Here is a 115,343-nt window from a genome sequence, read left to right as displayed (position 1 = left end):
TCGCTGGTGCGGGCATAGCCGTAAATGATTGCCGGGTCATCCTGGTAATGCCTGATGGCTTTGAAAAAAAGTGAGTCGCCGAATTTAAAACGCAGCATATTTACCAGGTACGCACCTTTATTGTACGACAGCCTGTTGCTGAAAATGCTGTTGAGGTTGGTTGTATCATCCACTTTTACCGAACCGCCGGGCTGGCTGGTGATATCGGCCAATACCATTCCCTTGAAATCGTGGATGTTGGCCGGGTACGTTTTTTCGTAATAATACATGGCGAGATAAGTGGCAAAACCTTCATTCAGCCAGATATCTTCCCAGCTATTGGTGGTGATCTTATCGCCAAACCACTGGTGGCCGAGCTCATGGGCCATCAGGTTTTCGTCCGGCGTTACAATGAACGTAGAAGTCTGGTGTTCCATTCCGCCACCCCAGCCAAATTGCACATGCCCGTACTTTTCTTTGATAAATGGATAATCACCGAAAGCAGCGTGAAACAATTTCATCGCGTTGAGTACCCTGGGTGTATTTTGCTGGAACAGCACCAGGTTTTCGGGATAACAATAAGTCTGCATTGGCAACAACGTACTACCGATCTGCACCGTGTTGTTGAACACCGAATAATTGGTCACAGCAAAACATACGAGGTAACCCGCAATCGGGTAGCGGTGTTTCCAATGAGTGATCGTTTTTCCGCCGGCGATGGGCGTTTCCGATTGAAGCATACCGTTGCTGGCGGCTTTGTAAATGGAAGGGTGCGTAATGTAAACATCCAGCGAATCTGCTTTATCGCCCAGGTTGGTCTTGCACGGCCACCAGTCTTTTGAACCGTAAGGCTCACTGAGCGACCAGGCCACCGGTGTGCCGGAATGATTGTCTTGTATGAAGGAACCGAAGCCCGTATTCAACGGAACGCCGTTGTAGGCGATGGTGACCGAATCGAGTGTGTTGGCGGCGATCGGCTGTGCAAAATTGAGCTTGATGCTATTGCCGGTACGTTCGAATGCTACCGTGTTGTTGCGCTGTTTTACGCTATCTGTGGTAAGCGTATTGGCCATATCGAGCGTGATGGTGGTGGTAGGTTCGCTCACTTTAAAATAGATGGTGACATTGCCCCTGATAAAACGAACGGACGGGTCGATCTCCCAGTAACAGCGGTAATATTTTACATCAAAATTATCGGAAGCCTGGCTTCCCTGGCCGCCACGGGCTCCTATGAATTGCTGCTGTGCCGTGCGCTCATGCAGGGAGATCTCTTTCTGCTTATTGTAATCTATTTGGGCATAAGCTGCTGTGTTGCAGAAAAGTAGAAAGATCAGGAAGAAACGCATCAGGATATTTTTTAACATAAAACTACGATTAAATGCCAAATCTCTGTTAACCGCCTATAGTTTGGCAATACATTACCAATATCTGCGTTAAAGGACAGTATTTTTGGTTGAAACGCTGTAACAGCAGTATTATTTCATCATCCCAATTAATAATATCGTTTGAAAAACACTTTCCTCAAGGCTATTGCCAGCGCATTTTTTTGCAGCTTCATGATCCAGTCTTTTGCTTACGCAAATAACGATGACACTACCCGCAACAAAAAGCCTTTACTGGCATCTGTAAAAGAAAAAAGCAGGCTGGTAGTTTTAAAAGAAGCAAATGTGGAGTACCCCGGGATCTTATCCGGAGCCAAAGACGAGTCGCTGGATTATGTAGAAAAATTCTCCACAAACAGGAAAGATTACCTGATCCGGACTTTCAACCGCGGCAAAAAGTTTTTTCCGAAAGCCGAAGCCATCCTCAAAAAATATAATATCCCGTCGGAGTTTGCCGTATTGCTGGCGCTTGAAAGCGGGTTCAATGGTAATGTTGTTTCCCGGGCCGGAGCTGTTGGTTACTGGCAGATCATGGATGAAGTGGCGAAGGAATATGGATTGCGCATAGCGCAAAAAGAAGAAGCGGTTTCAAAGGATAAAAAGAAAAAAGCTGCCAGAACGAATGCCGTAGCGAAAGCGAAAAAGCAGGTGGATGACCGTAAAGACTTTGTAAAATCTACGTATGCTGCCGCAAAATATCTCCGCGACCGCCACCGCAACCTCAATGGCGACTGGTTGCTCATCACCGCCAGCTACAACTGTGGCGTGGGCAATGTGTGGAACGCGATGGAGCGCAGCGGCAAGGCTAACCCTACTTTCTGGGATATCAAAAATTACCTTCCGGCCGAAACAAGGGCCTATGTGATGAACTTCATCGCCCTTAATGTGATCTTCAACAACTATGAAAAATTTGCCGCAAATGATCTTTGTTTCAAAGATGTGGTGGCGAAAAGGGAAGATCTGCAGGATTAATGTGAATGGATAATGGATAATTTAATAATGGATAATGCTTCGGGCCTTAATCTCTATCACATATACACTGTGCCGGATATGAAAACCGTACAGGGCATTTATGATTCCACTGATGAGGTTGATAACGTTTTTGTCAGCGATAAAGATATCAAGGTGAACCTTACCACGGAAATGCTCAAAAAATTAAAAGACCCTAACGAAGCGACTTTATACTTAACAGGTTTTGACAGCTCGGAATACGCAGCTTTCATGTGGCTGGATAAAAATCCGGGCAAATGGACAGCTGATAATTTTGACCCGCTTACAATTCCGCCCGGCGCGGGTTTCGTACTCGGGGACAATCGTCACAATTCCCTCGATTCCAGGTACTGGGGCTTTATCAGGTTATCGGATATCAAAGGCGTCAAATTATAGTAACGGATAACGGGTCAATGGGCAACAATTATCCATTATCCATTGACCCGTTATCCATTACCCCTTACCCATTGTTTACAATTTTCCCGTCTTCGACAAGCAGCTCCTCCCAAACATCCCTACATTTGTACCAATGCCGGATTTCAATTTAAACGATACACTCAACCTCGCCAGCAAGCTGACACCTGCCCGCCTTTGGAACGGGATAAAAGTGATGGCCAGCTTTTACGCCAGCAGGTTGCTGAAAAAGCCCATCCAATGGGGCTATCCCGTATCTATTTCCTTTGAACCTACCACCAGCTGCAACCTCCGTTGCCCCGAATGCCCCAGCGGCTTACGGGCTTTTACAAGGCCTACAGGTATGCTCAAGAAAGATTTCTTTTCGGCTACGATCGACGATATTCATAAAGAACTGCTTTATCTCATCTTTTATTTCCAGGGTGAACCTTACCTGAATACCGATTTCCTGGAAATGGTTAAATATGCTTCTTCCAAAGGTATTTACACTGCCACTTCCACCAATGCGCATTACCTCACCGATGAAGCCGCAAAAAAAACGGTGGAAAGCGGGCTCGACCGCCTGATCATTTCGATCGATGGCACTACCAACGATGTTTACCGCTCCTATCGCGTTGGCGGTAATCTTGATAAAGTGATAGAAGGTGCCAGAAACATTGTGAAATGGAAAAAAGAACTCAACAGCAAAACACCGTTTGTCTTTTTCCAGTTCCTGGTAGTGAAACCCAATGAACACCAGATAGAAGATATCAAAAGGCTGGCGAAAGAGATCGGTGTAGACCAGGTGCGTTTTAAAACGGCACAGGTATACGATTACGAAACCGATCCTAACCAGCTGATCCCCGAAAACCAGAAATTCAGCCGCTACAAAAAAAACGCGGATGGTACCTACACTGCCAAAAACAGGCTGGCCAACCGTTGCTGGAAATTGCAGCATGCCAATGTGATTACCTGGGATGGACTGGTGGTACCTTGTTGTTTCGACAAGGACGCGATGCACCGGCTCGGAAACCTCAAGAACGAATCTTTCAAGGAAATTTGGCACAATTCTAACTATAAACAGTTCAGGACTGAGCTTATGCAGAGCCGAAAAAACATCGACATCTGCGCCAACTGCAGCGAAGGTGCTTCGGTGTGGAAGTAAAGTCCCGCCTTTTCCCTTTTTACAGCAAATAGCTCTACATGACGCAACAAATTTTCAATGACAGGATCAGGCAGATCGTGCTGCTGACCTTTATTATTTTACTTGGCTGGGTATTGCTCACCAAAATGACCTCTTTTCTGCCAGGGTTACTCGGCGGCATCACCCTTTACATCCTGAGCCGTACCTGGTTTTTCAAACTGATCTTTAAAAGAAAATGGAAAAAAGGCTGGACAGCTTTTCTTTTCATGATGATGTATATCGTCATCATAGCCATACCCATTTATTTTGCCGTAACCATGATCTCGCCAAAAGTGAGCGCCCTGATCAACAACCAGGAGCAGATCATGACCAACCTGCAGACATTTTCGGAAAAAGTGAAAGCTGCTACCGGCATACAGATCTTATCGGAAGAAAATACCAAGAACCTTTCGCAAAAGATAGCTTCCTTCATTCCTTCGGTGATCAACAGTACCGCCAATATACTCACCAACCTCATCATGATGTTCTTCCTTTTTTATTACCTCCTCGTAAGCGGCAGGGATGTGGAAAAAAAGATGGGGCAGCTGATCCCGCTGAAGCCAAACAATATCAATACGCTGGCCAGCGAATCGCGGATGATGATCAAGGCAAACGCACTGGGCATACCCGTGATATGCATCATACAAGGGCTTACAGCGGCGTTGGGTTACTTCATATTTGGTGTAAAAGACTGGGGCATGTGGGGTTTTGTAACGGGTGTATTCGCCTTTTTCCCCATCGTGGGTACCATGATCGTATGGGTACCGCTGGTGATCGTAATGTTCTCCACTCAACAGACCGGGCCAGCTATCGGGCTTACCATCTACAGTGTGGTGGTTACCGGCAACGTGGATTACCTGTCGAGGATCACCCTGCTGAAAAGGATGGGCAATGTACATCCGATGATCACCGTATTGGGAGTGATCGTGGGGCTCAACCTGTTCGGTTTTATTGGGCTTATATTCGGCCCCTTGCTGGTGAGTTATTTCCTGATACTCGTTAAAATATACATCAACGAATTTTCCGCCAGCGGCGAAGTGATAACAGATATGAAAACGAATGAAGAAGAGGAAACAATGGAGAAAAAGAAATCTTCTTAAACTATTAAAACGGCCATTCCCGGGAGAAAAGCAATCCCATCTGATATCTGACGGGCCTGCTTCGTTCCTGGCAATGGCCGCCCTCTATGATGCTGACAATTTCTATTCTGGTATAATTCGTTAAAATTCGTGTAATAAAAAGTTTATTGGCGATATTCAATGTTTAAACACCAAATTTGTGTCTTCAATTTAAAAACACACAATCATGTTAGACTTAAGAACATTAGTAGACGAACTTAACCAGATGATCCTGGAAGGAAAAATACTGGAAGCATTTGAAAAATTTTATGATGAGAACGTGGTGATGCAGGATAATGATTACCCGGCCCGTGAAGGTAAAGATGTAAGCCGCCAGTTTGAAGAAGCCTTTGTAAACGGCCTTACCGAATTCCGCGGTGCAAAAGTTGTAAATACGATCATCAGCGATGGCATTGCCGTAGTAGAATGGTGGTTTGATTACACCCACAAAGATTACGGTGTACGCAATTACACACAGGTATCGGTACAGCGCTGGAAAAATGGCAAGATTGTAGAAGAGAAATTTTACTACAATAATTAATTTTATGCTGATGCTATGTTTCGACAAGCTCAACATGACAGTACTGTCGGCCTGATATTGTCTCGATTATCAGCCTGAACTTGCCTTGACTGTCAGCCTGAACTTGCCCTGACTGTCAGCCTGAGCTTGTCGAAGGCGCTTTAAAAAAATTAATATAATTCTTGCTAAAACTGTCTGCCGCAATAAAGTTGTTGGCAGACTTTTTTTATTATTATAAATTCGCATTGTCATGGGAATAGAAAACGATATCAACCAATCAAAGTTCCGGAACGATTACCAGAAGGCGATGATCAACATGATCTATACCTACAACTGGATGAATGAGCGTATGAAGAACTTTTTCGATAAGGAAGACATTACGCCTCAGCAGTTCAATATCCTCCGTATCCTGCGTGGTGCCGGAAAACCTATCTCCACCCTGCAGATCAGGCAGAGTATGCTCGATAAGATGAGTGATACCAGCCGTATCGTAGACAGGCTGATAATAAAGGATCTTGTAAAAAAGAATACCTGCGACAGCGACAAGCGCCTGGTAGATGTAAGCATCACCGGCAAAGGCCGTAAGCTGCTCGAAAAAATGGACAAATCGGAAAGTGAAATGGAAGCCATCCTCGGCAACCTCAGTGAAGCCGATGCAAAGGCGCTCAACAAGCTCCTGGATAAAATTCGCACCAATAAATAATTAGCCTGATGAAGAGCCTCTTGCTGACAGCATGCGCTGTATTTTCCCTGTACATGAATATGAAAGCGCAAACGCCGGTCAAGCCAGAGTTCAGGGCTGCATGGGTGGCTACTGTAAGCAATATCGACTGGCCAAGTGCCCCAACCATCAACAGCGAAGTACAAAAAGCGCAGTTTATCCAGCTCCTCGAAATGCATAAAAGAAACGGCATGAATGCCCTCATTGTGCAGATCCGCCCTGCCGCCGATGCATTTTATCCTTCGCCTTACGAGCCCTGGAGCCAGTGGCTTACAGGTATCCAGGGTGTGCCACCATTTCCTTTATACGATCCTCTTGAGTTCATGATAACGGAAACGCATAAACGCGGAATGGAATTCCATGCCTGGATGAACCCTTACAGGGCCGTATTCAACATCAATGGCTCTTCCATTTCCCCCACACATATCTCCCGTATACATCCTGAGTGGTTCCTGACCTACGGGGATAAAAAATATTTCGACCCGGGAAACAAGGATGTGCAGCAATATGTAAACAACATTGTGAAAGATGTGGTGAAACGCTACCCGGTAGATGCCATCCATTTCGACGATTATTTTTATCCTTATCGTATTGCGGGAAAAGAATTTCCAGATGATGCCAAATACCGGCTCTATGGAAATGGCATGAGCAAAGACGACTGGCGCCGCAGCAATACCGATTCGATCATCGTGCTTCTCAGCCGCACCATCAAAGCTACCAACCCCAGGTGCCAGTTTGGTATCAGCCCGTTTGGTGTATGGAGAAATAACGATAAAGATCCTCACGGAAGCGCCACCAGGGCAGGGCAAACCAACTACGACGACCTTTATGCAGACATCGTACTCTGGCTCAAAAAAGGCTGGATAGATTATGTAACACCCCAGCTTTATTGGGAATTTGGCCATAAAGCTGCACCCTTCGATGTGCTGGTAGACTGGTGGGCACAGCATACCTATGGCAAAAATTGTTACATCGGGCTGGGTATTTACCGTGCCGGCAGCAATGAAGCCTGGAAAGACAAGACCCAGCTCCCCCGCCAGATACAGAAAATACGCAATACACCGAATATCAACGGGATGGTATTCTTCAGCAGTAAATCTTTTGAAAAGAACCCCAATGGCTGGAGCGACAGCCTGAGGTTGAATTATTTTGCCCAACCAGCTCCGCTTCCGGTGATGCCCTAGGCAATGAAGAATTCAAAATGAAGAATTAAGAATGGAGCGCTCAGTTAAAACGTTGTTCAGCTTTATTGAAGCAATTCAAAGTTGAAATACATTCTTAATTTTTAATTCTTAATTCTTAATTGAATTGGGTTTCCCTTCCAGATAATCCACATATTGCACCGACCCCAGCCTGAACCGGAAAGGGATTTTGGTAGCTTTCTCTATTTTCCATTCTTTTTTACAAAAAAATCCAAGATTTGTGGAATAAAAATTCGCGGGGATTACCGGAACTGTGGATAAAATAGGTTTTTGTGTAATATTTTGCAGGAGGCTATAAATTGCAGAAGCCTTATTGGCAGTGTCTTTCAGGGAAAAAGACTGGGCTTTGCTGCTATTTATAGCAAAAATCATGCAAAAAAATAAAATTTGGGTAGTTTTTGTCATTTTTAAAAGAGAATGGTTGTAAATTTACGCTTTAAATAATGAGGCGGTTTTAAATTTTCATAAAACCATCCCTGAAACATCCTTAATAAATCACCAATTTTCAGCTTATGGCATTACATCAAAGCTTACAGCAAAAACTACTGCAAAAACTTTCTCCGCAGCAGATACAGCTAATGAAATTGTTGCAGGTGCCAACCGCTATCCTGGATGAGCGTATCAAGGAAGAAATGGAGGAGAACCCGGCGCTTGAACAAGGCGAAGAAGGGCATGAGGATGAATTTGAAAATGACGAGTTTGCAGAATCCAATGACGACGATTTTGAAAAAGACGGCAGTGCCGATGATTACGATAATATCGATATCAGCGAATATGTGCATGAAGGCGACGATGATATAGGCGATTACAAGCTGAGGGACGACAATTACCCTGAACAGGACGACAACAAGACCATTCCACATAAAGTAGAAGTAAGTTTCATAGAACTGATGCTTCAGCAGGTAGGTATGCTACCGCTCAATGACCATCAGAAAAAGATCGCCGAACAGATCGTGGGCAGCCTGGATGATGATGGTTATCTCCGCCGCGAGATCTCTTCCATCATCGATGACCTGGCTTTCCGCCAGAATATCATCACGGATGAAGAAGAGATCAGCGACCTCATTTTACAGATACAGCAGTTTGACCCAGCCGGTGTAGGCGCCCGCAACCTGCAGGAATGCCTGTTGTTACAGCTGGAAAGAAAAGTGGGCGAAGAAAAATCTGTAGAGCTGGCCATCAAGGTATTGGAAAAATACTTCGACGAGTTCACAAAAAAACATTACGAAAAAATACAGCGTGCCCTCAACCTTACCGATGAAGACCTTCGTGCGATCATCAGCCAGATAGTGAAGCTGAACCCGAAACCGGGCGGCATCGTGAGCGAAAGCGGAAAAGGCGGAAACTATATCATTCCGGATTTTTTCATCGTAAACAATGTGGGCAAACTGGAGCTTACCCTTAACAGCAAGAACGCCCCCGACCTCCGTATCAGCGAAGGCTACCGCGATATGCTGAAAGACTACGACAGGGGCAATAAAAAAGACAAGCAGCAAAAAGAAGCCGTGTTGTTCATCAAGCAAAAGATAGATTCCGCAAAATGGTTCATTGATGCCATCAAACAAAGGCAGAACACTTTGCTGAATACCATGGAAGCCATCATGGATTACCAGCGCGACTTTTTCCTTACCGGCGATGAAACCGACCTGCGCCCGATGATATTAAAAGATATTGCGGAACGCACCAATCTCGATATCTCCACTGTAAGCCGTGTGGCCAACAGCAAATTTGTACAGACAGAATTTGGCACTTACCGCCTGAAGTTCTTCTTCAGCGAGAGCCTCCAGACCGACAGCGGCGAAGAAGTAAGTACACGTGAAGTAAAAAAGATCTTAACCGACCTGATTAGCGATGAAAGCAAGAAACATCCTTACAGCGATGAAAAATTGACCGAAATGCTTCAGGAAAAAGGTTATAATATTGCACGTCGTACGGTGGCTAAGTACAGGGAACAACTGAACATTCCTGTAGCACGCCTGCGAAAAATCCTGTAAACGATTTAGTATGATCAGTGCGAGGGTAGAAAACCCGGTTGACAAAAAAGTATCGCCTTTGCTGAAGTGGCCGGCCATGCTTTTATCGTATATCTTTCACCCGATATTCATACCGCTGTATGTTGTGTGGTTCCTCGTCTTCGTACACCCCTCTTTATTTTCAGGGTATAGTGCAGGGCAGAAACTGCAGACCATCTTCATCGTTATACAAAACCTCATCTTTTACCCGCTCTTTACAGTTGCGCTCCTCAGGGCAGTGAAATTCATCGACTCCGTTTTTCTTCATACCAAAAAAGACAGGATCATTCCTTATATGGCCTGTGGAATTTTCTTTTTCTGGGGATATACCGTTTTCAAATCACTCGATTACCCGCCGCTTGTACCCGCATTCGTGCTGGGGATATTTCTGGCTTCCAGCGGGGCCTTACTTGCCAATATCTATTACAAGGTAAGCATGCACGCCATCGGCATGGGTGGATTAGTCGGCATCTTTCTCGTGGTGGCAAATACCAACTCCATGCTCATGACATGGCCACTGAGCATCGCTTTCCTGGTGGCAGGGCTGGTATGTACGGCAAGGTTCATCGTGAGCGATCATACGCAAAAGGATATTTATACCGGTTTGTTGATCGGGCTGGTAGCGCAATTTGTTGCAGCCTATGTAGTGATGTAGTCAATAGTGAATAGGCAATAGTGAAACCTTCGTTGCTTATTTCTAATAGGAAAGTGTTTTTATTCCGATCCTATTTTCGTAATCTTCGCTAATTCGTGTAATCCGTATAATTCGTGCAATTCGTGACTTCATAAAAAGTAAGAAGCCCCGTCCAATATCGGGGCTTCTAGTTGTCCTGTAGTGCCTAACAAAAAAACGTTAGTATTTTATATAATCTTCCCGGGCCGCTTTTTTCAGCCGCAGTAGTTATGTTCATTCAAAGTTCAAGATGGAAATTATTTGCTGTAAGAGTTTCAGAGGTTAGCAATAAGTTTCTGGTCTTGATATGTTGTTCTCATTAAATTCTGATGTATGAATTACAATGATGTATATTAAGCGTTTATGACAGGATTTTATTGTGTAAAATTTTAATTACTACAGCATTTATTTTATTGTCTAAAGGGTTGTAGTAAAATTTCTACGGATGTAAATGCTTCATAAGAAGGCTGCTTTGATAAACAAATTATCATCCTGAGCTTGCCGAAGATAGTTTTTTTAAGGATGTCATCTGTATCAATATCTCTTCGGCAAACTCAGGCTGATAGCAATAACAGGTTCGGGATGACTGCTGCAATGATATTATTTCCCCGGGTCAAGCCTTGCAATTTTTCTTCCCGGATGCAACGCCCTGTATGCAATGATGGTACTCGCTATCATCAGTATTGCACCTAATAAAAATGCCGCTCCCGAAAAATGTACCGGTGCTTTCGGGCCGGTGTAATATGCAAATAAACCTGTCATCAGCGGCGGACCGACGATTGAGGTAAGGCTGATCAGACTTGTAAGCGCTCCCTGTAGCTCGCCTTGTTCATTAGCCGGTACATTGCCCGAAATGATGGATTGTAATGCCGGTCCGCAGATCCCACCCAGGCAATACGGCACCAGGAACACAAACATCATCCAGCTTTGATTGGCAAACGCGAATAACAATAATCCAAGGGCATAAAAGCCAAAGCCTATATAAACGCTCTTCTCATTTCCCAGCCATGGGTTTACGATCCTGATGAGCCCGCCCTGCACCGCTCCTACCAGCAGCCCAACCAGGCCGAGTGAATAACCGATCATCTTTTCGCTCCAGTTGAATTTTTCCATTACAAAGAACCCCCAGTTTGCCTGCACCGCCTGTGAGGCAATATAAATGAGTACGAATGCGGCCACCAATCCACCCAGCCCTTTATGTTTGGATAATTGTTTCAACGATCCTATCGGGTTCGCCCGTTTCCAGCTGAATTCGCGGCGGTTGCCGGCTGGTAATGATTCGGGTAAAATGAAATACCCGTACAAAGCGTTCAACAAACTCAGGCCTGCAGCCACCATGAAAGGGATTCGGGGACCGAATGATCCCAGCAGGCCACCGATCACCGGGCCTATTACAAAGCCAACCCCGAAAGCAGCTCCCACCATCCCGAAATTCTGCGCCCTGTTTTCATCCGTACTGATGTCGGCAATGTATGCAGTAGCCGTTGTAAAACTTGCACCAGCGATCCCCGCGATGGCTCTTCCTACAAACAGCCATGCAATTGTGGGGGCAAAAGAAAGGAACACATAATCTATACCAAGGCCGATGAGCGAAAACAACAGTATCGGCCGTCGGCCGTATTTATCGCTCAGTCCACCCAATACCGGCGAAAACAGGAATTGCATTACGGCATAAGTCGGTATCAGCCATCCGCCATAACGTGCGGCTTCACTCACTCCTCCATGTATCAGTTGCTCAATGAGCTTTGGCATCACCGGAATGATAAGCGCCACGCCGGTTACATCAATCATCAGCGTGATGAAGATAAATCCGATGGCGGCTTTATTGTTCTTTTGCATGAAAGGGTTTTTAATTTTTGAGTTGACATCTCATGAGATGTCAACTCAGTGCTGCAAAATTGCGGCTATCGCGGCAGGAAACCATTGTTATTGGGAAAAATCTTTTTTGCTGCTGAGGCGGCTGGTAGTATTTCGGATCTTGTGTGGTTTACGGGGTGAGTGTAAACATTCCGCCGGCGGCCGGCTTGTTGGTGAGGTGATAGTAAAATGTGCCGGTGGTATCTTTTTTGAAAACGAAAGAAGAATTCGGCGCTATGGTGGTCGCTTTGATGGTGACACTATCGGTAGTGATGATCGATTTTGCCGTAGTGGTATTATTTACAAACGTAATAGACGAACCGCTTACAACGGTAAGTGTAACCGGTGAAAATGAACTGTCGTTCACCGCTATATAATTACTCGGCAATCCGCCCCCTTGTGCATCGTAATTGGTATGCTTTGCACAAGCAAAAAAGGTAAATGCCAGGTAGAGCGCTGCCGCGACGAAAAATAAGCGTTGTTTCATTTTGGTGTGTTGTAGAGGATACAATTTAGGAAAAAAGCCTGGAAAATGCCCGCAATGTGGAATAATAGATTCTTTGTCTTTTCCCTGACGTATGAATATAAAAGAGCTGCACATTTTCTTCCCGTTTTCCCGGCAAAAAATAGCCGGGGAGACGGGAAGAAAAATTACCCGTTGAAAAGTGCCGTTAAATGACAGCAGGCAATTTTTCTTATCACCATTCCCCCGAATATTTTCCCCCTCTTCGTACCTTTACATAATGTCAAATTATTTAGACGGGCTGAACGGCCCGCAGCGGGAAGCGGTATTGCATAAAGATGGCCCTATCATGATCATTGCAGGCGCCGGAAGTGGAAAAACCAAAGTGCTCACCACCCGTATCACACACCTGATGAGCCACCACAAAGTGGACTCTTTCAATATACTGGCGCTCACTTTTACCAATAAAGCCGCGGCCGAAATGAAGGCAAGGATCGAAAAGATCCTCGGAAATTCGGAAGCCCGCAACCTCTACGTCGGCACTTTTCACAGCGTATTTGCAAGGATACTGAGGTCGGAAGCCAACAAGATCGGTTACCCGAATAATTTCACGATCTACGATACCGATGATGCGAAAAGTGTAGTAAAAACGGTGGTCAACGAGCTGAACCTCGACGACAAACAATATAAACCCAATGTGGTGTACAACCGCATCAGCGCCGCAAAGAATGCGCTGATAGGACCGGCGGAATATGCAACGGATGGTATGCTGCAGCAGGAAGACGCCCGCGCCAACCGCCCCATGATGGCGCAGATATATGACGCTTACAGCAAAAGGTGTTTCAAAAACGGGGCGATGGATTTTGATGACCTGTTGTTCAAGTTTTACATCCTTTTAAAAAACCATCCCGAATCGCTCAGCAAATACCAGCATAAATTCAAATACATCCTGATAGATGAGTACCAGGATACCAACCCCGCCCAGTACGAGATCATCAAGCTGCTGGGAGCCATGCACGAAAACGTGTGTGTAGTGGGCGATGATGCGCAAAGTATCTATAGTTTCCGCGGCGCTACCATCGAGAACATCCTGCAGTTTCAGAAAGATTACGACGATGTGAAAGTGGTGAAGCTGGAACAGAATTACCGCAGCACAAAAAACATCCTCAGTGTTGCCAACGAAGTGATCAGCAGGAACAAGAACCAGATCGAGAAAAAATTATTTACCGATAAGGGCGACGGCGAAAAGATCAAACTGGTGCGCACCATGACCGATAATGATGAAGGTAAAATGGTGGCCGATACGATCAAGGAACAAAAGTTGCGCAATCATTTTTTCAATAAGGATTTTGCCATTCTTTACCGCACCAACGCACAGAGCCGCAGTTTTGAGGAGTCGCTTCGCCGTATGGGGATCGCTTATCGCATCTATGGCGGCATGAGTTTTTATCAACGTAAGGAAGTAAAGGATTTCATAGCTTACCTGCGGTTGATCGCCAACCCGAGGGATGAAGAAGCGTTGAAGCGTATCATCAATTATCCCGCCAGGGGAATCGGCAAAACAACGCTGGATAAAGCCGTGTTGATGGCGAATGAGAACAACCTGACCCTTTGGGAAATATTGTGCAATGCCGCTATGTACGGTTTCCGCAGTGGCACGCTCGAAAGCATCGATGGCTTTGTAACCACCATCAAAATGTTTCAGAGTGAATTACAGAAAAAAAATGCCTACGATCTTGCGATCATAGTGGGTAAAAGCACCGGCATCGTAAAAGAATTGTTCAACGACAAAACTACCGAAGGGCTTGCCCGTTACGAGAACGTACAGGAGTTGCTGAACTCTATCAAGGAATTTACCGAAACACCGATGAATGAAGAAGACGGTGAAGTAGGTGACAAAGGCCTTGGTACTTACCTGCAGCAGATCGTATTGCTGACAGACGCTGACGGCGATGATAAAGAAAATCAGGATGTGGTAAAACTGATGACCATACATGCTTCCAAAGGGCTGGAGTTTCCGGTGGTATTCGTTGGCGGACTGGAAGAAACCCTTTTCCCCAACGCGATGGCCATCAACACCCGTGAAGAACTGGAGGAAGAACGCAGGTTGTTTTACGTGGCCATCACCCGTGCGGAACGCAACCTTTATCTCAGTTTCAGCAATGCCCGCTACCGTTTCGGTCAATTGCAGCAAAACGAACCGAGCCGTTTCCTGGATGAAATCCCGGAAGACCACCTCGATCGCAGTTATGCCGGCGGACAAGCGAAGAACAATGCCAGCACCGGCTGGAGCAAAGGCAGCGCTTTTGAAAGGATGAGCAGGGGGTTTCCCGGAAGCGATACCCGCAGCGCCCCGGCTGCCGAAAAGGGCAGGCCGGCCTATGCGGTGCCTGCCATCAAGTCTACTTTAAAAGAACATGTGCCTACTGAAAATTTTGTAGCCAGTGATACCAGCAATTTACAACAGGGCCAGAAAGTAGAGCACCAGAAGTTCGGTTTTGGTGAAGTGATGAAAATGGAAGGGGCTGCTCACAACCCGATAGCCACTATTAATTTTGAACATAACGGGGAGAAGAAGATCATGTTGAATTATGCAAAGCTGAGGATAGTTAATAGTGAATAGTCAAATCTTCAAAGTTTTAAATGATATGTGAATATCTTATATCAGAAGTTATAAGTAAAAAGCAGCCCGCCTGGCTGCTTTTTTATTTCTTTCACTAAAACGTTTTGACAGATATAGAACCGTCGAATGTTTGACTATTCACTATTGACTATTCACTATTGACTATTCACCATTGACTTTCTCTACCAGCCTTTTTGAATAATTCATCACCTCTTCCGCCTGCCCGAAAACAAATTCATTATTATCCGCCAGATAAGTTTTGAAATTCCAGCTCTTATTTTTTGTCACTACTTCCATATTATCGTCTTTCAGCGTAACAAAACAATCGAGTTTTTCAGAAAGGTCTTTTGAATAGATCACTATTTCTCCTTTGGAAGCGCTGCCGGCATTGCCTTTCAATATGGTAATGGATTTCACCAGTTCTGTCTGGCTGTTGATCGCCCCCGGTTTTGCCTCACGGCGATATACGATCCATTTGCCGTAAAGGTTATCGGTGAGTACAGTTTGAGGCAATTTATATCCTGCATGTTTGATGGAATCTTTGCCAACCGTTTCGAGGTAATAAGTCTGCACCTTTTGCATGGTGCGCAAATATTCGCCGTCATCCAGCAGCATCTGGTCGTTTTCTATTTTGCGGATAATATATACATCGGCCGCCACACTCAGGTTATCTCCTTCTTCAACGGCCGCATCCCCTTTCATGTTCATGCTCATGCCTTCGCGTACTTCGGCCTTATCGTTGGAAATATGGATCATCAGCGTATCGGTGTAACTCAGCTTTTCGCTGGAGCCGAGGTTCCTGCGGGCGGCTTCCTGCCATTTTCCCTGAACCTGCGAGAGGGAGAAGATATTCTTGCCGGTTTTTACCGCATCGGGATCAGACCCTTTTGGTGTAAGTTGCTGAGGGCGTGTGCCTTTTCTCATGACCCGCTGCGCCGAAACCGTAGTAGCGAATACCGCCATGGTGAGAATGAATACTGATAATCCTTTCATAAAATGATTTGTTACTCTGCTTAATCAGTTTTTAGAAAGGATATTGGCTAAGATAATAAATAAAAATAAATCCTCATTTATTATGACGATTATGTCTTCCTTAAGGTTTCGAGATTAGAAATATCAGGTTAAAATTGTCTTACGGCGTGGATTTTGCCTTTGATTTTGCCTAACTTAATCTATTTTTGCCTATAATAAATTGAAATAAAATGATCAAGACAGGAAACCCCGTTATCAGTATATATACAGAAATGACGCCAAACCCGGAAACGATGAAGTTTGTTGCCAACAAACTCCTCTATCCTGGTAAAAGCATCGATTTTGCAGATGAAGCAAGTGCGAAACCATCTCCGCTGGCACAGGAATTGTTCACTTTTCCGTTCATCCGTTCGGTTTTTATCGCAAGCAATTTCATTACGCTTACTAAAACCAATGAAACCGACGACTGGCAGGATGTGATACCGACCATCAAGCAGTTTTTGAAAGAATACCTCGAAGATGGTAAAGCCGTGGTAAATGATGAAGAAGTAGCGATCATGAAAAGCGAGAGCAGCAATGAAGTAAGCGCTGATGATGACGACGTGGTAAAACGCATCAAGGAATTACTGGAAAATTATGTGAAACCTGCCGTTGAAATGGACGGTGGCGCCATACAATTCAAAAGCTACGAAAACGGTACGGTAAACCTTGCCATGCAGGGAAGCTGCAGCGGTTGCCCATCATCTACCATCACCCTGAAAGCCGGGATTGAAGGAATGATGAAAAGGATGATCCCTGAGGTAAAAGAAGTGGTGGCAGAAGCCGAATAGTCAATAGTGAATGGTGAATAGTCAATGGTGAATGGTGAAATCCCTGAAGTTTATGACCACCAGCGAAGTATTTTCACTCAGAAATATTTATAAAGCAGTTTCTTTCGAAGCTGCTTTTTTTGTGCCAGAAATTTTAACTTGTACTAAAAATTTCCGGATGAAATATTGTTTGGTTTCTTACATACTGCTTATTTCTGCAGCTGGCTTTGCACAACTCCCCGACAGAACTATTAATAATCTGAAAGCTGGCAGGATAAGCAACGATTCCAGCTACATTTACAATTTGCCTTTTTCTTCCGGTAGTAAATTTTTACTGATACAGGCATACAATAGCAAGATGAGCCATACGGATGAACTGTCGCTCGATTTTAAAATGAAACAAGGAAGCAAGATCCGTGCTGCCCGCGAAGGCGTGGTGGAGAGAGTGAGTAGTGAGTAGTGAATAGTCAAACCTTCGGGGGTTGCGCACTTACTTAAACGTTTTCGTGTAACCCGGGGTGTTGTTTTCCATTTAAAGACGCAAATCATTTTCCAAACTCCTTCGCGATATTCAATTATTTTCGTAGAAATATTGGCAGTTGCAAAATCTCATTCAACAATTCCTGTCGGACCTGGCGCACACCCGCTGGTTTGAATACCTGGCGGTATTTTCGGGCATCATCAGTGTATGGTACAGCCGCAAAGAAAATATCCTGGTGTATCCCACAGGGCTTGTCAATACCATCATCTACATCTACATCAGCATCAAGGGGCATTTGCTGGGTGAAGCCACGGTCAATCTGTATTACACCATCATGAGCATAATTGGCTGGAGCATGTGGGCCAAACGCAACAATCGCCAGGAAATCGTATTACATATCACTTACTCATCGCGGAAGCAATGGCTGCAGCAACTGGGATTCTTCGCCGTTTTTTATCTGGCAATATTCTTTTCACTTACCTATTTTAAAAAGAATTTTTTTGAAGGCGTAATTCCATGGGCCGACGCATTTGCAAGTGCTACCGCCTTTACAGGCATGTGGCTGATGACCAGGAAAAAAGTGGAAAGCTGGTATTGGTGGATCGCTACCAACATCGCATCCATACCATTATACTTTGTAAAACATTATGTATTCACCAGTGTCTATTATCTTGTACTGCTCATCATGGCGGTGGCCGGGTTAATAGAATGGAAAAAACGAGCCAAACAAACAATACATGGAGCCTAAAAAAATAGTGATAGTAGGGCCCGAAAGTACCGGCAAAAGCACCTTGTGCGAAATGCTGGCGGCTCATTACAAAAGCATCTGGGTACAGGAATACGCCCGTGAATACCTGCTGAAAAACGGCACTGATTATACATTTGAAGACCTTTACACCATCGCCCTGGGGCAGATAAAAAACGAGGAAGATGGGCTGGCAAAACTTGCGGGAACATCTTCGCCATTATTCATCGATACCGATATGTATGTGATGAAAGTGTGGAGCGAATTTGTATTTGATGCCTGCGACAACCGCATACTAACGGAAATAGCTAAACGCAAATACGATCTCTATCTCTTATGCAATACCGATCTTCCGTGGGTGAAAGATGAGCTCCGTGAATATCCGGACTTAGAAAACAGGCAAAAGCTTTTTCATTATTATCATGACTTACTGATAAACCAACATGTGCCGTGGGCACTGATCAGTGGGGAAAATTATGAGGGGAGGTTTGAGCAGGCGGTGAAAGCGATTGATGGGTTATAGAATTATTTTATCAATTCCGCCACATCCGGATCAGACTCCAGGTTGCTCATCTGCCGCATGATGAGCCCCGAAATATAGGCTACATTTTTACTCAGCGGTTTTACAGTATACAGTTTTGGATTACGCAGGCAGGCGGCTATCATGGCGGCTTCCTGGCGGGTGAGGTCTTTGGCGTCTTTATTGAAATATTCTTTTGCGGCAGCCTGCACCCCAAATATCCCGCGGCCCATTTCGGCTACATTGAGGTATCGCTCGAGGATCGTTTTTTTGCTCCACACTTTTTCTATGCTGAATGTAAAATAAACCTCCAGGCCTTTGCGAAAAAATCCGCCATGCTGCCAGAGAAAAACATTTTTTGCCGTCTGCTGGCTGAGCGTACTTCCTCCTTTTTGTTTTTCGGGATGGCGTTTGTTGTACTTCATCGCCTTGTTGATCGCTTTCACATCAAAGCCGTCATGATCCGGGAAAAGCTGATCTTCGGCCGCAATCACCGCCAGCTTTATATTGGGCCCCATATCCTTGTAAGAAACATAATCCCGCTTAAGCCCGTTGCCCTGCACCACATTCGTCAATTGCGTGATCGTTACCGGTGGATTAAAAATTATTCCGAGCAGCAGGTAAATAAATGAGGAGATATAACAGATAAAAAAAGTTTCCCGTAAGAAGATGCCCGCTTTTTTTACAAAAGCTATATGGCGGAGCCAGAAATAATAGATCAACCCAACTACAGTTATTCCCACACAAACCCACAACACTTTTTTCTTCAGGTTGGCCACCACAAAATCCACTTCATTGAATTTTTGAAAAAGAAACACCATGAACCAGATGGTGTGAAGGATAAAAATGACGAAGAATATTTTTTTGGTGATTTTCCAGAATGAAGCCTTTTTTATCTTGCCCATGAAATGTGGATGTATGGATACTGTAATGTTTCCGGATAAAGAAACGAATATTTACAGTAACAACAAAAAAGTTAAGAGATTAGCGATTAGGGTTTAGATCCTCTCGTGCAAGTACACTAAACCCTAATCGCTAATCTCTAAACTCATGGAAAGGGGTTGGAGAATTTCGCTTCCGTTGTAATCGTATTATCCGTAAGCGTATTTAAAAATGCCAGCATGTTCTGCACATCCTGCTGCGCCACGGTGTGGTTCGGGATCGGTGGTGGGGCTCCCGGTCCGCCGGGAGTAAGCATGGCCTGCAGGTTTTCTATTCTTCCATTATGAAACAATTTGGTTCGTGTACCAATGTTTCGCAACGACCCTGATTTGAAACGGTTTTCATTGTTGATCCCCAGGTCGGCCGCATCCAGCAACGCGAATGGCGCATTGGGCATACTGGTGATAAACATCGGTGGTGTATGGCAACTGGCGCAGGTGTTGGGTGCTGCCGCATTCAGGAATAATTGTTCGCCCTGCGCCTCCGCTGCGGTAAAAGTTGCCAGGCCTTGTTTCACCCGGTCGTATTTTGATTGATAGGTAACGATGCTACGTTCAAACTGCGACAATGCTTTCGCGATCCTTACCGAATCTATCAATGTGCTGCCAAATGCTTTTTGAAACAACGCCGGATAATAACTCAAGGCATTCACTTTCGTTTCCAGCTGGGCAAGCGTGAGATCCATTTCCACATGATTTTGTATAGGCTGTAATGCCTGTTTTTCTAAAGTAGCCGCTCTTTCATCCCAAAACATTTTTCCCCCTTTATAAAAACGCACGTTGAGTATGGCCATTGAGTTTCGTGTTGTCAGTCCGCCATCTACACCAGCGCTGAGTGCCACATTATCGTCAAATGAAAACTGCTGCTTGTGACAGCTGCCGCAACTCACTTTGTTATCCTTGCTCAATTGTTTGTCGTAAAACAGTACCCTGCCAAGTGTAGCTCCGTCGTTCGTGATCGGGTTATCCGCGGGCGTATTGTCATTGGCCGTGAGTGCCGCCTGCACATGTGCAGGATACGTTACTACATAATCAAAAACAGTGGAAGGCAGTACCGGCTTGAGTTCGGTGCCATCGGCAACCGGGGCGGTATCACTTTTGGAACAAAATTGTAGTCCGCTGACAAAAAATACAAGCGTGCTGATGATGATCAGTTTCTTCATACTGCGTTGGGTTTTGGTTTATTCGGGTGGACCATCCGGATGTGGCGGCCTGTTTTTTACTGGTGAAAAATATCCTGCAAGGTCATCGGTCAGTTGTTCAAAATACGCGGCCTGTGAGGGTTTGCATAGTTTTTTTATATCCAGGAAGTGATTGTAATGAACAGTTTCAATTTCTTTTTGTAACGCTCCGAGCTTTTCCTGCAGGGAATCCTTTGTTGGCGACGCGTCTTTCGTAAGCGTTTTATATAATTCGTTTTTTGTTTCGCGGATCTCACCATCCAGCCGGCGGATAGCTGACCGGTGCTGCTGTATCAGGTCATCATATGCCTGCACCTGCTGTTTATCAAAATGCAGGCGCTCTATGATAATATCTGCGGGGCCTTCTCTTCCGGCCATGCCGAGCGGGGGGCGATCAGGTTTACCATAGAACAGCCATGCCAATACAGCCATGTTAATAAGCAATAGCCCGATCACCGCTATCTGCAATAGTTTCAGTTTACTCATGGTACAGTTCATTTGAAGATGATAACTGCATTCCCTGTACCATTTCCGTCACGCCTTTGGACCCTTTATTGCCGGCCTGCCGCATTAAAACTGCCACGTTAAGGGCTAGCAATACTGCTGCGGCAGCTGCAAAACCCCATTTCCACTGCACCGGAACAACATTGTAGCGAAGCGCATCCACCGCAGTACGAATGCGGTTATCCATCCCCGCGGGCACTTCCTGCCGGCTGATGCGCTTAAGTTTGTCCAGTTCGTTTTCTATATTCATGATTCCTTCTTTTATGTATACGAGATAAATTTTAAAACCCTTCGCGGGCATCCAGTTTTTTTTGAAGTGTATTTTTAGCCCTTTGCAAAAGCGATTCCACGGCTTTGACGCTGATCTCCATGATGGCTGCTACTTCCCGCTGCGTGAGATCTTCAGATTTCAGCAGAAGCAAAACCGTTTTCTGGTTATCCGGAAGTTCGTTGATGAGTTTAAGCAAACTGTTCAGTTGCTCCTTGTCTTCCGCTGCAATGCCGGGGTGAGTACTTACCACCTCATCAAACTCCGGTTCGTTGCTGTCTTTTTTGAAAAGGCTAACGACAAAGCCTAAACGCTTTTTCGTCCTTTTTGCCCTCGCAGCATCAATGCATTGGTGGATGGTTACTTTACAGACCCATGTTTTAAGCGAAGACAAACTGCTGTCATGTGTGGACAGCTGCTGGTAAATTTTGATGAAGACTTCCTGGGTAATGTCTTCCGCGTCGCGGTAATTCTGTACATAATTCAACGCTAGATTATACACGAGCTTTTTATAAGCGTCATATACTTCTTCAAAGCTTGAATTGCTGTTCATTAATTAAGCAGGTTGCTGTGTAGTAGGGGGCACGCGGGAAGCGGCCGGTTTTGGTAAACACCAATATAACCTTAGTTTAGTAAAGAAGCAAGAGAGTATGGAATATTCAGGTGAAAGATCGTTTTATCACGGTTAAAATTTCCTGTCGAAACCGGATAAATGTAAGGAATTAGCGCTTCGCTTACTTTGCTGTACCCATGTATTGCAGGCGGTACCCTTTTTTGCCAATGACGATTCCTTTGCTTCCGGACTTACTCATGAAATATCCTGCAGTAGCTAACCCTGCGGATGTGGCCATGAGACCGCCACTGAATTTTTCGCGGTCTGCAAGATATATTACGCCACTGGCGAGTGTGAGCAGGATCCCGCCACCAAGCAGGGCTGCACCACTGCCGCTTACATTGAAGTTTTTTTGTTCTTTGCCAAACGATCTTATCTGGCGATAATCATAGGCATAACGAAAGCTGCCGACTGTATCGAGTATGAAAGTGCCGATGGTAGTAGGAATGCGTTGCACGATGAATTCCTGTATAAAAATACTGTCGTGCTTTATTTTGTTGATCAGCCCGTTGCGGTAAGCGCCGTTAGTGGTCATGAATTCAATGTTGGAGCCCGCAAAAAAATTCTGCACCGTCCTGTTCCTTTTTTTCAGCATGATAAAATCCGAGCCCTGCGCATGAGCATGCGACGTAAAAAAACAGGTGATTGAAATTATTACCAGGCGCAACATATATCAGGGATGTTTTGTGGTGTAAACAACACCGATGATCAATGCCACGCCGAAGATCAGGAAAAGCAATCCGGATATCTTATTGACGATGGCGATATTCTTATCATCCAGTTTTTTCCGGAGCTTCCCTGCAAGATTTATTTTCAGGAAGTCTGCGGCGATATTCATTCCAAGGCAAATGGAAAATGTAGCGATGATATATTCTACCGGTTTTCCTGCAGAGTTGGTGGCAGCCGCCAGCCACAGGGCAATCACGCCGGGGTTCAATGTATTTAACAGGAAGCCGGTGATGAACAGTCGGGCGTGTGTTGAATTCTTGATGCGTACCCCTTCGTCGAGCTCGGCCTTCGTGTGATATTTTTTGAAAAAGAGATAATACACCCCGAGTGTAATGAGGAATATTCCACCGGCAGAGCCGATCTGTATCTTATAAAATTTGAGTGTTTCGAGCAAAGCGCCAAAAAGATTGGCGGTGATCACCCATAAGATATCGCTGAGCCATACGCCGGAGATGAAATAAAAGGCGCTGGCCAGTCCGTAATTTATCCGCAGCTTGATGATGGTAAAAATTACCGGCCCCACCGAAAACACCAATGCCAACCCCAATAAAAATCCAGAAATGATGGCTTGTGTCATTCAATAAGTTTTCAGCAAATTAAGAAGTTTTTTTAACGCCGGCAGCAACGAACTGTTTCCATTCTTCCATCATTTTCCCTTTTACCACCCGTGGGAATTTATGCTGGCCGCCAACTTTCCCTTTCGCCTCCATGAAATCCATGAAGATATGTTCGGGTAAAACGTGTACGGTTACCGCTTTCAGCGCATGTTTCCGTTCCACTTCGTAATCGTCGTTGAGTATTTTGAGCTTGGCATCGATGAGTTCTGCCAATACTTTTTCATCTACTTTGTCATCAGTGCCTACAAACCATTCGTGAGCGAAAAAAGATCCGTGCGGCACTCCGGCAACTGTGAATTCCGGAATAGAAATATTCAGTTCCGCGGAGGCCATTTCTATCGCGCCATTCATATTGTCTACACTCAGATGTTCGCCCACCAGGCTAAGGAAATGTTTGGTGCGGCCGGTAATGATGATCTCGCTTCTTTCTTTATCCACCAACCTCACCGTATCGCCGATGGCATAGCGCCAGGCACCTGCATTGGTGCTGATGAGTATGGAATAATCTTTATGCTCTTCGATCTCATGGATCATGTACACTTCAGGATCTTCCACCATGTTTCCTTCGCTGTCGAAATTATTATCATCGAAAGGAACAAACTCAAAGAAAATATTATTGTTCAGCGAAAGCTGCATACCACGTGTTTCCTGGCGGCTCTGGTAAGCTAAGAACCCTTCGCTGGCAAGATATGTTTCGATGTAAGTCAGCGGCTTGCCCAACAGTTTTTCGAACCCTTTTTTATATGGCTCCATGGCAACGCCGCCATGCACATAAAAAGAAAGGTTCGGCCACATTTCGTGGATATTATTCAGTTTGTAACGTTCTATTATTTTTTCGATGCACAGCTGCAGCCAGGCGGGCACACCAATAATAAAACCGATATCCCAGTTAGGCGCATTTTCCACCACTTCTTCGAGTTTCCTGGACCAGTCTTTTTCGCGGGCGATCTTTTTACCCGGTTTATACAACCCCAGGCCGAGAAACCAGAATGGGATATTTTTTTGCTGGATGCCGCTGAGATCGCCTGCATAATAAGTGGGGCCCTTTTGCAGCTGCGTACTTCCGCCAAGCATCAGCCAACCTTTGCCGATAGCGCTTTTATTGATCTTTTCGTAACGCGTAAGGCTCAGCAACTGCTTGAAACTCGTAATGGTATTGCTTCTTATCAGGTCTTTTGTGATGGGGATATATTTGCTCGCCGCTTCGCTGGTGCCGCTGCTGAGTGCAAAATATTTGATCACTCCGGGCCAGCACACATCCGGAATACCTTCCAATGTTTTATACCACCAGTCGTTGTATATCTTGCTATAATTATATGTAGGAACAAGCTGCTGAAATTTTTTGCCGGGATGGCGGCTCAACAGTATCTCATCAAATTTATACAGTTGCCCAAACTGTGTGAACCTTGCTTTGCGCAATAGTTTTTTCAACACTTTCAATTGCTGCCGTCTTGCATCGCTAACCGGTAAATTTAACGCCCGGGCAATCGAATTGGGAAGTTTAATGTCGAAAATGGCCATTAAGAAATAGTTATTTTAACAAATATAGGTAATGGACATGAACAATTACAACCGTGTATCATTCTAACTTGTTATCGCTTAGATAGTTTCAAGGACTAATTCCCTAAAGGGAAAGCGCAACAGCATCATCCGCTGTTGCGCCAGTATAAAAAATTCAAGTTGCATCTTAATGCCCGTTCCTGAACACATACAGCGACAGTCGGGTGTGATAAAGATCCGCCTTCAGCAGTACATATACATCCTTTGAATAATCCAGCGTGATCGTTTTGCTGTAGTCATCTGCTTTTTTCTTATCCACTTTCAGATCTTTACATGCTGTAAGGATATCTACATATTTATCATATTCTTTCAGCAAGCTTTCCTGGTTAAACCTGTATTTGGAAGACATTTCGTAAAAATGATACCCGGTAGGTCGCCAGTTGAAATACGGAGAATCAAAATCATCCATTGCCGGAAAACTATAATCCGTACCGATCTCTATATCACCGGGCTTTTTCCCGTTTATTTTTTTCATCATCTTGCCCAGCGACTTGTAAAAATCCTTGTCGTCAGCTGTATTGATGGTATTATGATTTTTGAAAATGGTCGCGCTGCTATGCGCAACCGAAATACAGGAAATAGCCAGAAGTGTAGCTAACGCGATTTTTCTCATACGTGTTTTTTAAGTTTAGATTAAAAAAGCGTTTGTAAGATACCGTTAGTTCCGCTATTTTCCCTACTGAATTTTTAAAGCCGCTTCATTTTTGATATACATGGCCGGTGTGCCTCCAAGATCGATCACTTTTCCTTTTACACAAATGATCCTGCCTTTCAGTATTTCTTCGGGTTTATAACTGAAGTTGGCAATGTCTTCTTTTTTGATGAACACGGTAAATATCTGGTTAGGGAATTGTTTATCCAGGTTCAGCAAAATGTTTCCTGCCCTGCTGACGCGTGCCCCCACTACCGTTCCACAAACATTGATCTCTTCATTGCGGTTGGCCGATTCTTTTGCCACCAGCGTATTGAAATGGTTACGGGGCAATTTTTCCTGCGGCAGCGGCTCTACATCGGCGCCGTTGCTTTGCGGCAACCAGTCTTTAGCATTCTGCTGGCTCTCTACCTGGCTTTGCAGTTCAGGCGATAATTTCGAAAAGAAATCAAGCCCTGTCTGTTTCTCCACTTCATCAATTGTTACTGCAAAACTTTGCAAAGGTTTGGTGATGGCTTCATTGGGCATGATGAAACCGATGCCCTTTTTATTCTGTACATCAACAATCACTTTGAAAAACTTTTTCGGTATGCTCACTTTGTTTACGCCGCGGGTGATGACGGGCAAACCGTCTTCGAGGAAAGGCCCGGTAACCACATATAGCTGTGCTTTAGGATTGCGGTAAATGTAACCACGAACAGCATCTTCAAGATCGCCCCATTTGCCGCGGTTGAAATCGGCAAGCTGCGGCGACATGTTGGAATAAAAATAAGATTCGGACAATGCCTTCTTCGACCAGCGGAAATCTGCCGACGGAGCAAGGTGGCCGCGGTCAAAACCAAAACCATCGTAAACGACCACACTATCTGCATTCATCGATTTTAAAAAATAGTCGGCTTCCACTGCGCTCCCGCTTCTTACAGCAGAATCCACGCGGAAATCATTGGTTCGAAAAACCACGCCGCTGATCACATCCGGAATGATGATATGCGCCACCCAACGGGCCTGTTTGAATTTAGGAGAAAAATCCAGGTAGTAGGCAGCGTGTTTGATCAGCTCCTCGTCGGGGTGCACCGCAGGTAGCCCGATATCCAGCAGGTCGCCTTGAATTTTTTCCAGCTTCAGCTCCTCCAGTTGTTCCAGTAATGCCTGCCTCTTTTTTTCAAGTGCAGCCAGTTCGGATGTGGTGGAATTGATTTTTTCTGAGACCGGTTGTGCGTACGATAGCGCATAAGCGGAAACAAAAGCGGCCAGCAGGAGTATTTTTTTCATCGACTTGTTTTTGGTGAATTCAACACAAAATGCCGGGTTTTTTCCCGGATAATAATGTAAAAATCCTCAACACAAGTTATGATATAAGATGAATAAACACAGATTAAAAAATGATTCCGCTGATTCCGCAGAGTTTTGATATGTTAATCAGCGGAACCTGCGGAATCATTTAAAATCAGCGTTTCATTACACTTTCTTCAGCTTCCATTTTCCCTTACGGAAAAGAATAAAAGACACGATGGCGATCATGGTTTCGGCAATGGGTATCGCCATGAATACCCCTATAGGCCCGAACTCCAGCACTTTTGCAAGCGTATAAGCTAAGGGTATCTGAAAAAACCAGAAGCAGAAAAGGTTTACGATCGTGGGGGTTTTGGTGTCGCCTGCGCCATTGAAGGCATTGGCCATTACCATTCCTATTCCATAAAAGATATATCCGGCGCTGATGATCCTCAGTGCCTGCACGGCATATCCCGCTACGGCTTCTTCTTTGGTAAAAAAGCCGATGATCCATGGTGCGCCAAACAGGAAGATGAACGAAACAGCCCCCATGAAAATGGCATTGTACCTGGCTGTTTTGAAAACAGACTCTTCCGCCCTTTCCGGTTTTTGTGCACCAAGATTCTGCCCTACCAGCGTTGCGGCAGCATTACTCATCCCCCATGCGGGTAAAATAAAGAAGACCACGATGCGCAAAGCGATCTGGTATCCTGCGGATGCTTCGCTGTGCCCGGTGTCGGCCACCAACCTGGCTAGAATTATCCAGCTCCCCGAACCGATGAGAAATTGTAAAGTTGCCGGCCAGGCAATGTCGATGAGTGAGCGTATGGTTGCCCAATCCGGTACAAGATGTTTTATGGCAAATTTTATAACCCGCCTTCCATTGAACAGGTGATAACATTGATAGAACACACCAATGCTCCTGCCGATGGTAGTGGCAAGTGCCGCACCGGTAAGCCCGAAAGCAGGTATTGGCCCAAGCCCGCGTATCAGCAAAGGACAAAGTATGATGTTGCAAATGCTGGCAAGACAAAGACTTTTTAAAGCCATCATCGCATCGCCGGCTCCTCGAAAAATACCATTGATGAGAAAAAGCAGCATGATGACCATACTGCTGCCCATCACGATCCGGGTATAGGTTGTTCCGGTTTGTACTGTTGCTTCTTCTGCCCCCATTACCCGCAGGATATCGGGCGCAAAGATCGCTCCCGTAATACTGATGACGAGGGTTAGCGCAATGGAAACCATAATGGCCTGCATACCGGCTTTGGAAGCTGCATCGGGATTTTTTTCACCAATACGCCGGGCGACAATGGCGGTTGTAGCCATGGCAATACCAATGGCGATCGAGTATACAATAGTTATCACCGACTCGGTTAGGCCCACGGTAGAAGTGGCGTGCTTTCCCAGGTGGCTCACAAAAAATATATCCACCAGGGCGAATACACTTTCCATGATCATTTCGAGCATCATGGGTATCGCGAGCAAAATAACGGCGCGACGGATGCTGCCGCTGGTATAATCCTGCTCCCGGCCGTTGAGCGATTGTTTGATAAGATTGAAAATATTAGCGGTACGGCTATTCGTAGTATGTATAGTAGACATTACTTTTCTGTTTAAAAAATAACTAATAAATACGGGATGCATGCGGCACCCTGCGGGAGATCCGCCTGTAAAAAATTGTGCTTAAAGAGATGGTTTTTGAAATGGCAAAAACCTTAACAGATGTTCATATGTCCTGCTATTTTGAAGACTGCAAAGATGTAAGAATTATTTAATCCGAACTAAAAAGATTTAACGAACGGCATTATTTATTGCTGACTGGCGAAGCTGCTGCATTTGAGCGAGGCCTTTTTGGGTGGCAAAACCGATGTTTCTCTGCGGGATATCTTCCACATTGGGGTAGCTTTCAATCGCTTTGGTTACGCGGGCTTCGCGAAGCAAATGAAACATGGGATAAGGAGAGCGGTTGGTGTAATTGGCCGGGTCGTCGTTGCCGGCTCCCGCAAAAAGATAGGCCGGATGAAAGCTGGCGATCTGGTAAACGCCATCGTACCCTTCATCTTCCAATAATGCTTCCGCAAGGTCCAATAATTGGAGGTAAACGGTAAAAGATGCGGCGGCTTTAGGTAAAATGAGCAGACTGGTTTCGATGCCGGGATCGTTCTTCATCAGTTCAAACAACTTTGCCAATGCTTCCAGCACTTCTTTTTTTCCTGCAGCCTCTTCCACTTCATAGTGAATCGTGTCCCGTTTTATTTCCCGCCCTGCAAAAGGACAGAAATTGCAGCCGATGACCACATCGACGATCCATTGCCTGGTTTGTGCTATGATAGTTTCGGCGGTTGACATATTTATAAGATACTGATATAAAGGTCTTCTACTTTTTTTCTTGCCCAGGGGGTCTTGCGTAAAAAAGTGAGGCTTGATTTAATACTTGGGTTACTATTGAAACTATTGATGCGGATCATTTTTCCAAGTTCTTCCCACCCGAAATGCGCCACCAGTTCAGTTAGTATAAACTCAAGCGTTTTGCCATGAAGTGGATCGTTGGAAGGCATCGTTTTTGTGTAAAGGTAAGGGTTACCACAGAGGAAAAAAGAGGTAATACACAGAGTTTTACTGAGAAATTAAAATTCCCTGAAACTCTTTGAAAATAACTCCGCGTACCTCTGTGGTTTTTATTAAATTGGTATTATGAAAACATTACTGGTAGTGCGCCATGCAAAAAGCAGCTGGGCCAATATCGGCGAAGCCGACTTTGACCGTTCATTGAATGACCGTGGAAAACGGGATGCGCCTGATATGGCCATGCGGCTGGTGAACAAAAAAATAAAGATCAATGCCTTTATCAGCAGTCCGGCCAAAAGGGCGAAGATGACGTGCGAAGCTTTTTGCAGCGTATATCAGCGGGATAAATCCGAAATCGTTTTCGTGGATAAATTATATCATGCGCCCAGCCATATTTTTTACCAGGTGATCGATGAACTGGAAACGGATGCGGACACGATCGCGATTTTTGCGCACAACGGCGGGATCACTGATTTTGTGAATACACTCTGTAAAAACGCCTCTACGGATAATATGCCTACCTGTGCTGTATTTGCAGTGCAGGCTGATATTGAAAGCTGGAAAGATTTTGGAAATGCGGAAAGGAAATTTTTGTTTATGGATTACCCGAAAAATAATTGATAATTGATAATTACCGAAGCGAAGCCTAAAGAGTCCGTTTAAAATAGATGACGGTTTTATTGGGGTTGTGGTAATAGGCAGGAATTTCCCGAAAGCCGGATTTTTTATAGAGGTTCATCGCGGGTATCATGGTGCTGAGGGTATCGAGCACCAATGACGTGTAGTTGCAATCTTTCGCCAGCTGAAGCGAACGCCTTACCAATTCACTGGCAACCCCTTTTCCCTGGTGCGATGGCTTTACATACATACGTTTCATTTCGGCGGTTTCACTATCGTGTTTCCGGATACCTACGCAGGCTATGTATTCTTCACCTTCTTTACATAAAATTATTCCTCCTTCGGGCAAACGATACATTTGTTTTATGCCGGATAATTCTTCTTCGAAATGCTGGAAAGAAAGGTCGATGTTGAGCCAGGAGGCATATTCTTTGAAAAGGGTTGCCGCGGCAGAATAGTCCTCCTTTGTAGCTGCGATTATGTATTGGGGCATTTTATTATTTTATGCAAGATAAAATACTTTTGGGTAGTCTACTCCGGGTTGACTACCCGTGGTAGTCAACCCGGAGTAGACTACCCGACTCATCAAAAACAAAAAACCGTCCTTAGAAAAAGACGGTTTTTAATACTTAATAACCCAACTAAAAAAATATATAATAAGTCCCGGGCAGATTATGAACCCTGGTTCTCTTTGATCTTCTCCCTGATCTTTGCTTCGATCTCATTGGCCATTTCGGGGTTGTCGATCATCAGTTGTTTCACTGCTTCACGGCCCTGGCCGAGTTTATCGCCATTGTAACTGAACCAGCTACCGCTTTTTTGTACAATGCCGAGTTCAACTCCCATATCGATAATCTCTCCTACTTTAGAAATACCTTCGCCATAGATGATATCGAATTCCGCCTGGCGGAATGGTGGCGCCACTTTATTTTTTACCACTTTCACCTTGATATGGTTACCGATCACTTCATCGCCATCTTTGATCTGGGTCTGCCTGCGGATATCCAGCCTTACGGATGCATAAAATTTCAGTGCATTACCACCGGTAGTGGTTTCGGGATTACCAAACATCACCCCGATCTTTTCACGCAGCTGGTTGATGAAAATACAGCAGCTGTTTGTTTTGGAGATAGTAGCCGTAAGCTTACGCAATGCCTGGCTCATCAGCCTTGCCTGTAGCCCCATTTTGCTGTCACCCATTTCGCCTTCCAGTTCTCCTTTTGGCACTAACGCGGCTACCGAATCTATTACCACCACATCCAGCGCACCGGAGAGGATCAGCCTGTCGGCGATTTCCAATGCCTGTTCGCCATAATCCGGCTGAGATATCAATAAATTGTCGATGTCGACCCCTAATTTTTGAGCATAATTACTATCGAACGCGTGTTCCGCATCGATGAATGCGCACATACCGCCTTTTTTCTGCGCTTCTGCAATCACATGAATGGCCAGGGTCGTTTTACCGGAAGATTCAGGGCCATATATTTCAACTACCCTTCCTTTTGGCAAACCACCAATGCCCAACGCCATGTCCAACCCGATAGAACCTGTAGAAATCGCTTCCTGTTCTACCACCCCTTTATCGCTCATCATCATTACCGATCCTTTGCCGAAATCTTTGTCGATCTTATCCATCGTCAATTTCAGCGCCTTAAATTTTTCTGATTTTTCCGTGTTGCTACTCATTGTTTTGTTTTTTAGTGATGTATCTGTTTTTGCTTGTAAATTTATGTGGAAACAAATGTAAAACTATAATTTGAATTAAACTAACATATTTAGCATTTATTTTGATAATTTTTTTAGTTTTATTTTTTCGGGCAAAAAAAAGCCCATTCCGAAGAATCGGAACGGGAGTGTGTTCAAGCATGAGAATAAATAAGTTGTTTTCAAAGTTTCCCGATAGCTCGGGAGAGGACTGCAAACGGGCCTATGTGATAAGGTTGATTAATTTCTGACACAAAGAGAACGAAAATTAATTGACCCGACAATACCCTAAAGCGGGTAATTTTTTTACAGCTATTTAAAAAAATTAAAAAGTTGGCAACAAAAAATTCATTTCCGTAGAGATATTATATTATTTATATGTATAAAAATTACATGTCGGCAACATCCGCATTGCCTTTTACTATAACTTTAAAAACATCTTTTACCAAACAACTGAGCCATAATGAGCAGTCCTGAAAAATCCGGTATCGGCAAGATCATCTTTTCTTCTTCATTGGGTACGCTCATCGAGTGGTACGACTTTTACATTTTCGGCAGCCTGGCTACCGTGATCTCCCAACAATTTTTTCCCGAAGGGCAGGGCACCGCTGCATTGCTTTCCACGCTGGCGATTTTTGCCGCAGGCTTTATCGTACGTCCGTTTGGTGCATTGGTATTCGGCCGCATCGGCGATCTCATCGGACGTAAGTATACTTTTTTACTCACGCTTGTATTGATGGGCGGCTCCACATTTCTTATCGGCATCATTCCCGGTTATAAAAGCATCGGCATGCTGGCACCCATTTTGGTTTTGCTGCTCCGCCTCGTGCAGGGGCTGGCACTGGGCGGAGAATATGGCGGTGCCGCCACCTATGTTGCCGAGCATGCGCCTGTTGGCAAACGCGGTTATTATACCAGCTGGATACAGACCACCGCCACACTCGGGTTATTCGTTTCGCTGGGGGTTATCCTGCTTACAAAAAGCAGCATGAGCAATGAAGCTTTCAATGCCGAATGGGGTGGATGGCGCTACCCGTTCTGGGTAAGCATCCTGCTGGTGGTGGTATCTATATATATAAGGATGAAGATGAGCGAGTCGCCGATCTTTGCGAAGCTGAAAAGTGAAGGCAAGACTTCCAAAAACCCGCTGAAGGAAAGTTTCGGCCACAAGGCAAATCTGAAGATGGTGCTGCTGGCGTTATTTGGCGCCGTGATGGGACAAGGGGTGATCTGGTACACCGGACAATTCTACGCACAAAGCTTTCTGGAAAATGTGGTGAAGATAGAGTTTGCACAAAACCGTGAGATCGTGCTGTGGGCAATCGGGTTGGCAACGCCTTTCTTCTTGGTGTTTGGTGCGCTGAGCGATAAGATCGGGAGAAAATGGATCATGCTGACCGGGATGCTGCTGGGGGTGATCTTTTACCGGCCGATTTTTGGGACGTTATTGAAAGATGCGGATGTAACTACATGGGATAAAAATAAATCAGCTGCCCAAACTGAGCCCTTTAAAGAATATCAAACCGCTGATAAAATCACTAATAATAACACAACCAAAATTGTATCTCATATAGAAACGTTTGTCGTTTACAGAGGAATTGCTTTTAAAGAAAGAAGAAGCGATACCGCGATTTTTGAAAATAATAATAACCAATATAAATGGACAATTTTGCCAGCATTGACTTCGCTTCGCGATACTGCTTTGCTAGACATGAAATCATATCGGAAAGAGGGAATAGATTTTACAAAAATGTTCAGCGTTGATAAAAAAATAGTCTATTCAGATAAAATCTTACCAACTTATCTCAAAATAAAATTCATCGCCCTCGTCTGGGTCATGATCATTTTTGTAACGATGGTATACGGACCGATCGCGGCATTCCTGGTAGAATTATTTCCAACGAAGATCCGCTATACTTCCATGAGCCTTCCTTACCATATCGGCAATGGTGTCTTCGGCGGGTTGGTGCCATTCATCGCAACGCTCATAACGACGTTCAAAGGATCAACACCTTTGTCGGGGCTGTGGTACCCGATCGGGGTGGCAGCAGTTTGTTTTGTGATCGGGTCGATCTATCTCAGTAATAAGAAGGATGAGAATGTGATGGACTGAAAAATTTTGATTACAAGAATTGGCGAAGGGATTGCTTTGCTTCATACCTCGCAACTCCTGGCAATGACCCGCCATTCAGCATTAAATAAATAATTCAATTTTTAAACTTATAAAATGAATCATTTAAAAAAATACCTGGGCGTTATCTGGATACTCCTCGGCCCGGCAGCGATCGTTTTCATGATCCTGCAGGCGATTGAAAAAGTAGGCATCGCAAACAGTAAAGCCGCAGCTATCAGTGATGTGGCTTTAAGAGCTGCCGCCACCGGCGAAGCACACAACACGTTGCTTCAATGGAGCATCATCATCATCATTTTTGTTCCCATCGCTATCGGGATGGTGATATTCGGGAAGTATTGTTTGAGTGGGGAATATGATAGGCTTCCGGAGTCGAGTATGGATATCTGAGTGAAGAAATGTATGATGTGAGATGTATGATATCTTCAGGTTGGAAATTTATTAAAAAAACTGCAGGTCGTTTCATCCGAAAGACATCTCACATCATACATCATACATGCTCTTTTTCTTCTTTCAATATCTCGTGTTTGTATTGATATTTCAAATGGTCGTAAAACGAATGCTTGTCTATGAGCACCGATACCAGGTTTGCCACCAAACCCGCCAGCATCAGGTGAAAGATCACATTATGCCGGTCGGTCATTTCAAGAACAAGGATCGCGGAGGTAAATGGGGTACGGGTGACGCCGGTTAAAAACCCTACCATGCCGCAAAGTATCAGCAGGTTGCTATCGGTGGGCGACAAGGCAAACCACCCCGACATTACCGAGCCGATGCTGGCTCCTGCACTCAACGCCGGCGCAAACACACCTCCTGCTCCTCCCGTAGTGAAGGAGATGATGGGGCCGAATATGCGTAAAAACGGGGTATACCAGCTTACATGTTTATCAGCGGTAAAAAGTGTTTGTGTCATTATCTCCTTTCCTGAACCAAATACATCCCCGCTGATGAAATACGCCATGGTAGCCAATACCAGTCCGGCAATTACAACGAAAATGACGTGACTATATTTGTATGTGAACGTTGACTTCCATTTGAAAATACCCAGGATAATTTTTGCCATTCCGCTGCCGCCGAGCCCGGCGATGACCGCAACGGGGACAAGGAGCAGGAACATCCATGAAGACAAATGTTGTACGTCGGGATAACCGAGATAAAGGTATGGCCCGAGAATAGCCTGTGCCGTAAGGCCGGCAATGATAACCGCAGTAAACAATGCAGTCTTGAAATAACTGATATGTGTTTTGGTCAGTTCTTCCACAGCAAATACGATTCCCCCCAAAGGTGTATTGAAAGCGGCTGCCAATCCTGCCGCTGCTCCGGTCATGATCATATTGCGTTTGGAAACTTTTGGCCACCATTCCGGTAGCCATTCATTTATTTTGCGGAAGATGGATCCTGCTATCTGAATGGTTGGCCCTTCCCTGCCGATCACGCCTCCCCCCATCACCATCACCACGCTGGACACTATTTTCACCACTACAACCCGCAGGCTAAGCAACTTGTTGATCTTATGATGCTCTTTCGGGTTAGCCAGCTCAATGGCCGCCATCACCTGCGGTATGCCGCTTCCACGGGAGTATGGTGAGTATTTTTTCACCAGCCACCACGACAATAAAAAACATAAAGGCGTAATGATAAAAAAAAGCCACGAAGTATGATGGAAAATATAAGAAGTGCCTTTTTCGGCGAGGGCAAATAATTTTGCATACCCTACCGCTACAAGCCCGGTAATCAATGAGCCGATCCAGAAAGGAAGCGCCTGTAGTACATTATGCTTTAAACGCTCGCTCCTGATATTATCAAAAGATCGTTTTAACCGTAGTCGTAAAAAGGAGAAAATGTTGCCTGAAGCCATATCTTATCTTTCTTGCAAAAGCCATGGAAGAAGTGATTAGCCCTGCAAAGATAAGATAGATGTATGATGTGAGATGTATGATGTATGATTTCTTCAGGCTGGAAACTCATTCATAAAATGATAGTCGTTCCATCCGAAAGACATCATACATCTCACATCATACATCATCCATTTTTACAGATTATCGTATTCATACAACGGATCGATCTTCGATTCAGCATCCATCTCACACACCGGCTTGATGATACCGTCCGTTAATCCGTATACCCAGCCATGCAGCTGCGGGCGTTTGTTCTTTTTCCATGCCTGCTGAATGATGGAGGTTTTCGCCAGGTTGAACACCTGCTCGATCACGTTCAGCTCTACCATCTTGTTCACCCTTTCTTCTTCTGTAGGTAATACGTCTACCACATCACGTTGATGGCGGTAAGTATCCTTGATCTCTTTCAGCCAATGGTTGATGATGCCATAATGGTGATTCTGCATCGCCGCTTTCACACCACCGCAGCCATAATGGCCGCATACGATCACATGTTCCACTCCCAGCACTTCCACTGCATATTGCAATACGCTGAGCATGTTGATATCGGTATTTACCACCAGGTTCGCGATGTTGCGGTGCACGAATATTTCCCCTGGTTCGGTTCCGGTGATCTTATCTGCCGGTACACGGCTATCGGCACAGCCGATCCACAAAAATTTAGGTGTTTGCTGAGCCGCAAGGCGCTTGAAAAATTCAGGGTCGCTGGTTTGTTGTTCTGCTGCCCAGGCCTTGTTTTCTAAAAGTAACTTTTCGTAAGCTTGCATATATAAAATTGTTGATTGATTAATGATAAAATTGTTGATGATTTTTTATTTCAAATTTCTTATTGCTTATTCTAATGAGCGGAATCGTCTACATTAAATTGTTTCGTATCTATCAGCTGGTGCGATTCGTTGTACATGCTTTTATTCAATGTAACACCGATATTTTTCAGGGCTGCATGCGCTGTAAATTCGTTGATCGTTTCAATGATATCCTTGTCGATGAATTCCGCTTTGGTCAGATCTATCATCAGTTTCGAATTTTCCGGGATCGCTTCGAGCTCTTTTTTCAGTTTTGGTTTGCTGAAAAACGAAATGTCTTTCCGTAGCCTGATCAGGTAGTAATCCTTGTCTTTTACTGTGAAGATCGCTGTACGGAAGTTGCCGCGGATGATGTAGAAAATACCGGTAGCGATACCGATCAACACACCCTTCAGCAGATCGATGCGTACGATGGCGATGATAGTAACAATGAACGGAATGAACTGGTCCCATCCGCGTTTATAGTAATCTATGAACAAGGTCACTTTTGCCAGTTTGTACCCCGTAAAGATCAGGATGGCTGCGAGTGCCGCCAGCGGGATCATGTTGAGCATGTTGGGAACAAAAAATACGCACAGCAGGATCAGTACCCCATGTAAGATAGTACTCACTTTTGTTTTAGCCCCTGCATTCACATTCGCGCTGCTTCGTACGATCACACTGGTTACGGGCAACCCGCCAAGTAGTCCGCTCACGATGTTACCCGTACCCTGCGCCACCAATTCCCTGTTGGAAGGTGTCGCCCTTTTCAGCGGATCGAGTTTATCCACCGCCTCGATACCCAGCAAGGTTTCCAGCGAAGCCACCAATGCCAGTGTGATGGCGGTAAACCATACATCCGGATTGGTGATCGCCGACCAGTCGGGCAGTTTGAAGAAAGAAAGGAATTCTGCCGCACTTCCTGCTACCGGGATGTTTACCAGCTGCGCTTCTTTATTGGTGAGTTTATGATCGAGGTCGCCAAGGAAAATGTTGATCAATACCCCCACTATCACCACTACCAACGGGCCGCTGAGGATGTTGAAGATCTTCTGCTTTTTCATCCATTTTGTTTCAAAGCCGATCAGGATCAAAATCCCCAATATGCCGATTGCCACCGCGATAGGCGTAAGATGGTTCAGCGAATTGAGCACGGAAGAAAAAGTATTTTCACCGGAAGCCTCAATGAATGTTTCATCCCCCTCAAAGCTGGTCTTGTAACCTACCAGGTAAGGGATCTGCTTCAGGATAAGAATGATACCGATGGCCGCGAGCATGCCTTTGATCACACTGTTTGGAACATAATCGCCAATCACGCCCAGCTTGAATATACCCATGATGATCTGCAGGATACCAGACAGTACAACGGCCAGGAAAAACGCTTCGATCACCGGCATTTTTAAGATCGCTGCCGCAACGATGGCGGTAAGTCCCGCAGCGGGACCACTCACGCTCAACTGGCTTTTACTTATAAAACCTACCACAATACCACCCGTCATACCGGCTATAAGCCCGGTAAATGGCGGTGCGCCGCTGGCAACAGCCACGCCCAGGCAAAGCGGTACGGCCACAAGGAATACAACGATTGATGCAGGCAGATCTGAGCCTACACCCTGAAAATATTTTTTCATTATTATGCTTTAGTAAATTAACAGGAAATACAAGGCATGACAGTGCAGGCCCTGAGACAAGGAGTACCGTTAACTAAGCATTTGGAGGGGGAGCGATGATGTCGGTGACTGGCGGGGTATGCAACGCCGTTTTCCTGCTGGAAAAATTTTCAGCCTTTACATAGATGGCATCGGGAGAAAGATTGAAAAAGATGAGGTCTTTTCCGGGTTCGGTCGATTTGGATTTTTCGATGCCCTTTTTACTTACTTCTTCCTCTACAAACTGGCCATCAAACAAACACTTACCCATTTGTTTAATAGGCAAAAACTGTATGCTGATAATAAGCAGGAATAATATAGTAAAGAATTTTCTCATCAGAGTCAGACAAAAATAAGGAATAAGGAATAAAAAATAAGGAATAAGGAAGTTTGAACACTAAATTTAACGTTCGTTCACCTTCTTATTCCTTATTTTTTATTCCTTATTTTTCGTTTAAATATTCAACCCGCCGCAGGCACTGATCGTCTGCCCGGTGATATAACTGCTCAGGTCGCTGGCGAGGAACAAAGTCACATTGGCGATATCTTCCGCACTGGCAAATCTTCCCAGTGGAATGCCGGCTTTATATTTTTCGGCTCCTTCGCCTTCTTTGAGGTAACTCGTCATGTCTGTTTCTACAAAGCCCGGCGCAATTGCGTTGCTGCGGATATTGCGGCTGCCGAGTTCTTTTGCCACGCTTTTGGTAAACCCGATGATACCCGCTTTGCTGGCGGCATAACTGCTCTGCCCCGCATTGCCCATTTCACCGATCACGCTGCTCATGTTGATGATACTTCCGCTTTTCGCTTTCATCATCGGCCTGATCACCTGCTTCGTCATATTAAAAACACTTTTCAGGTTCACGTTCATTACTTCGTCCCATTGCTCAGGCGTCATGCGCAGGAGCAGGTTATCTTTAGAAATACCCGCATTGTTCACACAGATATCGATCTTGCCAAATTCTTTCAATACATCATTCACAAACTGTTCACTTGCCGCAAAATCTGCCGCATTGGTCTTGTAGCCTTTTACCACCACACCATTCACATTCAGTTTTTGCTCAATAGCCGCCGCTTTTTCAGCACTGCTGTCGCTCACATAGCTGAAAGCCACTTTAGCTCCATGCTCCGCAAATTTATATACGATGGCTTCACCGATACCACGGGCTGCGCCGGTTACGATGGCTACTTTTCCTTCTAATAACATATCCTTGATTTTTGAGTTGAAATGATTCGGACAAAAATAATTAATTTTTCCGTGCTATGGGTTGAAACCCATGGCGAAGGTAAATTGACCCCTTTCTGGGTTCGTCATAATTTTATGACCGGCAGATCGTTTTTCTTTTTCTGTATAGTACCTGATACAATTACTTCTTTTCCTTTTTTATTTGCCTGCAACATTATCAGCGAAACATTCCCCATCAGACCTCTAAAACCTTCCGGCATTAATTTCCAAAATTCATCCGTGATCTCCAGCCTCACCCGTTGAAAAAACAGGCAACTGATCTCCTGGATGTCCGCTGAAGGGGAATAATTAAATGAACTTATATTTATCTGGGTGTCATTGGGTAGTTGCACGTAAGAAGCTACTAATGGCATCGGTCTGAAAAGCTCCCCCTTATCTGTTTTTTCTACCAGATCGTTTCGTTTAAAATATCGGTAAATGTTTTTCACGCTATCGCCGGATATCATCAAGCTGTATGAAGGCTCAGTTACTTTATTCAGTACTTTTTTTTCAACCCTGTTGAAATCTTCATCCATTTCATACGTGATGGCCGTATCAGATCGGGTAACTATCCCATTGAAATCGAAATAATATGAATTTTTGCCGGGAAGAAAAACAGAGTCTATATCGATATTAACCGCACGTTTAATTTTTTGTTTGGTGCTGTCGCTCAATAAAGAATAGGCCGCATGGGGCGGTTGAACAAAGCCGATGTTGCAAAACGAATATTTGCGATAGCTGAATTTCATTTCCTCCGGAACATATTCCGCCCGCGGCGTGAATTTTCCTTCAACAGATATTTTTTCTTTGTCAAAATTTGCGGTGAGCAGGCCGTCGCTTTCCATGATGGTTCCCGGGTTTACCTGGAGCGCCAGGTGGCTTTTTGCACGGATGGCTTTACGGATCATTTGATCTGCCACATATTCTTTTTGTACAAATAATTCATGCGCAACTTCGTTGAACCCTGCCCGGTATTTTTCGGAAGACCTGCCCAGCAATATCCTGCCGCCGTTTTTAAGCACCCGAAAACCGGCGTTGACATATTCATTGTGGCCGCTTTTTACAAAATGATATTGCTGCAGCCCGTTTTGAAAATCTTCCTCATCACCTATATCCAGTGTCAGAAACCAGGCTCCCACAGGCTGCCCTTTTACGTGAAATGCCATCACATAATCCGGGATATCGATCATGTCTTTCAGCCGCACTTCCTTCTTTCGTTTTGAAAAAATACGCCCAATTTTCCATTGGCCGGGTGTGGTGATGGTGTTCCAGATGAGCGTGTTGGTAATGCGTTTTACATCAAGCATCAATATGGCATCGGCGTTTTTAGGCACCATTTCGCGGCTATAGGTTTTATAAAAAAGACCTATATAGCCCCAAATGGCCAATGCCAACAATACCAGCAAAAGCCATTTTCTTTTTTTCATCTTAATCCACCCGGTTTAATTTTTCCTGCTTGTCTTTTTCAATGATGTCGTTAATAGAATCTATCATATTAAAGAAGAACTCCAGGCTGTTATTGTGTTTGCCTTTGATGGCCATGGTAGTGGTGCTTTGTATCATTCCGTCTTTTACAGAACTTTCCATACGCACATCGCCGATATTATCGATGAGGTAATCAGTTACTTTTTTATTTACTGTTGTGGTGAACTCGCCACTGAGTTTTTCGAGCATCCGCGAAGAATTCAGTTTCATCGAATAGTTATTATTGAGGATCGATTTTTTTGTTTCGTTATCCAGCTCAAACCCTTTGTTCGTCAAAGCCAGGTCCACCACGGTTTTTGATGTGGTCACCAATGCTTTTCCGTCTTTTACCATAAAATAAAGATTGCCTATGATATCGGAACTATCCATCTCCAATTCGTAATAGCCGCCCCTGTCGAAATATTTATAATGTTCTTTCTCTGCATATTTCAATGGCAGTTTCGCCAGCTTCTGCATGAATGCGTCTTTTTTTGTTTCCATCACAAAGCTGAAGTCGGGCGAAATTTCTTTACGGGTACCTTTGGTTTCAGTCTTGTTGTATTCGCTGTCGTAGCTGTAGTCTGTATACGTTACTGTTTTCGTTTTCAGGTCATGCATTACAAAAAGAAAATTGCCCGGCGATAATTCCGCCAATGCTTTTTCATCGATCGCTATTTCCAGGAAATCGATATAGATATCAACGATATCGCTGTATTCCCGCATGTATCGGTTATCTGAAAGATATTGCCGGATCAGGCGGTAATAATAATTCGCCATGGCTTCTGTATTCACGCTCATGGAGAGGTAACCGATATTGCCGGGATTTACGAATCCTGCCAGGGAAGGATTTTGTTTGCTGTTCATGATCGATTGTCCCAGTTCCGACAACCCTTTATCGGCTGAAAATGTTTTTTGTTCCGCCCGTATCTTGTCGTTTTCAAAATATACATTGGTGCCAGCATTGAAGCCGGCCAGGCTGTCTTTTGTAAACCTTGTCGGGTAACGATATGAGCCATTCCATGCCCTTGAAAAAAAGCGGGAATACTGCGATACCAGGTCGTTGGAATTCATCCAGATGCTTACGTGTGCCGCAGGATCGATGAGTTTTTTATAGCTCACATCATTTGCAATGGAAGCTATATTTCCTGAAAATATCTGCGTAGCTGTTGTTACGGCAAGGTCATGCTGCACTTGCTTCCTTTTTATTTCCTGCTGCTGATAAAATACTTCACGCTTCACGTTATCTACACTATCATCATAGTTATATTTAATACCATCGATGGTGGTTTCTACCGTTACTTCTTCTATTTTATCCTCCAATGTAGGTTTTGGCAGACGGGGAGGCTTTGGTTTGGCTTTTGGTTTGGCTTTGGCTGTAGGTTTGGTCTTCGCTTTTCCCGGTGCCGCTTTCACAACCGGTTTTTGCTTTGCCGGCTGTTTGTATTTCGGGGCCGGAGGTGGAGGTGGCGGCGGTACAACTTCTACATCTCCAACAAACACGGAATCTGATCCCACATATACCGAATCCGACCCATTATTATATTCCCGGTCGTAATAATTTCCCCGGTCATCATAACTCACCGTAGCAATCATCGCGATCTTGTCATTTAACGCCACATAGGTTTCATCAGAAAGAGAGATCAGGCGAAACCCGTTCTGCACTTCCGGTTTGTTTTTTTTGGATACCGAAGGATTGAGGAAACGGGCGAATTTGCTGCTGTCGCTGAGGTGAATGAGCGTTACAAAACTTTTTGTGCTATCGCCCAGGTCTACATATTGGTAACTGTCAGATAAAAGATCTATCCCGGTATTGTCCATTGAAGTTAGTGTGTCCATCTTCAGCATTTTGAAGAATTCGTTGCGGATGAATCCATAACTATCCAGTTTTGTAAGCGGAACACTTTTCCCGAAGTTGTCCTTTGAATATTTAATTACAACGGTTGCATTTGACGGTACTTTGGTCAACAGGTCCTGTGCAAAGCTCACGGTTACAAGGCTACAGGAAAGAGAAAGGGCGAAGAAAAATTTTTTCATGACTGTTATTTGGTAATGGTGATCTTGTTTTCGATCGATTTTTTGTTGGTGATGATGTCGAGCACATTCAGCTTCAGCATCACCGCTTTTTTGCTCGGTGAAATGTTGGCGTCTTTATTGGAAACCAGCGATACCGGTTTTTCAAATTTATAGATGGCGGTGTAATTTGCGCCGGAAAATATCTCCTTATCGGCATTGCTCATCTTATTATAGTCTTCTTTGAACTGAAATTTGTTCAGCCGGGAAAATACGTTGGTAGCGGCATCCAGGTCAAAACTCTTTTCCGTTTTCTGTTTGCCCTTCTCCTTATCGTTGATATTTTTCACCACAGTATTCAATTGTGCCACTTTGCTGAAATCGCAGGTAAGGGTAGCGATATAATTGGTAAAATCAAGATTCGTTTTCACATTGCTGATGCCTGCCGTACCGGCAATCGTTTTTTCTATCGCCGCAACTTTTTCGGTGATCTCCGCTTTGGTAGGCACATCGTGGCCATTCACCGTTTTCATTTTCATGATGGAATTCACGCGGGTCTTGCTTTTGCTGAGATTGATCACCAGCTGGAAATTGCCGGAGCCATCGTTTTTGATGAATACCTGTTCGATAATTTCAAAACAGCTTTGAAATAAGATAAGGCAGGAGAACAATAAGATGTAGGCGCTTTTTTTCATGCTACGGTTGTTGTAGCAAAACTAGGGGATTATGTGATTGAAACATACCCGCTGTGTATATACATTTGCTGTATTATTAAAAATTTCTGAAGGGTGTTTATCTGCACCGCCAATTTGCGGTTTTTTCCCAATCTTCCGGAAAACCCATCAACAAACAATTAATCGAATACTCGCGGATTAAATTCTCAATTTTAGATGTAAAAGTATTTTTAGGATTAAAAGAAATTAATAATCTATCAATCATGGAAATAATTCCATAAAGTGTTGTATTTGAATCTTCGAAATTTTCGCCTTTGAATTTATATTTTTCTCGGGTAGGAAATTGTGGTCTGTCTGCTGTAACCTTTTTATTCCATAAGCGTGAATGATGTGCGCAAATATTGCGAACATTCGCTAAATAAATATACCATGATGTAATTGTAGAGGAAGGTAAGTTAAACTCAGTGGCAATCTCTGATTTGCCATTCTTATTTTTTAACGCTTTATATAACCTGGCTAGTTTTCCCAAAGATAAAATTTCAAGAGCCATGCTGGAAGGTGGCATATCTTCATCTACATATTTACTTTTAAATCTTTTAAGAAAAAGTTCTTTTGGGTCATCAAAAGTATCTTTAATCTCTCTATTGATAGTATCGAATATCTCGGCGTCTTCGAATAGTTCTCTGTCATTATACCAAAAGAATCCATTGGTAATACTGTATTTATCCGTCAACTTAGCCCTTAAACAAATTTCAATTCTCTCAAGATATTCCGAAATTATTCCCCGCAGTTTTTTATCAAATTGATAGAGTGCAATTATATCGTCGAATTTAGTTCCATCAATAAAAGTGTGTTTGCCATCGTTACTTTGTAAATGAAACATGTAGCCTGTCAACCTAAAATAACCAACATTAGTAAGATATTTTATTGCCCGGTCCGGATCATTGATAATCAATCCTCGATTCTTGAGAATTTCGCAACATTGTTCGGGAGTTTCTGGTGTTTTAGTGTATTTCATTGGGCAAAAGGCAAAAAAAAGCCCCGCAAATTGCGCTTACATTCAGAGGCGTGCGAGGGATTGATATTGCAAATGTATACTATTTATTCAAGAAATCAAAGGTGTTCATTGCAATAAAAGTTAAAGATCATTTCAGTCAAAAAACTATGCCATCTCCCTCATCGCCAATATCTCCTCGATGATCTTCCTGTCATTGCTGAGCCTAGGTACTTTATGCTGGCCACCGATCTTTCCTTTGCTTTGCAGCCATCCGGCAAAAATACCCTTGGGTAATATATGCACTTCGGGAATGGTGAGTGCGATGCTGTTGTAGCGTTTGGCTTCGTAGTCGCTGTTTACGCTTTTTAAAGCGCTGTCGAGCTCACGGGTAAATGCCGCAAGGTCTGCGGGCGGTTGATCAAATTCTATCAGCCACTCGTGGCAACCATTGCGCCCCTCGCTGAAATAAACCGGCGCTGCCGTATAATCATTCACCACGCTGCCGGTACGGGCACATGCTATGGCAATGGCGTGATCGCTGTTGTCTACGATCACTTCTTCGCCAAAGGCGTTGATATAATGCTTGAGCCGGCCGCTCACTTTTATCTGGTAGGGGTGGAGCGATGTAAACTGCACCGTATCGCCGACAAGATAGCGCCACAGGCCGCCGGTGGTGCTGATCACAAGCGCATATTGTTTGTTCAGCTGCACTTCCTTCAGGCCGATCGTTTGCGGTTTTTCCTTTCCGTATTCTTCCACCGGCATGAATTCGTAAAAAATACCATGCTCGGTATACAAGGTCATCCCTTCATCTTCGGGATGTTCCTGCGCCGCAAAAAAACCTTCGCTGGCATTGTATACTTCCAGGTAATTGATGGGTTTGCCGATGATCTTTTCAAACTGCTCACGGTAAGGCACAAACGAAACTCCGCCGTTGATGTACAGTTCAAGATTGGGCCACACTTCGGCGATGGTCTGTTTGTTTTTTATTTCCAGTATTCTCTTTAACAAGATCAATGTCCAGGTGGGAACGCCGGCAAGGGAGGTCACATTTTCATTGGAAGTGGTTTGCGCCAGCTTCTCAATTTTGTTCTCCCATTCGTCGAGCAGGGCGATGCTGAGCTCGGGAGTGCGCAGCCATTGTCCCCAGAAGGGTGAATTTTGCATAAGCACGGCGCTCAGGTCTCCATACTGTATATCGTCGCTTACTTTGCTTATCTGGTGCGAACCGCCTACCACCAGGCCTTTTCCGGTAAGCAGGTCGCTGCCGGGAAAGTTATTGTAATAATTGGTCAGCACATCTTTATTGGCCTTGTAGTGGTTGTTTTGCAGGCTTTCATTGCTGATGGGAATGTATTTGCTCTTGTCGCTGGTAGTGCCAGAAGATTTGGCGAACCAGTTGACCGGTTCGTTCCACAGCACATTTTCCTCGCCTTCCATCATCCTGTGGATATAGGGTTTCAGGCTTTCGTAATCCTGTATGGGAACTTTCGCCTTAAATTCTTTTACGGTAAATAGGCGTGTGAAGTTGTATTTCTTGCCGAATTCGGTGTATTGTGCGGCGGTAATGAGGTGCTGTAGCACATGACGTTGTGCGGCGATTGGATTATTCTTCCAGTTGGCAATACGCCAGAAACGCATGCGGGCAAGTTTTGATATTGCGGGTGAAAGCAACTTCATGCGGGGAAATTAAGAATTAAAAATTAAAAATTAAAAATTAAGAGAACATCATAGTCGAAATGCCTACAATTCTCAGCCTGAGCTTTCGAAGGCTATCGTTCACCGGGATCAATTTGCCTTCGCATAAATGATTAATTTTTAATTCTTAATTTTTAATTGTCACGAGCTTGCTCGTGCAGGTAGTCTTTTCGTTTCAATTCAAAATTCCTTCCCAGGTAAAGCCTGCGCACCTGTTCGTCTCCGGCCAGTTCTTCGGCTGTGCCGTGCTTGAAAATACTTCCATCGATCAGCAGGTAGGCCCGGTCGCAGATGGAAAGCGTTTCGTTCACATTGTGATCGGTGATCAATATGCCGATATTTTTATATTTCAGTTTTGCGATGATCTCCTGGATATCTTCCACGGCTATGGGATCCACACCGGCAAAGGGTTCATCGAGCAGGATGAATTTAGGATCCACCGCCAATGCCCGTGCGATCTCCGTACGGCGGCGTTCTCCACCACTGAGTGTATCGCCATTGTTTTTGCGTACATGCTGCAGGCGGAATTCTTCAAGCAGCGATTCCAGCTTTTCTTTTTGCTGTGGTTTTTTCAGCTTCGTCATTTCCAGCACTGCCGTAATATTATCTTCCACACTCAACTTGCGAAAAACGCTGGCTTCCTGCGGCAGGTAACCGATGCCCATCTGTGCTCTTTTGTACATCGGCAGATCGGTGATATTGATATCATTGAGAAAAACATCGCCCTTGTCTGGTTTTACCAATCCTACCACCTGGTAGAAAGAGGTGGTTTTACCGGCACCATTGGGGCCGAGCAGGCCCACAATTTCTCCCTGTTTCACATTAAAAGAAACATTGTTTACCACCGTACGGCTGCCGTATACTTTAACCAGGTTGTTTGTTTGGATGACGAGACTCACTTATTATTATTTGAAACAAAATTAGGGGATTGTTCCACGCAAAGGCACAAAGACCCGCCAAGGCCAGGTTAATTTGTTCTTACAATTTCATGGATGAGCCAACATAACAACTTCAGGAGGCAGCCTGGTACACAGCTTCAGCGTACAATTCCTTTGCGCCTTTGCGTGAAATATCTAATTTTGCACTCTATTTTATCATACATGAAAGTAATCGACCATATCAATCAGGCCACAGAGCCGCTTATTTCTTTTGAAATACTTCCGCCGTTGAAAGGCAAAGGCATACAATCGCTTTACCAGCACCTCGATCCGTTGATGGAGCATAAGCCTGCTTTCATCAATGTTACCTATCACCGCAGTGAGCATGTATTCAAGAAAAAAGCGGATGGTACTTTCGAAAAAGTAGTGATCCGCAAAAGGCCGGGTACGGAATCCATCTGTGCAGCCATCATGAATAAATATAATGTGGATACAGTTCCCCACCTGATCTGTGGCGGGTTCAACATCAACGAAACGGAAGACGCATTGATCAACCTGAACTATCTCGGTATCGATAATGTGCTGGTGCTTCGCGGTGATGCCGCAAAAAACGAAGCGGGTTTTGAACCGGAACCGGGCGGGCATAAATATGCCATCGATCTTTTAAACCAGGTCAATAACCTCAATGCCGGCATTTACCTGGAAGAGGGGTTGAAAAACAGTTCCAAGACAAAATTCTGTATCGGTGTTGCCGGTTACCCGGAAAAACATTTTGAAGCCCCGAACATGGACAGCGATCTTCAATACCTGAAGAAAAAAGTGGACGCGGGTGCCGATTATATCGTTACGCAGATGTTTTTTGATAATTCGAAATATTTTTCTTTTGTAAATTCCTGCAGGGAAATCGGTATCACGGTTCCGATCATTCCGGGGCTGAAGCCGGTGTACAATATCAAGCAGCTGACGATGCTGCCAAAAATTTTCAGCATCGACCTGCCTACGGCGCTTTCCAGCGAAATGATGAAATGTAAAACCGATGCGGAAGTGGAGAATGTAGGAGCCGAATGGTTATTGCACCAATCGAAAGAATTGAAAAAAGCAGGTGTGCCTGTATTGCATTATTATACGCTTGGCAAACCGAATATCGTAGCGGATGTGGTGAGTAAGTTGTAACCACAAAACCCCGGAGGGTTTTTAAACCTCCGGGGTTTTTAAACAAAAAAGGCTTTCCAATTGGAAAGCCTTTTTGATAACCGCTCATTGCTCAATGTGCATTATCTTCCTAATGGAATACCTACAGAGATACTCAGTGTACGATATTTGTTCTTGTCATCATCACTGTTATTTGTTTCCAGCGAACTGATCTTTGCAAGACCGAGTCCGTAATTGGCTTTCAACATTACTGTTCCCAGGTCGATCCCTGCGCCGAAATTCAGCCCATAATCAAATCTTTTCAGCCTGTCGTAGCGGGCATTTTCCTGTCCGCTGGTAGTTGGATCATCATCGTTGAATTTGATACTTTCACTGGAAGAGGTAGTTACCCCCAGGAATTTACTTTCAACTTTTGATTTACCTGCCACACCTACTGCTACATATGGGCCAGCATTTACAAAAATGTTTGTTTTGCCATCCGCAGCAAGGGGAAATTTCACCACAGCATTCAACGGTAATTCAATGTAATAAGGGTTGAATTTCGCCTTGATGTAGTTGTCATCTTCGTTACTGCCGAAATAAGTGTCGGATTTTGCTCCGCGGCCGGTAAACAATAACCCGGTTTCCAGGTCAAAAACTTTTGAAAGCCCGAAACGCACCATGGCTCCCGCATTGAAAGTGGCGAGGGTGTTCCTGTCGTTGGTTTCACCCGCATCGTTTTTAGAGATGTTGGCCAGGTTCAATCCCCCCTGTGCATAAAATGTCTGGGCATTTACCGCCCCACCTGCAGCTAATGCTACCAGGATCACAAATAATTTTTTCATACTTTTTTTCTTTTAGGTTTTTTCTTGTCAGTCAAATAGTTGACAGATGCCAGTTGTGGGTTTTCAGCACGCCCGGTTTAACCTTCTCCCAGATCGCCGGCAACTCACAACTGACATCTGACTTCTTTCTTCCTCCCCCTTAAAACAAAAAGCCTGCCAACGGGGTTGACAGGCGTTTTTAAAGAACAGATATCTTTTATTTCAATAGGTCTTTTAATACCGCTTCATTCACTTTTACAGGGTATTTTGCCCTGAGCACCTGCAGCCAGTTTTTTTCGAGTACCCCCTGGTAATCGTTGATCACGAGGCCACGTGCCTCTTCAAAACTGCGCTGCATATTGGCCGGGTAAATGTGCAGGTATTTAACAAATGCCGCTGTGCCATCGCCGCCCGGTGCAATGAGCGAGTATGCGCCATCTTCTACTTTGGAAGTATATTCCGCCGCGATGATCTGCGTGAGCTCATACCTGCCGCTGTCGGTTTGTATGGTGGCGTTACTTTCTTCTGCGATCTTTTTCCAGTCTTTTCCGGCTTTCATTGCTGCGAGGGCTTCTTGCGCTGCTTTTTCGGTGCTGCAGTTGAATACGATGATATCGGCACTGGGCGCCCATTTGTAGTTTTCTTTATGCTCCGCATAATATTTTTGCAACCCCGGAGCATCTGTTACCGCTTTGTTCCACACATTTCTCTCCATCACTTCAAAAAGCATATTTCCTTCGCGGAATTCCTGCATCTGAAATTTAAAATCTTCATTGTATTTTTCGAGATGACTTTTGTAATAATCCACTGCGGAAAAAGAAATGAATTTGTTCCACAACTGCTGATTGGTTTCCCCGGCATTCTGTTCGGATGAGCGATAAGACCGCACAAATTTCAACCAGTCGCTGCCGGTGAGTGCGCTGCCATCGGCAAAAGTCACTACTTTTTTACGGCTGATCGGTTGCTGATCCGCACGTTCGATTGAAAAATCTTTAAGCATCGTATCCGCGTATCTCCACAGATCAGCGTCTGATACAAGTTTTGTTTTTTTAATGCCTGTCCGGTTGATGATCTCCGTGGTAAATTTTTCCCTTTCCACATTGATACGGGCATCGGCCATTATTTTCTGCTTCAGTTCAAACTGGTTGGTTTCATCCGCTTTATCAGTAACAACGGGCTTTTGCGCCAGCCTTTTTACAATATGGTACCCGTATGCGGTGGCAAAAGGTTTGCTTATCTCGCCGTCTTTTTTCAACCTGAATATCTCCGATTCAAAATCGTAGCTGTATTTGCCCGAACCGAATTCCGGCAGTTCACCTTCGGTGAGGTAAGTAAGTTTATCATCGCTGTAAGTTTTTGCCGCTGCCGCAAAATTGATCTTTTCGTTGCTCAGCAGAGCGTATACAGAATCGGCTTTGCGTTTTACCTGCGCTTTTACTTCTGCGCCTGCATCTGGCGGAAATACGAATAATATCTGCGCCACTTTCCATTTTCCGGCGCCTGGTTTTTGCTCCAGTACTTTAAAAAGATGCCAGCCGGACCTCGACCTGTAAGGCGCGCTTACTTCGCCTGGTTTTGTGTTGTAAATGATGTTTTCGTATTCGTACGGTACCGAAAATGCTGTGATGAAACCGAGGTCGTTTTGTTTTACCACACCATATTTTTCCGACGCAGTTTTTGACAGCTCTGCATAATTTGTTTTACCAGCTTTCAGTTCGGCCTGCAGTTCTGTGATCGCTTTAAGGGCAATCTCCGGATGGGCCGTATCCACCGGCACCGAAAAATGGATGGCGTGTATATCTTTCTGGCTGCGGTCGAATGCTTCGTCCTGCAGGCGCTTGAAACCCTTATCGTCGCTGAGGTAATTTTCCGTCACCTGGTTCCTGAAGTTCTGTACGTCGTACTGGATCTGCTGAAGCGTATCAATGCGCAGATCCTGCGCCGCTTTCACCTTCAGCTTGAAATTGGTATACAACTCCAGGTATTCCCTTACCGATTTTTCTTTGTCGGTCACAACAGGCTTGTTCTTATTATATGCCCGCCAGAATTCGTCTTTACTTACGGTACTGTTGCCATAAGTGATCAATGTTTGCGCACTTGCGCTGCCAATGCAGGCGGAAGCGACGAACATGATGTACAGTTTTTTCATTGAAAACACATTTTAATAGATATCTTAATTGACAATGGATAATGGATAATGGATAATGTTTTTTACCCGAAAATACTTTACATAATTGAACGCTGTTCAGGCTGGAAACGTTATCCATTATCCATTGACAAATTATCCATTCTTATTTTTAGTCTTAACCAATAAAAGTTCATTGATCTGCTGCCAGCTCAGTTTCTTCCCGATGATCCTTTTGTCTTTATCCAGCAAAAATATCGTGGGGGTCATCGTCACGTCGAATAACTGCCTGAAGCCCGGCCTGGAAGCGGCAAAATCCGCATCGGCCATCGCCTTCGTCTGGTAAACGTTTACCCAGCCGCCCAGATTGTGGTCGTGGATATATTTCAGCCACTCCGGCTTCTGGTCTTCGGTGAGCACCGCGTAAATTTTGAGGTTGAGTTTTTTCCAGCTGGCGTTGTAGATAGAATCGATCCTCGGCAGCTCCTCCTTACAATGTCCGCAGGTGGGATCCCAGAAAAGCACGATCGTGTAATCGGCATCTACTTCGTACAACGGTGTTACTTTGCCTGCCGTATCCAGCATTTCGAGATTGGCCGCTTTTTCGCCAATGAGGTTGGCCATTTGCATATATGCCCTGCGACTGATGACCTCCATCTGTTTTTCGTTGAGCCATGGCGTAAGGCCTTTGCTGTGGTATTTATCGAATAAATGAACAAATACCGCATCCTGCCCCATGTACTTTGGGTTGATGTATTCATCCGTCAGCCAGTTGAGCAGGTATTTATACATTTCGGGGGCAGTACGTGCCAGCAACAATTTATAATCGATGTCCTTAATGATGGAATCCGGGGGCGATTGGGCGATCACTTCGCGATAATACCGCTCCAGCTTGGGAAGGAAGAAGGGCGTACGCACAATGCGGCCATCCATAAAGCTGATGCCATCCCAGTAATGCGTTTTGTAATAATGATAATTATCCAGGGAATCCTGCCTGGTTACCGGCACTTTTTCCGGGTAAGGCGGCTCCTTCATGGCATTCAGCAGTACTGCCATCAATGAATTTGGGTGTGTTTTGATGAGATTGGTGCGGTAATTATTCAGTTCTGTATTGTACTTATTATAAGCGGCTTCGTGTTTTGCGCTGTCGGCGGCCGTGGTCGATTGCAGGTAAGCCGTACGTTCGGTGGTGAGCTGTACACCTTTTACCGCGGTAAATTTCTGGTATTGCTCAAAGAGAATGTTTTCCGGTGAGCCGGTCACAATGGTTTTAGTGAGGTCGGTGGTATCGGCCTGTATGCTGATCACCTGTTCCTTATCGATCAGAAAATCGGCGGAGAACCTGTTTCCGGGAAAAACCACCGCATAGATCCCGCCCGGCAGCTTCTTACTGTTTTTAAATATTGCGATCCCCTTTGCATTTACCATGGCAGAATCCTCAATATTGAGATTTTTGCCCATGTAATAAGTCAGGTAGGCTTTGCCCGAAGTGTAATTGCTTTTGAAAGTGATCTGGTAGGCGTCTGCCCGGAAAGCCATCAGCACGAGGGCTACAGCGATGAAAACGGATAATTTTCTTCTCATATCATTAAAAGAAAACAAATGTAAGACAAAGCCCCCTAAATCCCCCAAGGGGGACCTTGACCTTAGCGTAATATTATAATATGGTATTCTTCGATTTGATAAAAGTCCCCCTTGGGGGATTTAGGGGGCCGGTGATCCGTGATCCATGGTCGGCGGTCGCTCCTCTGTCGTCTGTCGTCCCTTTTCTGTAATTTTGCCGCGTGAGTAAAAAAAATAAAAAATTCATCCTGCCTGCTATCGAGGTGACGGATTATGCAGCCGAAGGAAAAGCGCTGGCCCGGCATGAGGGAAAAGTGATCTTTATTGAAGGTGCCGTTCCCGGCGATGTGGCCGATATCTTCATTACCAAGAACAAAAAAGACTGGGCCGAGGGCCGTGTAAATAAGATGGTAAGCCTTTCTGCCGAAAGAGTGGATCCATTCTGCCAGCATTTTGGCGTATGCGGCGGATGTAAATGGCAGATGTTGCCTTACCCCAAACAATTGCAATACAAACAGCAGGAAGCCGAGCAAAACCTCCGGCGCATCGGGCGGCTTACGGAAGTGCCGATACTGCCGATCGTTGGTGCAGGCGCCACCCGTGAGTACCGCAACAAGCTGGAGTTTACCGCCAGCAACAAACGTTTTCTATCCAAAGACGAGATCAATACGGACGGCATCGTTCCCCAACAAAATGCCCTGGGCTTCCACGTACCCCGCATTTTTGATAAAACGATCGACATTTTCGAATGCCACCTGATGGATGAGGTGAACAACCGCATCCGCAATACCATCCGGGATTTCGCCAGGGCGAATGATATCGCTTTTTACGATATCCGCGAGCATACGGGCTGGCTCCGCAATATCATTGTGCGCTACTGCAGCACCGGCGAGTTGATGGTGAACATCTGCATCAATCACGAAGATGAAGCCAACAGGGTGGCCATGCTGGATCACCTGCTGAAAGAGGTGCCCGGCATCACCACTTTATTATATACCATCAACCCGAAGTGGAACGACAGCATCTACGACCTCACCCCCATAACTTACTACGGCAAGGGGTACGTGACGGAAATGCTCGAGGAATTCAGGTTCATCATCAGTCCGAAATCATTCTTTCAGACCAATACCAAACAGGCAGAACAACTTTACCGCATCACCCGCGATTTTGCAGGGCTTACAGGCAATGAAGTATTGTACGATCTGTATTGCGGTACGGGCAGCATCGGGATCTTCTGCAGCAAGGGCGCCAAAAAAGTGATCGGGGTAGAACTGATCGAAGATGCCATTGAAGATGCGAAAAAGAATGCGGCGCTGAATAATATCGGGCATACGCACTTTTTCGCAGGTGATGTGATTAAGATATGCGATGACGCTTTTTTTGCCGAACATGGCCGTCCGGATATCGTGATCACCGATCCGCCACGGGCGGGCATGCACGAAAAGCTGGTGAACAAACTGCTGGAGATCGCTGCGCCGAAGATCGTGTATGTGAGCTGCAACACGGCCACACAGGCCCGAGACATCGCTTTACTGAGCGAAAAATACCAGGTGGAAAAAGTGCAGCCGGTAGATATGTTCCCGCATACCCATCATATCGAAAGTGTAGCTTTATTAACACTTAAGTGAACCAATTACAATTAAATTTGCAGGATGGCATATTATAGTTCAGGAAACGGGATCCAACGTACAGCGCCGGTTGTTTTCAATCTCATCATCATCAATGTGATCGTTTTTATTGCGCAGCAGGTTTTTGATACCAGGACCGGTTTTTCTTTATCCGACAAACTGGCGATACACGGTTATCAATCGGAGTTTTTCGAACCCTATCAGCTAGTCACCAATATGTTTGCACATGGCGGCATAGGACATATCTTTTTTAATATGTTCAACCTGTACGTGTTCGGTGCCTGGCTGGAAAGGGTCTGGGGGCCAAAACGTTTCCTTTTCTTTTACCTCGCCTGCGGGCTTGTTGCAGGCGCTGTGGAAATGCTGGTGCTGAAAGATTTTCTTTACATAGACCCTTCTACTGGTGCCAGCGAAATAATTCCCGGTGGGGCATATGGTGCATCCGGCGCCATCATGGGGCTGTTTGCGGCTTTCGCTTATTTATTCCCCAACACTCCTCTGTACATGATGTTCATTCCGGTACCGGTAAAAGCAAAATATGTGGTGATGGTGATGGTGGCGCTCGATCTTTTCGGGCAATTCGGCCCTTACAAAACCGGTATTGCGCATTTTGCCCACCTTGCCGGATTGGTCACAGGCTTCATCATTGTGATCTTCTGGCGAAAGAACCGGAAAACTTTTTATTAATACTAACCTGCATTTCTGACAACTGTTATTAATTTTAGTGAAATTTAATTTATGGGCATCGCGGACAGGCATATGGAATATGAGGACAAGTACCGGAGAAAACGGTTTACGCTGGGTCAGTCGGGCAATGCACTGGTTGCCCTCATAGGCCTCAATATCATCGTCTTTGTTTTTGTATTGACGGGAAACCTTTTTTACATCTATACCCACCAGGGGCAGGCTGTAGATAATTTCAATATCATCCGCTGGTTTTCGGTGCCGGGCACGCTGCACGAACTGGCTACAAAACCCTGGACGGTTTTTACCTATATGTTTGCCCACGGTGGTGGCGCCCATGTCGGGCTCATGCTGCTGAATATGCTGAGCAGCATGCTCTGGATCTGGATGTTCGGGTTTATCCTGCAGGATATTTCGGGCAACCGTTTCATTTTTCCCATCTACATCTACGGCGGATTAGCCGGTGCATTATTTTTTATACTGACCGCCACAGGCCTTCAAAGCATACCTGCTTCACAATTTTTTCTCTCCGGGGCCAGCGCCAGTACCGCGGCATTGGCGGTTGCTGTCGCCTTTTTGGATCCGGATTACAGGGTGTTGCGCCAGGTGGGCAATGGCATTCCTGTCTGGATACTGACGGTCATTTATTTACTCCTCAACCTTGCCGATATCATAACGCTATCGCCTGCCACTTTCGCGATAATCGGTGGCGCATCTGCCGGCGGCATCTTTGTTTATTTCTTAAAAAAAGGAAGGGATGGCAGCACCTGGATGAACAATCTTTACGATTGGTTCAACCATCTTTTTGATCCAGCTAAAAATGCACGCTCCGGCCCGGTAAAAGACAAAATGTTTTACAATACCGGCAACCGCGAACCTTTTACCAAAACATCCATCATCACGCAAAAACGCGTAGATGAGCTGCTGGACAAGATCAACCAGAAAGGTTATGACTCACTTACCGAAGAAGAAAAACGCATTTTGAAAAAAGCCGCCGAAACAGATGATATCTGATCTTTAAACATTCATTTTACACACACACTTAAATATACATGATGAAAAAAATATTACCCTGCGCCATCGTCCTGTTTTCGTTGATAGCCTGCAACAGCAATCAGCCCGACCAGGACCCGTCTATCCGCGTAGCACCTTCCACCACAAAAACAGACAGTGTTGGGCAGCAGACCTCTACCGCCAATCCGGCGATAGCGCCGGTGCAGCCTGCAACGGCACCAACGCAGGTACAAACTGTACAGACAGCGCCAACCACCGCGGGACTGAACCCGGCACACGGGCAACCCAATCACCGCTGCGACATCGCCGTAGGTGCGCCATTGAGTACGCCTATCCAAACGGGAGCGCAGCCTCAACAAACGATTCAGCAGGTACCAGCCGGAGTGAAACCATCGGTAAGCACGGGGGCTACGCCAACCGCCATTCCTAACGGAAGCACGGCAAAGCTCAACCCTCCGCATGGTGAGCCGGGGCACGATTGTAAGATCCCGGTAGGGCAACCGCTGAATTAAGAAGGATTGAAGCAAAAGAATAACGCTGATTTTTTAAAAGATGAAAAGATTTCGCTGATTATTTTGCTTCGCAAAATGGAAATGCAGTTTGTAAAAATTGAGGCCGGTTTAAAAGGTCCAATACTTACAAACTGCATTTTATTTTCTGCCTTGCAGAAAAAATCTGCGAAATCCTTTCATCTTTTAAAAAATCAGCGTTTATTTCATTCGCATTGTTCTTTCTCCCTGCTTTGTTTATATTTATCTCCCAAATCAACCTGACTGCAGCATACAAAGAAAATAGCACTGTTCATCAATCCTGTTTCAGGAGCGGGGCTTGCCGTAAAAACAGGTAACTGGCTCAATACACAGCTCTCCAGCCGTGGTATCGACCATCACCTGTTTGCTACCGGCTGGCCCGAAAATCTCGATGCCTGCCTCGAAGCCTGGATTGTAGGCGGGGACGGCACAGCCAATTATTTCATCAATAAATACAGGAATCAGTTGGATATTCCATTGGTGCTCTTCAAAGGCGGAACAGGCAATGATATCGCCTGGAGGCTTTATGGCAACATCGGCCGCGACGAGCTGCTGCACAAAGCGCTTACGGCAAGGCCGCAAAAAGTGGATGCGGCAGAATGCAACGGGCAGTTGTTTGTAAACAGTTCCGGCATCGGTTTCGATGGCGAAGTAGTACGATCCGGCAAAACAATCCGCCGCATCGGGGGGCATCTCGGTTATCTCCTGGTGGTGCTGCGCAAAATACTTTCGTTCCGGGAGCCGATATTTGGTATCGCTACCGAGACAGCCGGTTACTCCGAAAAATTTCTGCTGGTAGCAGTCAATAATTCCAGCCGTACCGGCGGCGGATTCCTCGTTACACCTAATGCCTCCATTACCGATGGCAGGCTGGATATGCTGTTGTGCAAGCCTTTGGGCTTCTGGAAAAGATTGCGTTACCTGCCCGTGATCGAAAAAGGAAAACACCTGCAGCTCCCGTTTATCATTCACAGCCTCGAAAAAGAAGTGACGGTAACAGCCTCCCGGGAACTCTATGCACACCTCGACGGAGAGCTCATCTATGCAAAAAGATTTCATTTTAAGGTACTGCCGGGGGCATTGACGATAAAGTGGTGAATTGTGAATAGTCAATAGTCAAACCTTCGAACATTGTTATGTTTCTAAAGTTTATACTCCTACAAGTTTATTCCCGTAATTTTAGCGTGAAAGTAAAAATTTCATAACGGGTCAGAACCCTCGAAGGTTTGACTATTGACTATTCACTATTCACTACCATGCCAGCTAGTTTCTTCCGGCGTTTCGCCAAGCGGACTTTCATCTTTCTCAACGTGCTTGCCGCAGTCATGTTTCTGGCGGGTTGTTATGCTTCCTGGTTCAATCCTGTGCAGTTCTGGTTTGTGGGGTTTTTTACGCTGGCATCTTTTTACCTTTTACTGGTGCTGGTTGGTTTCATCGTGTTCTGGCTGTTTGCCAAACCAAAGATCGCCTTGCTCAGTATCATCACTATCGTGCTTGCCTGGAGCCCTTTGCGGGAGCTGTTCAGGATAAAATCTTCCGGTTTCGCCATAGAGAAAAAAAGTACCGCTCTGCGGGTAATGAGCTGGAATGTGGCCCATTTCGATATCAGCGAGCACGACAAACGCCCTGAGGTAAAAGACCAGATGCTGAACCTCATCAGGCGCTACGAACCCGATGTGGCCTGCTTCCAGGAAATGGTTGGCAGCGACAGCTTTCCGAATGCGATCAATTATGTGCCCGACATCGCGAAGTCAATCAACATGCCTTATTACTTTTACTCCTACAACTGGAAACTCAATTACAACGGCCAGCATCATTTTGGGATCATCATTTTTTCGCGGCACCCGTTTGCCAGCAAGCATACGATGAGTTATGCACCCAACAATTATAATTCTATTTTTCAATATACCGATGTGGTGGTGAATACCGATACATTCCGGCTGTTTAACCTCCACCTGCAATCCCTGAAATTTTCGCCGCAAAACCTCGAATACCTCAGCGAACCCAGCCTGGAAGAAGGCAAGAACCTGAAAGAGTCGATGAGCCTGGTGAAAAAATTCAAAACGGGGTTCATCCACCGGCAGGAACAAAGCGATCATATCCGCCGGGCCATCAGCGAAAGCCCTTACCCAACGATCGTTTGCGGCGATTTCAACGATGTGCCCAACAGTTATGCCTACAGTACCATCGGCAAAGGAATGAAGAATGCTTTTACCGAAAAAGGGTCGGGGATCGGGCGTACATTTTCTGGCATCTCTCCTACTTTGCGGATAGATAATATTTTTGCCGGTAAAAATTTTGATGTGCAGCAGTATACCTGCGTGGCAAAGAAGATGAGCGACCACTACCCGATCATCGCAGACCTGGTTTATAAAAAACAGCCTGATCGATGATGACAGGGGATCACAGATTTCAAAGGGATAAAGGGGATTATACAGATTATTTCCTGCTTCGCAGAAAACAGAAATGCAGTTTATAAGACTTTGAAGTCTCCGGAAAGTTCGACTACTTACAAACTGCATTTTCATTTTGCGCAGCAAAATAATCTGTGCAATCCCCTTTATCCGCCAAAAATCCGTGATCCCTTATCTATCTCCCGTATATTTCAATAAAAAAAGCTATTTTGCAACTCATGGCCAATCCCGTTATTCCATATTATTTTTCCTGCTGCTGTTGCCTTTGCAGCATAGCTTAATATCTTTGCACCGCGATCAGCGGATTTTTCAAATTTTACAAATACCATCATCTCAACCACCCAAAAAGCAACGTAAGCGAAGTTTCACCGGTTGGAGAAAAAATAAAGACGATGTCACTAAAAGTATATAATTCATACAGCAGGCAAAAAGAAGAATTCGTTCCCATCACTCCGGGGCATGTAGGCATGTATGTGTGCGGACCTACGGTAAGCGGCGAAAGCCATCTTGGCCATGCACGGCCTTACATCACTTTTGATGTATTATTCAGGTACCTTACTTACAAGGGATACAAGGTCCGTTATGTGCGCAACATCACGGATGCCGGGCATTTTGAAGAAGAAGGCCGCGAAGCGGAAGATAAAGTAGGGAAAAAAGCGTTGCTTGAAAAACTGGAGCCGATGGAGCTGGTGCAGAAATACACCAATCTTTTTCATTGGGCATTCAAGCAGTTCAATTGCCTGGAGCCGAGTATTGAGCCTACCGCCACAGGGCATATCGTGGAGCAGATCAACATGATCAAAAAGATCATCGAAGAAGGATACGCTTACGAAGTGAACGGTTCCGTTTATTTCGACGTAAAAAAATATGCCGCCGGGCACGATTACGGCAAACTCAGCGGCCGCATCATCGACGACCTGCTGAGCACTACCCGTGAGCTCGACGGGCAGGAAGAAAAAAGGGATACCGCGGATTTTGCCTTGTGGAAATCGGCCGCACCCGAACATATCATGCGCTGGAGCAGCCCATGGGGCGAGGGTTTCCCGGGTTGGCATATCGAGTGCTCCGCAATGGCGACCAAATACCTGGGGGCCGAATTCGACATCCATGGCGGTGGTATGGACCTTCAGTTCCCGCATCACGAAAGTGAAATTGCCCAAAGTACCATCTGCAATCATACCAGCCCGGTGAAATACTGGATGCACAACAATATGATCACCATCAACGGCAAGAAGATGGGGAAGAGTTATAACAATGTGATCAAGCTGACAGAATTGTTCAGTGGAGACCATCCTTTACTGACACAGGCTTTCAGCCCGATGACGGTGCGTTTTTTCATATTGCAAAGCCATTACCGCCATCCGCTCGACTTCAGCAGCGAGGCATTGGTGGCCAGCGAAAAAGCATTCAAGCGATTGTGGGAAGCCTACGAAGTGCTGCAGAAACTAAGGCTGCCGGAAACTGGTGAAGGACAGATAGACGAGGCTTTGGAATCGAGGGTATTGAACTGGCTGAGTGAATTTGAAGAGTTCATGGACGACGACCTGAGTTCGCCGAAAGTGATCGCTAATATGTTTGAACTGGCCCCTGTGATCAATTCATTGAAAGACGGATTGATACCAACCGGTGCACTGGCTGCTTCTACCATCAGGCTGATGCAGGAAAAATTTCACACTTTCCTGGAAGATATATTCGGATTGCACAGCGAGAATTCCGCCAACAACAACATGCTGAAAGGTGTGATGCAACTGCTGATCGATATCCGCAAAGAAGCGAAAAACAAAAAAGACTTTGCTACCTCCGATAAGATCCGCAATCAACTCACAGAGATCGGGATATTGCTGAAAGATGAGAAGGATGGGGGGATGAGCTGGAATGTTAATTGATAATGGATAATATTTTCGGTTTGAATGTTCCTCCTGATTTGGAGGTATATTTGAACCGGAAATATTATCCATTTTCCATTATAAAATTATCCATTAGATGGAAACAATTGTACTCAGAACTTTCGATACTACTTTTTCGGCCAGCATCCTGCTTACCCGCCTGCAGGCGGAAGGCATCCAGGGATATTTGCGGGATGATTACAATATCGGCGCTAGCCCTCTGCTAAGCAATGCCTCAGGAGGTGTTAAACTGGAGATCGACGTCAGGGATGCAGAGCGTGCAATTGTGTTGATGGAAGAATTTCAGGAAGATTATCTCCGCCTGGCGATATGCCCTGTTTGCCGTCACACCGAATTCACACATGTCACCAATCTTCTTGAGCCCAATATTGTTGTAAAGATATTAAGCAAAATGTTTGGCAAAAAGGCTCCGCTGAATATAAAGTCAACATACAAATGCGGCCATTGTAACTACGAAAGCGAAACCCTTCCTTCCAATTTCGTGGGACAAAACGAAGATACTATTACAGATGATCGCACTGATTAAAACCAACTACACGAATTCGTGTAATCAGTGTAATTCGCTTAATTCGTGTAATAAAAAAATATGAAGAAGATCGCGATGATACCGGCACGTTATGCCGCCACCAGGTTCCCATTCAAACTGATGCAGCCATTGGGCGAAAAGACCGTCATCAGGCAGACGTATGATAATACCGTGGCCACGGGGTTGTTCGACGATGTGTTCGTGGTGACGGATCACGCCATCATTTTCAATGAAATTGTCTCCAATGGCGGCAAAGCCATCATGAGTATCCGCGAGCACGAAAGCGGCAGCGACCGTATTGCCGAAGCCGTAGAAAATATGGAGGTGGACGTGGTGTTGAATGTGCAGGGCGATGAACCGTTTGTGCAAAAAGAACCGCTGCAAAAATTGCTGGAAGTTTTTGAGGGAGAAGAAGGCAAGCAGGTACAGGTGGCTTCGCTGATGAAAAAATTTACCGACCTGTCTTTGGTAGCCGATCCCAATTATGTGAAAGTGCTGGTGAATAACCAAAACTGGTCGTTGCTATTTAGCCGCAGCGTGATCCCTTATCAACGGGATACCGCCATCACACCCAATTATTACGAACATATCGGCGTGTATGCTTTCAGAAAAGGAGCGTTGCTGGGTTTTACCAAATGGCCGGTGAGCCCGCTGGAAGCAGTAGAAAAGTTAGAGCAATTGCGTTACCTCGATAATGGAATACAACTAAAAATGGTGGAAACTTTTGAAGCTACAGTAAAGATCGATGTACCTGAGGACCTGGAGAAAGCGCAGAAGTATCTGGAAAACAATTACAAGGCCCCCCTAAATCCCCAAAGGGGGACTTTACAGGCTTCACGAATTGAATAAACTTTAAAGAAACACGGACTTCCAAAGTCCCCCTTGGGGGATTTAGGGAGCTTTACTTCCAAACGTAATACAACACTCCATTCAGATCATCGGTAAAGTAAAAAGAACGGCTATCTTTCATCAACACATCACAAGGCCTGCCGTATCTGCCCGCTTCTGTTTTCCCTGCTAAAAATCCTGAAACGATATCGGAGTATTTATTTCCGCCTTCCACTTTCACCACCGAATTTCCACGCTGGCGCCACACGCTGGTGCTTCCGTGCAGGCAAACGAGCACACTGTTTTTGATCAGCGGGTCATCAAAGTCTTTGAAATATTCGAAGCCCAGGGGTGCACTATGCGCTTTAAAACCAGCAAAAGCCACTTCCGGTTTTTTTACAAATGAAGCCCTTGCAGAATCTTTGAACTGATCATCGCTGTACACTTTATTCTGATATTGGAAGTAAAATGGCCAGCCGTAGTACCCATCCCGTTTTATTTTTACAAAAAGATCTTCGGGCTTGTCAGGGCCTATCAGGTCGCGGCCCATGGTGGTGGCCCAGAGTTCATCGCCGATCCATTTTATTCCCACAGAATTACGCAGGCCGCGTGCATAAAATTTCACGTTCTTCCCATCTGGGTCCATTTCCACCACCGATGCCCTGATCTCTTCTTTTTCAATACAGGCATTGCAGCTGCTGCCTACACTTACATATAATTTGTCGTTGTGAAAAGCCAGGCTGCGGGTGAGGTGCCAGCCGCCATATTTATATCCCAGGCCATACGCAGGAAATGTGGCCAGCGTTTGTGGGGCACCGTTAGGTTGGTTGTCGCCCGCCCGGTAGGCGTATCGTACCAGCTTATCTGTTTCGGCTATGTAAATATGATCCTTGTAAAATGCTACCTGGTTGGGGTTGTGCAGGCCTTCGAGATAAGTTGTCACTTTGCCGAACTTATGCGATTGCTCATCCCAGTTCTCAAATATCAATACACGGCCTTTGGTATTATCACTCCGGTCGTACATATCGGTGGCGAATAAGCGCTTATCAGGACTGAGCGTCAGGAAACGCAGGCGGCGCAGCCCTTCGGCAGCTATTCCTATTTTGAATCCTTTTGGTACGGCCAGCTTAAAGGATTTGCCATTGGCAAGCCGAATGGCGAAACTGTCTTTTTTGATGCCCCCTGTAAAAGTGGTATTGAAAGAAACGTTCTTTCCGATAGATGCCGATGGTTCTGTCGATGTAGCGAAACTGTCTGCTGCCGTAGATCTTACATGGAGAGGCCCCCTCTCTTTTGCAGAATTGTTATTGGTACATGCTATGCTTATTGAAAGGATAACAACCCCTATCCAGGTATAATTCATATTACAAGCTAAAAAAAAGCCATCACAGAAGGATGGCTTTGCAAAAATATTTTGAATTTATTTATCATTGTACGGAAACTTCTTAGAGGCATTGCGCATAAGTGCATTCACCAGCCTGTCGGGATTACTGCCTACCGAGCCTGTTGCGTTATAGTCGTATTTCCACACGAGGTCGCCTTTTGTAGCTTCATTGATGCTGATAGCTGTTTGCACATCATTGGTAGATCCTGCGTATCCAATGAGCAGGCTCATGGCTACCGCCGCCCCCTCACTCATGGGTTTTTGCATAGAGGCGGAAGTGGAAATTACAGCATCAACGCCAAGCAGTTTTGCCAGCTCTTCTTTTGTGTGTGCCTTCATATCGGCGTACCTGATATTATTCTGAAGCAGCAAGGCATTTGTTTTACTTATATCCTGGAATTGAACAGTGTATTTGAATTTGCCGCTTCTTCTTAAGAACCAGCTGTACATTTTATCCTGTATCATAGTACCGGTTTTTTCTTCCGATTCCCGAAGCTGTTCGACAGTGGTACGTTTTTTTTCATTTGGCCTGAGAGCGATGGTAACTTCCGCCGGCAAAATGGCCACTATCTTATGCGAAGCTGTTTTACTTTCGAAATCTTCAGTCTTATAAATTTTGGGGGCACAGGAGGCGGCCACGATGACAATGGCGGCAAAAAGGAAAAAGATATTTTTCATAAACAATTTTAGTTTCAACAAAACTATTTTTTTCGACGTACCAAAAAACTAAATGTTCAATTTTTTTTGATTATTTAACAGCCTGCGGCAAACTTAGGGATGCCATCCCTATAACTTTCTTAATAACAACGCAGCTTTTTCCAACGTTTCTTCTTTTTTTGCGAAGCAAAAACGTACCACTTTGTTCTCCTGTCCGCCTTTGTAAAATGCAGAAACAGGAATTGCAGCCACTCCACATTCTTTTACCAGCCGAAGGGCAAAGTCATATTCCTTTTCATCGCTGATGCCCGCATAACTATACAGCTGAAAATAACTGCCATGCGAAGGCAAAGCCTCAAACCTTGCAGGCTTCATCGCTTCCAGAAAGAAATCCCTTTTTTGCTGCAACGATCTTCCGAGTTCGAGATAGGCTTCTTTTTCCTGTAAAAATTCTGCCAGCGCAAACTGTACAGGGCTATGGCAGCTAAAACAATTGAACTGGTGTACTTTCCTGAACTCCTTCATCCACGCAGGTGGGGCAATACAATACCCCATTTTCCAACCCGTGCAATGGTATGTTTTGCCAAATGAAAAACATACAAAACTACGTTCGTACAGATCAGGATATTTCAAAATGGAGAGGTGTTTTTTATCATCAAAAACAAGGTGTTCATATACTTCATCGCTGATGATGAAGATACCCGAATCCTTCACCAGCTGTTGCAAGGCCACGATATCAATTTCCCGCAGCAGGCTGCCCGTGGGGTTATGGGGCGAATTGATGATGATGGCTTTTGTTTTCGGCGTTATTTTTTGTTTCACCAATTCCCAGTCTATCGTGTAATCGGGAAACAACAGCGGCACCGGTACTGCCACAGCACCGTTGATCTCTATGTTGGGAATATAACTGTCGTATGCAGGTTCGAATACTATTACTTCATCGCCTTTTTGCAGGATGGTTGTCAATGCTGTATAGATGGCATACGTGCCGCCCGGAGTGATGGTGATCTCGCTGTCCGGGTTGATGGAAGTATTGTAAAGCGATTGTACTTTTTCGGCTATCCGTTGCCGTAAGAGCGGCAAACCATTCATGTGTACATATTGGTTGTGCCCGTTGTTCATGGCATTGGCCACAAGATTGCTCAGCCGGCTATCCATAGAGAAATCGGGAAAGCCCTGTCCGAGGTTGATGGCATTGTGTTCCGCTGCCAGCGCACTTATTACGGTGAATATGGTAGTGCCTACATCGGGCAATTTGCTATGTATGGAAGGAGTCAAAGTTGAGTGCTTTATTATGCCCTCCAAAAATAATGGTTACGCCGGTAACAATGGAAACAGATTCTGTTCCGCGTAGTAAGCCGGTTTTGCCGAGGGCGATGTTCTCCTTCTTTTAGCGAATGCCAGCATCAAGGGCAGGCACCAGATTGTACGCGACAACAGCCAGGTGATGGAGTGAAATATTTTCAACCTTGGCGCCGGGTTGGCATTTACAGATCCGTAGTTCGGTTGCAGCCCGGTACCGAAAGCATAATCCATATTGCCGTGCTGATCGGCATCGTAAAACTGCTTGAGTTCGTCGCTTCGACCATGCCAGCTTTCTTCCATCCGCTGTTCTTTCGATATGAGCGGTTCCATGTTGGGATCCAGGAAATACCAGCAGCCGTTCACGTTCACTTCCATGGCGTAATGGTGAGGGAAACCAACACTGCGGTAATCCACGTGTTTGCGTTTGGCAATCGCCATCATCACCGCTGCCTGTTGTGAGCAGGCGCCGGCCTTGCTTTGCAATATGTCTTCCGGATTTACCTTGCAGGCGAGGCCGTAGCCGATCAGCCTTTCGCTTACTGCAGCGATCCAGTTGTGCTTTAACCTGTAATGAGAAAACCCATGATAAAAACGTTCGGCAATGATAGTTTCCAGTAAAATGAAATAATCCGCGGAGGATTGCCCGATGTGTTGTGCAGTAGCTATGCTATCGGTATGCTGTTCGAGTTGGTCGAGCGACTTTATATAATCCAGCTGTGGCGAAAATTCTTCCTTGTGATTGTACTCATTTTTTTTATTGATGTTGACATCAATAAAATTGGGGGCCATAAGCAATGCCGACAGTAAAATGAGCAGCAGTTTCACCATTGGTTTGTTTCGGGTTTAAAGAATCAATCACCTGGAACAGGTATGGATACTATTCTGAAACGTGAAAACAGCCGATATATTGCATATTATAGATATTTATCGCCCTTTATGCGCTTTATTTCCGCCACATATTCCTTTATCTGCTGTTCGTTCTCTTTTTTGCAGATCAGGAGTACGTCATGCGTATCTACTATGATGAAGTCGTCGATGCCCTGCAGCACCACCAGTTTTTTGTGGTCGGCATGCACCATGTTGTTGGTGGCATCGAGCACAAATACATTTTTGCCGCCCACGGCATTGGAGAGATAATCTTTTTCAAATGTTTCGTAAGCGCTTGCCCAGGTGCCCAGGTCGCTCCAGCCAAAGGATGCCGGGATCACGTATACGTTATCGGCTTTTTCCATCACACCATAGTCGATGGAAATATTGACGCATTGGGGATAGATGCGTTCGATCGCTTCCGTTTCCCGGGGCGTATTGAAATTTGCTTTTTCCGCATCGAATACTTCGTGCATTTCGGGCAGGTATTTTTCGAATGCCGCCACAATGTTTTTTACTTCCCAAACAAATATGCCCGCGTTCCATAAAAAGTCGCCGCTGGCGATGAAGGTTTTCGCCAGGTCGAGGTCAGGTTTTTCCGTAAAGGTTTTTACCTTAAACACATTTTCACTTACTGCAAATGATTCGTATTGAATATAACCATAGCCCGTATTCGGGTTGGTTGGTTTGATGCCGAGGGTTACCAGCGCTTTGATGTGTGAGGTAAAATGCAACGCATCGAGGCAGATAGTTTTGAACGTTTCAGGATCTGTCACCAGGTGGTCGGCCGGGGCGCAGATCAAGTTGGCATTGGGGTTCAGCTGTTTTAGCTTGTAAGAAACGTATGCCACGCAAGGTGCGGTATTTTTGCGGGAAGGCTCCGACAGGATGTTTTCCTTCGGCAGGTCGGGTAATTGGTTGGCCACGATATCACTGTATTGAACCGAGGTAACGATATAAATATTTTCCGCGGGAATGAATTGCAAAAAACGATCGTAAGTAGCCTGTATCAATGTACGGCCGGTATTCAGTATATCCAGGAATTGTTTAGGATAATTCGTCCGGCTCATCGGCCAAAACCTGCTTCCGATACCTCCGGCCATGATGGCCACATAATTGTTCTTATCCAGAGTACTCATAACTTTTTTTTAAATGATCCCCTCTCTTACGAGGTCGTGCAGGTGAATGATCCCTGCATATATTTCACCTTTCAATACCACCAGCTGGCTGATATTGCTGGCTTTCATCTTTTCAAATGCCTCCATTGCCAGGGCTTCCGCCTGGATAATCTTTGGCTGTGTGCTCATGATGTCTTTTGCCGTAAGCGTGGTGAGCACATCATATTTTTCGAGCATCCTGCGTATGTCGCCATCAGTTACAATGCCTATGACTTCCTGTTTATCGTTGACAACCGCCGCCGCCCCCAATCTTTTTTTAGTGATCTCCAAGATCACATGCTTGATAGGCGTATCCGTCTTCACCTGTGGATTTTCCATGGGCGAAAGCAGGTCGTTCACCCGCAGGTACAATTTTTTGCCAAGCGCCCCTCCCGGGTGAAAGCGGGCGAAATCGTCGGAATTGAAGCCCTTTGTTTCCATCAGGCATATCGCCAACGCATCTCCCATCACCATCTGTGCGGTAGTGCTGGTAGTAGGCGCCAGGTTATTGGGACATGCCTCCTGTATGATGGTCGTGTTCAGCACTATATCACTTTTTTCGGCCAGGTAAGACTGTATGTTCCCTACCATCCCGATGAGGGTATTGCCAAAATTTTTCACCAGCGGCACCAATACTTTTATTTCCGGGCTGTCGCCGCTTTTGCTGATCAGCAGCACCACATCGTTTTCCTGTACCATGCCCAGGTCGCCATGTATGGCATCTGCCGCATGCATGAATAAAGCGGGCGTGCCGGTACTGTTCATGGTGGCAACGATCTTTTGGGCTACAATGGCACTTTTGCCGATACCGCTCACTACCAGCCTGCCCTGGCAAATGATCACCCGCTCCACCGCTTTCACAAACCCGTCGTTTACGAATGCGAGCAATCCCGCTACCGACGCGGCCTGTAGCTCGATGGTGCGCCGGGCGCTGTTTATGATCTGTTGTTTATCCATGTTAAATCAAGGCGCAAACCTAGTGCAAATCAGCCAAAAAGCAAAGGATGCTGATCCGGTGCCAATATTTAAAAAGCCTGCCAGGCTGAGCTGAATTTATCCTGAGTTTATCGAAGGGCCGAAGCCTTGCACATTTTTGACTAAAATAAGCCTTCGACATCCCGATAGCTATCGGCCAGGCTGACAGACCAGGGAAAACCGGCCGACAATAAAGAAAGAATTCGCCGCCCAATGTAACTTGTTTCCTGCATCTTTTCGCATGTAAATATATTTTAATAAATATGTCCGTTTACCGATTTTTATTGTTATCTTAAAGAACGTTTCGGCTTTGTTAAATCTTTTTAAAGCATTCAAAACAATGCCGTTGGCATTTGATTTTACAGGGCCGGAAGAGTAACTTCGTTGCCCTTATGAAAAACCCGTTTCAAATAAAACTGCCTGGTATACCTTTTACAGGGTAAGGCACAAAAATTATGGCTACAGTTAAAGCAACACCCAAAACGACCAAGAAAGCGGCTCCCAAAAAAGCCGCGGCTTCAAAACCTGCTTCATTAAATATTTCGGGCGACCTGGCATCGAAACTCCAGGATGCTTTTGGTTTCGACGGTTTTAAAGGCCCACAGGAAAAGATCATAGAAAATTTACTGGCCGGCAACGACACATTTGTGATCATGCCTACCGGCGGCGGCAAAAGCCTTTGTTATCAATTGCCGGCAATGGTAAGCGAAGGGGTGGCCATCATCGTATCGCCGCTCATAGCCCTGATGAAAAACCAGGTAGACCTGGTACGCAGCTACAGCAGCAAAGACGATGTGGCGCATTTTCTCAACAGCACTTTAAATAAGGGGCAGCAGAAAACAGTGAGGGACGACCTCACCAGTGGTAAGACCAAGATGCTCTATGTGGCGCCGGAAACGCTCACGAAGGAAGAGAACATCAATTTCTTCAAGGAACTCAAAATTTCTTTTTTCGCGGTAGATGAAGCGCATTGTATCTCCGAATGGGGCCACGATTTCCGCCCTGAATACCGCAGGCTGAAAGAAATGATGGACCTCATCAACCCTGATATTCCTATCATTGCACTAACGGCCACGGCTACCCCAAAAGTTCAGAGCGATATCATCAAGAATTTAGGGCTGCGCAACGCGGAAGTTTTCATTTCTTCTTTTAACAGGGGCAATCTTTATTACGAGATCCTTCCAAAAATCAATCTCGACCAGACCAATAAAAGCATCGTTCGTTTCATACAACAGCATAAAGACAAGAGCGGGATCATTTATACCCTCAACCGCAAAACCACCGAAGAGCTGGCGGCCATGCTGATGGCCAATGGCATCAAAGCGGTGGCTTATCATGCCGGGCTGGATGCGAAGCTGAGGGCGAAACGCCAGGATGAATTCCTCAACGAAGATGTATCGGTGATCGTTGCCACCATCGCATTCGGGATGGGCATCGACAAACCTGATGTACGTTTTGTAATCCATTACAACATCCCCAAATCCATCGAAAATTATTACCAGGAAACAGGCCGTGCCGGACGTGATGGCATGGAAGGAAAATGTATCCTGTATTACTCCCATAAAGACGTGGCGAAGCTGGAACACCTGATGCGCGACAAACCCCTGAGTGAGCGTGAAGTGGGCGCACAGCTGATCAACGAAACGGTATCGTATGCGGAAAGCAGCGTATGCCGCCGCAAAACCTTGTTGTATTACTTCGGCGAAGAATACAACGATGAAAAGAGCTGTGGCCATTGCGACAACTGCCTAAACCCTAAAGAAAAAGTAGAGGCGAAAGCAGATGCGGTAACGGCTTTGAAAGCCATCGATGCATTGGGCGAGCAATTCGCTATTGAATATACTTTGTTGATCCTTGCCGGTAAAGCCACGCCTCAGGTGCAGATGTACCGCCATGAGGCACTCGACGTTTTTGCCAGCGGCAATGATAAGGATACCAATTTCTGGAGCAGCCTGATCCGCCAGATGTTGCTGGAAGGGTTGCTGGAAAAAGATATCGTGGAATATGGAGTGCTCAAGATCACGAAGAAAGGCAGGGCGTTCCTGAAGAAACCTGCTTCATTCAAGATAGTGCTCAACAATCTTTTTGAAGATGCCAACGCGGATGATGAGGCCAATGAACCATCCGGACCTGCGAGCAGCGCTGTAGATGAAAAGTTGTTAGACCTGTTGAAAGAGTTGCGCAAAAAAGTTTCCAAAGAAAAAAACCTTCCGCCGTTCGTCATCTTCCTCGAAAGCTCGCTGGAAGATATGGCTACGATGTACCCCACCACCATGGCTGAACTGGAAAAGATCAGCGGGGTGAGCAAAGGGAAATCGCTGCGTTATGGTAAACCGTTCCTTGATGTGATCAATCAATACGTGGAAGAAAATGATGTGATCCGCCCGGATGATTTTGTGATGAAGAGTGTGGTGAACAAGAACAACAATAAGATCTTCATCATCCAGAATGTAGATAAAAAGATCGGCCTCGAAACCATCGCGAAAAATAAAGAACTCCGCATCGACGAACTTCTGGAAGAAATGGAAACCATCGTTGCCAGCGGCACCAAGCTCAACCTCGATTATGCCATTGATGAAATGGTAGACGAATACGAACAGGAAGAGATCATGGATTATTTCAAAAGCTGCGAAACTTCTTCCTTGCAGGTAGCACAGGAAGAAATGGCGGACAGCAATTTTACCTGGGAGCAGCTGAAGGTGATGAGGATCAAGTTTCTTTGTGTGTACGGCAATTAGTCAATAGGGAATAGTCAATGGTCAAATCCCCGAACATTATTAGTTCATGCCATGTGCATAACTTCAGAAATATTTAAAGAGCCGATAATAACCTATCGGCTCTTTAAATTAATTATAACCTTGTGATAGAAAAACCCCAACAGAAAAATAACCTTCAAAGTTTTCCCTATTGACTATTCCCTATTGACTACTTAATCACGATCTGCTCCGGCGAGTTCACAATGATCTCCGGCTTGCCTTTATATTCTATCAGCTCCCCCGTTACACAGATCTCTTTTTGATGGTACATTTTTTCCGGCGCTTCGGGAAAATTCTTCCTGTCTTCGCCAAATACTACCACCGTAAGCGGATTGCCGGGATAGGCTGCGCCAACGTTGAGAAAAGTAGGCTGGCGTTTTGAGTTTTCAAAATATTTTGACCCGAATACTTTGCTGCAAATGGTTACTTTTTTGCCCATGTAGCTGGCGATGCTGTCGATGGGGATCGCTGTCTGGCTGAAAGCTGATGAGCTGAATAAACTGATAGCGAGGATAAACAAATATTTTTTCATGGTTTGATTTTGAAAGGTAAAAGTAAAGAAAAAGGATCACGGCACCCCCGGAGGTTTTGGAAACCTCCGGGGTTTCAATAAAAAACCCCTCACAAGGAGGGGCTTTCGGGGGTGTTTATTTTTTATTGAGGTTAGTTATGTGGTGTTGATCCTTATCTTAAGATCCGCAGCTGATGCAACCATCCTGCATCGTACAGGTACCGCCGTTCAGTTGTGATTCGTCGATGGTGGTTTCGATGTTGATGCTGTTGTCTTCGTTTACATTTACCAGTTGTTTGTTTTCTACCAATGGTTCTGCAGTTTTGCCGCCTTGTTTTTCTACTGTAAACTGTACCGCCTGTGCTGCAGCTTTGCTACGCAGGTAATACATACCGGTCTTCAATCCTTTCCTCCATCCGTAGAAGTGCATGGAAGTAAGCTTGCTGCTGGTTGGCGCATCTACAAAGAGGTTGAGCGATTGCGACTGGCAGATGTAAGCGCCCCTGTCGGCAGCCATATCGATGATATTACGTTGCTTGATCTCCCAGACAGTCTTGTAAATTTCTTTCACGTTATCTGGTATACCATCAATGTTCTGGATAGATCCGTTGTGGCTCATGATCTGGCTCTTCATGTCATCGTTCCACAGGTTCAGGTCTACCAGGTCTTTCAACAGGTGTTTGTTCACCACTACAAATTCCCCGCTCAATACACGGCGAACGTAGATGTTGGAAGTGTATGGTTCAAAACATTCGTTGTTGCCCAGTATCTGCGAAGTAGATGCAGTAGGCATCGGCGCTACCAGCAATGAGTTGCGCACACCATGTTTCAGCACTTCTGCTTTCAGGGTGTACCAGTCCCAACGCAGGGTTGGTTCTACTCCCCACATATCAAACTGGAAGATGGCTTTTGATACCGGTGAGCCGGCGTATGTTTCGTAAGGCCCTTCTACTTTAGCAAGGTCTTTACTCGCCGTCATGGCCGCGAAGTAGATGGTTTCAAAAATTTCTTTGTTCAGTTGTTTCGCTTCATCGCTTTCAAATGGCAGGCGCAACAGGATGAATACATCCGCCAATCCCTGTACACCAAGGCCGATAGGGCGGTGGCGAAGGTTGGAGCGTTCTGCTTCTTCTACCGGGTAGTAGTTGTTGTCGATGATCTTGTTCAGGTTGATGGCAGCCTGGTAAGTTACTTCGTATAATTTTTCGTGGTTGAATTCACCATTTATTACAAAACGTGGAAGCGCCAGTGAAGCCAGGTTACAAACTGCTATCTCATCAGGAGACGTGTACTCCATGATCTCTGTGCAAAGGTTAGAGCTCTTGATGGTACCAAGGTTCTGCTGGTTGCTTTTGCTGTTGGCCGCATCTTTATACAACAGGTATGGGGTACCGGTTTCGATTTGTGCATCCAGGATAGCAAACCAAAGGTCTTGTGCCTTGATGGTTTTTCTTGCCCTTCCTTCTGCTTCGTATTTCTGGTACAATGTTTCAAATTCTTCTCCATAACAATCCTGCAGGCCCGGTGCTTCGTTGGGGCAGAAGAGGCTCCATTGCCCGTCGGCTTCCACACGTTTCATGAACAGGTCGCAGATCCACAATGCGTAAAACAGGTCGCGTGCACGCATTTCTTCTTTACCGTGATTCTTGCGCAGGTCGAGGAAATCGAAGATATCCGCGTGCCATGGTTCGAGGTAGATGGCGAATGCGCCTTTGCGTTTACCACCACCCTGGTCTACGTAGCGTGCAGTATCGTTGAATACTTTCAGCATCGGGATGATACCGTTGCTGGTACCGTTGGTACCGCCGATGTAGCTGCCTGTAGCACGGATGTTGTGTATCGCTAAACCGATACCGCCGGCGCTCTGCGAAATCTTCGCAGTTTGTTTCAGTGTATCGTAAATGCCTTCGATGCTGTCGTCTTTCATGGTCAGCAGGAAGCAGGAGCTCATCTGTGGTTTTGGAGTACCCGCGTTAAACAGGGTTGGGGTAGCATGCGTAAACCAGCGTTCGCTCATCAGGTGATAAGTTTTGATAGCTGCTTCGATATCGTTTTTGTGGATACCAATGGCCACCCTCATGTACATGTGCTGCGGACGTTCTACGATCTTACCATCGAGTTTCAGGAGGTAAGATTTTTCCAGTGTTTTGAAACCGAAGTAATCGAACCCGTAATCCCTGTCGTAGATGATGGATGAATCCAGCAATGCCGCGTTGTCTGTAATGATCTGTGCTACATCATCCGCCAGTAACGGAAGATATTTCCCTGTTTTTGGATCTACACATTCGTGGAGCAGCTTCATGGTCTGCGAAAAACTCTTGATCGTATTCTTATGCAGGTTGCTCACCGCTATACGGCTTGCGAGTGAAGCATAATCCGGGTGCTTCACGGTAAGTGATGCTGCGGTTTCGGCAGCCAGGTTGTCGAGCTCGGTGGTAGTTACACCATCGTACAAACCTTCGATCACTTTTTTTGCCACATCAACAGCGTTGACAAAACGCCTGTCGAGGCTATAACAAAGCTTTTCGATACGTGCAGTGATCTTATCGAATTTTACGCTTTCTCTTTTGCCATCTCTTTTAATTACCTGCATTTTTATATATTTATATGGTTAGTAGTAACGCTGCGCTCAATTAATAATTAATAATGTATAATTAATAATTGGGGTCTTAATTATTGTTGGTTTGTTTCAACATTCATTTCTTTAATTCTCTCTTTCTTCCTCTGTCTTTAATTATTAATTATACATTATTAATTATTAAAGAGTCGGCTTCCCTCACGATGCATGTTCAAAACATGTACCGTGTTACTCCTGTGCTTGTTAATTAGTTTGTGCTGTTTGCTGGTGTTGGCTAGCTAAATCGATCCATCGTGGTTAAAAGTCGCAGATGCTTTGTGCTCCTCCGTGTCTTTGCGCCTTTGTGGTTCTAAAAATCTTCGTCTACCGAAAATGCCTGTGCTTCTTTGTTTCCGCCGATAACGCCTGCTTTCTGATAATCTCCTACCCTTTTTTCAAAGAAATTCGTTTTGCCTTCCAGCGATATCATTTCCATGAAGTCGAATGGATTGGTGGCATTGAACATTTTAGGATACCCTAATTCGCCCAGCCATCTGTCGGCCACAAATTCTATGTATTGTTTCATCAGGTCGGCGTTCATACCGATGAGTTTCACCGGCAGGGCTTCGCTGATAAATTCTTTTTCAATTTCCACCGCATCCGCGATGATCTTGTATACTGCGTCCTGCGATAATTTGTTTTTCAGCATGCCATAGAGCAGGCAGGCGAATTCGCAATGCAGGCCTTCGTCTCTACTGATCAGCTCGTTGCTGAAGGTAAGCCCCGGCATCAGGCCGCGTTTTTTGAGCCAGAAGATAGAGCAGAAGCTGCCGCTGAAGAAGATGCCTTCTACCGCCGCAAAAGCCACCAGGCGTTCTGCAAAATTTCCGCCTTCGATCCAGCGCAGCGCCCATTCCGCTTTTTTCTTTACCGCTGGTACGGTATCGATGGCGTGGAACAAACGGTCTTTTTCGGCCGGGTCTTTAATATAAGTATCGATCAGCAGCGCATACGTTTCGCTGTGTATATTTTCCATCATGATCTGGAACCCGTAAAAACAGCGGGCTTCAGGTAATTGTACTTCGCTCATGAAATTCACGGCGAGGTTCTCGTTCACTATTCCGTCGCTGGCTGCAAAGAAGGCCAGTATATGGGAGATGAAGTGGCGTTCGCCATCGTTCATCGCGTTCCAGTCTTTCATGTCGCTGCTGAGGTCTATCTCTTCAGCGGTCCAGAAGCTGGCTTCGTGTTTTTTGTATTGTTCCCAGATCTTAGGGTAATTGATAGGCAGAATTACAAAGCGATCTTTGTTTTCTCTCAATAGTAATTCGTCGTTATCCTGCATCGCTCCTTTTTTAGAAATATTATTAAACCGTTATCTTTTTATTTTTTATTCTGCCCGGGTTTTGCTCCCTTTCAACTGGCTATCAACCTCTTGGAAATTTTTGGCCGGTTTTGGGTGTTTTTTTTCACCGTTTTTACCGGTGAAAAACCCTCTATGCAATAATACAAACCATCCAAAAGCATTTAATAAAAAGTTAATAACAGGCCGTGAATAAAAACCGTTAAGGCCTGCTAGTGTTGCATTTCACGGCGTGGAAAAGTAAAAAAATAAATATCTAGGTTTTTCCCGTTTTTATATGTAAAAAAGCAGGAAACGGATGATATTTTTCTTTCATGATTAAGCTGTAATGCACCCTAGATAAGCCTTTCCAAAGAGGCCTCTTTCAAACGGCACCTCAAAAAACAGCAGGAAACCCTCTTGCATCATTTCACTTTTTTGAGAAAAAAAACCGGCATTTTCTCTCAAAATCGTGTTACCGTATTTACCACATGGAGTAGGGCGATCGTGCACCCATACCAGGGCACTTTTTTCTCCTCCCTTCTTCCCGGCCCACAGCCGTTTTCGCCTCTTGCCGGGAAGGCGGTCAGCCATTTTTTGCCGTGTTATTTTTAAAATTTTTTATTGAAAATTAGGCTGTTTGCTATTTTTTCCCTTATTTTTGCAACCCCTTCGGGGAATTCTACTTTAGAGTAGAGATGGTGCGGTAGCTCAGTTGGTAGAGCAATGGACTGAAAATCCATGTGTCGCCGGTTCAATCCCGGCTCACACCACAAAGACCTCAACAGCAATGTTGGGGTTTTTTGTTGGTGGTTAGACCAGTTTTAAATTTTAGGGAATTTTGAGTGGACCGTATCTTAGCTCCTACCGCACCCTCCGCTCTTAAAAGACAGCAGGATTCTTTGGAACACCTGAGCTATATAGAGGATTTCTCAAGCCAGAGAGCGAGTTGCCGACACCCGGTAAAATATGCCGTTCTGAGATATTTTAGAACCCTTCCCTGGGAGTACTTTTACAAAAACACAACTATGAATGTGGATGAAATAATCTCAGGGGCCTTTATGAACTCTATGCAAGGAGAAGGGTTGTTTATCGTAGAAGGAAATCCCAAAACGAACCAACTTAGAATTCTGCCGGCAGATCAGGCATTAAGAGATAATCTAAATTGCTTTACCTGGGATATCAACACCGGGTTTCAATACCTGGGAATATTTACTGAACAAAGTTTAGCCCAAAACCATATTGATAAAATCCGTGAAAAAATAAGAAATGACGCCGGGGATCGATTGATATAATTTTTTAAAATACAGCATCCGGATGAATGGTTATGCTCCTTGTCCGCCATCTGCGAACCCTAGGCCTCAAAGGGGAAACAGGTGTTAACCCCTGACCATTTTTAGAATAATTACAATAGTAGTTGATACTAACCCCCTTTATGCTTCACCGTTTTCATCTGTATCACATCCACCAAAAATGCAAATGCCATGGAGAAATAGATATACCCTTTCGGTATTTCGAAATGAAAACCTTCGGCGATCAATGAAACACCGATCATCAATAAAAAACACAGGGCCAGGATCTTAAACGATGGGTGCTTGCGGATGAATTCGCTGATGGGTTTGGAGGCAAACAGCATGATGACCACCGTAACCACCACCGCCGTATACATCACCCAAAGCTGCTGCACCATGCCCACCGCGGTGATGATGGAGTCGATGGAGAATACAAGATCGAGCAGGATCACTTCAGACAACAGTTTTCCAAAGCTTCCTTTTGCAGGAATTGTTGGCTGTCCATCGGCCTCTACTTCTGTTTTGTGATAGATCTCTTTGGTGCTTTTAAATATCAGGAAAAGCCCGCCGAAAATAAGGATGAGGCTCTTGCCCGAAAACCCGATGTTGAAGACTGTGAACAACGTTTGATCCAGCTGGAGTATCCACGAAATAAGCGCCAGCAGGATCAGCCGCATCACCATCGCCAGGCCTATCCCCCAATAGCGTAATTTATTCCGCTGATGGTCGGGCAGTTTATCGGCCAGGATGGAAATAAAAATAATATTGTCGATGCCGAGTATCACTTCCAGGGCAATGAGGGAGAGCAGGGGTATGATGGCATCGGTCATGTGAGGTGGCTTTTCGTAAAGATAAATATTATGCGCTGTTGTGAATCAGGCTTCATTAATTTTCATCCTTTATCAAAAAATTTAAAAAGTGCTTTTTATGTGGATATCGCTGTTCCAATTGCGCAACGTCTTTCCGGATATGATGATTCTCTTATTGAACATAGTATATTTAATCACATGAAAAAGAAACCCCTACCATATACTACCCAGGGCCGCACTGCTGTTTGTAATGCTGTCATTTTTTCCGGATCAAAATAACACGGTTGATATCCATCTTCCTGATACCTGTTTTGTAGTAGCCCATGCTCATTTCTTTTGGATTCTCTCATTCGTTGCTATGTTTATATGGCTCATTTACATTCTGACCAGAAAATTTTTATACTCGAAAGTGCTTGTCTGGATACGTGTCATTAGTACGATTTTTACACTTCTTTTTTTGCATTGATCATATACTTTGGAGATAGTTTTTCGAGTACGCCCGCAAAACGATGCTATGAATTCAGCAATAGGGAATCATTTAATTTTTTCAACACCTATATCAAGACTATCCGTATAATTTTGGACGTTTCGTTATTGGGGCAGATCATTTTTCCAGTTAATCTCATCCTGGGAATTTTCCGGCGAAGGGTTTAATCAATATGCTACCTTAGTAAAATGGATTTTTTCACCATCCCCATAAAAAAGTACAAACAAGTTTTCTGGACAACCGTTGCGGTCAATGTTGCCGCGGTCATCACAACATACATCCTGTTTCAAAAAGGAACTTACCTGCTTCGTGGATTTGATCCGGGGTCAAAACTAACATTGCCTTTTCTCGGTTTGGTAGTTATCCTGGCGGTGATCCATAGCAATTACCAGCGCAAACGATTACAGCAGCTGGTAACCATCGAAGATTTTGAAACCCGTGTAGCGGCTTACGAAAAATTTTATACACTACGGATGTGGTGGTTTGTTTTTTCCTGCGCTTCTTCGTGCCTGCTTACCTTGTTTACCAACCGGCCACTATTCATTTACTATGGCGCATTCGACATCCTGATGTCGCTGCCGTTTTTTCCTGCACGCAAAAGGTTCAGGCGCGAGTTGCAGAATGAGGAGATCTTGCTTTACTGATATGGCTTCCGCAAATCCAAAATGCTGACAACGCCGCAGCAGAAACTTGCCGATGTTAAATAATAAAGACGGGAAGAAAAAATTTTAGTATCTGCTTTTCTTTCCGTCTTCCCGGCAACACTTACTGGAGACATTTATGTATTTATTGCTTCGCAATTTGTTTCACTTCTCTCAACAGTAGCGGAAATGCCGGTTGTGCCATCCCTCCGTGATCGTATCCCTGCAATTCATACAACCTTGTTTGTTTGTGCCCTGTCAGTTTCATCATGCGGTTCAGATAAGCATTTTCTTCATAACGGCCGAGTAACTCCATTTCGCGGTCGCCGGTGATGAGCAGAATCGGGGGCGCATCGGCACGTACAAAATATAAAGGTGCATATTTATCAACGACCGGTTGTGTTTCTTTTATTGCCTGTTCGCCGCGTATGGTAAAATGCGAAATGGCTTGTCCGCTAAACGGGATCAGCCCGGCAATGCGATTGGCATCGATGCCGTATTTGCCTAGGTAACTTTTATCCAGCGTTATCATCATACCCAGGTATCCGCCAGCGGAATGCCCCGAAACGAAAATGAGATCGCTCTTTCCCCCATAACTTTCAATGTGCTGAAATGCCCATGCCACGGCCGCCGCGGCATCTTCAATGTAAGACGGGGCTTTTGCCTTCGGCAATAAACGATAGCCTACGCCTATCACCGCATAACCCTTCTCCATCAGCGCTGCCGGTATTTCTTTATTGCCTCCTGTAAGCCCTCCCCCATGAAACCATACGATGGTGGCAAAATCTTTTTTATTCTTCGGGTAATAAATATCGATGGTACATTGTGTATTGATGTAAGCATCTTTCTGATTGATGGAATCTGAATAGTAATGAATATTGCGAACCGTATTGTATGTTTCCTGAGCCTGAATTTTTGCAGAGATCATTAACAGGAGGAAAAAGAGGAGTTTTTTCATACCTGCAATTAAGTAAATTGGTCATGAAGGAAACCAGGCATAGTCATGCTTTGTGATCAAACTATTTTATTTTTTATCTATGGACTTTCTTTTTTCATTAGCCAACGAACAATACGATCTGGTCAAACAATCCCGCAAGGTGTTGCTTGATTATTGTGAAACGATGTCTTCAGAAGATTTTGTAAATGAAAATAATTCTTTTGGCCGCGGGGGCAGCGCCCGTAACCTGCTGGTGCATATTGCCCATGTATATCAATATTGGGTAGCCCGGCATGCGATGGAAAGAAAGGTGGAGTTTGACAGTTATGAATCTAGGCATAACTTAACGGAAGTTCGTTTGTTATTTGACGAAGTGGACATATTTATGAATGAATTTATACAAACGATGCGGGGCGATCAGGAAGATGCTCTTGTAAGATATCATCTCAACGGCAAGGAAGGTTTCGTTAATAAATTGAAACTGTTTACTCACGTAATTACTCATGAATTTCATCATAAGGGACAGATATTATCACTCAGCAGGCACCTGGGTTATTTGCCGGTAGATACAGATATCATAAGAGGTTAACAAAGAATTTATCGTTCTTTGTTAACCTCTGTGCATTGAGTTGCATCGCCCTGCGGCAGGTGCATTCCTACTCCGTTTCCGCATGATGCGTAAATGCCCCTGTGCTGGCGTGCCGGCCTTCTGCAATTTCTTCGATCATTTTTGTATTGAATGCCTCCAGGTCTTTCGGGCTGCGGCTTGTTACCAACCCGTTGTCCACCACCACTTCTTCATCGTGCCATGAAGCGCCTGCATTTTTGATATCTGTTTGTATGGAAGGATAAGAAGTCATTTCCCTTCCACCCAGCATGCCGGTTTCGATCAACAGTTGCGGGCCATGACAGATAGCTGCCAACGGTTTTCCTTCTTCCAGAAAATGCTGTGCAAAATTGACGTATTCTTTATGGTTACGCATCTGGTCGGGATTGATAACGCCACCAGGTATCATCAACGCATCATAGTCTTCAGGTGATGCTTCGCGAAGGTTGATGGTTACCGGCAGTTCAATACTCCAGTGGTCGTGGTCCCAGCCTTTTACCACATCCTGCAGCGATATGATATCGACCACAGCACCGGCTTCTTCCAATGCCTTCTTCGGACTGGTGAGTTCTATTTCCTCAAAACCATTGTCGGTGAGGATGGCTACTTTTTTATTGTTCAAGGTTGTCATGATAATTTGGTTTTAATGTTTGTGATTTGAATATGGTTTCAAACATTGTTCCAAATATCATCGTAGGAACGTGCCTGTGGCGCGTTCACCGCGAATGCGCCACAGGCACGTTCCTACAGGTTAAAACGACCATATATCTTTAGCTAACCTATACGTATTGCAATGTGCATCAGTGATTATGCGCACATCGGCGCTGTATCCGCCACCCATCGATACCTGGCAGGGGATGCCGGCACTTTTCAGCTGGGTAAATACATAGCTATCCCGCTCTTTACAACCTTCGATCGTTACTTTCAGTTTGCCAAATTTATCGGTCTCCAGAATATCCACACCAGAAAGATAAAATGCAAAATCCGGCTTTACGTTGTCTATGAGGCGGGGCAGATTTTGCGCCAGCAGAGAAAGATATTCCGCAGTGGTGGTGCCATCGGCGAGTTCCACATCGAGATCACTTTTTTCTTTGTGAAAAGGATAATTGTTTTTCCCATGCATGCTGAACGTAAATACCCGCGGCTCGGTTTCAAAAATTTTTGCCGTTCCGTTTCCCTGGTGTACATCAAGGTCGATGATGAGAATTTTTTTTGCCAGCTCTTTTCGTAAAAGATAGTTGGCGGCAATGGCCTGGTCGTTGAGCATGCAAAATCCTTCGCCCCTGTCGGCAAAAGCGTGGTGTGTGCCCCCGGCAACATTCAGCGCAACACCATTCTCCATTGCCGACAAAGCCGCATCGATTGTGCCCTGCGCAATCCGCAGTTCCCGCTCCGTAAGTTGAGGAGATTGAGGAAAGCCGATGTGGCGTTGCTCCCTCCCGGAAAGTTGCTGATGCAAAAGTTTATCGAGATATGTTTTATCGTGCGTCCACAACACCACTTCGTTTGTGCATTGCCGTGGTGAAAAGATATTTTCTTCCGTGATAGTTCCTTCGTGTAATAGCTGCGCCGGTATCAGTTCGTACTTCAACATCGGAAAGCGGTGCCCCTCGGGCAACGGGTGCGCATAAATGGGGTCGTAAGCTATGAGGAACATACGTAAAATTGAAACGCAAAGATAAATTAATTACGAATGGGCAATTACGAATTACGGACCAGCATTCGTAATTCGTAATTGCCCATTCGTAATTGGCTAATTTTTTACGCGGTTCGTTTCTGCATCTGCTCCGTTCTTACGCTCCTTACGATCCGCATTTATTCCTTTGCTAAAGCTGTAGGCGAAGCCAATAATGATCGCCCGGCTGTCTCCCACATTGTGATAATTTCCTTCACCCCCTTTCAGGTTGTTGATATCACCTTTGTTGACCCTGCTGTAAAAGAAATCCTGCACGAATACCCGCACACTCGCTTTATCCTTCAGGATCTTCTTCTTTACACCGCCATTGATCAATCCCATTTCACCCTGGCGAAACTGTCCATTGAGCATTTTCGTCCGGTAGAAAAAGAATAGTTCCGCACTCCATCCTTTTGTAAAATTGAACTGGTTGTTGCAATTGAACACCCATACGCTACCCTGATTGTCGATCGTTTCGGTATATAACCTGCTTAACGTACGCCGGAAATTGTATTCCACGTAAGGCAGAATGTTGTACCACTTTGCAACTTTGATGGTTCCATCTATGGTAAAGCCTGCGATTACTTTTTTGCCGATGTTGCCGGTACGGCTGATAAAAGTATTTCCACTCAATTCGATGGTCTCATTCATTTCATCCTTTACATGGTCGTAAAAAAACGATGTGTTGAAATTATTCTTAAATGTATGCGTGAGCTCGAAATGATGCGTGAACTGCGGCTTTAAAAAAGGGTTGCCCGCATAGTAGGTAAACTTATCCAGTGGCGACACAAAAGGATTAAGGTCGGCGTAATAAGGCCTATCCAGCCTGCGGCTGTAGGAAAAGTTCAGGCTGTGGTTGCCGTTGCTATCCAGTTTGAACGAAGCAAACAGCGTCGGGAAAAGATTGGTGTAATTCTTTTTGAAAGATGAATCAGGTTTTTGGATGTTGCCCGCCTGATATCCTTTGGAGATCGTTTGCTCCGCACGAAGGCCGGCTTGCAGCGAAACCCGCTTCAACTCCTTACTGAAATTGACGTAGGCGGCGTTGATATTCTCTTTGTAGATAAAATGATTGGTCTTATCATAGTCTGGCGAAGTAACATTACCTTCCGTTACAAAATATTTTGCATCATTATCCGTACTGGTGTAGCTGGTTTTGATACCGGTTTCCATTTTTAACCCCTTTTGCAAAGGGTGGGTGTAATCAAATTTGTACGAATAAATATTGATGAACGAGGGCAGCATGCCGGATAATTCGTCGCGGTATTTCTGAACATTGCCGGCAGTGACGCTCGCATTTTTGAATAGCTGATCGGCGCCCATATCATAGCGGATATAATCCGCATCCATGCTGAGTTCCCGGCCGCTGCTATCGATCTGAAGGCGATAGTTCAGGTTAGCGCTCTTGTTTTTAAAGCTCTCGCGTTCAAAATTATCCGCCAATATCATGGAATCTGTAGCATTTGCCGCGTTGTAAAAAAAACCTGTATTGTCCCTTTTTTCGGTTGAGGGGCGTTGCATGCCACTCAGCACGAAACCGATCGTTGAGCGTTTGTTGAGTGTATAATCCATCCCGAGTTTTAGCACGGTACTTTTGTACCATCGCTTATTGTACGTGTTTTGTGCAAATGAAGAAACCTGTTCGCCGGCATGATTGCGGTAGCGCCTGGCGATATCCAGGTCACTGAAATTTTGGCCTGAGGAAAAAGATGCGTTGGTAAAAAAGTTGAACTTTTTATTCCGATAGTTAAAATTCAGGCTACTCCTGATATCTCCGTATACTCCCTGCCGGTGGCTGGCATTATAATTTCCATTGAAACCTTTTGTCTTGCCTTTTTTCGTTTTGATGTTGATCACTCCTGCATTGCCCGCGGCATCGTAGCGTGCCGGTGGAGTGGTCATGATCTCTATCTTGTCGAGTGAACTGGCCGGCAGTGATTTCAGGTAATTCGCCAGGTCGGTGCCGGATAAATAACTGGGCTTATCGTCGATATAGATCACCACGCCCTGCTTGCCTTTGAGGCTGATGGCGTCATTGTTGTCCACCTGTACTCCCGGCGACCTTTCCAGCACTTCCAGCGCATTGCTTCCCGTACTCGAAATGAACGCATCTACATTGATGACTGTTTTATCAGCCTTGCGTTCGATCGCTCTTTTTTGCGAATTGACCACCACATTGGCAAGTGTGCTGTCTTTTAGCCGGCCTGTGCTGTCTTGTGCAATGGTATGGATGCTGCATACAAGGCATAGGAATAGTATGAATGAAAATTGTGATTTCATGTTAATGATTAAAAATTTAGACAAAAGGGTGGTTGCCCCACGCCGGGGCGTGGGTTAATAGAGAAATGAAATGATGAGATGAAAAAAAACTGTCCGCCTGGTTTGTTGAATCTTATCGATTCGCTTTGAGCTTCCAATTGTACAAAAGCTTCCAGTCGGAATTCCTGATATACTTAGCTTTCAATGCAGCATGCAGGGCAGCTGATTGTACCTTATCATTCACGATAAGCTGCGAACCGGTGAGCTGGTAAGAAAGATTTTTTTCATTGGAAATGATGTTGTTTTTCTTCAGGTCGGCTATGATATTATTGGTGAGCACCGTTACATCAACGTCTTTTTCTACATTGGTATTGATGTTGGTATTTACGTTGGTATTGATATTATTATTTACGCTATAGCTCAGGCCGGTAACGGTATAATATTTATCATTGTCCACTACCGTTTCTATATTCACTTTGCGTTGCTCATCTGTTACTGTAGTAACTTTATTTTTATCCGCTTCCCTTTTATCTTTTTCCGCTTTCAGCTTGTGCTCTTCCGTACGGTTCTCCCGCGTATCTTTTCTTCTTTCTTTGCGTTCATCGAGCTTTTGTTGCTGCTGATCCAATTCGGCCTTTTTTTCATCCAATGCCTGAATCTGCATGTCTGGTTCTTTTTGCTCGTCCAGTTTATTTAACTGCGCTTTTAAACTCTGCAGGCTATCCTGGTTAGCCAATTTTACCTGCCCGGCAGCCGGTTTTTTTTGTTGCAATGCAATTACAGCAGCTTCTGCTTTGAGTTTCCGGGCCCTGGTAGAATCCTGTTGGAACCACATATCCGCACTCGTCTCCAATTCTTCATAATTGGCCATCATGTCGTTCATGATCGTTTTGTATGTATCCCAGTTATCCTGTGGTATTTTTTTTCCGTTTATTTTAAACCAGGTGATGTCGCCATATATCTCGTACACATTGCCATTACGTTTTGAAACAAAGTGCCTGCGTGACTTTGCGGATCGATCGTTGTAAACGATTGTTTTCCCTTCAGTAAGATCCTGCGCCAGCTGATCTGCCGAAAGCAGCGGCTCATCCAGCGTTGCAGACGTCATGGTGGTTTCCGTTTTTTGCGTTTTTGTGGTGCTGGTTTCTGTTGACGGGTTGTTCTTTTTCGTTTGAGAAAAAACCAGTGTAAGCGTTCCCGTTAGCAGGAAACAGCCTATTAAAAATATTTTTTCCATGTTGTTTAATGATTTATTGTTGTTATGAACAATTCGTTTGACGCGTTGCAACAGGTGGTCTTTTTTTCCTGTGAGCGCTGTTGCATAGCGGGGTTGCGCTTCATCAAATTCCTGGAAGGAGACCAGGGCATTGATATAATCGCGTTTGTTGCTGGTAAAAGAAAGAGCGATATCGTCGCAACAGTTTTCCCTCTCTGTTTTTATCAGCGCCGATACCCATAGTACCGCCGGGTTGAAAAAGAAAAGGATCTCTACCACATGCTGCAGCATGTTGATGAGGTAATCTTTGCGGCGGATATGCGCCAGTTCGTGCAGGAGTATCGCTTCCACATCTGCCGGCGAAAGCGAAGCCAGCGCCCCTAAAGGGAAGAAGATCACCGGCTTTAAAAAGCCTGCCACCATCGGTACTTTTACGATACCCGATTGAAGAAAACCTACCTTTTGTTTGATACCCAGCTGAGCTGAAAGCTGCTGTACACGGAGGCTCCAGAAAGAACCCACACTTGAGACCTTTCTTTTTTTGATCTGCTGAATGCTATACAACCCTGCCATCATCTGTGCCAGCCTTACACTGATCACCAGGAACCATATGAACACGATAGCAGTGGCGTACCTGTTGAAAAAGCCTGTAGCCAGATCCATGAAAGAAGAATGACCGGTAACCGCCGGTACTGCTATGATAGTGTTAGTGGCTGATGTGATAGAGGGTTCGCCGATGGCAGTCAAAGGCACAGAAACTTCTGTAAAGGCCTTCCCGGCTTGCAGGCAGAACGTAATGGAAATGGTCACCATGAATAAGACCAATGCCGATGTAAGTAAATTATAACGCACCGCAGCGCTTTTTTTCCTGGTAAAAAGTATTACCAGGCCTGTAATCCCCGCCAGCAGTAACCCCTGCCAGAGAGAATGGATCAATGTCCAGCAGAGTGCCTGAATCATTTTACCTGTAAAAAGGTTTTGTGCAGATAGTAAATACATAAGACCGGTTTGGTGGTGGTTGATTATTTTTTATCCAGCTGGTTCAGCAGTTCCTTAATGGCTGCCAGTTCCTTCTTCGATGTTTTTTTATTACCGAGCAACTGCATCATCAGGCTGCTGGCCGATCCGTTGTACATAGAGTCTACAAACCTTTCCAGCAAAATGCCCTTGGTTTGCTGCTCTTCCACGGCAGGCGCATAAATATGCTTCATGCTGCTTTCATCGCGGGTAAGCATTTTCTTTTCCGCCATGATCTGCATCAGTTTCAAGGTGGAGGTATACTGAACGGCACGTTTCTGTTCGTTGAGGGTATCGTTTACAAACCGCACCGTGTTTGGACCATGCTGCCACAACACCTGCAATATCTCCAGCTCGGATTTTGTAGGATCCATCTTTTTATCATCATTCATTTCTTTCATGAACCAAAGGTAGGAAAGTTTTCGTACGAACCAAATCATACCATACTTTTTTTTGTTAATTTTTTTTAACACGTGTTAATTAATAATGAATAATTAATAGTTAATAATTTCTCCAGTGAAACATTACTTAAACGGTTAAAGCCTTTACATCCTGAAGAATTATTCATTATTAATCATTAATTATTCATTCTATCTACCTTCGTAAAATGAAATCGATTCCTCTCCTCTCCCTGCTATTCTTAAGCGGCGCTTCCTTTGCACAACTCACCAGAAAGCAACCCCTGGTACAATATGTAAAACCCATCATAGGCACTCAACGGATGGGCCACACTTATCCCGGTGCCACAGTGCCTTTTGGTATGGTTCAGCTCAGCCCGGATACGGATACCATTCCTTTTTCGGTAGATGGGAAATACAATCCCGATGTATATAAATATTGTGCAGGCTATCAATATGACGACAAGACCATTGTAGGTTTCAGCCATACTCACTTCAGCGGCACAGGCCACAGCGACCTCGGCGATTTTCTGATCATGCCTACGGTGGGTGCTTTGCAATTAAATCCCGGAACTGCCGATAATCCTAAAAGCGGCTTCCGTTCTGCATTTTCGCACGAGAACGAAACTGTGCAGGCAGGTTATTATAAAGTGCTGCTCGACGATCATGGCATCACTGCCGAGCTTACCGCTACCAACAGGGTGGGCTTTCATCAATATACTTTTCCTAAATCGAACCAGAGCCATATCATCCTCGACCTGATGAGTGGCATATACAATTATGATGAAAAAAATGTGTGGACATTCGTACGGGTAGAAAATGACAGCACCGTTACAGGCTATCGCCAGACAAATGGCTGGGGACGTACACGTACACTTTATTTCGCGATGAAATTTTCAAAACCGTTTTTTCAATATGGCAGCAAAGAATTTGCGAAGATGACGTACCGTGGCTTCTGGGGCAAGTTTGACCAGCGGAAAAATTTCCCGGAGCTGGCGGGTAAACAACTGCGGTTGAATTTCGATTTCAAAACAGAGGAGTTTGAAAAGATAAAAGTGAAGTTTGCCCTTTCGCCGGTAAGTATGGAAGGTGCATTGAAAAATATGAATACGGAATTGCCAGGCTGGAATTTTGAAAAAACAAAACAGCAGGCGCAGGACCTCTGGAACAAAGAGCTGGCCAAAATAGAAATTGAAGGTTCGAAGGTGGAGAAAGAAAATTTCTATACGGCGATGTATCATGCCTTCATCAATCCTACTACCTACATGGATGCAGATGGCGCCTACAAGGGGCTTGACCAGGAAGTACACCAGGCAAAAGGGTTTACCAATTACACAACATTCTCGCTTTGGGATACCTATCGTGCCCTGCATCCGTTGTTCAACATTGTGCAACCCAGGCGCAATGCAGATATGGTACAATCAATGCTGGCGCATTACAATCAAAGCACATTGCACATGCTGCCGGTGTGGAGCAATTCTGCCAATGACAACTGGTGTATGTCGGGCTATCACAGCGTTTCCGTGTTGGCCGATGCTATCATCAAAGGAAATACTATTGGTATCGATGCCAGCAAAGCGCTGGATGCCTGCGTGACTACAGCGAAGCACAGGAGCTATGATGGCCTTGGGCTGTACATGGACAATGGTTATATCCCTGTTGATAAAAATGGCGTAGGTGTTTCCACTACATTGGAATATGCCTACGATGACTGGTGTATTGCGCAGCTGGCAAAAAAACTCAATCGCATGGATGTTTACAATGAATTCATTAAACGTTCGCAGAATTATAAAAATGTGTTTGATGCTTCTACAGGTTTCATGCGCCCGAAACTGAGCGATGGAAAATTCAAAGCATCTTTTGATCCGTTGAAAACGGATGGCCAGGGTTTCATTGAAGGAAATGCATGGAACTTCAGCCTTTTTGTTCCGCACGATCCAAACACGATGATAGAAATGATGGGAGGAAAAGATCGTTTTGTAAAACACCTCGATTCCTTATTTACCATGCACCTTCCCGACGAGTTTTTTGCCGAAACAGAAGATATCACCCGCGATGGAATTATCGGCGGATATGTACATGGCAATGAGCCGGCACATCATGTGGCATATTTATACAACTTTGCCGGCGCTCCATGGAAAACGCAGGAACGCATCCGCATGATCCTGAAAATGCAATACAAGTCGGCGCCGGACGGCCTTGGTGGCAATGATGATACCGGCCAGATGAGTGCCTGGTATATTTTCAGCAGCCTTGGTTTTTATCCCGTTGCGCCAGGCTCTCCCGATTATTCAATCGGCAGCCCCGCGGTAGATGGCGCCACCATCAACCTGGAAAATGGCAAAAAATTCATCATCGAAGTAAAGAACCAAAGCGATAAGAATGTGTATGTGCAAAAAATTGAACTGAATGGCAAGCCGCTTACCGGTTTTATCCTGAAGCATACCGATATTGTAAAAGGGGGGAAACTGGTTTACCATATGGGCGATACCCCGGTAAAATAGTTTTCTTATTACACGACTTTGAATTTATATGTAACCAATTCGTGTAATTCGTCGTAATTCGTGTCATAAACAAAAAAAATATACAGCATGAAAAGCATTAAAAAACTGGCGTTTGTTGCGCTCTTCTTTTGTTTCTCTTATCAATCGAATGCATGGGGGCTGCTTGGGCACCGCATCACAGGTGAGATAACAGAAAGTTACCTTACGAAAAAAGCGAAGAAAAACATCGCCGAAATATTGGGCAATGAGACTGTTGCAATGAGCAGCAACTGGGGTGACCTGATAAAATCGGATCCGGCATACCGCTACCTTTACCCATGGCATTACCTCAACCTCAAAGGGGGGTTGTCGGAAACGGATATTTACAATTACCTGGCAACCGACACTGCTACAGATGCCTATACAAAAGTGAATTTCATGGTGGCGCAATTGAAGAACCGGGCAGGGCTTACTCCATCGGAACGCTTGCTGTACCTACGTTTCCTGATACATGTGGTAGGCGATCTTCATCAACCGATGCATGTGGCCCATGCTGATGACCTGGGTGGCAATAAGGTAAAAGTGATGTGGTTTAACACGTCTACCAACCTGCACGAAATGTGGGATGAGAAACTGGTGGAATTTCAGCAACTGAGTTATACCGAATATACTAAAGCGATCAACTTCACCACCAAAGATCAACGCAAAGTGTGGCAGGCTGAGCCTATCAGCAAATGGGTGGTCGATTCTTATGCCATCACTTCGAGGTTGTATGATGATATTAAGCAGCCCGATCAGCGATTGGATTACAAATATAATTTCACTTATCTGCCGGTGGTTAATCAGCAATTATTAAAAGGTGGTGTGCACCTGGCGGGATTGTTGAATGAGATCTTTGGATAGGTGGATTACACCAATTAGAGCGAATTGCACCAATTACACCAATTAAAAAATCCCCCGCTTTGCGGGGGATTTTTATTGAATTACTTTGTCATTTATTCTCAGAGACGAAACGATCGCGTCTATCTTTTTTTCCCATTTTGATCTGTCTTCAGCCTTACAGGAAAAATAAAATGTGAGCAATTTGTCATGCAGGCTGCCGTAGAAAACATATTCGAAGAGAGAAAGCGTTTCACTGGAATTATACTTTATATAGCCAATATTCTTTCCGGCATTCAGCGAAATACCATCGTCATAAATTTTTGCTGATGATGATTCTCTTTTTACAGCTGTAATAGCAAGATCTGTGTAACCAGGAATATCATTATCACTTACTTCGTCATCAGAAAGAACGATGGAAAATTTAAAACTCCGCTCTTTATCTGGAAAATACAACCGGTTTTGTTCCGGAGGATCACCTCCTTTTTCAAACTCTACAGGCAGGCTGATCTCCACCTGGTTATTGTAAAAGCTCGTTTTTTTTACGCCTTGCGAAATACCAGCAAATGGCAGGCAGATCAATACCCAGCAAAATAATTTTCGTTTCATCGTAACGGTTAGATTCATTCCCCGGTTGTTTTCCACAACTTCACTCCACCATCGATCGCTTCTTTATTGGTAACGATCTTGATATTATCTTCCAAAGGAAAATTGATCTTTTTCGCATTTCCTCCACCTATATACAAGCGATCGTAATTAAAAACGGTTTTCAATATCCCCAGCACCCGCTGGATTTTTTCGTTCCATTTGGTATCCCCATCTTTCAGATAAGCTTTATCGCCAATGTATTGATCGTACGTTTTGCTTTTGGTGATAGGATGATGGGCCAGTTCAAGATGTGGCAGCAATTTTCCATCCAGCAGAAACGCAGTACCAAAGCCGGTTCCCAACGTTACCATCATTTCCAGTCCTTTGCCGCTTACGATGCCCAGCCCCTGCATATCCGCGTCATTGATCACCTGTGCAGGTTTGCCGAATGTGTCTGTCAATGTTTTTGCAAAACTGATCTCTTTCCAGCTATCGGCCGCAAGATTAGGCGCCGTATATACGATATTGTTTTTTACATAACCCGGAAAACCCACCGATATCCTGTCGTATGCAGGAAATGCAGCCACAAGAGTCTTTATGGTTTCCAGTATAGCTTCAGGTGTAGCAGGATTGGGAGTGGGTAGTTTCTGATAATCCACTAACTGCTTGCCTTCCATGTCTAATACGGTCGCTTTTACGCTGGTGCCGCCTATGTCTATCGCTAAAATGCTTTTGATGGTATCTGTCATGGAATAAAGTTACAAAACCCCTGACCCCTAAAGGGGAACTTAGGTTTAAATTTTATAAAAATTTTGAATGACCCCTTATTTTGAATTTGCCATCTTAAAAGCAATTGGCATAAGGTTCCCCGTTAGGGGTCAGGGGTTCTAATTTTTATGTTGTAATTTTCCTGTACGAAAGCTGGCCGCAAAACGAATCATCATGGACATAAACAACTCTGCTGAACAGCAAAGACTGAATATAAATGCGGGTAAAGAAATTCCTTTGGAAAAATGGGGGCCTTATTTAAGTGAGCGGCAATGGGGAACTGTGAGGGAAGATTACAGCACTACCGGCGACGCCTGGCGTTATTTTCCACATGAGCATGCCCGCAGCCGAACCTACCTCTGGGGCGAAGACGGCCTGGCAGGGATCACCGACTATATGCAGAATATCTGCTTTGCCATTTCCCTCTGGAATGGCAAAGACCCGTATTTGAAAGAAAGGCTGTTTGGCCTCGCCAATGGGCAGGGCAATCATGGGGAAGATGTGAAGGAGTTATATTATTACCTCGATAATGTGCCCTCACATTATTACATGAAATATCTCTACAAATATCCCCAGGAGGCATTTCCATATCAACAGCTCATGGAAACAAACGCGGCTTTGTCGATGCAGGAGCCCGAGTTTGAACTGCTGGATACCGGGGTCTTTGATGAGAACAAATATTTTGATGTATATATCGAATACGCCAAAGTCAACAGTGACGACCTTTTCATCAAGATAGAAATTGTGAACCGTGGCGAGGAAGCCGCCGATATAACGGTACTGCCTACACTATGGTTTTACAATCGCTGGCAGTATGACAGCTTCAATGAAAAGCCTTCGCTACGATTGAAGGATCAGCAATCTGTTGCCGTTTCGCATGAACGTTCGGGTAATCATTTTTTATATTTCCACCAGGCGGATGAAGTGTTTTTTACCGAGAATGAAACCAACTTTGAAAAATTATACGGCACAAAAAATAAATGCGCTTTTGTGAAAGATGCTTTTCACGATGCAATCGTTGACAAGAAAAATCTTGAAAAATTGCGCCGCAATAAATCAGGGACAAAATGCGCCCCCGTTTTTAAAAGAACCATCCAGGGAGGACAAAGCGAAACTATCTGGCTGCGCCTTTGCGACCAGGAAAAACACGATCCTTTTGAAAATGGTTTTGAACAGATATTCACTCAGCGCAAAAATGAAGCGGATGAATTTTACGGGCATCTGCTGGTAAAAGATCCTGAACTCGCCAATATTGAGCGGCAGGCTTTTGCAGGGCTCCTGTGGAACAAACAATATTATCATTACGATGTGGAGCGTTGGTTGTCGCAGTCTGATGGCATTACCCCGATCGTTGCGGAGCGGCAGACAGGGCGGAACCATCATTGGAAAAACCTGAAAAACAAGGATGTGATTTCCATGCCTGATAAATGGGAATATCCATGGTATGCCGCGTGGGACAGCGCTTTTCATGCGATCTCCATGGCGATGATCGACCCTACATTTGCGAAGAACCAGTTGCTGCTGCTGATGCGGGAATGGTATATGAACCCGCAGGGTCAACTCCCCGCATACGAGTGGGATTTTAGCGATCTCAACCCTCCGGTACATGCGTTTGCCGTGTTGGAAGTATTCAAAACGGAGCGGCGTGTGCAGGGTAAAACGGATATCGGTTTTTTGAAGAAAGCATTTCAAAAACTGATCATCAATTTTACCTGGTGGGTAAATCGTAAGGATAAAAACGGGAATAATATTTTTGAAGGCGGTTTCCTCGGGCTTGATAATATCAGCATTTTCAACCGCAACATGCCTATGAACTCCGACGCTACGCTTGAACAGACCGATGGCACCAGCTGGATGGGAATGTATGCGCTGAACATGATGGACATGGCTTTGGAGATAGCCGTGCATGATGTCACTTTTGAAGATACCGCTACAAAATTTTACGAGCATTTTGTGTTGATCGCCGAATCCCTCAATGAGCTTGGCTTGTGGGATGATGAAGATAAATTCTTTTACGATGTTTTGTCTATCACGGATAAGGTCCCGTTCCATTTGAAGATCCGTTCTATCATCGGCATTACGCCTTTCTTTGCTGTATCAGCTATTAATTATAACAAACTGGAAAACCTGCACGATTTTAAAAAAAGGGTAGAATGGTTTAAGAACTACCGGACCGTCAATAAAAAATACCTGCCCAGCCACGAAACTTCGGACGACAATAAAGTGCTGTTATCAATCGTAAAAAAAGACAGGCTGATTGAAATGTTACAACGCTTTCTGGATGAGAACGAATTTTTGTCGAAAGGGGGCATTCGTTCTATTTCGAAATTTTATGAGCAAAAGCCTTATTCTATTAGCATCGGCGGTGTAGTGTATGCCATTCAATACGATCCCGGTGATGCTACTTCCAATATGTATGGCGGCAATTCCAACTGGCGCGGGCCGGTTTGGATACCGATCAATTATCTTTTTATAAGAGCATTAAACAAGTACGGTTCTTTTTACGGCGACCTGGTAAAAGCAGAATTTCCTACCGGCTCCGGCAATTTTATGAACCTTAAAGAAATCGCGGATGCACTGACGGAAAGGGTACTGAGTATTTTTTTGCGGGATAAAGACCAGAACAGGCCTGTATTTGGTAAGTATAATTGGTTTTATAAAGATGAACCGAACGATCTTATTTTATTTCATGAATATTTTCATGGCGATGATTCCAGTGGATTGGGAGCTTCGCATCAAACGGGCTGGACGGCATTGCTGGTGAACCTGGTGAGGTTGTAATTGTAGGAACGTGCCTGTGGCGCGTTCTATTTTTCCGCAGGAAAAATTTATGGGAAATAGAACGCGCCGCAGGCACGTTCCTACAATGCTATTTTACAATTGCTATTTCAACAAAATGTTTTTAAATCGTTTTATTTCATCCATCTCAGCTGCAGAGATCGCTTCATTCTTATCATACTTCGATTTTAAAAACAGCACCCTTTTGTGCGCAGGAAATTTTTCAAGGATCAGTTCCATATCTTTTCCATGTGTTTCATCTTTTTTATCCGGTGCTGCCACTACCGGCGTATTGGATTTATAACGCGTTGGCCGCTTCAGGATGATCGCTTGTAAAGTAGCAAGTTTTCCTACGGGTATACCGGTTATCTTAGATGCTTTGCTATGCAGGCCTTCCAGCTGTTTTTTACTAAGGCCGCCACGTTCAATATATTGTTTAAGCAGGCTATTGGCAAACACTGATTGCGGCTGCGCTTTGATAACTGCCTCCAGCAGGTCTTTGATGATATCTATATCGGGATTTATTCTGTGCATGATTTTTAGTAGTTGCGGGTGACGGGTTATTGAGGAAAATACCCGTAACCCTTAACTGTTTTAACCCTTAACAAAACTATCACTTTTTACAGCGCATCGCTTTTAAACTACCTTCTTCTTTTTATATCTACGTTTTAAGAAAGCATTTTAAAAAATTAAAAACCACGATCATGAAAAGAATATTACTCCCTTTAGCTTTATTAGTGACCATTTTTACAGCATGTAAAACAGAACAAAAAAAAGAAGTTGAAACCAGCAGGCAATTGCTACTGACACCGGATACGGCCAGCCTTTACCCAAGCGGCGCCGCTTCTGATGTAGCAAAAGATGATGAAGAAGATAACACACCGAAAAAAACCAGGGCCGTTGCACCTAAAACAAAAACGATCATCCGATACGTAGAAAAACAAACTCCTGCACCGGTAGTGGCGCCGGTTCCAACAACAGAAACTGTGGTTACCCCTCCGGTAGTAGCAACCACTACTCCCGAAGTGATCACCACACCAGCCACTACCCCTACAGAAACAGCTACCACAGCTCCGGCTCCGGTAGAAAACAAAAAGAAAGGCATCAGTGATGCTGCCAAAGGTGCCGCGATAGGCGGCGTAGGTGGTGCAGTTGCCGGTGCAGTAATAGGCAAAGGCGGTAAAGGAGCCATCATTGGCGGTGTGATAGGCGCGGCTGGCGGTTACATCATCGGCAGGGCAAAAGATAAAAAAAGCGGCAGGATCGATTACGCAACCAACTAATTATTCTTTCGTGATGATCAAGGGCCCGGCGGCGAAAGTTTCCGGGCCTTATATTTTTCACATAAGTGAAGGGATCACATATTTCAAAAGGATGAAGGAGAGATTACACAGATTATTTTCACTTCGTGAAAACAAAAAAATGCAGTATATAAAAAATTCATATCTGTAACATCCTTGAAGATATACATAACGGCGTTTTATATTTCCTGCAAAGCAAGAAATAATCCGTGTAATCTCTCCTTCATCCTTTTGAAATCTGTGATCATTCTCCTGCTTTTCCCGTTTATCCTTTGTCTTCCAACAGAAATTCAACAGAGAGTAGCTTTTCAGGTAAAAATCAGTAGGTTTGCCCACACAAAATTTTACAAAAACATATGAAAAAAGTTTTTCTGTCGCTTGTGTTGATAGCAAGCCTTTTCAAAGCCCGCGCCGACGAAGGCATGTGGTTACCGATGCTGCTGGGCCAGCAGGTATATAATGATATGGTGAAGAAAGGATTAAAGCTCACCAAAGAACAATTGTATTCCATCAATAAATCTTCCATCAAAGATGCGATCCTGATCTTTGGGGGTGGCTGTACCGGCGAGATCGTGAGCAACCAGGGATTGATCTTCACCAACCACCACTGCGGTTACGATGCCATCGCTTCTGCCAGCAGCGTACAAAACAATTACCTGCGTGATGGCTTTTATGCTTACAACAAAGACCAGGAGATCAAAAGCGGCTTAACCGTTCAGTTCCTTGACAAGATCGTGGATGTTACCAAAGAAGTGGAAGACGGCGTAAAAGGACTTTCGTGGGACGCCAGGACAAAAAAACTGCCGGAAGTTTTTAAAGCGATCACCGATAAAGTGGCAGATAAAGAAAATGGACTGAGTGGCAGAGTGTACAGCATGTTCAAAGGCAACCAGTACATCATGTACGTTTACAAAACTTACAGGGATATACGCCTGGTAGGCGCTCCGCCTGAAAGCGTTGGTAAATTTGGCGGCGATACAGACAACTGGGAATGGCCACGCCACACCGGCGACTTTTCTATCTTCAGGGTGTATGCCGACAAGGATGGTAAACCTTCCGATTACAGCAAAGAAAACGTTCCGCTTAAGCCAAAACATTTTTTACCGGTAAGCATCAAGGGTATCAAAGACGGTGATTACGCTATGATCTATGGTTACCCGGGTGGTACCAACCGTTATGAAACAAGCTATGGCATCAAACTGAAAAATGAAATTGAAAATCCTTCGTTGGTGGCGCTTCGCGATATACGTTTGAAATACATGCATGAACAGATGATAAAAGACCCGGCAGTAAAATTGAAACTAGCCAGCAATTATGCAGGTATTGCCAATTACTGGAAGTTTTTTGACGGTGAAACAAAACAGCTGGTAAAATTCAAAACTTACGAGCAGAAACAGCAATACGAAAGTGCTTTTGCAAAGTGGGCTGCCGGCAAATCCGAATATGCGAACATCCTTTCCGATTACGAAAAGAATTATGCCGCCTGGACGCCGTACAGCAAAGCCCGTCAATATACCAACGAAGGTATCCTGGGATCGCCATTGGCGGCTTATGCCGCTTCTCTTGCTGCGGTAGAAAATGCGCTGACCAAACCAGGTACCTCTTCTGCCGATATTAAAAAAGCTGTTGATGCTGCTGATGCAAGACGTAAGAATTTTCTTGCTTCGGAAGACCAGCCAAGTGATGAAAAAATTGCAGCTGCTGTTGCTATGATGTTTTATACAGATGTAGACAAGAGCCAGCACCCGATCGGTTTCTACGAAAAGATCAAAGGCACTTATGGTGATCTGAAAGACGAAGCCACTTACAAGAAATGGGCGAAAGATCTTTTTGCAAATACCATGATCCTGAATGATACCAAATGGGCTGCTTTCGTTGCAAACCCTGATGCTACTGTATTACAGGCCGATCCTGCATTTGACTTCGGAACTTCATTCGTGAAAAATTACAACACCAAATATGCCCCTTTGTATGCAGCCTTTGTAAATAAAAACAATGAGCTCGGCCGTGCTTACCTGAAAGGTATCATGGAAATGAACCCTGCTGCTGCGGCTAAAATGTATCCGGATGCCAACTTCAGCATGAGGGTGAGTTATGGTAATGTAAAAAGTTATGTTCCACGGGATGCAGTGAAATACGACTTCGTTACTACCAGCAAAGGGATTCTTGAAAAATACGTTCCTGGTGATTACGAATATGATCTCCCGGCAAAACAGATCGAATTGCTGAAGAAGAGGGATTTTGGTCAGTATATCGACAAAACCCGCAACGATCTTGTGATCGGCTTTATCACTACCAATGACATCACGGGCGGTAACTCCGGTTCACCGGTGATCGATGCTAACGGAAACCTGATCGGGCTTGCGTTTGACGGTAACTATGAAGCATTGAGCCATAAGATTGCATTTGATAAGGACCTCAACCGCACCATTAATGTGGATGTGCGTTATGTTCTGTGGTGCATCGACAAATTGGGCGGAGCAAAAAATATCATCGACGAATTGAAACTGGTAAAGTAGAGGTTTAGTGATTAGAGATTAGGGTTTAGGACAGACTAAGCAAGTTTACAATACAAAAAAGCGGCTCATTATATGTGCCGCTTTTTTGTATTCAATTTATAAGATCGAGCCAATATTGAGCACCAGTGATTGAAGCTCATTATTACGACGGATGATCACTTTTACTTTTTGATTGGGAACCTGTAGCGCTGTTTTGTAAGCCTGGATATTCTGCGAAAAATTATTGGCGATCCCAATCACTTCATCGCCAACCAGGAAACCCGCTTTATCGGCAGGTGAAGATTTTATCACATCTTCCACCAGTATCTTTCCTTCGATATAATAAATGCTCAAACCGGAATAGGAGTAATCAAACGGATCGCTGTAATGGGAATTGGGTAAAAGATGTATTTCCTTTTGCCCGTAATTGATGATGAGATTAAACCTTCGGAATATTTCGCTACCGATCAGGCCCCCGGTAAAAGGGTAATTTGTCACATTAAAATCGTCTTTATAAAGATAGGTAGGCACGCTTCTGAACCTGTATGGGCCCAGCTTTACTTCCTTTATAACGGTAAGGCGCATACGCAACCTGCCCATCATCCCTTCGGCGCCTGTCAGTACCGGTTTTCTCTTCGAAGATAGGAGGGCGCTATCCTCCACGAATTTGTCGCTCAGCAAAAGAGCAAGCCCTGCTCCGGTATCAAAATAAAAATTATAGCCCAGTTTTCTTTTATCCTTAAAATTTACATACTGTACAGGTATGGATGCAAAGAAAGGATGAAGTAATGTGCCTCCTGAAGGGTAACTTATTTTTCCTTTGGAAAAAATTTCCAGCTGCATGCTATCATAATTGACCTTCACTATGTAACGGCTGAAAAAACTAAGCCCGATGATGCCGTCGATTTTTTCTCCATAGCCACTCGACAACACTTCATAATCGTTGATATGAAAATTGAGTTTTTCCACGTCCAATCCGGGAAAATGAAGGGTTTTGTTGAAAGCAAAATGCACTTTTTTGATACCGCCTATCCCGGTGATAGTAGTATCCGTTTCCCTGGTTTTTACATTCAATTCTTTACAGGTGGCTGAATCCAGTGAAATTCCGCCGCTACCCGTGTCCAGGATGAAGTTGAGAGGCTGCTGAAAGGTGTCGAGCAAAGCTTTCACAATGATAACCCCTCCGGTATATTGTATGAATGGGAATTTTGTAATGAGATGTGCAGGTGGCGGCGATAAGATCTCCTGCGAGCGGGCAAAAAGAGGCAGCAGTAAAAAAATTATGGCAATTTTTACGTATCTCATAATATAGTTATTCCAATATACAACGTAATGCACGTAATTTTGCAAATTGTTATATAAGTGGTTGGTTTGCCTTGTATAAAAAAATTTAAATCTAAAATGATGGATGTAAATAGTTTATATAAAAAAGCAATGGCGTTTGAGTTTCTGTCTGTGGAAGAAGGCGTGTTTTTATTTGAAAACGCTGCATTGACCGAATTGATGTTTGTTGCCGACGAGTTGAGAAAGATCCAGGTGCCGCATGGTAAAGTGACCTGGCAGATAGACAGGAATGTGAATACGACCAATGTATGTATCGCCAATTGTAAGTTTTGCAATTTCTACAGGATCCCCGGGCATAAAGATGCATACATCACCGATATTGAAACTTATAAGAAAAAGATCGAGGAAACCATCAAATACGGTGGCGACCAATTGTTGCTGCAGGGCGGGCATCACCCGGGCCTCGGGCTTTCGTTTTATACCGATCTTTTTAAAGAGCTGAAATCGCTTTACCCGAATATCAAATTACATACGCTCGGGCCGCCGGAAGTGGCACATATCACCAAGCTGGAAAAAAGCACGCACAGGGCGGTATTGCAGGCATTGAAAGATGCCGGTATGGATAGCCTTCCGGGTGCAGGTGCCGAAATACTAACAGATAGGGTTAGACGCCTTATCAGCAAGGGTAAATGCGGTGCGCAGGAATGGCTGGATATCATGCATGAAGCGCATGAGCTGGATATCACCACATCGGCCACGATGATGTTTGGCCATGTGGAAACCCTGACCGAAAGGTTTGAGCACTTTGTAAAACTCCGTGAAGTGCAAAGCCGCAAACCTGCACATGCAAAGGGTTTCCTGGCATTCATCCCATGGACTTTCCAGGATGCGGATACATTGCTGGCACGCATCAGGGGTGTACACAACCTTACCACCGCGGAAGAATACATGCGCATGATCGCGTTGAGCCGTATCATGTTGCCCAACGTTTTGAACATTCAGGCCAGCTGGCTTACGGTTGGTAAACAGGTGGCACAACTTTGCCTGAGCGGCGGTGCCAACGATTTTGGCAGTATCATGATAGAAGAAAATGTAGTGAGTGCCGCGGGGGCGCCACATCGTTTTACCAGCAACAGTATTCAGCAAGCTATCAAAGATGCAGGTTTTGAGCCACAACTCCGCAACCAGCAATACGAATGGAGAGTGATGCCTTCCATGGAAGAGCAGGTGATCGATTATTAATATTCACACGAAATAGATGAAGCGGTAATTTGATTACCGCTTTTTTGTGCCAGCATAGCTTAAAATACAACGAGCCCCGCCAGGGCGGGACTCGTTGTATATAATTAAACTTCAAACAAAACCCATATTATTTCGGCATCAACACTCCGTCGATCACATAAGTAACGCCATTGCTGGAGATCACATCTGCGATAGTGATATTGGCGCTGTTGCCTTTCGCGTCTTTTACACTCCATTTTCCGTCTTTGTATCCAATGGTTAGTTCTTCACCTTGCACAGTTTTCAACTTCTGGCCGTCTTTAAGATCTGTAGACTTCAGAGCTCCTGATACTACATGGTAAGTAAGGATCTTTGCAAGATCTGCTTTTTTCTCCGGGGTCATCAGCGCATCAAGAGTAGCTTTTGGTACTTTATTGAATGCTTCATTTGTTGGTGCAAAAACGGTAAACGGACCAGCGCCGCTCAATGTTTCTGCCAGGCCTGCTGCTTTAACCGCCGCTACCAACGTGGTATGATCTGCGGAACCTGCCGCATTTTCAACGATATTTTTACTGGCTACCATATTGGCCCCGCCAACCATCACGCCTTTTTCTTCCGCCATTTTAGGCTGTTCTTCCATTTTTGTAGTAGCAGTAGTGTCAGACATTTTGCTGTCTGTTCCTTCTTTTTTGCCTGCGTCGTTACAAGCTGTAAATGCTGCAGTAGATACTGAAGCGACGATCAGGAAAGAAAATAAATTCTTTTTCATGTTGAGATGATTTTGATTTTTGATGTTGATTTAAGTGCTAGAACAGGTACGCAATAAAATCAGGGGCAGTTTTAAAAAAAGAAAGATTTGTTAAGAAAAATTATAACTGATTGGTTATCAAAATCAACTATCAGGAAATATAAAAAATAAACTTGCAGAGATTTTTACCGGGAATAGTTTTGAAATCTTATGCAATATTTTAATAAGTTGGCCGTTTTCTATATAGAAATTAAACCTAATAAGTCCTATGCCAGTATCCAGACCATCCAATTCTATGCTCCAGGTGGTAAAAAACCTGTTCAGCCGATTGACACAAAGCCCAAATGTTTATCCGATAAAATTTTATAAAAAGAGCGACAGGTCGAAACGGCACCGCCAGATGTATATGGTGAAATAAACGCTAAGGTTGCGGAATTTACCATAACAGATATTTCGCAAAACCACTCTTGACGCGGCTTTAACCGATTTGTATTTTTGAATATCCTTTAAAATTCCAATTGTATGAAAAAAAATGAACCCAACAGCTTAACCCTTTTTGCAAAATCTCTTGCATCGGCTTTGAACAGTTTGTTCTTTTCTGATAACAAAAGAGAATTCCAGCGCCTGAAGAGTTTTATCGCTTCATGAGCGATACCGGCACTAACTGCTAAAAAATAAACCCCTTATACTTTGCGGTATAAGGGATTTAATTTATAGATAATTTTTTATGGCATTAATTACATCGATTATTACTGGTTTAATAAGTTTCAATATTTCTTCTTCCACAATTTTTTTTCCATAAGGTACGATTAGTTCAATATTTTGGCTATTCTTTGCTCTTATTATATAATTAAATTCATTGAAATTTATTTCAAAGCCTACCCAAAATGAATTTGCTTGAAGTGATTTCTTGAATCCGCTCAATTCATAATTATAATTAATTTGTAGTAGCATAACTTTCTCATCATCCTTTCGATTGTAATTCCATTGCTCTGATATATTATCCCAGTTATGTTCGCGATATGTCAATCCGTTTCCTTTATTAAACGTAAAGGATATATTCCTTGTGTCTCGAAAAAAAAACTCCCTTACTTCCAATAACTTATTTTCTGCGGTATCACAAAGTGGAATGATATTTTTCGTCAACGCTTCTGAAATCGCCTTTTTACTTACCGGAATATTTAAAATATTTTCTCCTTGTAGCTGTCTTTTTAATAATATTATTTCCTTATCTAGATCATCTTTTTCATCAATCGACTCCCCTCTGCCTGCCTTTATACAAATGCTTAGCGACCAGGCTGCTTGCTCTGCTATATAATCGATAAAAGAATCATATTCGCCAATGTCTGCAAGATGCAACGCTTTCAAATAATTATTTTTATCATCAGATTTAATTACAATTGGAGGGTAATTATTTTTTAGTAAAACATAGTTAACCAAAAGTCTGGATATTCTTCCATTACCATCATCAAAAGGATGTATCCTTACGAACTTATAATGAAGCATCGCAGCAAGTGTGATTGGATGTAGAACCGATTCTTCAGATCGATACCATTCAATAAGTTCTTGCATTTCTATTGGAGTATTGGTAGGAGATGTGTAATGAAACATTTCTCCATTAGCTAACCTGACAGAATTGGGATACTCTTTGTAATTACCGACTTTTATTTGTCTGCGAGTATTCTGGCCGTCTGAAGTAAGTGCATCTTTCCAGTATGGCCTTACTAAGATTATTTTATTCAGATTTTTAATATGATGTTCAGACAATGGAACTTCTTTATCTTTCGCCCATTCTTCTATTAGCTGATAAGCGACATCATGTGCTTTCATTTCTTCATACTCCCTGAGTGTATGATTCCCTTTAGTATCATCAAAGATTAATAATAATTCTGTTTCTCCATAAGTAAGTGTATTTCCTTCCAGATGGTTCGAATTGTAATTAAACTCAAGCCTGAATTTTTTATCTACCTTTTCTTGCTGTTCTGGAGTTAATGGTCGCAAGGCTTCCAAAATGCCAAACAATTCTTCTATTTTATCGAAGTTATTTTTCATCTTGAATATTTATAAAAGTAAAGTAAACAATTTTCGTATATCCTTTAACTAAACAAGTATTCCACATCTGCCTTGCTCAAAGCTTTCACAAAGCCATTCTCATCCGATATCAGTTCTTTCGCCAGTATTTTCTTACGTTCCTGCAGCTGCAAAATTTTATCTTCTATCGTATCGATACAGATCATCCGGTAGGCAAAAATGTTTTTCGTTTGCCCGATACGGTGAGTACGGTCAATCGCCTGCTGCTCTACCGCCGGGTTCCACCAGGGATCAACTATGTACACATAATCCGCGGCAGTAAGGTTGAGCCCGACACCACCCGCTTTCAGCGAAATGAGGAATACCCTGCAATCATCGTTGTTCTGGAAATTCTGGATCGCTTTTTCCCTGTCTGTAGCCGATGTGCTTCCGTCAAAATATTCGTAGGGTATATTTTGTTCGTCCAGTTTCTGTCGGATGAGCCCAAGCATTCCCAGGAACTGGGAAAATATCAACGCCTTGTGTTCACCAATGTTTTCAGAAATTTCCCTGGCCAGTTCATCCAGTTTGATGGAGTGATTCGGATATTTTTCTTCTTCATTCAATATAGCCGGGCTGTCGCAGATCTGGCGCAGTTTCATCAGGCCCTGCAGGATGGTGAGCTGTGATTTGTCGATACCCTGCTCGTCAATGGTTCCAAGGATCTTGTCGCGGTAGCTGTTCCTGTAGGCATCATAGATCTTTCGCTGCTCTTTTTCCATTTCGCAAAAAAGGATCGTTTCACTTTTTTCCGGAAGGTCTTTCGCCACCTGCTCTTTGGTACGGCGAAGTATGAAGGGGAATAATAATTTTCTTAAATGATCTTTTTGTTCCTGTTCGCCAAATTTATCGATCGGTGTAGCAAATTCGTTGCGGAAAAACTCCATCGTTCCCAGCAGGCCGGGATTGAGGAAGTTCATCTGCGCAAAAATGTCGAATGTATTATTCTGCAAAGGTGTACCACTCATGCAGATCCTGTTCTTCGCATTCAGCAACGATGCGGCTTTCGTGACTTTGGAAGAAGGATTCTTGATCGCCTGGCTTTCATCGAGCACCACATAATCGAAGTGCATTTTCAGCAACATCTGTATATCGCTACGCAACGTTCCGTAAGTGGTTATGATGATATTGAATTCCTGCAATTCTTCTATGCTACGGGTACGTATGTTCCCGTGATGGATATGATAGGTAAGCGTTGGCGTAAATTTTTTCACCTCGTTCTGCCAGTTGTATATCAGTGTGGTCGGGCACACCACGATGGCTTTCAGCGAATCATTTTGTGTCTTGTAATGATTAAGCATTGTAAGCGCCTGAACGGTTTTACCAAGCCCCATGTCATCGGCAAGAATTCCGCCCCAGCCAACATCATTCAAATAACTCAGCCATTGATAACCCGCTACCTGGTAAGGACGAAGGATCGGCTGCAGATGAGCAGGGGCCTCTATTTCAGGGATACGCTTGAATTCTCTCAACCGTTCATATTTCTCATCCAGCGCAAAACTCATTTCCTCTTCATTCCTGTTCTCATACAATTCATCGATTACACTCATGTGGTATTTCGACAAACGAAGTTTATCAGACTTTCCATCGCCCACTTTGAAGAGTAATGAATATTTCTTCAGCCACTCATCAGGCAATATCCCTAACGTTCCATCTCCCAGCTGAACAAAAGATTGTTTGCCGGCCAGGGCTTTCTTTATATCGGCAATGCCTACACGCTGTTCGCCGAATTCAATTTCCACTTTTGCATCAAACCAGTCGAGCCCGCTGCTGACGTGGATATGCGTGCTCGGCCTTGCCGTATTGAAACGGAAATTTTTCAGCGCTTCAAAACCAAACACCGGCACTTTCATTTCTTTCATCGCATCTACAAAAAGGAAGAACCAGTTGTTTCGCAGTACGTCAGCGCCTTTCAATACAAGGCTGCCTGTTTCCTGCTGGCGAATGAACATGGAATGAAGGTTTTCCATCTTGCTCATGAAAGCTTCTTCGGCTTCCTTATTGCGTTTGATGATGAGGATCTTTTCGCCATCAGGGATGGTGATCGTTTCCTTGTCTGTCGGTTTGGTATCAAATCCCTTATAACTGTATATCGGCTGAAATACAAGGTAGTCGCCCTTTTCCTGCAGCAATAATTTTATATCCGGCGTCCCGCTTTTCACCTCCTTTATCAGGCTCTTGTCAAACTCCACCTGGTATTCACGTGTAAGTGGCATGATCACCTTTTGCATTTTTTCCACCCAGTTGTTCTTACTCAGCTCGATATTACCGTCCTTGATAAATTTTTCCGCCTGTAATACATCTTCCGGTTTTTGCCACAGGTATAATGTCTGGTTGTAAAGAAACACCAGGCTGCTTTTGCATTCATTTTCTGTGAAAGGGACCGTTTCTCCCGGGAGCTTTACCATGCACGCTATTTCAAAATGATCATTTTTGGCAATCACTTTAAATACCGGTGAAATGAAATGATCACTCAGTTCAACCCCTTTCAGATTGGCTGTTTTGAAAGCTTTTGAAAACGGCAGTTCAAAGACCAGTTGATTACCGGTTTGTTCTTCAAAAATGCGTTTGAGCTTCGGGTGCAGGTATTCTGTGATCAGTGATTTTGTTTCCTCCGGAAGATCGTCGCCGTCGGTATGTATGATATTTTCCCAGATGCCGCTGAAAGGGGAGTTGCGGTTGAGGTATTTATTCACCTCCGGTTCCTGCAATTTCCTTACCTGCTGAAACAACTGTTTATCTTCTTCTTTGAAAGCCGCCGTTTCCACAAATTTGGTGAGGTCAAGCTTTTCTGTTTTGTCGATATAAACTTTATTCTCCTCATCTGCTTCCCCTTGCAGAGCTTCTACGCTAAAGCCCGGGTATGATTTTGCATTGAAGTTGAAAACCACTCCCAGCTTAAGGTTGCGTTCATCTTCTTCTGCAATCACTTCCTGTTTTACTTCTGCCTGTGCCGGCAATCTGAATGCAGGAGCGGGCCTCGGCATAGCCGCGGAAGCCGCAGGGGCTACCACTCTTTTTATAGACGTATCAAGTAGTTTGAGGAACGGTTTCCCTTCTTTATAGATGAATTCAAATTTCCCTGCCAGGTCATCTTCCAGGCTATATCCATATATCTGTAGTAACTTGTTTTTTTCCTTATCCCAGTTACGGATGCTGTCGAAATAATTAGGCCCGTAATTGTTCAGCAATTGCAGGAACAATAAGGTTTTATGTTCGCAAAGCGGATGCATGGCTTCATCACACTTGCAGGAAGTATCGAAATTGCGTTCGTCGTTTTTTTGTATTACCAGCGGGTAAACCACGCCATCGATGTTGAGTTCTGCTTCCACCCGTTCATCAGCAGCCTTTAGGATCGTTGCTTTAGTAGTGCGTAACAAATTTTCCGCTACCTGAAAAATGGATACCGAAGAAAGCATTTTCAGCATTTTCAGATCTATGTGTTTCATTTTGGCTACGGTGTGCAGCTGGTTATATTGTATGGCGCTGCTGAGCAGGAGATTTTTATCTACCAACTCTTGCAGACGCAGCAGGGCCGCGGTTTCGTGGCGGCATATATCACCGAGGTTGTACGGACAGCTGCAGCGCAGCGACATCAGTTTTGCATCGGCATACTTTTGAATATATACTTTGTAAAACGTACTGTAGCTATCATCCTTCACGCGAAAAACGATAGAACCCATGAGTTCGTCATGCTCCACCAGTTCTACATATCCCATGGAGTGGATCTTCTTTCCACGTCGTATCACTTCGTCCGTACCGTTATTGTAAACGTGTTTAATTAAATGCGGTAGTGCCAATTTATTGGTTTTATTGAAAATAAAAATTCAATTGCACTTAGCCTTTACCGTTATAGAGTCCCGGAAAAGTTAGTTCTGAAAAGGGCAATTTGCAAAAGTAAAGGAAAATAACTGAGCTCTGGAGTATAAAATGAAAGTTTGTGGACAAAAAAGCGTTAAAAAGGTCTTATTACACGAACTGCCGCGAATTACACGAATTGGCGAAGAGATAAAATTGCTCAATCATTAAGCTCCGCTAATTCGTGTAATTCGCGGCAGTTCGTGTAATAAAAATCTACTTTAATATTTCCAGTTTTCCATCCCTGTAAATAGGCAGTACATTGGCGCTATCCGGTGTAAGGCAATAGCGGATATCTTTTTCGAGCCCGAAATTGGTGAGGCGATGGTAGTGCGAAGCATTCTTCTTTTGCATGAAACCATACAGGTCGTCTTTGGCTTCAAGGTAGAGGCTGTGAGCCATTTGCGAAGAATCGCAGTTAATCTCAACATGTTCCTTTATTTTTTCAATTACCGCTCCTGCAAACAATGTGTCTTCTATGTTCACCCTGTCTTTCCAGGCGGCACATCCGAGGATCACGTTTTGTTTTCTGTCTATTAAAAAATCACACACAGCCGATAAATTGGGGAAAGAACCTGTAACGATATCTTTTGCCCCTTTGTCCAGTGCCATGTGCAGGAGTTTGGTTCCGTTGGTAGTGGTGAGCACCAATGTTTTTTCGCCGATGAATTCCTGCGGGTATTCAAAAGGGGAGTTGCCGTATTGCAATCCTTCCGCCACCTGTCCATCGCGTTCGCCTGCAGTGATGGCGTCGATCTGTTTGCCGATCCGGATACATTCCGCCACACTGTCTACCGGGATGATCGATTTTGCCCCATTGTACAGTCCGGTAGCGATGGTGCTGGTTGCCCGCAGTACGTCGATGATCACAACAACACTGTTGCTTACGTCGTAAAGGTGTAGCAGTGCAGGAGACAGGGAAGTAAATAATGATGGCTTATTGTTGCTCATGTGTTGATATGATTGATTTCCATTTCCCGGTTTCCGCGTATTCTTTTATCAGCAGGTTCCTTTTTACCAGGAGTTTTTTAATATAATTCTTTAAAAAAAGTTTCAGCGCTATACGCCCTGATATTCCGTAAGGCGCTTCCAGCAATACTTTGTCGGTCATTAATGTTTTGCCCTGCGCATGCTCTTCAAAAAAATGTTCATGGCTGAAACGTTTGAAATCACCTTCCTGCATTTCATCACGGAAGTACACAGGTGACTCATAGCCGGTTATTTTTGAAGTGAAAAACCTATACCGGAATAAATGTTTCGCTTTCCAGGTAACTGTTTCACCCATTCTTATCAAGCCCGCGGTAACACCATCTACAGCCTCTTCATCCGTATGCTGCGTTGATAATTTGTGCAGATCGATACTCCTGCTAAGGTCAAAGACGATCTTCACAGGCGCATCGATGCAGGTAGTGAGTTTGATAAGTTCTGCCACGATCAGGCGAAAGGCATTTTTACCACTTTCGCTTTCAGCAATGTGTTGCGGATACTCACAAATATTTCACTGTCAATGGCGGCAAATTGTTTGTCGACATACCCCATGCCGATCGCTTTGCCAAGGGTGGGCGATTGTGTACCGGAAGTCACCCTTCCGATGGCGGCACCTTCAAAATCTTTTATTTCGTAACCCTGGCGGGCGATTCCCTTTTCCACCATTTCAAATCCTACGAGTTTTTTGTCTGCGCCATCACTCTTTTGTTTTTCAAATATTTCTTTTGAATTAAAGTCTTTGGTGAATTTGGTGATCCAGCCAAGGCCGGCTTCTATCGGTGATGTGGTATCGTCGATATCGTTACCGTAAAGGCAAAAACCCATTTCGAGCCGGAGTGTATCCCTTGCACCGAGGCCAACCGGTTTGATTCCCTGTGCTGCCCCTGCGCTGAAGATCGCATCCCAGACTTTGTCTGCCGCTCCATCTTTGTCTTCAAAATATATTTCCACACCACCCGAACCTGTGTAGCCTGTAGCGCTGATCAGCACATTATCCACGCCGGCAAAAGTGCCTTTTTCAAATGTGTAATATTTGAGGTTGAGGATATCTACCTGTGTCAGCGGCTGCAGGATCTTTGTTGCATTCGGCCCCTGTATAGCCAGCAGGCAGGTCTTGTCGGAGATATTATGCATCTCTACACTATTGGTATTGAATGATTGGATCCAGTTCCAGTCTTTTTCGATGTTGCTGGCATTTACCACCAGCATATATGAGTTGTTATCTTCCAGGCAATACACGAGCAAGTCATCCACGATGCCTCCATCGTTATTTGGAAAGCAGCTGTATTGTGCTTTTCCCGGGGTGAGTTTAGATACATCATTCGTGGTGATCCGTTGCAGCAATTCCAGGGCCTGCGGGCCTTTCACGATAAATTCACCCATGTGGCTCACATCAAAAACCCCGGCATTGTTGCGCACCGAAGCGTGTTCGTCGTTGATACCGCTGTAAGAGATCGGCATGTTGTACCCGGCAAATTCTGCCATTTTTGCGCCAAGCGCTTTATGTTTTTCCGTAAAGGGCGTATTTTTCATCAGTGAGAATGATTATGTTTAAAATGCAAGACCGGCGCAAATGTAAAATAATTTTTCACGCAAAGGCGCAAAGGTTCAACACAAAGGCGCAAAGAAACTCATAATACCAGAAAACGACTTTTGCGACTTTTGTATTTGGCTTTGCGGGCTTGCGTTTAACCAAAAAAATCCCGCCTGGAAAGGCGGGACGAGTGTGCTTCAACTTCAACTCAACTATTGAAACGATTTCTAGTTCAACAACATCATCGGGTTATATCCCTGCAAAATGGGTGTGTTCATTGCAGTGGACCCTTCTGTTTTCTTGCTGATCTTTTCTAATTCTTTTTTAGTTTTTTCAAGGCTTTCTTTCAAAGAATCGGCTTTCCGTTTCTCTTCGAGCTTTAGTTTGTCTTTCAGCGAATCGAGGGTTGTTTTAACCGCAGGTTGTTGCTGGCCTTTATCGTCGTAACGGTAGTTATCGTTTTCATCTTCCGCATCTTCCACTGTATCCTGTATCGTTACTCCATTTACTGTTACGGTTGTTCTTTTCTTTTTATGGTTATACCTGTTATCGTCGCGGCTGTCGGCACGTTCGCCAAACAAAGTATACAGTCCATCCGCTTTCATGATATAATCTTCATCGGTATTCCATCCTTTCATGGCGTTCTCGTTTTCGTAATCCCAGTTGTGGTCATTGATCGCCAGGCCATCGAAGTGTACGCCACCCCAACGTGATACACTGTTGTCTATCCTGATCTGTTTGCCTACCGGAACATACACGTTCAATACAATCTGCTGATTCCTGAATTTGTCATCCTTGTTGATGCGGATACCTTTATCCATTACCAGCAAAGTATCCTGCTGCGTTACATTGAAACGGATAAGTGATGCTGCTGTGTCGGCGAAATATTTGGTGCGTCCGTTCGCTATTTTCAGCATTGTAACGCGGAAGCTGTCGTTGCTTGATTTGAAAATGTTCACGGTGATGTTGCGAACAATCGCGGTATCATCATCCAATCCATCTTCAAAAGGCCTGAACCTGAAGACCGACGTTCTCCTGTATTCATCATCTGCGGTCCTGGAAGTGAGTTCCAGTTTTTTCACCCCTGGATTTGACAGGGCAATTTCCTGTGCATTCAACGTATTTTCCCTTTTAAAATCCCTTACTACAGAAGAAAGCAGGAGAATGAAGCTGATCAGCCCGATCACCCAAAGGCCGGAGAAAGTGGAACGCATCATCACGCTTCCCGTTTTGATCCTGGCGATCTTACGGATGAGCCAGGTGATCAATCCGATGATCGGTACAGCGATGAAGAATATCAATGTTCCCCATGCAAAGGCGTTCTGCCATCCGCTGGTCAACAGGAAATCTTTCAGCGGGAAGATACCGATAGCGAAGATCGCCAGTGCGAAAAGTGCTGCTACCAGTGCAAAGCCTACACATCCGAGTATGAAATAAACGAATATTTTCACCAGTAACGAGATCACATCTCCGAGGGATTTTCCGCTCCGTCTGCCTACGCTGCTCACTTCACTGGCGAATGCTTTTCCTTTTTCTGTAGCGGCGATCCTTGCTTCGTGGCCCAGTTTGGCTGCACGTTGCTGAACTCCTTTCATTTCTTCCACTACAGAGTTTTTGATAGAATTCATATCCACTTTTTCCCCTTTCATTTCCAGTTTTTCAGAAGTGGTATTCGCTTCTGGTATTACCAGCCACAGGATGATGTATACCATCAATGCGCCAGGGCTGAAACCTAACCTGATAAACCCGGGCAGATCGAAGTTGCCCCAATGGTTCCACCTGTTGAAAAATGACAGGAAAGGCAGGATGAACAACAAACGTGGTATCCAGGTGCTGATGCCGAAATAGTTGGCAAGGCCGCTACATACACCAGCGATGTATTTATTCTCTACATCCCTGAAAAGCCTTTTGCGCATGCTGCCGATCTGTGTGGTAGCAGTGCTTGGCACTACCACCCAAAGGATGATATATGGTATGAGGCCAAAACCGAAGGAGATAATCAGCAGTACGAAAATGATACGTACCACTACTGTATCGATGCCGAAATAATTGGCCAGGCCGCTACATACACCGCCCAGTATCTTATCATTTTCATCGCGGAATAATTTTTTATTTCCGCTTGCGGTAAATGTATTCGCATCTGCATATTCCTGTTTTGTTTCGGTTTTTTCTTTTCCGCTGGTAGTTGATCCGGCGTTTTCTTCCGATTCAAAATCTTCAGGGCGGCCCATGCTTTTCATGATAGCGTTCACATCATCATCCGTGATACAGGTAGCGCCATCTTTCAGCCTTTGCTGAAAAAGTTCGGCGATACGGCTTTCAATATCATTGATGATCTCTTCCTTACCTTCCTCATTAGCAAAAAAACGGTTAAGGCTTTCTATATAATTCTTCAGGCTGTCGTAGGCAGACTGTTCTATTGGTACTACCCTACCCTGGAAATTGATATTTATTACTTGTTTCATGGCGTAATAATTGTTGTTTTGTTGTCCTCGTTACGGACGTTGAAATGTTGTTTCTTTAGTTGAAGTTGAAACCAGAAAAGCATGGCTATACTTTTTTATGGTTGAAGTCTTTTACTAAATCGTTTTGGTGATAGATTGGACGGCGTTGGCCAGTTCGTTCCAGGTCGCTTCCAGTTCCTTGTAGAATCCCGCCCCTTTATCTGTGAGTGAAAAATATTTGCGTGGCGGGCCACTGTTACTTTCTACCCAACGATAGGTAAGGAATTCGGCGTTTTTGAGCCTTGTCAGTAAGGGGTAAAGCGTTCCTTCGAAGATATTCAGGTTAGCTTCCTTCATCTTATCGATAATGTCCGAAGGATAAGCTTCCCCTTGTTTTATCACCGACAGGATGCAGAACTCCAAAACCCCCTTACGCATCTGGCTGGCTGTGTTATCAATGTTCATGGCTTACTGTTTTAAAAAATTCATGGCTATACTTTGTCTGGGGCGTTTGATATCTATCCGGAATAAATACTTCCCTCCCGTTGACAAAACAAAGATAATAACAAATTAGTACTATGCAACACATAATACCATTTATTTTAAAGTAGCTTGCAGTCAAAGCAATAATATTTTTAGATAAATGGCTGATTATTAAATATCTATCTGAATATAATATTTTTTATAAAATTTAAAGGTTTGTATGAGTGGCAAGAAAAGAGGTTGTGCGGTAGAAAAATTACAGCTGAAGAAGTCATCAGAGTCTGTGTCAAAACCCAAACAGCACTTTCAAAGATGACACAAGGGCAACATTTTATTTCCTGTAAATAATAAAGTCATTGAAGCTCCTTGCATTAAGCTGTAATTGCCTGCACTTCGCTGTTAAAAATAACCCAAGAACAGGTTTTTGCTTTAATTTGCCGTAACATCTCTCGCGATCCCTGCGTACTGATAGTATAAACCCAAACAAGATGAAAAAATTTATACACTATTTCATGCTGATCCTTTTGCTGTCTGCCTGCAGCAAAAAGAGTTATCTGGAAAGAAGCAATGAAGACAAAGCCTTGCAGGATGCCGTAAAAAAACTGGCCAGGAGCCAGGACAATGAAGATGCTATCGGCGCCATTCCGATCCTGTATTCCAACATTCAAAAGGCGCACCTGGCAAAGATCGCATCCTACCGTACCGGAAAAGACATTGGCCGCTGGGATAAGATCATATCCGAATACGATTACCTGCAGGATGCATATAATGCCATCATAAACTCCACACCCGCATTCAGGTTGGTGAACCCGCAGAACTACAGTGCCGAATTGCTGGAGGCAAAACAACAGGGAGCGGAAGAAAATTATATCGCCGGGCAAACTTTTATAGATAAGGATGGCAGGGATAATGCGAAAAAAGCCTACAGCTATTTCAGTAAAGCAAACAAGCTGGTGCCAGGTTACAAGGATGCAAAAGCACAGATGAACAATGCTTACGAATTGTCGATCGTAAATGTGATCATCAATCCCATACAGGATAATTCTTATTTCATCAACAGCGGCTGGGGAAGTTCAGGTTATAATTACAGCAACGAATATTTTCAGCAGACTCTCGTAAGGGAATTGCAGAACAGCAATGGCAATGGAAGATATGCCGCAAGGTTTTACACGGATTGGGAAGCCCGCCGTGAAAATGTTCAGCCGGATTGGGCGGTGGATCTTCGACTGCGTGACCTGAATATCCCGTATCCTGTCAGCAATACTTATTCCCGCAGCAGGAGTGCGGAGGTACGCAACGGTACAGATACTTCTGGTAAGCCGATCTATAAAACAGTATATGCTACGCTGAATGTGCAGCGCTCAAGTTTTACCGCCAACGCGAATATGGAAATGACCATAACGGACGTGCGTACCCGAAAGAATATCAGTTACAAAAACTATCGTGAAGATTATCGCTGGCAGGAAGAACGTGCCAGCTATACCGGCGACAGCCGGGCACTTAGCTCCGACGACTGGGCGTTGATCAACAATAATAATTACAACACGCCGCGCCGCGAAGATATCCTCAGCGAATTGTACAGGAAGATATATCCGCAGGTGAAGAGCAATATCAGTTATACGGTCGACTGGTGAGGATGTCAATAGTGAATAGTCAATAGCCAACCCTTCGTGAGTTCTTAATTCAAAGGCAACTACTTACAATTTTATAAAAAAAGCAACTTTAAAAAGTTGCTTTTTTATTTGCCTTTCTAACAATAAATATTTCTGGAGATATATAAACCGCAAAGATTTGACTATTGACTATTCACTATTGCCTACTTAAATATCTCATACACCACCCAGCTCAGCCCATACGCCAGCAACGTCATATATACAAACTGCAGCACCGGCCATTTCCAGCTGCGGGTTTCTCTTTTTACTATTGCCAGTGTGCTCATGCATTGCATGGCGATCACATAAAATACCATGAGTGATAATCCTGTGGCGAGCGTGTAAACTTTTGTTCCGTCTTCTCTTACCGCCGCGTGCATTTTTTCGCGGAGGGTGGGGCTGTTTTCATCGGCGTCATCGCCTACACTATACAGGGTGGCCATGGTACCTACAAATACTTCG

102 protein-coding genes, 1 tRNA gene and 1 pseudogene (1 of these 104 running past the window's edge) are annotated in these 115,343 nt (G+C 44.5%); 40 read left to right on the top strand and 64 right to left on the bottom strand.

Going from position 1 to position 115,343, the window contains the following annotated elements:
• On the bottom strand, nt 1–1,343 hold the 5' portion of the coding sequence (locus EGI32_RS18245; protein WP_255156909.1) for a M1 family aminopeptidase. It extends 610 nt beyond the left edge of the window; 1,343 of the gene's 1,953 nt are visible here — the first part of the coding sequence; the start codon lies at nt 1,341–1,343; the stop codon falls past the left edge of the window.
• Between the two features lie 141 nt (nt 1,344–1,484).
• Between EGI32_RS18245 and EGI32_RS18240 the strand changes: the two genes are divergently transcribed.
• The 7 genes from EGI32_RS18240 to EGI32_RS18210 all read left to right on the top strand — a co-directional run bounded on the left by EGI32_RS18240 (nt 1,485) and on the right by EGI32_RS18210 (nt 7,470).
• Entirely contained in the window at nt 1,485–2,333 is an 849-nt protein-coding gene (locus tag EGI32_RS18240) for a lytic transglycosylase domain-containing protein (RefSeq protein WP_255156907.1), read from the top strand.
• Between the two features lie 78 nt (nt 2,334–2,411).
• Nucleotides 2,412–2,747, top strand: coding sequence for a signal peptidase I (gene lepB, locus EGI32_RS18235; RefSeq protein WP_255156905.1), 336 nt, complete (start codon nt 2,412–2,414; stop codon nt 2,745–2,747).
• Between the two features lie 133 nt (nt 2,748–2,880).
• On the top strand, nt 2,881–3,909 hold the full coding sequence (locus EGI32_RS18230; RefSeq protein WP_255156903.1) for a radical SAM/SPASM domain-containing protein: 1,029 nt from the start codon (nt 2,881–2,883) through the stop codon (nt 3,907–3,909).
• 38 nt (nt 3,910–3,947) lie between these two features.
• Entirely contained in the window at nt 3,948–5,027 is a 1,080-nt protein-coding gene (locus EGI32_RS18225) for an AI-2E family transporter (protein WP_255156901.1), read from the top strand.
• Between the two features lie 205 nt (nt 5,028–5,232).
• Nucleotides 5,233–5,586, top strand: coding sequence for a nuclear transport factor 2 family protein (locus EGI32_RS18220; RefSeq protein ID WP_255156899.1), 354 nt, complete (start codon nt 5,233–5,235; stop codon nt 5,584–5,586).
• 229 nt (nt 5,587–5,815) lie between these two features.
• On the top strand, nt 5,816–6,268 hold the full coding sequence (locus EGI32_RS18215; protein ID WP_255156891.1) for a MarR family winged helix-turn-helix transcriptional regulator: 453 nt from the start codon (nt 5,816–5,818) through the stop codon (nt 6,266–6,268).
• An 8-nt stretch (nt 6,269–6,276) separates the two neighbouring features.
• Nucleotides 6,277–7,470 carry a glycoside hydrolase family 10 protein gene (locus EGI32_RS18210; protein ID WP_255156882.1) on the top strand — a complete coding sequence of 398 codons (1,194 nt, stop codon included), beginning with the start codon at nt 6,277–6,279 and terminating at the stop codon, nt 7,468–7,470.
• A 108-nt stretch (nt 7,471–7,578) separates the two neighbouring features.
• On the opposite strand, the gene EGI32_RS18205 is transcribed toward EGI32_RS18210, so the two are convergent.
• Nucleotides 7,579–7,860, bottom strand: coding sequence for a hypothetical protein (locus EGI32_RS18205; RefSeq protein WP_255156871.1), 282 nt, complete (start codon nt 7,858–7,860; stop codon nt 7,579–7,581).
• A gap of 140 nt (nt 7,861–8,000) precedes the next feature.
• Between EGI32_RS18205 and rpoN the strand changes: the two genes are divergently transcribed.
• Together rpoN and EGI32_RS18195 are read left to right on the top strand one after the other, a co-directional pair.
• Nucleotides 8,001–9,482, top strand: a complete 1,482-nt coding sequence (rpoN, locus tag EGI32_RS18200) for an RNA polymerase factor sigma-54 (protein ID WP_255156869.1) — start codon at nt 8,001–8,003, stop codon at nt 9,480–9,482.
• Nucleotides 9,483–9,492: 10 nt separating this feature from the next.
• Nucleotides 9,493–10,155, top strand: a complete 663-nt coding sequence (locus EGI32_RS18195; RefSeq protein ID WP_255156867.1) for a hypothetical protein — start codon at nt 9,493–9,495, stop codon at nt 10,153–10,155.
• A gap of 618 nt (nt 10,156–10,773) precedes the next feature.
• On the opposite strand, the gene EGI32_RS18190 is transcribed toward EGI32_RS18195, so the two are convergent.
• Together EGI32_RS18190 and EGI32_RS18185 are read right to left on the bottom strand one after the other, a co-directional pair.
• A complete protein-coding gene (locus EGI32_RS18190; protein WP_255156865.1) occupies nt 10,774–12,012 on the bottom strand; it encodes a TCR/Tet family MFS transporter in 1,239 nt (412 codons plus the stop codon).
• A 148-nt stretch (nt 12,013–12,160) separates the two neighbouring features.
• On the bottom strand, nt 12,161–12,517 hold the full coding sequence (locus EGI32_RS18185; protein ID WP_255156863.1) for a cupredoxin domain-containing protein: 357 nt from the start codon (nt 12,515–12,517) through the stop codon (nt 12,161–12,163).
• 256 nt (nt 12,518–12,773) lie between these two features.
• Between EGI32_RS18185 and EGI32_RS18180 the strand changes: the two genes are divergently transcribed.
• On the top strand, nt 12,774–15,116 hold the full coding sequence (locus tag EGI32_RS18180) for an ATP-dependent helicase (RefSeq protein ID WP_255156861.1): 2,343 nt from the start codon (nt 12,774–12,776) through the stop codon (nt 15,114–15,116).
• A gap of 162 nt (nt 15,117–15,278) precedes the next feature.
• Here EGI32_RS18180 and EGI32_RS18175 read toward each other — a convergent pair whose 3' ends face one another.
• Nucleotides 15,279–16,109: a hypothetical protein gene (locus EGI32_RS18175; protein WP_255156859.1), complete on the bottom strand. Its 831-nt coding sequence runs from the start codon at nt 16,107–16,109 to the stop codon at nt 15,279–15,281.
• Nucleotides 16,110–16,318: 209 nt separating this feature from the next.
• On the opposite strand from EGI32_RS18175, the gene EGI32_RS18170 reads away from it, so the two are divergent.
• From EGI32_RS18170 to EGI32_RS18155, 4 genes are all read left to right on the top strand, one after another.
• On the top strand, nt 16,319–16,918 hold the full coding sequence (locus EGI32_RS18170) for a NifU family protein (RefSeq protein WP_255156857.1): 600 nt from the start codon (nt 16,319–16,321) through the stop codon (nt 16,916–16,918).
• Nucleotides 16,919–17,075: 157 nt separating this feature from the next.
• A complete protein-coding gene (locus EGI32_RS18165) occupies nt 17,076–17,357 on the top strand; it encodes a hypothetical protein (protein WP_255156855.1) in 282 nt (93 codons plus the stop codon).
• Between the two features lie 139 nt (nt 17,358–17,496).
• Nucleotides 17,497–18,126, top strand: coding sequence for a nicotinamide riboside transporter PnuC (gene pnuC / locus EGI32_RS18160; RefSeq protein WP_255156854.1), 630 nt, complete (start codon nt 17,497–17,499; stop codon nt 18,124–18,126).
• The gene (locus EGI32_RS18155) at nt 18,116–18,646 is read left to right on the top strand and encodes an AAA family ATPase (protein WP_255156852.1); all 531 of its coding nucleotides are present in this window, start codon (nt 18,116–18,118) and stop codon (nt 18,644–18,646) included. The genes pnuC and EGI32_RS18155 overlap by 11 nt, the downstream gene beginning before the upstream one ends.
• Nucleotides 18,647–18,648: 2 nt before the next feature.
• Here the strand turns inward: EGI32_RS18155 and mtgA are convergent, their stop codons facing one another.
• The 13 genes from mtgA to EGI32_RS18090 form a co-directional block, all read right to left on the bottom strand.
• Complete coding sequence (mtgA, locus tag EGI32_RS18150) at nt 18,649–19,548, bottom strand: monofunctional biosynthetic peptidoglycan transglycosylase (RefSeq protein WP_255156850.1); 900 nt, start codon at nt 19,546–19,548, stop codon at nt 18,649–18,651.
• A gap of 143 nt (nt 19,549–19,691) precedes the next feature.
• Nucleotides 19,692–20,747, bottom strand: coding sequence for a cytochrome-c peroxidase (locus EGI32_RS18145; protein ID WP_255156849.1), 1,056 nt, complete (start codon nt 20,745–20,747; stop codon nt 19,692–19,694).
• Between the two features lie 18 nt (nt 20,748–20,765).
• Nucleotides 20,766–21,251, bottom strand: a complete 486-nt coding sequence (locus EGI32_RS18140; protein WP_255156847.1) for a Spy/CpxP family protein refolding chaperone — start codon at nt 21,249–21,251, stop codon at nt 20,766–20,768.
• Nucleotides 21,244–21,519, bottom strand: a complete 276-nt coding sequence (locus EGI32_RS18135; RefSeq protein ID WP_255156828.1) for a hypothetical protein — start codon at nt 21,517–21,519, stop codon at nt 21,244–21,246. The genes EGI32_RS18140 and EGI32_RS18135 overlap by 8 nt, the downstream gene beginning before the upstream one ends.
• 31 nt (nt 21,520–21,550) lie before the next feature.
• Entirely contained in the window at nt 21,551–22,090 is a 540-nt protein-coding gene (locus EGI32_RS18130) for an RNA polymerase sigma factor (protein ID WP_255156826.1), read from the bottom strand.
• A gap of 181 nt (nt 22,091–22,271) precedes the next feature.
• Complete coding sequence (locus EGI32_RS18125; RefSeq protein WP_255156824.1) at nt 22,272–22,820, bottom strand: hypothetical protein; 549 nt, start codon at nt 22,818–22,820, stop codon at nt 22,272–22,274.
• Nucleotides 22,821–22,823: 3 nt separating this feature from the next.
• Complete coding sequence (locus EGI32_RS18120) at nt 22,824–23,456, bottom strand: LysE family translocator (protein ID WP_255156822.1); 633 nt, start codon at nt 23,454–23,456, stop codon at nt 22,824–22,826.
• Nucleotides 23,457–23,475: 19 nt separating this feature from the next.
• Nucleotides 23,476–25,017 carry a GH3 auxin-responsive promoter family protein gene (locus EGI32_RS18115; protein ID WP_255156820.1) on the bottom strand — a complete coding sequence of 514 codons (1,542 nt, stop codon included), beginning with the start codon at nt 25,015–25,017 and terminating at the stop codon, nt 23,476–23,478.
• A gap of 166 nt (nt 25,018–25,183) precedes the next feature.
• Nucleotides 25,184–25,669, bottom strand: a complete 486-nt coding sequence (locus tag EGI32_RS18110; RefSeq protein ID WP_255156810.1) for a hypothetical protein — start codon at nt 25,667–25,669, stop codon at nt 25,184–25,186.
• A gap of 63 nt (nt 25,670–25,732) precedes the next feature.
• Nucleotides 25,733–26,980 (bottom strand): DNA/RNA non-specific endonuclease, encoded by a 1,248-nt coding sequence (locus EGI32_RS18105; protein ID WP_255156808.1) that lies wholly within the window; start codon nt 26,978–26,980, stop codon nt 25,733–25,735.
• Nucleotides 26,981–27,166: 186 nt separating this feature from the next.
• Complete coding sequence (locus EGI32_RS18100) at nt 27,167–28,585, bottom strand: MATE family efflux transporter (protein WP_255156806.1); 1,419 nt, start codon at nt 28,583–28,585, stop codon at nt 27,167–27,169.
• Nucleotides 28,586–28,774: 189 nt separating this feature from the next.
• Nucleotides 28,775–29,332: a DUF1415 domain-containing protein gene (locus EGI32_RS18095; RefSeq protein WP_255156804.1), complete on the bottom strand. Its 558-nt coding sequence runs from the start codon at nt 29,330–29,332 to the stop codon at nt 28,775–28,777.
• Between the two features lie 2 nt (nt 29,333–29,334).
• A complete protein-coding gene (locus EGI32_RS18090) occupies nt 29,335–29,541 on the bottom strand; it encodes a VF530 family DNA-binding protein (protein WP_255156802.1) in 207 nt (68 codons plus the stop codon).
• Nucleotides 29,542–29,677: 136 nt separating this feature from the next.
• Here EGI32_RS18090 and EGI32_RS18085 point away from each other — a divergent pair, with 136 nt between their 5' ends.
• On the top strand, nt 29,678–30,172 hold the full coding sequence (locus EGI32_RS18085; RefSeq protein ID WP_255156799.1) for a histidine phosphatase family protein: 495 nt from the start codon (nt 29,678–29,680) through the stop codon (nt 30,170–30,172).
• A 25-nt stretch (nt 30,173–30,197) separates the two neighbouring features.
• Here the strand turns inward: EGI32_RS18085 and EGI32_RS18080 are convergent, their stop codons facing one another.
• Both EGI32_RS18080 and recA read right to left on the bottom strand, forming a co-directional pair.
• Entirely contained in the window at nt 30,198–30,662 is a 465-nt protein-coding gene (locus EGI32_RS18080; RefSeq protein ID WP_255156797.1) for a GNAT family N-acetyltransferase, read from the bottom strand.
• Between the two features lie 179 nt (nt 30,663–30,841).
• On the bottom strand, nt 30,842–31,855 hold the full coding sequence (recA, locus tag EGI32_RS18075) for a recombinase RecA (RefSeq protein ID WP_255156795.1): 1,014 nt from the start codon (nt 31,853–31,855) through the stop codon (nt 30,842–30,844).
• 481 nt (nt 31,856–32,336) lie between these two features.
• Here recA and EGI32_RS18070 point away from each other — a divergent pair, with 481 nt between their 5' ends.
• The gene (locus EGI32_RS18070) at nt 32,337–33,986 is read left to right on the top strand and encodes an MFS transporter (protein ID WP_255156794.1); all 1,650 of its coding nucleotides are present in this window, start codon (nt 32,337–32,339) and stop codon (nt 33,984–33,986) included.
• 114 nt (nt 33,987–34,100) lie between these two features.
• Nucleotides 34,101–34,394 (top strand): DUF6814 family protein, encoded by a 294-nt coding sequence (locus tag EGI32_RS18065; RefSeq protein ID WP_255156792.1) that lies wholly within the window; start codon nt 34,101–34,103, stop codon nt 34,392–34,394.
• A 100-nt stretch (nt 34,395–34,494) separates the two neighbouring features.
• Here EGI32_RS18065 and EGI32_RS18060 read toward each other — a convergent pair whose 3' ends face one another.
• The 11 genes from EGI32_RS18060 to lptB all read right to left on the bottom strand — a co-directional run bounded on the left by EGI32_RS18060 (nt 34,495) and on the right by lptB (nt 47,303).
• Nucleotides 34,495–35,862 carry a chloride channel protein gene (locus EGI32_RS18060; protein WP_255156790.1) on the bottom strand — a complete coding sequence of 456 codons (1,368 nt, stop codon included), beginning with the start codon at nt 35,860–35,862 and terminating at the stop codon, nt 34,495–34,497.
• Nucleotides 35,863–36,036: 174 nt separating this feature from the next.
• Nucleotides 36,037–36,669, bottom strand: coding sequence for a carbonate dehydratase (gene can / locus EGI32_RS18055; protein ID WP_255156788.1), 633 nt, complete (start codon nt 36,667–36,669; stop codon nt 36,037–36,039).
• A 71-nt stretch (nt 36,670–36,740) separates the two neighbouring features.
• Nucleotides 36,741–38,318, bottom strand: a complete 1,578-nt coding sequence (locus tag EGI32_RS18050; RefSeq protein ID WP_255156786.1) for a SulP family inorganic anion transporter — start codon at nt 38,316–38,318, stop codon at nt 36,741–36,743.
• Between the two features lie 73 nt (nt 38,319–38,391).
• Nucleotides 38,392–38,607 carry a hypothetical protein gene (locus tag EGI32_RS18045; protein ID WP_255156783.1) on the bottom strand — a complete coding sequence of 72 codons (216 nt, stop codon included), beginning with the start codon at nt 38,605–38,607 and terminating at the stop codon, nt 38,392–38,394.
• Nucleotides 38,608–38,790: 183 nt separating this feature from the next.
• Nucleotides 38,791–39,543 (bottom strand): 3-oxoacyl-[acyl-carrier-protein] reductase, encoded by a 753-nt coding sequence (fabG, locus tag EGI32_RS18040; RefSeq protein WP_255156781.1) that lies wholly within the window; start codon nt 39,541–39,543, stop codon nt 38,791–38,793.
• 104 nt (nt 39,544–39,647) lie between these two features.
• The gene (locus EGI32_RS18035; RefSeq protein ID WP_255156779.1) at nt 39,648–40,988 is read right to left on the bottom strand and encodes a hypothetical protein; all 1,341 of its coding nucleotides are present in this window, start codon (nt 40,986–40,988) and stop codon (nt 39,648–39,650) included.
• Nucleotide 40,989: 1 nt separating this feature from the next.
• A complete protein-coding gene (locus tag EGI32_RS18030; protein ID WP_255156777.1) occupies nt 40,990–43,059 on the bottom strand; it encodes a DUF4836 family protein in 2,070 nt (689 codons plus the stop codon).
• A 5-nt stretch (nt 43,060–43,064) separates the two neighbouring features.
• On the bottom strand, nt 43,065–43,730 hold the full coding sequence (locus EGI32_RS18025; protein WP_255156775.1) for a hypothetical protein: 666 nt from the start codon (nt 43,728–43,730) through the stop codon (nt 43,065–43,067).
• A 97-nt stretch (nt 43,731–43,827) separates the two neighbouring features.
• Nucleotides 43,828–44,727, bottom strand: coding sequence for an Abi family protein (locus EGI32_RS18020; RefSeq protein WP_255156773.1), 900 nt, complete (start codon nt 44,725–44,727; stop codon nt 43,828–43,830).
• A gap of 144 nt (nt 44,728–44,871) precedes the next feature.
• Entirely contained in the window at nt 44,872–46,386 is a 1,515-nt protein-coding gene (locus EGI32_RS18015) for a GH3 auxin-responsive promoter family protein (RefSeq protein WP_255156771.1), read from the bottom strand.
• Between the two features lie 152 nt (nt 46,387–46,538).
• Complete coding sequence (gene lptB / locus EGI32_RS18010; protein WP_255156769.1) at nt 46,539–47,303, bottom strand: LPS export ABC transporter ATP-binding protein; 765 nt, start codon at nt 47,301–47,303, stop codon at nt 46,539–46,541.
• 201 nt (nt 47,304–47,504) lie between these two features.
• On the opposite strand from lptB, the gene metF reads away from it, so the two are divergent.
• Nucleotides 47,505–48,455 (top strand): methylenetetrahydrofolate reductase [NAD(P)H], encoded by a 951-nt coding sequence (metF, locus tag EGI32_RS18005; protein ID WP_255156767.1) that lies wholly within the window; start codon nt 47,505–47,507, stop codon nt 48,453–48,455.
• Nucleotides 48,456–48,556: 101 nt separating this feature from the next.
• On the opposite strand, the gene EGI32_RS18000 is transcribed toward metF, so the two are convergent.
• From EGI32_RS18000 to EGI32_RS17990, 3 genes are all read right to left on the bottom strand, one after another.
• The gene (locus EGI32_RS18000; protein ID WP_255156765.1) at nt 48,557–49,258 is read right to left on the bottom strand and encodes a porin family protein; all 702 of its coding nucleotides are present in this window, start codon (nt 49,256–49,258) and stop codon (nt 48,557–48,559) included.
• Between the two features lie 196 nt (nt 49,259–49,454).
• Nucleotides 49,455–51,386 (bottom strand): peptidylprolyl isomerase, encoded by a 1,932-nt coding sequence (locus EGI32_RS17995; protein ID WP_255156763.1) that lies wholly within the window; start codon nt 51,384–51,386, stop codon nt 49,455–49,457.
• 132 nt (nt 51,387–51,518) lie between these two features.
• Entirely contained in the window at nt 51,519–52,946 is a 1,428-nt protein-coding gene (locus EGI32_RS17990) for a redoxin domain-containing protein (protein WP_255156761.1), read from the bottom strand.
• Between the two features lie 200 nt (nt 52,947–53,146).
• Here EGI32_RS17990 and rlmD point away from each other — a divergent pair, with 200 nt between their 5' ends.
• From rlmD to kdsB, 9 genes are all read left to right on the top strand, one after another.
• Nucleotides 53,147–54,553 carry a 23S rRNA (uracil(1939)-C(5))-methyltransferase RlmD gene (gene rlmD / locus EGI32_RS17985; protein WP_255156759.1) on the top strand — a complete coding sequence of 469 codons (1,407 nt, stop codon included), beginning with the start codon at nt 53,147–53,149 and terminating at the stop codon, nt 54,551–54,553.
• Between the two features lie 24 nt (nt 54,554–54,577).
• Nucleotides 54,578–55,240: a rhomboid family intramembrane serine protease gene (locus EGI32_RS17980; RefSeq protein ID WP_255156757.1), complete on the top strand. Its 663-nt coding sequence runs from the start codon at nt 54,578–54,580 to the stop codon at nt 55,238–55,240.
• A 51-nt stretch (nt 55,241–55,291) separates the two neighbouring features.
• Nucleotides 55,292–56,251, top strand: coding sequence for a rhomboid family intramembrane serine protease (locus EGI32_RS17975; protein WP_255156755.1), 960 nt, complete (start codon nt 55,292–55,294; stop codon nt 56,249–56,251).
• A gap of 41 nt (nt 56,252–56,292) precedes the next feature.
• The gene (locus tag EGI32_RS17970; RefSeq protein ID WP_255156753.1) at nt 56,293–56,763 is read left to right on the top strand and encodes a hypothetical protein; all 471 of its coding nucleotides are present in this window, start codon (nt 56,293–56,295) and stop codon (nt 56,761–56,763) included.
• 261 nt (nt 56,764–57,024) lie between these two features.
• Nucleotides 57,025–57,879 (top strand): diacylglycerol kinase family protein, encoded by an 855-nt coding sequence (locus EGI32_RS17965; protein WP_369681686.1) that lies wholly within the window; start codon nt 57,025–57,027, stop codon nt 57,877–57,879.
• 158 nt (nt 57,880–58,037) lie between these two features.
• Nucleotides 58,038–59,174 (top strand): endonuclease/exonuclease/phosphatase family protein, encoded by a 1,137-nt coding sequence (locus tag EGI32_RS17960; protein ID WP_255156751.1) that lies wholly within the window; start codon nt 58,038–58,040, stop codon nt 59,172–59,174.
• A 413-nt stretch (nt 59,175–59,587) separates the two neighbouring features.
• Nucleotides 59,588–61,081 (top strand): cysteine--tRNA ligase, encoded by a 1,494-nt coding sequence (cysS, locus tag EGI32_RS17955; RefSeq protein ID WP_255156749.1) that lies wholly within the window; start codon nt 59,588–59,590, stop codon nt 61,079–61,081.
• A 97-nt stretch (nt 61,082–61,178) separates the two neighbouring features.
• Nucleotides 61,179–61,628, top strand: coding sequence for a hypothetical protein (locus EGI32_RS17950; RefSeq protein ID WP_255156747.1), 450 nt, complete (start codon nt 61,179–61,181; stop codon nt 61,626–61,628).
• A 60-nt stretch (nt 61,629–61,688) separates the two neighbouring features.
• On the top strand, nt 61,689–62,477 hold the full coding sequence (gene kdsB / locus EGI32_RS17945; RefSeq protein ID WP_255156745.1) for a 3-deoxy-manno-octulosonate cytidylyltransferase: 789 nt from the start codon (nt 61,689–61,691) through the stop codon (nt 62,475–62,477).
• A 52-nt stretch (nt 62,478–62,529) separates the two neighbouring features.
• Here kdsB and EGI32_RS17940 read toward each other — a convergent pair whose 3' ends face one another.
• The 6 genes from EGI32_RS17940 to EGI32_RS17915 form a co-directional block, all read right to left on the bottom strand.
• Entirely contained in the window at nt 62,530–63,819 is a 1,290-nt protein-coding gene (locus tag EGI32_RS17940; RefSeq protein WP_255156743.1) for a sorbosone dehydrogenase family protein, read from the bottom strand.
• Nucleotides 63,820–63,876: 57 nt separating this feature from the next.
• On the bottom strand, nt 63,877–64,518 hold the full coding sequence (locus EGI32_RS17935; RefSeq protein ID WP_255156741.1) for a hypothetical protein: 642 nt from the start codon (nt 64,516–64,518) through the stop codon (nt 63,877–63,879).
• 108 nt (nt 64,519–64,626) lie between these two features.
• The gene (locus EGI32_RS17930) at nt 64,627–65,775 is read right to left on the bottom strand and encodes a methionine aminotransferase (protein ID WP_255156739.1); all 1,149 of its coding nucleotides are present in this window, start codon (nt 65,773–65,775) and stop codon (nt 64,627–64,629) included.
• 36 nt (nt 65,776–65,811) lie between these two features.
• Nucleotides 65,812–66,630, bottom strand: coding sequence for a hypothetical protein (locus EGI32_RS17925; protein ID WP_255156738.1), 819 nt, complete (start codon nt 66,628–66,630; stop codon nt 65,812–65,814).
• A gap of 86 nt (nt 66,631–66,716) precedes the next feature.
• The gene (locus EGI32_RS17920; RefSeq protein WP_255156736.1) at nt 66,717–67,808 is read right to left on the bottom strand and encodes a mannose-1-phosphate guanylyltransferase; all 1,092 of its coding nucleotides are present in this window, start codon (nt 67,806–67,808) and stop codon (nt 66,717–66,719) included.
• 9 nt (nt 67,809–67,817) lie between these two features.
• Nucleotides 67,818–68,783: an SIS domain-containing protein gene (locus EGI32_RS17915; RefSeq protein ID WP_255156734.1), complete on the bottom strand. Its 966-nt coding sequence runs from the start codon at nt 68,781–68,783 to the stop codon at nt 67,818–67,820.
• A 473-nt stretch (nt 68,784–69,256) separates the two neighbouring features.
• On the opposite strand from EGI32_RS17915, the gene recQ reads away from it, so the two are divergent.
• Nucleotides 69,257–71,539 (top strand): DNA helicase RecQ, encoded by a 2,283-nt coding sequence (gene recQ / locus EGI32_RS17910; protein ID WP_255156732.1) that lies wholly within the window; start codon nt 69,257–69,259, stop codon nt 71,537–71,539.
• A gap of 187 nt (nt 71,540–71,726) precedes the next feature.
• Here recQ and EGI32_RS17905 read toward each other — a convergent pair whose 3' ends face one another.
• The 4 genes from EGI32_RS17905 to EGI32_RS17890 all read right to left on the bottom strand — a co-directional run bounded on the left by EGI32_RS17905 (nt 71,727) and on the right by EGI32_RS17890 (nt 76,561).
• Nucleotides 71,727–72,089, bottom strand: a complete 363-nt coding sequence (locus tag EGI32_RS17905; RefSeq protein ID WP_255156730.1) for a hypothetical protein — start codon at nt 72,087–72,089, stop codon at nt 71,727–71,729.
• A 157-nt stretch (nt 72,090–72,246) separates the two neighbouring features.
• The gene (locus EGI32_RS17900) at nt 72,247–74,661 is read right to left on the bottom strand and encodes a ribonucleoside-diphosphate reductase subunit alpha (protein WP_255156728.1); all 2,415 of its coding nucleotides are present in this window, start codon (nt 74,659–74,661) and stop codon (nt 72,247–72,249) included.
• 334 nt (nt 74,662–74,995) lie between these two features.
• The gene (locus EGI32_RS17895; RefSeq protein ID WP_255156726.1) at nt 74,996–75,970 is read right to left on the bottom strand and encodes a ribonucleoside-diphosphate reductase small subunit; all 975 of its coding nucleotides are present in this window, start codon (nt 75,968–75,970) and stop codon (nt 74,996–74,998) included.
• A 336-nt stretch (nt 75,971–76,306) separates the two neighbouring features.
• The gene (locus EGI32_RS17890; RefSeq protein ID WP_255156725.1) at nt 76,307–76,561 is read right to left on the bottom strand and encodes a hypothetical protein; all 255 of its coding nucleotides are present in this window, start codon (nt 76,559–76,561) and stop codon (nt 76,307–76,309) included.
• A 106-nt stretch (nt 76,562–76,667) separates the two neighbouring features.
• Here EGI32_RS17890 and EGI32_RS17885 point away from each other — a divergent pair.
• Nucleotides 76,668–76,740: transfer RNA gene (locus tag EGI32_RS17885), tRNA-Phe, on the top strand.
• Between the two features lie 255 nt (nt 76,741–76,995).
• On the top strand, nt 76,996–77,262 hold the full coding sequence (locus tag EGI32_RS17880; protein ID WP_255156723.1) for a hypothetical protein: 267 nt from the start codon (nt 76,996–76,998) through the stop codon (nt 77,260–77,262).
• A 128-nt stretch (nt 77,263–77,390) separates the two neighbouring features.
• Here the strand turns inward: EGI32_RS17880 and EGI32_RS17875 are convergent, their stop codons facing one another.
• On the bottom strand, nt 77,391–78,089 hold the full coding sequence (locus EGI32_RS17875) for a TerC family protein (RefSeq protein WP_255156721.1): 699 nt from the start codon (nt 78,087–78,089) through the stop codon (nt 77,391–77,393).
• 654 nt (nt 78,090–78,743) lie between these two features.
• Between EGI32_RS17875 and EGI32_RS17870 the strand changes: the two genes are divergently transcribed.
• Nucleotides 78,744–79,199 carry a hypothetical protein gene (locus EGI32_RS17870; RefSeq protein ID WP_255156719.1) on the top strand — a complete coding sequence of 152 codons (456 nt, stop codon included), beginning with the start codon at nt 78,744–78,746 and terminating at the stop codon, nt 79,197–79,199.
• A 142-nt stretch (nt 79,200–79,341) separates the two neighbouring features.
• Here the strand turns inward: EGI32_RS17870 and EGI32_RS17865 are convergent, their stop codons facing one another.
• Nucleotides 79,342–80,154, bottom strand: coding sequence for an alpha/beta hydrolase (locus EGI32_RS17865; RefSeq protein ID WP_255156717.1), 813 nt, complete (start codon nt 80,152–80,154; stop codon nt 79,342–79,344).
• Nucleotides 80,155–80,233: 79 nt separating this feature from the next.
• Between EGI32_RS17865 and EGI32_RS17860 the strand changes: the two genes are divergently transcribed.
• Entirely contained in the window at nt 80,234–80,722 is a 489-nt protein-coding gene (locus EGI32_RS17860; RefSeq protein ID WP_255156715.1) for a DinB family protein, read from the top strand.
• A gap of 67 nt (nt 80,723–80,789) precedes the next feature.
• Here EGI32_RS17860 and EGI32_RS17855 read toward each other — a convergent pair whose 3' ends face one another.
• The 5 genes from EGI32_RS17855 to EGI32_RS17835 all read right to left on the bottom strand — a co-directional run bounded on the left by EGI32_RS17855 (nt 80,790) and on the right by EGI32_RS17835 (nt 87,347).
• Complete coding sequence (locus EGI32_RS17855; RefSeq protein WP_255156713.1) at nt 80,790–81,371, bottom strand: type 1 glutamine amidotransferase domain-containing protein; 582 nt, start codon at nt 81,369–81,371, stop codon at nt 80,790–80,792.
• Between the two features lie 120 nt (nt 81,372–81,491).
• Nucleotides 81,492–82,397, bottom strand: a complete 906-nt coding sequence (locus EGI32_RS17850; protein ID WP_255156711.1) for a histone deacetylase — start codon at nt 82,395–82,397, stop codon at nt 81,492–81,494.
• Nucleotides 82,398–82,493: 96 nt separating this feature from the next.
• Nucleotides 82,494–84,695 carry an outer membrane beta-barrel protein gene (locus EGI32_RS17845; RefSeq protein ID WP_255156710.1) on the bottom strand — a complete coding sequence of 734 codons (2,202 nt, stop codon included), beginning with the start codon at nt 84,693–84,695 and terminating at the stop codon, nt 82,494–82,496.
• A gap of 112 nt (nt 84,696–84,807) precedes the next feature.
• Nucleotides 84,808–86,889: a M56 family metallopeptidase gene (locus tag EGI32_RS17840; RefSeq protein WP_255156709.1), complete on the bottom strand. Its 2,082-nt coding sequence runs from the start codon at nt 86,887–86,889 to the stop codon at nt 84,808–84,810.
• 23 nt (nt 86,890–86,912) lie between these two features.
• The gene (locus EGI32_RS17835) at nt 86,913–87,347 is read right to left on the bottom strand and encodes a BlaI/MecI/CopY family transcriptional regulator (protein WP_255156708.1); all 435 of its coding nucleotides are present in this window, start codon (nt 87,345–87,347) and stop codon (nt 86,913–86,915) included.
• A 167-nt stretch (nt 87,348–87,514) separates the two neighbouring features.
• On the opposite strand from EGI32_RS17835, the gene EGI32_RS17830 reads away from it, so the two are divergent.
• Both EGI32_RS17830 and EGI32_RS17825 read left to right on the top strand, forming a co-directional pair.
• A complete protein-coding gene (locus EGI32_RS17830) occupies nt 87,515–89,809 on the top strand; it encodes a GH92 family glycosyl hydrolase (RefSeq protein ID WP_255156707.1) in 2,295 nt (764 codons plus the stop codon).
• 87 nt (nt 89,810–89,896) lie between these two features.
• Entirely contained in the window at nt 89,897–90,691 is a 795-nt protein-coding gene (locus EGI32_RS17825; protein ID WP_255156706.1) for a S1/P1 nuclease, read from the top strand.
• A 72-nt stretch (nt 90,692–90,763) separates the two neighbouring features.
• On the opposite strand, the gene EGI32_RS17820 is transcribed toward EGI32_RS17825, so the two are convergent.
• Together EGI32_RS17820 and EGI32_RS17815 are read right to left on the bottom strand one after the other, a co-directional pair.
• Nucleotides 90,764–91,294, bottom strand: coding sequence for a hypothetical protein (locus EGI32_RS17820; RefSeq protein ID WP_255156705.1), 531 nt, complete (start codon nt 91,292–91,294; stop codon nt 90,764–90,766).
• A complete protein-coding gene (locus EGI32_RS17815) occupies nt 91,291–92,004 on the bottom strand; it encodes an ROK family protein (RefSeq protein ID WP_255156704.1) in 714 nt (237 codons plus the stop codon). Before EGI32_RS17815 ends, EGI32_RS17820 begins: the two co-directional genes overlap by 4 nt.
• A gap of 193 nt (nt 92,005–92,197) precedes the next feature.
• Between EGI32_RS17815 and EGI32_RS17810 the strand changes: the two genes are divergently transcribed.
• A complete protein-coding gene (locus tag EGI32_RS17810; protein ID WP_255156703.1) occupies nt 92,198–94,804 on the top strand; it encodes a glucosidase in 2,607 nt (868 codons plus the stop codon).
• Nucleotides 94,805–94,906: 102 nt separating this feature from the next.
• Here the strand turns inward: EGI32_RS17810 and EGI32_RS17805 are convergent, their stop codons facing one another.
• Nucleotides 94,907–95,335, bottom strand: coding sequence for a hypothetical protein (locus EGI32_RS17805; RefSeq protein WP_255156702.1), 429 nt, complete (start codon nt 95,333–95,335; stop codon nt 94,907–94,909).
• A gap of 170 nt (nt 95,336–95,505) precedes the next feature.
• On the opposite strand from EGI32_RS17805, the gene EGI32_RS17800 reads away from it, so the two are divergent.
• Together EGI32_RS17800 and EGI32_RS17795 are read left to right on the top strand one after the other, a co-directional pair.
• Complete coding sequence (locus tag EGI32_RS17800; protein WP_255156701.1) at nt 95,506–96,084, top strand: YMGG-like glycine zipper-containing protein; 579 nt, start codon at nt 95,506–95,508, stop codon at nt 96,082–96,084.
• Nucleotides 96,085–96,458: 374 nt separating this feature from the next.
• On the top strand, nt 96,459–98,621 hold the full coding sequence (locus EGI32_RS17795) for a S46 family peptidase (protein ID WP_255156700.1): 2,163 nt from the start codon (nt 96,459–96,461) through the stop codon (nt 98,619–98,621).
• A 96-nt stretch (nt 98,622–98,717) separates the two neighbouring features.
• Here EGI32_RS17795 and EGI32_RS17790 read toward each other — a convergent pair whose 3' ends face one another.
• Nucleotides 98,718–99,905 carry an aspartyl protease family protein gene (locus EGI32_RS17790; RefSeq protein ID WP_255156699.1) on the bottom strand — a complete coding sequence of 396 codons (1,188 nt, stop codon included), beginning with the start codon at nt 99,903–99,905 and terminating at the stop codon, nt 98,718–98,720.
• Nucleotides 99,906–100,001: 96 nt separating this feature from the next.
• Here EGI32_RS17790 and mqnC point away from each other — a divergent pair, with 96 nt between their 5' ends.
• On the top strand, nt 100,002–101,126 hold the full coding sequence (gene mqnC / locus EGI32_RS17785; RefSeq protein WP_255156698.1) for a cyclic dehypoxanthinyl futalosine synthase: 1,125 nt from the start codon (nt 100,002–100,004) through the stop codon (nt 101,124–101,126).
• Nucleotides 101,127–101,253: 127 nt separating this feature from the next.
• On the opposite strand, the gene EGI32_RS17780 is transcribed toward mqnC, so the two are convergent.
• Nucleotides 101,254–101,874 carry a fasciclin domain-containing protein gene (locus EGI32_RS17780; RefSeq protein WP_255156697.1) on the bottom strand — a complete coding sequence of 207 codons (621 nt, stop codon included), beginning with the start codon at nt 101,872–101,874 and terminating at the stop codon, nt 101,254–101,256.
• 501 nt (nt 101,875–102,375) lie between these two features.
• On the opposite strand from EGI32_RS17780, the gene EGI32_RS17775 reads away from it, so the two are divergent.
• The gene (locus EGI32_RS17775; protein WP_255156696.1) at nt 102,376–102,501 is read left to right on the top strand and encodes a hypothetical protein; all 126 of its coding nucleotides are present in this window, start codon (nt 102,376–102,378) and stop codon (nt 102,499–102,501) included.
• A gap of 63 nt (nt 102,502–102,564) precedes the next feature.
• Here EGI32_RS17775 and EGI32_RS17770 read toward each other — a convergent pair whose 3' ends face one another.
• The 7 genes from EGI32_RS17770 to EGI32_RS17740 all read right to left on the bottom strand — a co-directional run bounded on the left by EGI32_RS17770 (nt 102,565) and on the right by EGI32_RS17740 (nt 113,211).
• Nucleotides 102,565–103,905, bottom strand: coding sequence for a Fic family protein (locus tag EGI32_RS17770; RefSeq protein ID WP_255156695.1), 1,341 nt, complete (start codon nt 103,903–103,905; stop codon nt 102,565–102,567).
• 44 nt (nt 103,906–103,949) lie between these two features.
• Complete coding sequence (locus tag EGI32_RS17765) at nt 103,950–107,723, bottom strand: DEAD/DEAH box helicase (protein ID WP_255156694.1); 3,774 nt, start codon at nt 107,721–107,723, stop codon at nt 103,950–103,952.
• A 274-nt stretch (nt 107,724–107,997) separates the two neighbouring features.
• Nucleotides 107,998–108,732, bottom strand: coding sequence for a 2-phosphosulfolactate phosphatase (locus tag EGI32_RS17760; protein ID WP_255156693.1), 735 nt, complete (start codon nt 108,730–108,732; stop codon nt 107,998–108,000).
• Entirely contained in the window at nt 108,719–109,213 is a 495-nt protein-coding gene (locus EGI32_RS17755; protein ID WP_255156692.1) for an SRPBCC family protein, read from the bottom strand. The genes EGI32_RS17760 and EGI32_RS17755 overlap by 14 nt, the downstream gene beginning before the upstream one ends.
• 2 nt (nt 109,214–109,215) lie before the next feature.
• Nucleotides 109,216–110,301 carry a glycine cleavage system aminomethyltransferase GcvT gene (gene gcvT, locus EGI32_RS17750; protein ID WP_255156691.1) on the bottom strand — a complete coding sequence of 362 codons (1,086 nt, stop codon included), beginning with the start codon at nt 110,299–110,301 and terminating at the stop codon, nt 109,216–109,218.
• A 228-nt stretch (nt 110,302–110,529) separates the two neighbouring features.
• Nucleotides 110,530–112,767, bottom strand: a complete 2,238-nt coding sequence (locus tag EGI32_RS17745) for a PspC domain-containing protein (protein WP_255156690.1) — start codon at nt 112,765–112,767, stop codon at nt 110,530–110,532.
• 114 nt (nt 112,768–112,881) lie between these two features.
• On the bottom strand, nt 112,882–113,211 hold the full coding sequence (locus tag EGI32_RS17740; RefSeq protein ID WP_255156689.1) for a PadR family transcriptional regulator: 330 nt from the start codon (nt 113,209–113,211) through the stop codon (nt 112,882–112,884).
• 506 nt (nt 113,212–113,717) lie between these two features.
• Between EGI32_RS17740 and EGI32_RS17735 the strand changes: the two genes are divergently transcribed.
• Complete coding sequence (locus tag EGI32_RS17735) at nt 113,718–114,863, top strand: hypothetical protein (RefSeq protein ID WP_255156688.1); 1,146 nt, start codon at nt 113,718–113,720, stop codon at nt 114,861–114,863.
• A gap of 182 nt (nt 114,864–115,045) precedes the next feature.
• On the opposite strand, the pseudogene EGI32_RS17730 reads toward EGI32_RS17735, so the two are convergent.
• Nucleotides 115,046–115,343 (bottom strand): annotated as a pseudogene (locus tag EGI32_RS17730) (nucleoside recognition domain-containing protein); the annotation flags it as partial.

Source organism: Ferruginibacter sp. HRS2-29 (assembly GCF_024343615.1).
Classification (GTDB): domain Bacteria; phylum Bacteroidota; class Bacteroidia; order Chitinophagales; family Chitinophagaceae; genus Ferruginibacter.
The sequence above is the reverse complement of the archived record's forward strand: the minus strand, read 5'-3'. Positions and strand labels throughout refer to the sequence as shown.

Excerpts from the sequence above, each read along its gene's own strand:
- EGI32_RS17850 (WP_255156711.1), bottom strand. The coding sequence starts at position 82,397 with ATGTTCCTCATAGCTTACGACCCCATTTATGCGCACCCGTTGCCCGAG.
- EGI32_RS18020 (WP_255156773.1), bottom strand. The coding sequence starts at position 44,727 with ATGAAATACACTAAAACACCAGAAACTCCCGAACAATGTTGCGAAATT.
- EGI32_RS17800 (WP_255156701.1), top strand. The coding sequence starts at position 95,506 with ATGAAAAGAATATTACTCCCTTTAGCTTTATTAGTGACCATTTTTACA.
- EGI32_RS18190 (WP_255156865.1), bottom strand. The coding sequence starts at position 12,012 with ATGCAAAAGAACAATAAAGCCGCCATCGGATTTATCTTCATCACGCTG.
- EGI32_RS18025 (WP_255156775.1), bottom strand. The coding sequence starts at position 43,730 with ATGAAAAAAAGCGCCTACATCTTATTGTTCTCCTGCCTTATCTTATTT.
- EGI32_RS17940 (WP_255156743.1), bottom strand. The coding sequence starts at position 63,819 with ATGAATTATACCTGGATAGGGGTTGTTATCCTTTCAATAAGCATAGCA.
- EGI32_RS18085 (WP_255156799.1), top strand. The coding sequence starts at position 29,678 with ATGAAAACATTACTGGTAGTGCGCCATGCAAAAAGCAGCTGGGCCAAT.
- fabG (WP_255156781.1), bottom strand. The coding sequence starts at position 39,543 with ATGTTATTAGAAGGAAAAGTAGCCATCGTAACCGGCGCAGCCCGTGGT.
- EGI32_RS18165 (WP_255156855.1), top strand. The coding sequence starts at position 17,076 with ATGAAATATTGTTTGGTTTCTTACATACTGCTTATTTCTGCAGCTGGC.
- EGI32_RS17950 (WP_255156747.1), top strand. The coding sequence starts at position 61,179 with ATGGAAACAATTGTACTCAGAACTTTCGATACTACTTTTTCGGCCAGC.
- EGI32_RS17790 (WP_255156699.1), bottom strand. The coding sequence starts at position 99,905 with ATGAGATACGTAAAAATTGCCATAATTTTTTTACTGCTGCCTCTTTTT.
- EGI32_RS17975 (WP_255156755.1), top strand. The coding sequence starts at position 55,292 with ATGGGCATCGCGGACAGGCATATGGAATATGAGGACAAGTACCGGAGA.
- EGI32_RS17960 (WP_255156751.1), top strand. The coding sequence starts at position 58,038 with ATGCCAGCTAGTTTCTTCCGGCGTTTCGCCAAGCGGACTTTCATCTTT.
- EGI32_RS17875 (WP_255156721.1), bottom strand. The coding sequence starts at position 78,089 with ATGACCGATGCCATCATACCCCTGCTCTCCCTCATTGCCCTGGAAGTG.
- EGI32_RS17915 (WP_255156734.1), bottom strand. The coding sequence starts at position 68,783 with ATGGATAAACAACAGATCATAAACAGCGCCCGGCGCACCATCGAGCTA.
- EGI32_RS18135 (WP_255156828.1), bottom strand. The coding sequence starts at position 21,519 with ATGAATATAGAAAACGAACTGGACAAACTTAAGCGCATCAGCCGGCAG.
- EGI32_RS17845 (WP_255156710.1), bottom strand. The coding sequence starts at position 84,695 with ATGAAATCACAATTTTCATTCATACTATTCCTATGCCTTGTATGCAGC.
- EGI32_RS17990 (WP_255156761.1), bottom strand. The coding sequence starts at position 52,946 with ATGAGAAGAAAATTATCCGTTTTCATCGCTGTAGCCCTCGTGCTGATG.
- EGI32_RS18015 (WP_255156771.1), bottom strand. The coding sequence starts at position 46,386 with ATGAAGTTGCTTTCACCCGCAATATCAAAACTTGCCCGCATGCGTTTC.
- EGI32_RS17935 (WP_255156741.1), bottom strand. The coding sequence starts at position 64,518 with ATGAAAAATATCTTTTTCCTTTTTGCCGCCATTGTCATCGTGGCCGCC.
- EGI32_RS17815 (WP_255156704.1), bottom strand. The coding sequence starts at position 92,004 with ATGACAGATACCATCAAAAGCATTTTAGCGATAGACATAGGCGGCACC.
- EGI32_RS18210 (WP_255156882.1), top strand. The coding sequence starts at position 6,277 with ATGAAGAGCCTCTTGCTGACAGCATGCGCTGTATTTTCCCTGTACATG.
- EGI32_RS17810 (WP_255156703.1), top strand. The coding sequence starts at position 92,198 with ATGGACATAAACAACTCTGCTGAACAGCAAAGACTGAATATAAATGCG.
- EGI32_RS17860 (WP_255156715.1), top strand. The coding sequence starts at position 80,234 with ATGGACTTTCTTTTTTCATTAGCCAACGAACAATACGATCTGGTCAAA.
- EGI32_RS17745 (WP_255156690.1), bottom strand. The coding sequence starts at position 112,767 with ATGAAACAAGTAATAAATATCAATTTCCAGGGTAGGGTAGTACCAATA.
- EGI32_RS18145 (WP_255156849.1), bottom strand. The coding sequence starts at position 20,747 with ATGAAGAAACTGATCATCATCAGCACGCTTGTATTTTTTGTCAGCGGA.
- mtgA (WP_255156850.1), bottom strand. The coding sequence starts at position 19,548 with ATGGGCAAGATAAAAAAGGCTTCATTCTGGAAAATCACCAAAAAAATA.
- EGI32_RS17855 (WP_255156713.1), bottom strand. The coding sequence starts at position 81,371 with ATGACAACCTTGAACAATAAAAAAGTAGCCATCCTCACCGACAATGGT.
- EGI32_RS18205 (WP_255156871.1), bottom strand. The coding sequence starts at position 7,860 with ATGATTTTTGCTATAAATAGCAGCAAAGCCCAGTCTTTTTCCCTGAAA.
- EGI32_RS18090 (WP_255156802.1), bottom strand. The coding sequence starts at position 29,541 with ATGCCTTCCAACGATCCACTTCATGGCAAAACGCTTGAGTTTATACTA.
- EGI32_RS18125 (WP_255156824.1), bottom strand. The coding sequence starts at position 22,820 with ATGTTGCGCCTGGTAATAATTTCAATCACCTGTTTTTTTACGTCGCAT.
- EGI32_RS18050 (WP_255156786.1), bottom strand. The coding sequence starts at position 38,318 with ATGAAAAAATATTTTCAGGGTGTAGGCTCAGATCTGCCTGCATCAATC.
- gcvT (WP_255156691.1), bottom strand. The coding sequence starts at position 110,301 with ATGAAAAATACGCCCTTTACGGAAAAACATAAAGCGCTTGGCGCAAAA.
- EGI32_RS17840 (WP_255156709.1), bottom strand. The coding sequence starts at position 86,889 with ATGTATTTACTATCTGCACAAAACCTTTTTACAGGTAAAATGATTCAG.
- EGI32_RS18225 (WP_255156901.1), top strand. The coding sequence starts at position 3,948 with ATGACGCAACAAATTTTCAATGACAGGATCAGGCAGATCGTGCTGCTG.
- EGI32_RS17920 (WP_255156736.1), bottom strand. The coding sequence starts at position 67,808 with ATGAGTACTCTGGATAAGAACAATTATGTGGCCATCATGGCCGGAGGT.
- EGI32_RS18170 (WP_255156857.1), top strand. The coding sequence starts at position 16,319 with ATGATCAAGACAGGAAACCCCGTTATCAGTATATATACAGAAATGACG.
- EGI32_RS17780 (WP_255156697.1), bottom strand. The coding sequence starts at position 101,874 with ATGAAAAAGAATTTATTTTCTTTCCTGATCGTCGCTTCAGTATCTACT.
- EGI32_RS18120 (WP_255156822.1), bottom strand. The coding sequence starts at position 23,456 with ATGACACAAGCCATCATTTCTGGATTTTTATTGGGGTTGGCATTGGTG.
- EGI32_RS18180 (WP_255156861.1), top strand. The coding sequence starts at position 12,774 with ATGTCAAATTATTTAGACGGGCTGAACGGCCCGCAGCGGGAAGCGGTA.
- EGI32_RS17760 (WP_255156693.1), bottom strand. The coding sequence starts at position 108,732 with ATGAGCAACAATAAGCCATCATTATTTACTTCCCTGTCTCCTGCACTG.
- EGI32_RS18105 (WP_255156808.1), bottom strand. The coding sequence starts at position 26,980 with ATGAAAAAAATACTCCTGCTGGCCGCTTTTGTTTCCGCTTATGCGCTA.
- EGI32_RS17805 (WP_255156702.1), bottom strand. The coding sequence starts at position 95,335 with ATGCACAGAATAAATCCCGATATAGATATCATCAAAGACCTGCTGGAG.
- EGI32_RS17880 (WP_255156723.1), top strand. The coding sequence starts at position 76,996 with ATGAATGTGGATGAAATAATCTCAGGGGCCTTTATGAACTCTATGCAA.
- EGI32_RS18115 (WP_255156820.1), bottom strand. The coding sequence starts at position 25,017 with ATGGCCATTTTCGACATTAAACTTCCCAATTCGATTGCCCGGGCGTTA.
- EGI32_RS18195 (WP_255156867.1), top strand. The coding sequence starts at position 9,493 with ATGATCAGTGCGAGGGTAGAAAACCCGGTTGACAAAAAAGTATCGCCT.
- EGI32_RS18000 (WP_255156765.1), bottom strand. The coding sequence starts at position 49,258 with ATGAAAAAATTATTTGTGATCCTGGTAGCATTAGCTGCAGGTGGGGCG.
- EGI32_RS18035 (WP_255156779.1), bottom strand. The coding sequence starts at position 40,988 with ATGAAAAAAAGAAAATGGCTTTTGCTGGTATTGTTGGCATTGGCCATT.
- EGI32_RS18185 (WP_255156863.1), bottom strand. The coding sequence starts at position 12,517 with ATGAAACAACGCTTATTTTTCGTCGCGGCAGCGCTCTACCTGGCATTT.
- can (WP_255156788.1), bottom strand. The coding sequence starts at position 36,669 with ATGCAAGCTTACGAAAAGTTACTTTTAGAAAACAAGGCCTGGGCAGCA.
- EGI32_RS18110 (WP_255156810.1), bottom strand. The coding sequence starts at position 25,669 with ATGAGAAAAATCGCGTTAGCTACACTTCTGGCTATTTCCTGTATTTCG.
- EGI32_RS17970 (WP_255156753.1), top strand. The coding sequence starts at position 56,293 with ATGAAAAAAATATTACCCTGCGCCATCGTCCTGTTTTCGTTGATAGCC.
- EGI32_RS18080 (WP_255156797.1), bottom strand. The coding sequence starts at position 30,662 with ATGCCCCAATACATAATCGCAGCTACAAAGGAGGACTATTCTGCCGCG.
- EGI32_RS17835 (WP_255156708.1), bottom strand. The coding sequence starts at position 87,347 with ATGATTTGGTTCGTACGAAAACTTTCCTACCTTTGGTTCATGAAAGAA.
- EGI32_RS18095 (WP_255156804.1), bottom strand. The coding sequence starts at position 29,332 with ATGTCAACCGCCGAAACTATCATAGCACAAACCAGGCAATGGATCGTC.
- EGI32_RS17865 (WP_255156717.1), bottom strand. The coding sequence starts at position 80,154 with ATGAAAAAACTCCTCTTTTTCCTCCTGTTAATGATCTCTGCAAAAATT.
- recA (WP_255156795.1), bottom strand. The coding sequence starts at position 31,855 with ATGAGTAGCAACACGGAAAAATCAGAAAAATTTAAGGCGCTGAAATTG.
- EGI32_RS18030 (WP_255156777.1), bottom strand. The coding sequence starts at position 43,059 with ATGAAAAAATTTTTCTTCGCCCTTTCTCTTTCCTGTAGCCTTGTAACC.
- EGI32_RS18060 (WP_255156790.1), bottom strand. The coding sequence starts at position 35,862 with ATGGCTTCAGGCAACATTTTCTCCTTTTTACGACTACGGTTAAAACGA.
- EGI32_RS18070 (WP_255156794.1), top strand. The coding sequence starts at position 32,337 with ATGAGCAGTCCTGAAAAATCCGGTATCGGCAAGATCATCTTTTCTTCT.
- EGI32_RS18230 (WP_255156903.1), top strand. The coding sequence starts at position 2,881 with ATGCCGGATTTCAATTTAAACGATACACTCAACCTCGCCAGCAAGCTG.
- EGI32_RS17905 (WP_255156730.1), bottom strand. The coding sequence starts at position 72,089 with ATGAAAAAATATTTGTTTATCCTCGCTATCAGTTTATTCAGCTCATCA.
- EGI32_RS17925 (WP_255156738.1), bottom strand. The coding sequence starts at position 66,630 with ATGGTGAAACTGCTGCTCATTTTACTGTCGGCATTGCTTATGGCCCCC.
- EGI32_RS17870 (WP_255156719.1), top strand. The coding sequence starts at position 78,744 with ATGGATTTTTTCACCATCCCCATAAAAAAGTACAAACAAGTTTTCTGG.
- EGI32_RS18215 (WP_255156891.1), top strand. The coding sequence starts at position 5,816 with ATGGGAATAGAAAACGATATCAACCAATCAAAGTTCCGGAACGATTAC.
- recQ (WP_255156732.1), top strand. The coding sequence starts at position 69,257 with ATGGCTACAGTTAAAGCAACACCCAAAACGACCAAGAAAGCGGCTCCC.
- EGI32_RS17770 (WP_255156695.1), bottom strand. The coding sequence starts at position 103,905 with ATGAAAAATAACTTCGATAAAATAGAAGAATTGTTTGGCATTTTGGAA.
- EGI32_RS17980 (WP_255156757.1), top strand. The coding sequence starts at position 54,578 with ATGGCATATTATAGTTCAGGAAACGGGATCCAACGTACAGCGCCGGTT.
- EGI32_RS18045 (WP_255156783.1), bottom strand. The coding sequence starts at position 38,607 with ATGGGTAAGTGTTTGTTTGATGGCCAGTTTGTAGAGGAAGAAGTAAGT.
- EGI32_RS18175 (WP_255156859.1), bottom strand. The coding sequence starts at position 16,109 with ATGAAAGGATTATCAGTATTCATTCTCACCATGGCGGTATTCGCTACT.
- EGI32_RS17740 (WP_255156689.1), bottom strand. The coding sequence starts at position 113,211 with ATGAACATTGATAACACAGCCAGCCAGATGCGTAAGGGGGTTTTGGAG.
- EGI32_RS18140 (WP_255156847.1), bottom strand. The coding sequence starts at position 21,251 with ATGAGTAAACTGAAACTATTGCAGATAGCGGTGATCGGGCTATTGCTT.
- EGI32_RS17895 (WP_255156726.1), bottom strand. The coding sequence starts at position 75,970 with ATGCAGGATAACGACGAATTACTATTGAGAGAAAACAAAGATCGCTTT.
- EGI32_RS17890 (WP_255156725.1), bottom strand. The coding sequence starts at position 76,561 with ATGGCTGACCGCCTTCCCGGCAAGAGGCGAAAACGGCTGTGGGCCGGG.
- EGI32_RS18065 (WP_255156792.1), top strand. The coding sequence starts at position 34,101 with ATGAATCATTTAAAAAAATACCTGGGCGTTATCTGGATACTCCTCGGC.
- EGI32_RS18155 (WP_255156852.1), top strand. The coding sequence starts at position 18,116 with ATGGAGCCTAAAAAAATAGTGATAGTAGGGCCCGAAAGTACCGGCAAA.
- rpoN (WP_255156869.1), top strand. The coding sequence starts at position 8,001 with ATGGCATTACATCAAAGCTTACAGCAAAAACTACTGCAAAAACTTTCT.
- EGI32_RS17735 (WP_255156688.1), top strand. The coding sequence starts at position 113,718 with ATGAAAAAATTTATACACTATTTCATGCTGATCCTTTTGCTGTCTGCC.
- EGI32_RS18130 (WP_255156826.1), bottom strand. The coding sequence starts at position 22,090 with ATGAACAGCAATTCAAGCTTTGAAGAAGTATATGACGCTTATAAAAAG.
- cysS (WP_255156749.1), top strand. The coding sequence starts at position 59,588 with ATGTCACTAAAAGTATATAATTCATACAGCAGGCAAAAAGAAGAATTC.
- EGI32_RS17830 (WP_255156707.1), top strand. The coding sequence starts at position 87,515 with ATGAAATCGATTCCTCTCCTCTCCCTGCTATTCTTAAGCGGCGCTTCC.
- EGI32_RS17795 (WP_255156700.1), top strand. The coding sequence starts at position 96,459 with ATGAAAAAAGTTTTTCTGTCGCTTGTGTTGATAGCAAGCCTTTTCAAA.
- EGI32_RS17820 (WP_255156705.1), bottom strand. The coding sequence starts at position 91,294 with ATGAATCTAACCGTTACGATGAAACGAAAATTATTTTGCTGGGTATTG.
- lepB (WP_255156905.1), top strand. The coding sequence starts at position 2,412 with ATGAAAACCGTACAGGGCATTTATGATTCCACTGATGAGGTTGATAAC.
- EGI32_RS18220 (WP_255156899.1), top strand. The coding sequence starts at position 5,233 with ATGTTAGACTTAAGAACATTAGTAGACGAACTTAACCAGATGATCCTG.
- EGI32_RS17825 (WP_255156706.1), top strand. The coding sequence starts at position 89,897 with ATGAAAAGCATTAAAAAACTGGCGTTTGTTGCGCTCTTCTTTTGTTTC.
- kdsB (WP_255156745.1), top strand. The coding sequence starts at position 61,689 with ATGAAGAAGATCGCGATGATACCGGCACGTTATGCCGCCACCAGGTTC.
- EGI32_RS17995 (WP_255156763.1), bottom strand. The coding sequence starts at position 51,386 with ATGAAAAAACTGTACATCATGTTCGTCGCTTCCGCCTGCATTGGCAGC.
- EGI32_RS17900 (WP_255156728.1), bottom strand. The coding sequence starts at position 74,661 with ATGCAGGTAATTAAAAGAGATGGCAAAAGAGAAAGCGTAAAATTCGAT.
- EGI32_RS18100 (WP_255156806.1), bottom strand. The coding sequence starts at position 28,585 with ATGTCTACTATACATACTACGAATAGCCGTACCGCTAATATTTTCAAT.
- mqnC (WP_255156698.1), top strand. The coding sequence starts at position 100,002 with ATGATGGATGTAAATAGTTTATATAAAAAAGCAATGGCGTTTGAGTTT.
- metF (WP_255156767.1), top strand. The coding sequence starts at position 47,505 with ATGAAAGTAATCGACCATATCAATCAGGCCACAGAGCCGCTTATTTCT.
- EGI32_RS17775 (WP_255156696.1), top strand. The coding sequence starts at position 102,376 with ATGAAAAAAAATGAACCCAACAGCTTAACCCTTTTTGCAAAATCTCTT.